Source organism: Paenibacillus chungangensis (assembly GCF_042675905.1).
GTDB lineage: Bacteria > Bacillota > Bacilli > Paenibacillales > Paenibacillaceae > Pristimantibacillus > Pristimantibacillus chungangensis.
The window spans coordinates 115343-230685 of the sequence record NZ_JBHTJZ010000005.1; the positions used below are offsets into that span (position 1 = coordinate 115343).

Below are 115343 nucleotides of genomic sequence, written 5' to 3' on the forward strand. Positions count from 1 at the left end.
ATTATTCCTTTTCAGAGGATATGAACGTATGCTATATCGAATATTTTAAGCATATGAGCCAGATATAATAAGGTTAATTATCAATTTGAAAATGACACAGGTTATCGGTTGCGACCGCTTGCTTGTGTTTTGTCTTATGTAAGGCTATTCGTGCTCGGATGGGAATCATTCAGAGTCACATTACCTGGTCCTGCGATAACAACGGATAAACCTTGGCAGCGATGAGATCAGGGGTTCGATCCCCCTAGGCTCCATACTAACAAGAACGCCATCACAATTTATGATGGCGTTTTTTGTATGGGGCCCCGCAAGGGGGCCAACTCCGGGGTTCAGTCCGCGCGCAAGGAATGAAGAGAGTAGTCATCGTAGGCCTGCTTCAAATGCTGACGAAGCTTAGTCGATGAGGACTTTTAGCGGTAGACAGAAACGGCAGAGATGCCGCTTTTTTCTTATTTGCGTTCCTGTAATTAACAGCTTCTTTTGATTCTGGCGAAAAAGCGCTTGGTGTCTGAGATGTGCAAGGTGTATGATATCGAAAAAGGAAGTGGCGACTCTGGACTCTGCGCAGTGGAGGAGTGGAGGTTCCTTTCGGAAACCATTGGAATTTAACGATTTTCGTCGGAGGTGAGGTTCGTGGTAACTATTGATGAAGTTCGAAGCTTGGCGTTATCCTTTCCAGAAACGGAAGAATTCGAGCATTGGGGAAAGCCTTCCTTTCGCGTACGGAACAAAATTTTTGCGGTCATTCAACCGGACGAGGTATCTCTGGTAATCAAAACTACAATAGACGACCGACTGGCTTATACAGCAATGGCGCCCGAGGTCTTTCGTATGCCCGATAGTTTCAATAACCTGACTTTCATGATCGTTCGTATAGATCGTGTGAAGCCCGATGAGTTTCGAGATTTGCTTATGCTGGCATGGAGACTTGTATCTCCTAAAAAAGTTGTGAAGGCTTACGCTGAAAGCGAGAAGACAGGAGATAACGATATTTAATTGAAGGAGTTATGATTATGACAAATGTCTTATTCACGCGACAACAACATTAGATGGATACATGGCCGACAAAGTTGAATTGTTAACTCTTACACTCTGTATGCTTTTCGATATTCGGATGGATTAATACTCGTTTCTCTGAGGAAAACACGACTTAAATAAAAAGCGCTCTGGTAGCCGCATTGCAAAGCAATGTCCTCAAGAGAGTCCTCCGTTTCCACTAACAGGCTTTTTGCTTTTTGTATTCGCAGGGTAGTCAAGTATTTAATCGGGTTTACTCCCACTTCCTTCTGGAATTTGCGTGTGAACTGGGATTGGCTTAATCCAACATGAGAACTAACAAAATTCATGCTGATACTTGTTGATGCATTTTCATTGATGTACCGTAAAGCTTCGATAATTGAAGGATCCTTCGGCATTTCATTTCTTTTATGATAGGTATTTTCTTCGATGTACTGATATAAGATGTCATTTAAGAGATGGTTGATATAATGATAAGAATTAGATTCCAGCGAATGCCGCATGGAGACTAAGGAAGATAGAAAACGAGATGAATTTCGGAATAAAAGTTTTCCATGGTACGGAAAGTCGATCTGATTGCCATGCAAGTCGGTTGCTTTAACATGAAAACGAATAAAGTGAAAAGCAATGGGGGAGTCGGTGGCCCTATGCAGTGTGACGTTGGGAGGACAGAGTACGGCCTCGCCCACTTTAACTTCGCCTGTTTCTTCTCCTATGGTATAACGAAAGGATCCCTTCTCTGCGGTTAACAGTCCCCACTCCTTATAGGTTCTGTACGGATAGCGAAACCTTTCTAATAATCCAGAATACAAGTAAATGTGCAATTTTGTATCAAGAGATAGTATATAAGTGTTCATAGCGTATTCTCCTCCGTGCAAAAAAGGATATGATTATCACTTATTATAGACATGTTATTAAAAAATACAATAATTTATACTTGGATTGAAGTCAGCAGTTAAATATGAATTCATAGGGGGAAACAGGCATGAATAAAAAATTGAAATCGTCGTTTTTTACCGGATTAATGGTATTGTTGATGATTGCAGTAGTGACAGGTGCTTGCAGTTCTAATTCGAACAACGGAAACGCGAACACCAACGCGGAGAAGCCGGTGAGTAGTCAAACGGAAACACCGACGTCGGATGAGAATAGCCCGAAAGAAGAGGAGCCGGCGCTAGGGTTAGAGCCTGCAGAAATTGTGATTCACTCCAGCAGCGGTTGGACGGAAGAAGCATTCAACGCTCGGTACGGAGACAAGATACGTGAGAAGTTTCCCCAACATAACATTACTTATATTCAACATGGTAACGGTGTAAATTACAATTCCTTGATTGCAGGCGGAACGGAAATTGATATTTACTGGGAATCTGTAGCTCAATTTTCAAATGCATTGCAAGTCGAAATGCAATATGACATGACCGATCTGATCAGTCAGCATAAGGTAGATACTAGTAAAATTGAACCCACTATGATGGAGGCCATGAAGTCTATCTCTAACGGAGGTATGTATGCGCTTCCGGTACTGAATAATACGATGTCGTTGTATTACAATAAAGATTTATTTGACAGATTCGGTGTGGATTACCCAACTGATGGGATGTCATGGGACGATATACTTAAATTGAATCGACAATTGACCCGTGTAGTTGATGACAAGCAGTATGCGGGACTCGGCTTTGTGTTTGGACATCTTCTCCGGATGAATCCATTCTCACTGCCTTACGTTGATGCTGAAACCGATAAGGTAACGCTTAATGACTATGAATTCTGGAGAACGCTTTATGACACATTTATTATCAGAACAGCTCAGGCTCCGGGTTATCAGGACTATTTGCGCGAGAAGAATAATTTCCCTGGTGTTGCCAACTTCGTGAAGGATCAAGATGTAGCTATGATCGCTGCAGTGGCGAATACTCATTTGAATTTTGACATGTCTCACTTTAATTGGGATCTAATAGGGCTGCCAGAGTTTAGCGCTGCGCCGGGAGTGGGTCCACAGCTATATCCGACCTACTGGGGAGTGTCGACTGTTTCCACTAGCAAAGCACAATCCATGGAGATTATAAAGTATCTGGTTTCGGATGAATACCAAACTGAGGTGGCTAAAAGCGGTGCGTTGCCTGTAGTCACAAGTGATGCGGTTATCGAATCCTACGGGCAGGATACGAACTTCACAGATAAAAATATACGATCCGCTTTTTATGATAACCCGGCAGCGATCTCCCCGAAATCAGCCTATGATACCAAGGTCGAGGCGCTGTTCAGAAAAAATATCTTGCCCCTCGCGCTTGGCGAGACAGATCTTAATACTGAATTTAGAGTTGCCGAAGAGGCGGCTAACAAGCTAATCGAAGAGCTTAAGCAATAGGTCAGCTTATTCTTAAAAGATAGAGTATGTTTATATAGGAGTGGAAATGTTGAAGATCACTGGAAATAAGGCATCGTATGCAGGATTGCTGGAACGATGGGTACGAGGGATGAAGCCATACTTGTATCATTGTCCAGATCGGCCCGACTTATGTTGTTATGGCACAGGAGAAGGGGATTGGGGAGTCCAGACGAATCAGAAGGCATTTGCAGCTGTAGCTATGCTTGCTGTCGAGGGAGACAATCTTATCGTTCATGCCGGAATGTCCAAAGAAGAGCTTACCAAATTGGCTGTAAAGTTACTAAGATTTTCTTTAGAGAGCCACCTGGAAGGGAGCTATCACTGTACGGATGGCTCCTCCTGGGGCCATACATGGATCAGTGCGCTGGGAATTGAGCGCATGATGCATGGCGTCGATGCGATAGATGGCTATTTAATGGATAAGGATCGATTGCTGCTTAGGAAAGTATTGATTTCTGAATGCGATTGGTTGCTGGATCGTTACACGATTATAGCGGGGATGTATCATGAAGAACACAGAAATAAGCCGGAGAGCAACTTGTGGAACGGGTCGCTTCTATATCGTACAGCTCTAATGTATCCGGATGCTCCTCGCGCTGCAGAGTATAAAGATAAAGCGGACCGTTTTCTAGTCAATGCGATATCGGTTTCCTCTGATGCTCTTAGCGATACGCTATATAATCACAGGAAAGTATCAGATCTGCATATCGACGCCAATTTTTTTGACTCCTATGCCTTGAATCATCATGGGTACTTGAATGTGGGCTATATGGTCATTTGTCTGTCTAATGCGGCGATGCTTCATTTTAAGTGCCGATCCATGGGATGGGCTGTGCCTGAAGCATTAACTCACCACCTTCAAGAGCTGTGGGAGGTTGTCAAGGCCTTTACTTTTCCAGATGGTCGTCTATTGCGAATTGGCGGGGACACGCGCATTCGATATTCTTACTGTCAAGACTACGTTATACCGGTGTGGCTGCTGGCGAGGGATCTATATGAGGACCACGCATGCAGCGATTTGGAGACCGGTTGGTTGAAGCAGATCGTCAGAGAGATGGATGCAAGCGGAGATGGAACCTTCTTCTCAGCTCGTTGCACGTCATTGGCCCGACGCTCTCCGTTATATTTCACCCGGTTAGAATCTGATCGAGCAGCCGCCCTGTCTATGGGGCTGGCTTGGGAGTCATTGATAGGATCCGTGCCATCAGTGGTGGAAGAGCACCAACCCGTTCACTATAAATGGCATGATTCCTATCACGGCGCTTACTTGCAACGAAGTGAAGATAGGATTGCTTCCTGGGTATGGAGAGCGGCTGAGAAACCTCAAGGTTTATGCGTTCCTTCGGATGCCAGCCATATGGCGGAATGGCGGGAAAACTTGGCAGGCGAGCTAAAAGGACTAGGACAAGTAACGGAGCAAAAAATAGATTGCTATGGCGGAGATACATTCGACGATGGATTCATTACATGGGGAAGCACGGTTATTAACACGAGAGGATTATTGGCTGAAGGCAAGCAAGAAGAGGATATTGCCCGCAATAAAATCGTTTGCGCCGTTCTCCCTGACAACACACATATGGTAGTTCTGCAACAGGCAAAGACGCTGAGTCGCAGGTGCTTTGTTCAGAGTGTGAAGGGACTTCATCTGGTTGTTCCTAATGATATTTTTAATGATAATTACCGAAAGTATACGTTCGAAGGCGGTTCTATAGATGTACAGGGGATGGGAAGCATGGAGGAAGCCATGCTTACAGGTTCGCAATGGATCAATATAGATAACCATCTGGGAATTATCGCTGCGTATGGCGCTGAGGAACTCACGATCTACCGACCGGGTAAACGTCAGATTGGACTAAAACACGACAGAGAAGAGGGGAGCTTATACGCAGATGAGATCTGCGGCATATGCGAGATTGGATTGCAATCGTTCGATGCCAATCAGGAGATCTGGGACGCTGGCTATATTCTTCAATCGAATCGTGATGGTGACTATACAGGTGAATACTGTCGAGATGCGGGAAAGCTCGTTATCCCAGACTTTAACCATCCGGATCTCAGGGGAGTGGAGCTTCTTGGAGCAGACGGTCAGCGATATATGGTGATTGCTAATTTCGGAATGGAAGCAGTACAAGTCAATATACCGGATAAGACAGAGCTGCAGGATCTTACAGATCATTCGCTCATTCAATCAGAAGCGAGTGAAGGGATCCTACTGACTGTTCCTGCCGGGGAAGGAAGGATCTATCGGGTTCCGGGGGGATTAGGAAGATGAACTTTGAAAAACAGCTAGGGGTACCTATTCACTCGGTACACATCTGTGCAGCCGTATACACTTCCCAATCGCCATTTGGAGCCGTCATTTTTGCGGTTTCTTCAGGACAGCCTTGTATTCTGCATGTCATAGATGTGAAGGAAGGCCTGTGTATTCATCGTGCTGAAATCCCGGACAGTCATACATGTTGGGGCGTGCAATGGCAGAGCGGCGCGCTGTACATAGCGGCAAGCACCAAGCTCTTTCGCTATATTCCGGGAGGCGAAGTGGAGGATCTGGGGGTGCCGATCGAAGGAGAAACCTACTTATGGCGGTTGATTGGCGATGGAAGCAGGAACATCTACGGAGGTACCTACCCTACGGGACGTGTATATAAATTTGACACAGTCACCGAACAGTTTACGGATTATGGTTCTATGGCGGACGGTCAGGCATACGTTCGCAGTCTTGCAGTGTATGATCAGACCCTCTACGCCGGATTAGGCTCGGAGAAAGCGGATATCGTAGTACTGAATCTTGACACCGGAGGTCGCTCTCTATTATCTATGCCTGCGAAGCTGCAAGAAGATACCTTTGTATATGATCTTGATGTTTCATTTCCTTATTTATATGCTCGCTCTACTCCGTCTAACACGGTATCGATATACAATCTGCAGCAAGAGCAATGGGTAGATGAGCTTGATGGAGGAGATGGTCTTAATATATCGCCTGCGAATGGTGAAGGATCTGTATATCTTATCGCAAATAATAAGTTAATGCGCTATGTACCGGAGCTTCGAACTAAGACGCCAATAGCCCTATCCTCGAAGAGGTCGAGAGGTTTCGGCTGGTTGCACTGGGATCAACCGGGATTCCCGGGTGAAAGTCTCCTTAGCATAGAAGAAGACGGTACCTACTGGATATACAATCCTTATACCCATCAGCATGTGGTCAAAACGCCAAGTCTCACTGGCCCTCCTACAAAATTGCAATCATTCTCTACAGGAAACGCAAGGTATGTAGGTATAGGCGGATACTTCTCTGGTGGCTTAGCGGTCTGGGATTCAAAGCTGGAGAAGATGAGTACTTTCAGCGGTATAGGTCAAATAGAGCATATGACTTTTCATCAAGGGAAGCTCTACATGGGAGTGTACCCGCATGGAATATTGTATGGCTATGATCCTGAGGAGACATGGGAGGCTAAACACAATCCAGAGTACCTATTCAGCCTGTCCGACATGTCGCAGGATCGTCCATTTGCCATAGTGTCAGCGGGCACCTTGATTGCTATCGGGACAGTACCCTCTTATGGCAAACGAGGGGGAGCGCTAACTCTCCTTGATCCGTTAACCAAAGAGTGGGAGATATTCCGAAACGTTGTAGAAGAGCATAGTGTGATCGCATTGGCTTATAACGACGGATATCTGTATGGAGGAACTTCGGTATGGGGAGGCTTGGGCAGCACGCCAGCCGGCGGAGACGGTAAGTTATTTGTATGGGACATGGAAGAGAAGAAGGTCGTATGGGAAGGTGTGCCGATTGTTGGAGAAAGAGCGGTAACGGCTTTATGTTTCGATGAGAGCGGTGTATTATGGGGGGCGACCGCAGGGAAGCTATTCCGCTTCGATACGAGATCGTTGACAGTAACGTCTTGTATCGATGTAGCCCCTTATCAGTGGGGCAGCACTTCTCATTGCTGGAGAAGCGGGTTTTTGGCCAGGCACACGGATGGTTTCATATATGGCAATATCCTTAATCAACTGATCCGACTTGATCCGATCTCAGCGGAAGTCACGATCCTTGGAGACGACGCTCATTTGTTTGCCCTTGACGGGAACGGAAGTATTTACTTTGCTCGTGGTCCTGCTTTGTATCGATTGCAAAGCAGTATGGCGGATACACCTATACCGCATCCAATGACAATTAGGAAGGAGTGAGCAGAGATTATGTTATGGCAATCTGCAATCGATGACGCATTAGCCAAGACGCGGGCGAACCTTATGCGTCACAGCGGGCTCTATCCGCATATAACATCGGAGAAAAGATATAATTGGGGTGAAAATGGAGACTGGATCGAAGGGTTTTATACCGGGATGGTATGGCTTTGCTATGAATATTCACAGGATGCTTTCTTCAAAGATGCGGCAATGGAGCAAGTAGACAGTTTTAGAGAGCGCCTCGAGATGAAGCGAGCTATCGATCATCATGATATCGGCTTCTTGTATCTTCCATCGGCTTTAGCTGCTTGGATAGTGACGGGAGATGAAGAGGGCAGACGGCTCTCTTTGGACGCTGCCGACCATCTGATGACGAGATGGCGTGAGAGTGGTCATTACTTGCAGGCCTGGGGGCCGGCAGGAGATGAGGTGAACGGGGGACGTATCATTATCGACTGCATGATGAACATCCCGCTTCTGTATTGGGCCACCGAGCAAACTGGCGATGAACGCTATAAGCAAGCTGCATTAATCCATGCCGACAAGAGCCGTCGTTACCTGATGCGAGGAGATGATTCCTCGTACCACACCTTCTACTTCGATCAAGCTAGCGGCGCTCCGCTCGGCGGCGGGACGCATCAAGGCTATCATGACGGATCTACCTGGGCGAGAGGTCAGGCTTGGGCGATCTACGGCTTCGCGCTGTCGCACCGATACACCGGCGATGAGCGCTATCTGGAATCCGCACAGCGGGCAGCGCGTTATTTCCTAGACCATCTGCCTGAGGATAAGGTGGCTTACTGGGATTTCGACGCACCTATCGACGGTGATACGCCGAGGGACAGCTCGGCTTCTGCTATCGCTGCTTGCGGGATGCTGGAGATTGTCTCGCATCTGAAGGAGGAGGACCCCGAGCGTCAGCTATTAATGGACGCCGTGGCTTCATCCATGACCTCGCTTGTGGAGCACTATGCTACGCAAGGCGAAGAGGATGCCGAAGGGTTGCTCCGCCATGGCTCCTATCATGTTCGAGGCGATCTGGGGCCTGATGACTACATGATCTGGGGCGATTATTTTTATTTGGAAGCTTTGCTTCGCCTTGAGCGGGGCATAACAGGCTACTGGTACGAGCGCGGAGGGCGGATGCCTGACTCCAAGTCATGAGCAGCCTGGCGCTGAATGAGCAAGAGAAGGATGAGCGAGATACTACCTCTGCTCATCCTTTTGCTTCTCTATTCATGTTGTGACAGTTGGGAAGGCGCGAAGCTTATCTTTACACCAAATTCACACACGGTCATTTACAATGTTGGATATATAGGAAACGCTTTCAAGTGATGCAGGTTGTTGCTTGGGTGCATTACGGGGAAATGAGGTGCTGCGGAGTGGCGCGAATTTTGTTCAATCATGTGTATAAGAAGTATGGGAAGGACAACACCTATGCGGTTAAGGACTTCAATCTGGAGATCCATGACAAGGAGTTCGTCGTCTTCGTCGGACCATCGGGCTGCGGCAAATCCACCACACTGCGCATGGTAGCCGGTCTCGAGGATATCAGCGAAGGCGAAATGTTCATCAATGACGAGAAGATCAACGATCTACCTCCGAAGGACAGAGACATCGCGATGGTGTTCCAGAATTATGCGCTGTATCCCAATATGAGCGTATACGAGAATATCGCCTTCGGTCTGCGGCTGCGCAAGATGCCGAAGCACGAGATCGATCTTAACGTGAGGCGGGCGGCCCGAGTTTTGGAGATCGAGCAGTTCCTGCTGCGTAAGCCGAAGCAGCTCTCCGGCGGTCAACGCCAGCGTGTGGCGCTCGGTCGGGCAATTGTGCGCAATCCGCAGGTGTTCCTGATGGACGAACCATTATCTAATCTGGACGCCAAATTGCGTGTGCAGATGCGGACTGAGATCATCCGCTTGCACAAACAGATCGGCGTCACCACCATCTACGTAACGCACGACCAGACGGAAGCGATGACGATGGGTAACCGCATTGTCGTCATGAAGGACGGTGTCATCCAGCAGGTGGATACACCGGAAGGTATCTACAACTTGCCGAACAATATGTTCGTGGCAAGCTTCATCGGATCGCCTCCAATGAATTTCATCACCGGGAAGATCAAGGAACACGGGGGGGAGCTGGAGTTCCATACGCGCCGCTTCACACTCGGGATTCCGGAAGGGAAGGCGCGGGCGCTCCGCGAACGCAATCTGGTCGACCGCAGCGTGATCCTCGGTGTACGTCCTGAAAATATCAGCAACGAAGCGAACGTTCATGAGGAGCATCCGAACGCCACGTTCCACGGCGTCCACAAGTCGAATGAACTGATGGGCGCCGACCGTTTTCTCTATATCGACGTCGGCACGGAGCAGGATATGATCGTTCGCGTCAATCCGCGTCATCAATTCGGCGACGAGGAGAAGGTGCATCTGGCGATGGACATGCACAAGGCGATCTTCTTCGATCGCGACAGCAACGAACGCATTACGGATTGAGGAAAGGGTGAGAACCATGATTGTGGGCAATCAAAACCGGAGCTCCGGTAAGGGCAGGATAACGATGTTCCTGATGGCGATCACGCTCTCGCTAACGCTGCTAGCCATGAACGCATTGTTGGGGCCGGGACCGGCAGAGGCGGACGATGTAGGAGAAGCAGCCGGTGATGAGTACAGCGCGTTGAACGATCTGTACGCCTTCATCGAGGAGCAATTCGGCTCGATGTACCACGTCGTTAGCCAGGAGTGGCGGGAAGCCGGCATCCCTGATGGCGGACAAAGCTTCAGTATCCAGGCCAAGGATTATACAGCGGCATCGAGTGAAACAGAACTAAGTGTGCAGATGTACAACGGCACCGAGCAAGCGTTGGTGTGGCGCAATACGCGGGACAACTGGGTCGAGTACGAGGTGGAGGTGCCCGAGACCGGTCTGTACGAGATGGTCGTGCGCTACCACAGCTATAGCGACGATAACGAGAGCCCATCGTATCGTCCCGCTACGCTGGCCGTCTCATGGGATGGCAAGTTTCCGTTCCGGGAAGCCCGCTCGATCAGCTTTCCGAGATTTTTCCGGGACGAGATGCCCCTTAAGCTCGACCGGTTCGGCGATCACGTCCGACCGAAGCCGATCGAGATCAATCGCTGGGCGGAAGTCGCCGTCACTGATCGCGAGGATTCGTATACGGGGCCGCTGCTGTGGAACCTGACCGAGGGTAAGCATGTCTTGCGCTTCCGAGGCTTCTCCCCGCTCGTTCTGGATACGATTCAGTTCAGGCCGCCCGGCAGTGTGCCAGACTATAAGCAAGCATTAGCGCAGTATCCGGCCTATGAGTCTTTCGAAGCCGAACCCATCGTGATCGAGGCTGAGCATATGGCCGAGAAAAACGAGGTGTCGATCCAGATATTAAGCGACCAGGACGCCTTCATGACACCGCAAGCAGACGGTGACGCGATCTTCAATGGCGTAGGGGGCAATCGCTGGAACGACAGCGGCGAGACGATCACTTGGGAATTTGCCGTCGAGCGGGACGGATGGTACAACATTGCGCTGAGGGCGCTGAATAACCTACAGTCCAACGTCACCTCCTTCCGCAAGATCATGATCGATGGAGAAGTACCGTTCCGCGAGATGCTGGCTTACGGTATCCCCTATAGCGGCAGTTGGCAGAAAGTAGTCATCGAAGATGAAAAGCAAGAACCTTATGCCTTCTACCTGGAAGCCGGCAAGCATACGTTGTCGATGAGCGTAACCTACTCGCCGCACAAAGAATTGCAGGTGTTGCTGGAGCAAGTCATCCAGGAGCTGGGTATGGTCTCTCGAGACTTGCAAGTGCTGACCAAGGGAGACGACGACCCGAACCGCACCTGGGACATCGAAATGAATTTCCCTGAAATTCCGGAAGCGCTTGTTCGCATCCAATCCACACTAACTACGATGGCCGACCTCTGGCTGGAGGGCAATGGCGAAAAGGACAACAACTATCAGTCGCTGCTGACGTCTATCTCGGATCTCGACGATCTGGTCAAATACCCGAACAACATTCCGAGCAAAAAGGATACGCTGTCAATGGTGCAATCCAAGGTAGCGTCCATAACGAATTCATTGACCAAGATGCCGATGTCGCTGGATCAGATTATGCTGGTGCCGCATAAGGATAAGTTTCCGCGGATGACAGCTAACTTCTGGGAAAAGACGCGTAGCGGGATCATGAATTTCGGGCGTTCCTTCACCGAGGACAACACGCTCTCTGATAATGAGGACGACGTGCTGAATGTATGGATGGCGTATGGCCGTGACTATGTCAACCTGTTGCAGGAGCTGGCCGATCAGTACTTTACGCCGCAGACAGGCATCCCGGTTAAGATCGATCTGCTGCCGCGGGAGGAGCTGCTCGTATTGGCCAATGCAACGGGTGAGGCACCGGATGTAGCGCTCGGGATCAACGAAGGGAGGCCGTCAGAGTTCGCCTTCCGGAACTCGGCAGTGGATCTGTCGACATTCGAGGGGTTCGACCAGCTTATGGAGAATTTCGCTCCGGGCTCAATGTTGTCTTACTACTATGACGGCGGGTACTATGCTGTGCCCGAGACAGTGCAACTGAAGATGATGTTTTACCGCAAGGATATACTAGACCATCTCGAATTGGAAGTGCCGAAGACGTGGGATGACGTCTACGAGATGTTACCGACGCTTCAGCAGGATGGGTATAACTTCTTCATCCCTACAGGCGAATTCCTGACCTTCGTCTACCAGAACGGAGCGGACTTCTACGCCGAGGACGGCATGAGCACCGGGTTGGACTCGCCGGAAGGCTTCGCGTCGTTCAAGCAAGTGTCTGAGCTATTCAGCCTATACGGAATCGAACGTCAGATCCCGAGCTTCTATCAACACTTCCGAGATGGTGACATGCCGATCGGCATCGCCGATCTGAATACGTACCTTCAGCTGCTCGTCGCTGCTCCTGAGCTGACGGGATGGTGGGGCATGGCTCCGATTCCCGGCATACCGGGCGAGAACGGCGAGATCGAGCGCTGGTCCGGCGGCAACATCGGGATGCTGTCCCAGGGCTTAGGCGGCTTCGGCGGAGCCGGTCTGGCGTCCGGCACGGGGGGACAAAGCTCGGCGATGATCATGAAGAAGTCGCCCAATCCCGAGTGGGGCTGGAAGTTCATCCAGTGGTGGATGTCATCCCAGATCCAGGAGCAGTTCGGCTCGGAACTGGAAGGCTTCTACGGCCCCGCATTTCGTTGGAATACGGCCAACATCGACGCATTCGCGCGGCTGCCGTGGACACCGGAAGAGCTGGACCCGCTGTTAGAGCAGTGGCGTTGGTACAAGTCGATGGTCAACGTCCCGGGCTCTTACTTCATCCCACGGGAGCTGAACAATGCCTGGAACCGGACGGTCATTGACGGGATGAACTATCGCAGCTCGCTGGAGAAGGCCGTGCTGAACATCAACCGTGAACTAATCCGCAAACAAGCGGAGTTCGGCTTCAGGGACGCGTCCGGCAAGATCATCGATACGTTCGACCTGCCGAAGGTCGACAGGCCATGGGAAGGAGTGGAACGCTATGTCAACAACGGATCGTAAAGTTCATTCATTGGTCAACAACAACCGTTTGACCATGATGGCTCAGGAGATCTGGCGACACCGGCTGTCGTATTTTTTCATCGCGCCATTCGTTATTTCCTTCGCAATCTTCATCCTGATCCCGGTACTGGCTGCGATGGGACTCAGCTTTACCTATTTCAACGGGATGGAGATGCCTCGGTGGGTCGGATGGAAGCATTACGAGTATTTGTTCTCGCAGGATTCCCTCTTCCTGCAGTATGCGTTGCCGAACACGATTAAGTTCGCGGTCATTGTTGGTCCAGGGGGCTACATCGCTTCTTTCATCTTGGCCTGGTTGATCGCCCAGATCCCGGACAATACAAGGATCTGGTATGTAATTGCCTTCTACGCGCCGTCCCTGGCCGCCGGCGTAGCGATGTCGATCATCTGGATCCCCCTCCTGTCGGGGGATCGAATCGGGTACTTGAACAGCTTCCTGCTCAACTTCGGGTTCATCGCGGAGCCGCGACTATGGGTGCTCGACCAGAAATACTTGATGAACTCGATGATCGCGGTAACCTTGTGGTCATCGATGGGAGTCGGTTTCCTCGCCATGCTGGCGGGAATCCTGAATGTGGACAAGACTCTTCATGAAGCTGGCCGCATCGATGGAATCCGCAGCCGCTTGCAAGAGGTATGGCTGATCACAATCCCGTCTATGAAGCCGCAGATGCTGTTCGCGGCGGTCATGGCAATCGTGGGAGCATTCAAGGCAGGTTATATCGGAGTAGAGCTCTCAGGTCAGAACCCTACCCCGCAGTATGCAGGCAACCTGCTCGTAAACCACGTGGAGGATTACGGCTTGATCCGCTTCGAGATGGGATACGCCTCCGCCGTGTCCGTTGTGCTGTTGATCATCATATTCCTGGCCAACCGACTGAGCTGGAGATTGTTTGGAACGAAGGGTGATGAGTGATGAGAAGTCTCGTTTTGAAAGTGCGCAATATAGCATCGCTGAGGCGCAGTGACTCGCGATTGTTCGGATGGGATCGATCACAGATCTTGATTGCGATCCTATTGTTCGGCCTAGGACTCATTATGCTGCTGCCATTAATCTATATATTCAATCATGCTTTGAAGCCATACTCGGAGCTATTCATCTTCCCGCCGAATATCTTCGTCATGAATCCGACGCTGTCCAATTTCACCGAGCTCTTCGTCGTTACGAGAGACTCGACGATCCCGGCCTCGCGTTACTTGTTCAACAGCATCCTGATCGCGGTCTTAGCCACTGTAGCGGTAACCGTCGTCAGTGCGCTGTGCGCCTATCCCTTGGCGAAACACAAATTTCCCGGAGCGAGGGCCTTATTCTTCGTAATCATCGTTTCCTTGATGTTCGTGCCCGAGACGATGCAGATTCCGCGCTATGTGGTTGTGTCTTCACTTGGCATCATGAACACCTACTGGGCCCATGTGCTGCCGCACGTCGCGGCGCCGGTCAGTGTGTTCCTGATGAAGCAATTCATGGATCAGGTGCCTAATGAATTGCTAGAAGCTGCTAGAATAGACGGTGCCCGCGAATTCACGATCTTCCTGCGCATCGTCATGCCAGTGTGTATGCCGGCCGTTGCCACAGTAGCGATCCTGCAGTTCCAAAACATATGGGGCAATAACGAGACATCAATTCTGTTCATGACGGACGATGCGATGAAGACGTTCCCTTATTTCCTGCAAACCTTAACCCAGAACCTGGCCAACTCAGTAGCTCGGCAAGGAGCTGCCGCAGCCGCTTCCCTGGTGATGATCGTGCCGACGCTAATCGTCTTCCTGGTGTTCCAACGGAAGGTTATCGCCACGATGGCCCATTCTGGTATCAAATAAAGTAAGAGAGGGGGGAGGGAAGTCAGTGATATATTGGAGAAAGGTCTTGTTGTCCATCACGGCAATCGCTTGTCTATGGACCGCCATGGTCGCTTCGGTAGCCCGGGCCGACGTGATGTATCCAACCTATACCCGGGACAACTTCGACAACGTGATCTTTACACAACCGGCCTACACACCTCTACGCATGCTGGGCAACGACTTGACCATGCCGGACCCGGAACAGTCCGACCTCATAGTCTCGTCGCCGCTGCAAGGTCCGAAGGACGTATTTGTGGATAGTCGCGATCATATCTACATCGCGGATACCGGCAACAGCCGGATCGTTCACTACGACGAAAACTATGATTTTGTCCGCTATATTCAACCGCAGGAGTCACCTTTCAGTAGTCCAGAAGGCGTATTCGTGGATGAGCAAGGCTACATCTATGTAGCGGACACGGGTAATCGCCGTGTCGTCATTCTTGATCCCGAAGGATACCCGATCCGAGAGATTGGCCGCCCAGAGTCGCGGTTCATCCCGAAGGACTTCAAATATGATCCGATCAAGCTGGTAGCAGATCGCCGCGGATTCCTGTACGTGGTCACTCTAGGCGGCTACAGGGGCTTGCTTCAGCTTGATCCGGAGGGAGGCTTTCAGAGTTTCTTCGGCGCCAACAAGACACCATTTTCCGTGCTCGACGCCATGAAACGGGCGCTTTATACCCGCGAAATGTACGAAAACGAGATCAGCAAGCTGCCGGGTGCGATCAGCAACGTCGCTGTCGGACCGGACGGCTTCATATATACCGCGACATCCGGAGGGGATGTGAGCCATAGCCAGGTCAAGCGACTCAATTATGAAGGCCGCAACCTGCTGGTCAACTCCGAGGAGAGCACCAGCGGCAAGAGTGGAGGAAGCCTGACATTCGGAGAAAGCCTCATAAGCGCCTACTCCGCAGAAGGAGAGAAGGTCCAGACACAGATCGTCGATCTGACCGTCGACCCATACGGCAATATCTCGGTCATCGACCGCCAATACAATTATGTCAATCAATACGACGCCTACGGCAATCTCTTGTTTTTCTGGGGCGGCCGTTCGTCTCCGACTTCAACCCAGCTCGGTCTGATCAAAAATCCGGTGGCGATCGACGTGAACTCGCGTAACGAGCTGTTCGTCCTGGATGATCAGGAAAATGTACTCCAGGTGTTCGAATTGTCGGAATTCGGCAAGCTGGTGTATCAAGCCAACGAGCTGACTAACCAGGGCTTCTACGCCGAGAGCGAGCCATACTGGAAGCAGGTGCTTGATTTGAACGCCCAATTTGGACCCGCAATTCATGGACTTGCCAAGGCCGCATATCAGCGCGGAGATTACGAGACGGCCAAAGAGCTGTTCCGCAGAGGCGGTAATCAAGTGGGATTCTCGGACGCCTTCTGGCAGCTGCGGCTGCAGTGGTTCCAAGAAAGGTTCTCCCTGTTCGCCACGTTGTTCCTGGTCCTGTGCTGCTTCTACCTGATCGGCAGCCGCTATCTCAACCGATTGCCTTGGTCTGCCAAACGGAAGCGTGACAAGAAGTCCCGGAACAAAGTGGTAGAACAGCTGAGTCATGCGCTCTATATGCTTAAACATCCGATCGATGGCTTCACGGCGCTACGATTCGAAAACAAGGGTGGCTACGTGGGGGCGATCGTAATCCTGCTCGGCATGTATGTCTCCTTGTTGGTCTACCGTATCTACACGAGCTTCGTCTTCAACAAGATCGAAGAAAACGCAATCAGCGCTGTGACGATATTTATCCAGTTTGCTGTGATCTGGATTGTCTGGGTCGTGTGCAATTACTTGATCAGCTCCATCTACCGCGGCGAAGGGCGCTTTCGCGATGTATTCATCGGTAGTGCGTATTCCTTGATTCCGTTCGTATTGTTCGCGATTCCTCTGACCATCATCTCCAATGGGATGACGCTGTCGGAGCAAGCCATCTATCAATATTTGTTCTACGGCTTGATTGTCTGGGTCGGCGCCATGTTCTTCTGGCAAGTTCAGGCGCTCCAGAATTATGGAGTCGGCGAGACAGTGGTCAACATCCTGCTGTCGCTGTTCGCGATGCTCGTGATGGCCGTTCTGGCATTTATCATCGTTGGTCTGACCAATGAGCTGCGCATGTTCATCTATGAAGTCTATCAGGAGGTGACGCTCCGATGAATCGATCACTGGAACTGATCCGTAACCATATCCCCCAGACTGTCGGGGTGTTGCTGCTGTTGATCGTCTTGATCTATGTCGCGGCTACGAAGGAGGTCCACCTGCGTTCGGACGGTTCGACATTGGCGGAGGCGCCGCTTGCGTCGGAGAAGGCGAACCCGATGGCGGAGCACGAGAACATGCCGGCAGCTGCAAGCTTCGAGCCGATCGGCGAGACGGACGTGCTGCTTCTGTCCTTCGACGAAGTATCAGGACACTTCACCGTGACCGACAAACGATCGGGTAAGGTGTGGCACTCTTACCCGAACCCTGAGCACTGGGAGCAAGAGACGATCGGCGGTATCTGGAAAAACCATCTTCGCGCGCCGGTCATGATCCAGACACTCGACTTCGAGACCCAAAGCGCCCGTCCACAAATATCGAACTGGATTAATGCCAACGGAACGATCGAAGATATGACCCCGATCGACAACGGCGTCAGCCTGACCTATGTCCTGACGGATATCGGCGTCTCTATCCCTGTAGAGATCCGGATCGAAGATGACTACGTAGAGACTCGAATCGTCGATGAGGGGATCATCGAGGGCAAGTTCGGAATCCTGTGGGTGCGCCTCTTCCCGTTTTTTGGCGCCCAGCACACGACAGACCAGGAAGGTTACTTTCTCATCCCGGACGGTTCGGGCGCGATCGTGAGCTTTAATGACTCGAGCCGAAATAAGACCAAAGTGTACAAAGAGCCGATCTACGGACAGGACTTCTCGTATCGCGGCGAAGGCTCTTCGCGTCTGCAGATGAAGATGCCGGTATTCGGATTGAAATTCGGCGACGCCGGTTTCCTGTCCATCGTGGGGACGGGGGCCGAATACACCGACATCTTGGCTTCGCCTTCCGGCGTCTACAGCATGTATAACTGGATCGGTACAGAAATGCGTTACCGTTCGCCGTTCGAGCAGATCACGAACCGCCACCGTGAGCGTTCGTTCATCACCTATGACGAGGAAGAGCGATTCCGTAACGATCGGGTCGTGCGGTACTATCTTCTTGACGGGGAGCAAAGCACTTATGCCGGCATGGCTAACCGTTATCGCCAGTACCTGATGGATGACGAAGGCTATGCCCGTATCGAGTCAGACAAGGAGACGGTACCGCTGCATCTCACGCTGCTCGGCGGAGATAGCAAGAAGAGCGTGTTCATGGACTCCTATGTGCCGATGACGACCGCGAGTCAAGCGATGGAGGTCGTGCAGTCGCTCTACGGACTCGGAGTTGAGGACATGAATATCAACCTAATGGGATGGCAGGAAGGCGGGTACAGCGAGTTCGGCGATGTGCTGCCGATTGACGGCCGATTGGGCGGCGATGACGGTATACGCAGCTTTGTGGATTTCGCCCATTCTCTGGAGTTCCCGGTAACCTATGGGGTTAACTACATGTTGAACAATACCGGAGCTCAAGGATTCTCCACCCGATACCATGCAATGCGTGATTTGTCTGGTACGATCATGAAGTACGAGGATTGGTACGGCAATGAACTGCCAATGGCGAGCCTGCGCTATATTGACGAGTATTTCGATGACGATCTGGAAACTATCGATTCTATGGGCTTCGATGGCGTCACGTTCGGCAATGGCTACTGGTACGGAGGGGGACTGGGCCAATGGCTGATCAGCGATTACAACGATCGGTACGGCAGTAGCCGCACGCAAGCGCTGGAGCAGCAAGCGGACTATTTCCGCCGGGCAAGCGAGAAGTTCAAGCTGGTTAATGGAACCGTCACAGGGCAGTACGTCAATCGCAACGTCAGCCATGTGTATAATATGTTCAACGACTATTCTTATGACTTGTTCACTGATCGTTCAGTGCCGTTTATGCAGATGGCGCTTCACGGACTGATCACTTACACGACGGGATATGTCAATGAACGGGAGCAGTACCGGCAACAGCTGCTTCGCGATCTGGAGTACGGCGCATTGCCATCCATGATACTCACTCACGAACCAACGCAGGAGCTGAACAATTCGCGCAACATCCGACTGTTTAGCTCGCAATATGAAGAATGGTCGGAGAAGGCTGTCGAACAATATCAAATTTACAACGAAGTGCAAGGCGGCGTAATGGATCAGTTCATCGTGGATCATCGCGAACTGGCCGATAACGTCTATGAAACGACATACGAAAATGGCCGCAAGGTCGTCGTAAACTATAACAATACGACATACGTTAACGGATCGCTGCAAGTGGAAGGCAAAGGCTACACAGTGGTAAAGGAGGGTGAACGATGAAAGTCAAACGCAGACTTAGTGCCAAGACGATCCGTCAGTTGGAAGGCTCGCTGTTCATCGCTCCATGGATAATCGGATTTCTAGTCTTCATGGCTTTTCCGATCGGGTATTCGTTCTATATGAGCGTTCATCGCGTCCGCATTTTGGCTACCGGGATCGAGACGAGCTATGTGGGGCTGAATTGGTACCGAACGATCCTGTTAGAGAACGGAAGCGTCTTGTTCAACGATCTGATTCCGTTCTTGAACGAAGCGGCCCTCATGATCCCGATCATCATTATCTTCTCCTTACTGATCGCTATCATGCTGAATCAGCAGTTTCCTGGCAGACTCGTTTTTCGGACGATATTCTTCCTCCCGGTCATCTTCACTACCGGGAGGGTCATCCTGGAATTCATCGCTCAAGGCGAGGGAGGGCTGGACATTCTGGCGAGGTATAACGTGAATGCGATTCTGATCAGTAATTTGCCGGAGATCTGGGCGAACGCGATCATCGCGATCATGGAGTCCTTCATCCTGATTCTGTGGTACTCCGGCGTGCAGATCCTGATCTTCCTCGCCGGTCGTCAGACGATTTCTAGCACGATCTATGAAGCCTCACGCATAGATGGAGCTACCCCGTGGGAGACGTTCTGGAAGATTACCCTGCCGGGCATGATCCCGTTCATCTTTCTGAATATCATTTATACGGTCGTCGACTTGTTCACATTCCCGACCAACCCGATCATCAATCGAGTAAGCACGGATAATTACGGGTTGTCGAGTGCCCTTGCCTGGATCTATTTCGCTATCATTCTCGTTTTCCTGATCATGATCCTATTGATCTTTAATCGAGTGACCCGGGCTTACCGGACTATTAATCACGAATAAAAAGGGGGGATAGACTTTGGCGAAACTGCTAACGACCATGTCTGAGAAGCTGGCCAGCCGCTGGAACATGAAAAGGGATATGTCAGTGTGGCGCAAGCTCCGCTATCTGCTTCTCGGCAAGGAAGTGGACAAGGGATTGCTGTTCAAGCTGTTCATCTATGTGATCCTGATCGACACCGCCTATATCTACCTGAATCCGCTGTTCTTCATGGTCACAACAATGATCAAGGATGCCGCCGATCTGCTGGATCCTGCGGTGACTTGGGTGCCTCGTGTCATCTACTTGGGAACGCTGCAGGATGCGTGGGAGATGCTTGATTATGTAAAGTCGTTCTTCATGAGCGCAGGGCTGACGCTGACGATCGCTGTCGCGCAAACCGTCATGTGCGGGGTAGCGGGCTATGCCTTTGCCCGTCTAGAATTTCCGTTCAAGAAGTTCTGGTTGTTTTGTCTGATACTTACGTTCATCGTCCCTCCGCAGCTGACGATTCTTCCGATGCTGCTCGTGGCGAACGAACTGAACTGGATGAACCAGGTGTATCCGCTTATTTTGCCGGCGCTGTTCGGTCTCGGTTTGAAGGGATCGTTGTTCATCATCATCTATCGGCAGTTTTTCAGCACGCAGCCCAAGGATCTCGAAGAGGCCGCCCGGATCGACGGGGCTAATGTCTTCATGTTATTTTACAAGGTGATGCTTCCGCTGGCGAAACCAGCGATTATCGTTGTCTTCCTGTTCTCCTTTGTTTGGAATTGGAACGATTTCTATTACCCGGGCATGTATCTGATTAGCGCCCAAGATGTACCCTTATCACTTGGGATGTCCAAGATTTCGGCAGAATTAGCTGCTCGTGCGGCTGAAGAGGGGCCTAGCATCTTTGACGAGCCGATCAAGATGGCGACTTCATTCCTTATGATACTGCCTCCATTGATCCTGTACATGTTCACCCAGCGCTACTTCGTAGAAGGAGTAGAACGTACCGGACTGGTAGAATAGTCTTTTGGGCGCTTACTCGCTGCAACGAGCCGTTCTGAGCAAGTGTGCGGCTGGAGCGAGGCGGTTAAGTAGCAGTCCTTTCCCAACTGGTCGGCGACGCTTGTTAGTCTGACTGTCCAGTTGGGGAGACTTGCGTTATAATCGAAGAAAAGGGGGAGGAATTCATCTCGTGCACATCTTGATTGTCGAAGACGAACCTAAGATTAGAGATGTCTTGCAAGCCTATATGAAAATGGAAGGGTGGAGCGTCGATTATACTTCGGACGGTCATGAAGCTGTGCAAAAATTCGACCTGTCCCAGCATGACTTGATCTTGCTCGATCTGAAGCTTGTGGGCTTGAGCGGCGAGGAGGTGTGCGAGAGGATCAGGGAGAAATCCAATGTGCCCATTATCATGATCACCTCTAAGAACCGGGAAAACGATACAATACGCGGATTGAATCTGGGGGCAGATGACTACATCGCCAAGCCGTTCAGGGTAAAAGAGGTCGTAGCCAGGATCAAAGCCTTGCAAAGACGGCTTCATCCCGAAAGTAATGAAAGTGCGGCAAGGAAGTCGGCCATGGTGTACGACAAAGGGAATCTCGTGATCATGACGGAAAATCGGAGTGTTCTAGTCGATGGCAAACCGGTCAATCTGACCGCTACTGAGTTCAAACTGCTCACCGTACTCAGTGATAATCCCCAAAAGATCTATAGCCGCAGCGAACTGTCTTATATCGTGCAAGGTTACCGCTTTCAAGGTGACAGCCGAGCGATCGACGCCCACGTCAAAAACCTTCGCAAGAAAATCGAGCAGGACAGCCAGGATCCCAAATACATCGTGACGCGCATCGGCAGCGGCTATCAATTCACCGCCATTCACGAGAAAGGAGAGTGAGTTGAAGGCGGTGCTGCGTTTTTTTCGACGGATGAATGTTTTGCTTTTTATGACGTTCTTCCTATTCTCTCTTGTGTTCATCCTTCTGTTATCAACAGTTTATAATTTTCATTGGGACTCCCTGTTCGATACGTACCAGGAAAGCTTGCTGGACAGCAGCAGCTATCGGCTGATTGATGACATGCGAGCGGCCGGGATCGGGCGCGGCGAGCCCGATGAAGCTGATCAGGCATGGATCAAGCGTAGGGCCAATCTATATGGCATCCTGATTCAATACACCTCGGTTGAAGGCGATGTGTTGTGGCTGGATACAATTGGTAATTTTGATAGCGGTTACTTGGAGGAAGTGCGCGAATATGCTTATGTGATAAGTGGGGAGACAGTGGGGGTGTTAAGGACTGCGAATCTGGTTTCGCGGAACAAGTTAAATCCGGCCACGATCGAGTATCAGGAGCAGCTGGCCTTTCGCTCGAGGATTATGTACGCATCGATCATCATCGTCTCGCTGTTGTTCAGTCTGTGGATCGCCAAGGCGCTATCGAAGCACTTGGTCCAATTGACCGATCAGACCAATCTGATCCGTATGGGCCGGCGCGATCTCGTCATCCCGGTAAGAGGACCAGAGGAAGTACGACGGTTGGCGGTAACTCTTGAAGAGATGGTCAAAGAGCTGAAGAAGCAGGAAGACTGGAGACAGCATCTGATGGAGGATCTCACCCATGAGCTTCGTACGCCGCTCACTTCAATGCTTACTCAGCTGGAAGCCATCCAGGACGGGGTATATGAAGCGGATGGGACAAGGATGCAGGAGATCTATGAAGAGCTTGAGCGACTATCCCGTCTCATCAATGATCTAGAGCGATTATCGGAAGCTGAAAGCGCCAAGTTCTCCCTCCACATTAGACGAACGGATATGATGCGTCTAGCCAGACGAGTATTTGAAAATTTCCAGAGCTTGGCTCGCAGCAAAGACATCAAGCTGACGTTCGAGAGTACTCATGTGCCCTGTTTTTGCGAAATTGACCGCGACAAGTTCGTGCAAGTCATCTCGAACCTATTGTTCAACGCCATCAAGTATAACCAACCGGGAGGTACAGTGTGCCTGCGCGTCATCTGCCATGCGGAGTACACGGATATCCAATGTGAGGATACCGGGATTGGGATCAATGACGAAGATCTTCCCTATGTATTCAACCGATTGTATCGTTCGGACAAGTCCAGGTCACGGTTCAATTCGGGCGTGGGACTTGGCTTAAGCATCGTGAAAGCATTGGTAGAGGCTCACAACGGCGAAGTGTATGCGGTCAGCGAACTGGGGCGAGGCTCGGTATTCACGGTTCGAATTCCGAACGTATTTATGAGTCCCGGTGACGAGGCGGAAAGAGCGGTGGACGCAGGACATTAGCTGTAAGGGACGATTCATTGTCTCTTATCCCATCATCAGCTTTCGTATTTTTCATACGAGGGGGTCTTTCGACGGCATTTTTATCCTTTTCATTAAGCGTATACTTTGATACAATAACCATGTATTAGGAGCAGACGACTCTTGAGATACTGTTACAGCAGTATCCCTACGAAAGAAGACAATGGTTAGTACATAGTGACAAATGTCACAGCATCAATGAGCGTCTATCCATATAATAGCCCTATAACCATTAAATAATATGAATTTGGAGGTGCAAAGATTATGGCGAAAGAAATCAATATTCCAGAGAATCCGGTCTCCAAATTTCTATTTAGCAGCACGAAGGCTGGTTGGATATGGCTTTTCGTTAGATTGTATCTAGGTTATGCATGGATCACTGCAGGCTGGAAGAAAGTGAATTCGGATGCATGGGTGGGCGAAAACGGTGGAGCCGCAGTCAAAGGTTTTGTGACCGGAGCGTTGGCCAAGGCAGAGGAAGGAAAGGATGTAACGGGCTGGTACGCCACCTTTCTCGAAAATATGGTATTGCCCAATGCGAAAGCATTCGCGTTTATGGTCGCTTTCGGCGAGTTGCTTGTCGGAATTGGCTTAATTGTCGGCTTGCTGACAGGGATTGCCGCTTTTTTTGGAGCTATCATGAATGTAAGCTTCTTGTTCGCAGGTACTTTAAGCACGAATCCGCTGCTGTTCATTCTTGCCACATGGCTCGTTCTGGCTTGGAAAAATGCGGGCTGGTACGGTCTGGACCGCTTCGCATTGCCGCTGCTGGGAACACCGTGGACCAGGAAGGGCAATGAATTCGTAGGGCAAGACAGGAATAACACATCTGTATGATGTGACAAATAAAAAAGAAAGCAGGTCGCGCACACATTCTCTTAAAAGTGTACGCGACCTTTTTCTGTTTTTAATTGAGAATGAAGATGAGGAAGGATGATTTTTTCATGAAAAAGTTTAAGGTTGGCGTTATTGGTATCGGGAATGTATCTCCTATGCATTGTGTTTCGATTATGAATTGTGAGCAGGGGGAATTAGTCGCTGTTTGCGACAATAAGCCAGAGCGTGCTCAGGCAGGTGCCGAAAGATATGGCTGTGTGGCTTATACTGATTATAAACAAATGATAGATGAAGCTGATCTTGATGTTGTACATGTTGTAACACCGCATTATTTGCATGCAGAGATGGTTATTTATGCCGCCCAGAAGGGGAAGCAAGTATTAACGGAAAAACCGATGAGTATTACGGTTGAAGATGCTGAAGCGATGATTAAAGCATGTGATGATGCGGGAGTTACACTGGGTGTAATTTTCCAAAATCGCTACAATCCGGGCTCTCAGCTTATCAAACAGGCACTGGAAAGCGGTGCGCTTGGTAAGATCAAAGGCGGCAAGTGCTTTGTTACTTGGGATCGCAGCGATGAGTATTATAGCCGAAGTGACTGGAAGGGGACATGGGATAAAGAAGGTGGCGGCGTCATTATCGACCAAGCGATTCATACGCTAGATTTACTTCGCTGGTTTGTTGATGATGAAATTGAGTATGTCGATGCTCAAATCGGTAATCGTGCGCATGCCAAAATCGAGGTGGAGGATACAGCTGAAGGTGTGATCAAGTATAAGAATGGCTGTGTTACGGGCTTCTGGACGATGAACTATTACAGTTATGATGCGCCAGTGGAAATTGAGCTGCATTGTGAGAACGGCATTGCAAAAATGGTCGGGGATCGTGCGACAATTCGTTACAATAACGGGAAGGAAGAGGTTTGGGAGCATGTCCCAGGCGAAGAAGTTGATTTTGGTGCAGGTGCAAAGCAATATTGGGGAGTTAGCCACTCCAAGCAGATTAATGCTTTCTACACATCTCTAGCTGCTGGTGAAGCACCATGGATTGATGGTCGCGAGGCATTAAAAACACAAAAGATGGTGGCGGCGATATATGAATCTGGTAAAACAAACAAGCGTATGTTTTTATAAAATCACATCGTAGAATCTTTAGTGCATGATATTGCCTGACAAAGCCCAAGCGAATAGTAAAGCTTGGGCTTTTCTTTCCTTGCTAATCCTACACTGGAGCGCCTGCCAGCCTACTACTGCTTATAAATGAAACAGCTTTCTGGCATTTTCGCTTAAAATTTTGCGTTTCTTCTCTTCTGGCAATCGCCGGAGAACTTGCGTCGGATCATCGAAGTCCCAATGTGGATAATCGCTGGAGAAGAGCAGCATGTTCTCTGCGTCGAACATGTCGAACATCGCTTCCAGATGCTTCGGATTATCCGGCTCCTCGATCGGCTGGGTCGTCATGAAGCAATGGTCGCGGACATATTCGCTGGGCATCCGTTTCAACCACGGAGCGGAAGAGCGAAGCGCCTTGAAGTTTTTATCGAGCCGCCATAGAAGCGGAGGCAGCCATGTTACGCCTCCTTCGCAGAGAACAACCTTGAAATTCGGAAATTTCTCGAACACGCCTTCGCATACGAAGCTGACCAGGTGCGCCATGTATGTCTGAGGCAGACAAGTGTGCCATTGCAAGTAGTTCGTGACATAGCCGACGGCTGTCGGCGGATTGAATATGCCGGCCCCCTCGGCTCCGGGATGGAGCAATAACGGCAGATTGTGACGCTGACAGGCTTCGTAGATCGGGTGGAAATATCGATCCCCGTAAGGCGTGCGCGAGCCGCCAATAACGCTGACAGCAACGATTTCCGGGTGCGGGCCGATCCGGTCGATCTCACGAACGGCTTGAGCCGGATCTTGCATGGCGATGCACATATATCCTTTGAACTTGGGACTTACCGGGAACCATTCCGCAATGACGTAGTCGTTATAGGCGCGGCAGATGGCGGCGGCGTAGTCGGGATCGGCAATTCCGGAGACGGCTATTATTCCGTCCGAGCAGAGCAGAGCGTATTCGACGTTGAACGGATCGGCGTAGTGCTCCAACACATAAGATGGATCCGAGCCGACCGGCAACCCGCTTGGCGGATCGGCATCCTTCCGTTTATTCCCAATAGGAGAAGAGTAAGGCAGGCCAGGGCCTGGAACGCCGAAACGGTCGGCATGGCTGCGCCACGGCTCCTCAAGGTAAGGGATCAGATCGCGTCCGCTGCGGAACTGGTTGTGTACATCACAATCGATAACCGGTAACCGTTTGTCATCTGTTTTCATCGCAACATTCCTCCTTATTTGCCTACCGATATGCTTATCTGGCCGTTTTCCACCGAGACGGGGTAGCTTCGTACCCGGACCTTATCGCTGAACAGTGATTTACCAGTTTTGAGATCGAATTCCCAGCCATGCCAAGGACATCGCAATATTTCTTGATCACGTCCGTAAATAAACTCGTATACCTCTGAATCGAGCGTTGTTCCGCAGACGATCCCTTTGCATAATTCTGCGCCTTGATGCGGACAGTAATTGCTTACCGCGAAGTACTCCCCTTTTACGTTATATAAGCCTATAGAGCTTCCATTGATTTGTATGATTTTATACGTTCCGGCCGGCAATTCTTCTGTTGTAGCAACCGGATAGATAGGCATTCCATTCAGCTCCTTTCCCGCTTCTTGTTTCTTATTTTAGAATGTAAACGTTACAATTGCGATTGAAAAATCAACTGTATTTTGTATAATTCTAAGATAAGACTGAAAGAAGAGGTGTCCACAAAATGATTAATCTTGTTTCTGTATGTTTGGACGATATGGATTCCCAGTGGAAGATTGAGGAGAAAGAGACGTTGACGGACATGCTGATTTTGGTTATTCACGGGAAAGCGATTTATGTTCTGAATGGTGAAACTATCGAATTGAACAAGGGAGATTTGCTGTTTATCTCCCAAGGTGTGAGAAGGGCCGGTATGAATGCGCCTGAAGGATTGCATCAGAAGTATTCTGTTCATTTCTTTGCGGAGAGGAAAGAGCAGTTCCCGTTTGACGTTTCATGCTCCTTCCGTAAAGTGCAAACTCGTCATCTCGATTATATGAAGATGCGGTTCGCGTCCTTGCAGCAGCACTGGTTCGGGCGCAATCCGCATGACGGATTAATCTGCTCCGGCATTGCGCTTGAGCTACTCGGTTATTTTTCCAGGGAATTGGTCGAGGAACGTTTTGCCTCTGTCAAATTGCGGCTCATGCAAGAGGTACAGGACTACATACGCACGCACTATCGCGAGCCAATTCGCATTGAAGATTTGTCCCATCACATTGATCGTGCTCCCAATTACATTACACAGACTTTTAAAGCCGTGACAGGAATGACGCCGATTACCTATTTGCATCAGGTCCGCGTTTACGCAGCATGTGATTTGATTCTTAACTCCAAAATGACAATCGGTCAAGTCTCCGAATATTTGGGATACAGCGATCAAGCCCACTTTAATCGTGTGTTCAAAAAAATAATGGGTTATCCACCTTCCTTCATCCAAAGCAAGATAAGAGGATTATAAGCACGCTCAATACGAGGAGGACGTATATGAGATACAGAAAGTATTGGCATTCCATTCGTTGGCACTCTATCCAATTCAAACTGACGATTTCGTTCTTAATCATTTTAATACCATTGGTCGCCGTCAGCATGTTCTCGAATAGCTATTCTCACCGAATGCTATATGATCAAATAACGGAACGAACCCGGGGGACCATGCTCACTACGCTGGATTATGTTGATGAACTGACTAAAAATATGGATCAGCAAACGCTGCTGATCGGTTCGAACCCGAACCTAGTGGATGTGTGGCGCGGGGGACGGGATCCGCTTAATCGGGATAACTTGTATGAGGTGCATACCGTACAGCAGCAATTGACCGCCCTTACGAATGTCAACGGCGCGGTCATGGAAGCCTTTATCGTTCACGGGGCCAGCGGCAACGGCGTATCTACGCTGCAAGGCGGGATTAAGTGGCCGAATGTTAGAGATGAGCTTTGGTTTCGGCGCACGGTGGAAGCGGGAGGAGGGCTTGTCGTGCATGCGCCGTCTCCGAGCGACAATACGTATTCGGCCTATTTGTCCAATGAGTATATTTACTATGCTAGACTGTTGGATGTATTCAGGAACAATCGTGAGCCGAATGTAATGGTATTGGTGATCGACAAATCTTCGCTGGCCAAAATCATCAATCATATGCAAACCTCGCCGAATATCGGAATCTCGTTGTTCTACAACGGCAATCTCACGCTGGAGAGCAATCCGATACGCGCCGCGAACAACCGCATGTTCTCCATCGAGGTAGATAACGGTACCTGGTCCATGCTGCTGCAGCAGCCGGAGGACGAGTTGTTCCTGCAGCCTCGAAGATTACAATCGTTCACTTATCTGATCATCGGTATAAGCATTCTGCTCGCCGTATATATCGCTTGGTTAGTCTATATCAGCATCTCCAAGCCTCTGCGGCTAATGTCGCGCACGATCAAGAGATTCAGCGGAGGGGACCTCTCCGCCCAAATCGATCATCGGCGAAAGGACGAATTCGGTTATCTGATGAATTCGTTCAATTTGATGGCCGAAGCGCAGCGCACGATGATCGAAGAAGATTATGAGAAGGAGCTGCGGTTGGCTCGCGCGGAATTCAGCTTGCTTCAATCGCAGATCAACCCGCATTTCTTATACAATACGCTAGATTCGATCTATTCGGTAGCGATGAAAAACCGCATCTCCGAGATCAGTGACATGGTCATGAATCTTGCGCAGTTCTTCCGGGTCAGTCTGGGCAAAGGAAGATCTTCGTTTACCCTTGAAGAAACGATAGAGCATCTCATGTTCTACATTCGTGTGCAACAAATTCGCACCGAGCATTTCACAGTTGACATCGAGCTGGAAGAGAAGACGAAGCGACTGCACGTGCTGAAATTGCTGCTGCAGCCGATTGTAGAGAACGCGATAGTTCATGGACTCGGCAAGAGCGCTTTGGGCGGGGAACTCAGCATTCGAGCAAGGCTGATCGAGGCCCGGTTGCATGTCGAGATCCAAGATACGGGGATTGGCATACCGGAGCAAGAGCTGGCGTCGATTCGGGAGGAGCTGGATCAGATTACATGCCAGTCCTACCGTGTGGCTGATGATCGGCCATTCCGTCATTATTTTGGCCTGAAGAATGTGAAAGCGCGTCTCAAATTATATTACGGGGATCAAGCGGATCTAAGGATAGAAAGCAGGGAAGGGGAAGGCACGAAGGTAACATTGATTTTACAACAGCGAGAGGATGATAAAGGATGAAGCTGCTCATTGTAGAGGACGAAATCTATGTACGGGAACGGCTAGCGGAGGGAATCGATTGGGCTGCGGGACAAATTGATCTTGTAGACGCGGTGAGCAATGGCAAGGAAGCGGTCGCAATTCTGCAGAATGATCATGTTGATATCATCATTACAGATATTCAAATGCCGGATATGAACGGATTGGAATTGGCCGGTAGGGTAAGGGAAGCGTACCCGCATATCAAGGTGATCATTCTGACCGGTTATGACGACTTCGAATACGCGAGGGAAGGCATTGAGCATGGTGTATTCAAATTTTTGGTGAAGCCGGTCGCGAATGAACAGCTATGGGAGGTTGTTCAGGGAGCGAAGGCGGTGAGAGAGGATGAGCTGCGCGAAAAGCACAAGCTCTGGATGCTGGAACAGCGATGGCAGGACCATCTTCCGCATTTGCATGATGTATTTTACAAAAACTGGATAAATGGCCGCTATTCTTTGTGGGAGCTCAATAAATGGAGCCAGGCCTTGCACTTGCCAATAGATGGAAAGAGTCCGTGGCCAATTGTCGTCGATATGGACCCCATTCCGGAAGAAAGCGAACGATTCAGGGTAGGGGATCGGCCGCTCGTTCAGTTCGCATTGTTTACGGTTGCACGAGATCTATTCGCAAGCAGGGATTGTGTCATCATTCAGGACGACGACGGGATGACGGCACTTATATTCCTTATGCCCCCTCAGGAACCGGAGGAGGCCTATCAAGCGCATGTTCTTCATCAAATCAACGTTCTGCTCAGCACGATTAAGGATTGCCTGAAACTGACTGCGAGCGCGGGCATCGGTTCTCCGGTCGCGGACAAGCTCCATCTGCCGCATGCATACAAGCAAAGCCGGATGGCGCTGCAGGAGAGGGTGGTGCTTGGTCATGAGATGATTATTCACTACCGGGACGATGCGGTTATGAAAGACACATGGTCGTTCTTGAGCGACTTGGAGAAAGAACTGGAAATGTCGATTGAAACGGGAGATGAAGAAGCGATAAAGGAAAAGGTTGAACGCATGATGGAGGCCGGATTCGCCGAAGGCATGCCGGTCGAGGATGCAAAGGAAACGCTACTTAGAATCATGTGCTTGCTGGCGCGCATTGTACACTCGCACGGCTGGGCGCTGCGTGAAACCTTGGGCGAAGAGTATGAAGACTTCGAACAGTTCAACCAGCTGTTGACGCGGGAGCAGATCCACGCCTGGCTGCAGCGGATGACCTTGCGCATCAGCAGCGCGATTATAAGCCGCAGGCAATCCTGCACCCAGATTGCAGTGGGCGAGATGATGCGTTTCATTCAAGAGCGGCTGCATGACGATCAATTGAGCCTCTACCTTGTCGCCGATAAGCTGTATGTCAACTATTCCTATCTAAGCCGAATGTTCAAGAAAGTGACCGGCGAATCCTTCTCCGATTATGTGCTTCGCTTACGCATGGAGAAGGCGAAGGAACTGCTTGCCCAAGGGGGAAGAGTATCCCTGACAGCGGAGCGAGTCGGTTACCGGCACGTCAATTATTTCTCCAAGGCGTTCGCGAAATATTGGGGCATTAAGCCAAGCGAAGTATACAAGCCACATATGCCCAATAAGTAAAAAAAGTTGCATGGAAAGTCAAAAGACCGGGATACGAAAATGATCCCTCCAGCGATATAGTTAAGTCAAGAATTTCATCCATTTGACGAGGAGGGAGAAATGAGAACGATTACACGAAGGGATGGCCCGGCGATTGGGCTTGCTGGCAAGAAAGAGCGACGGTTGTTGAAGCATTGGGATTTGTATGTCATGCTGGCTCCGGCTTTGCTGTTTCTGCTCATCTTCAAATATACGCCGATGTACGGAGTCATCATTGCCTTTCAGGATTTCAATGTCATTAAAGGCATGCTGAACAGCCCTTGGGTAGGACTCAAGCATTTTGAAGAGCTGTTCATGTTCGCCGAGTTCCCAAGGGTCGTGCGCAATACGCTCATTATAAGCCTGATGAAGCTGGTATTTGGATTCCCGGCGCCGATCCTGCTAGCCTTATTGCTCAATGAACTTCTGCTGGTCCGGTTCAAACGAGTCGTACAAACGATTACGTATGTGCCGCACTTTATTTCCTGGGTAGTTGTAGGCGGCATATTCATCGACATCCTGTCTCCGAGTAGCGGCATTGTCAACAAGCTGATCGAGGCATTTGGATTTGACCCGATTTTCTTCATGTCGGATGAGAAGCTGTTCCGATGGATTCTCGTGTTCACCGACACTTGGAAGGAAGCTGGTTGGGGAGCAATCATTTATTTGGCCGCATTGCTGGGCATTAATGAGGAACTGTTTCAGGCCGCCAAGGTTGATGGCGCGAGCCGCCTGCGCCAAATCTGGCATATTTCATTGCCTTGCATACGGTCTACGATCGTGATCTTGCTTCTGCTGCGGATCGGCCACATCTTTGACGCCGGCTTCGAGCAAGTGCTGGTGATGTATAATGCGACGGTGTACGATGTGGCGGACATTATCGACACCTATGTGTTTCGCGTCGGTCTCGGCCAAATGCAGTTTGGACTGACGACGGCGGCCGGTCTGTTCAAATCCTTAATTGGCTGCATCTTATTGATCGTAGCCAACTGGTTCGCCCGCCGAATGGGCGAAGAGGGCATATACTAGTATTGGAAAGGCGGAGATGAGATTGATTCGAACAAGAGGGGAAGTGCTGTTCCAATATGTCAACGTCCTGATCCTTTCCATCGTGTCGTTGTCGATGCTGCTGCCCTTCATCCACATCGCGGCGAAGTCGCTGAGCGGTGAAGCGTATGTTCTGGCCAAAGACATAGTATTGTGGCCGAAAGGCTTTCACTTGGCCTCCTATCAGTATGTCTTGGGAAATAAGCAGTTTTATTATTCATTCAGCAATTCCGTGTTCCTTGCGGTCGTGGGAACAGCGATCAGCATGGCGATCACTCTGCTGGCCGCCTATCCGCTGTCTCGCAAAAACTTGCCGTATAGACGAACGCTGATGCTGTTGTTTGTCATTACGATGTTCTTCAGCGGCGGAATCATCCCTACCTATCTCGTCGTGAAGGAAGCCTCGTTGCTCAATTCATTATGGTCCCTGATATTGCCCGTTGCGCTATCGCCATTCAATTTGATTCTGATTCGCAACTTCTTCAGTGCTATCCCCGATGCATTGGAGGAATCGGCGCGCATGGACGGCGCGAGCAATTGGCGAATTCTTAGCTCGATCTATGTGCCTCTATCGATACCGGCCATTGCAACCGTTTCCATGTTCTACGCGGTCGGTTACTGGAACAGCTTCTTCCAAGCGATGATGTACATTACGGAAAGGCGCTGGATGCCGCTGCAGATGTTCCTGCTGCAGCTCATCACCGACGAGAAAACGGCGGATATGGTCGTAAGCGACGTATTCCATGAGGTAACGCCCGAAACGATCCGGGCCGCTGCCATTCTATGCGCGGTCGTGCCGATTCTGTGCGTCTATCCTTTCATTCAGAAGTACTTTGTCAAAGGGGTAATGCTCGGCGCGGTAAAAGGCTGAAGCGGCTTGCCAGTCTGGATATCGGAATGAAATTTTAAGGGGGGTATTCAACGGTGAAGAATATGAAAACAGTTGTTTTAGGCATGATCTCTATTCTAATGATGGGTTTGCTTGCAGGCTGCAGCGGCGGAAATGATGCGGGAGGCTCCGGCAAGAACGATGGAACAGCGGCCCCGCTGAGTATTATGAGGACTTACCATGCCTCGCTGGAGCAGTTCCAAGGCTCCGACAATATTAATGACAACAAGCTGGTGAAACTGCTGCGGGAATGGTCGGGCTACGATGTCGAGTATGAGACGCTTCCGAAGGACAATGTCTCGCAGAAGCTGTCCGTCGTTCTTGCCTCCGGGGATGTCCCCGACATATTGTGGATTCCCGGCAAGGCGGATTATTTCAAGCTGGCCCAGCAAGGCGCATTCGAGCCGCTGGACGAACTGATCGAGACCTATATTCCTAATTTGGAGAAAATCTTTACAAAGGAAGAGCTTGATGCCGCTAGATATGAAGGCAAGCTATATGCCATTCCGCACAGAACAGCGTCGAAGGTGGATCACGGCGTTCTTACAAGATGGGATATATTCGAAGAGGTAGGCTTGAAAGAGCCGACAACGCTTGATGAGCTGCATGAAGCCATGAAAGTTATTAAAGATCGAAAGAATATGGCTCCGCTGACGGCGGCGGCTTCCAATCCCGGCGGATTTACCGGCGCGTTTGCTCCATTCGCGGGGGCGTTCGGCGTCGGCACTACGACGATTGAGAAGGACGGCAAGCTGGAGTTCTCATGGCTGCAAGCAGAATACAAATCATTCCTCACCATGTTGAAGCAATGGTATGACGAAGGGTTGATCGATCAGGAATTCGCCATCAACAAGGATGTGAAGGATCGGATGATTAACGGTACGGCCGCGATCGGATCGATTCCTTGGTACGACGCGCAGATGATCGATCGCTCCATCGCCGATAAGAATAATGGCGGAGTTATTCGCTATATCGCGCCTCCAGTCGGTGATAACGGGCATTCCGGCTATCCCGAGACAGGGTTGACTTCCTTGTACCAAGTCATTCCGATACAGGCCAACAACAAGGAGGGCGCCGCCAAGTATTTCAACTTTATATTCAGCGAGAAAGCTGACAAATTAACAACTTTCGGCATTGAGGGAGAGGACTATACGGTGGAGAACGATCAGGTCGTGCAGACGCCGGAGCAAAGCAACGCGATTCCTTGGCGTACGTTGTATTTCTTGTCGGATACCGATCCAAGCTTCTTCGCCCGTCTGGAAGCCAAAGGCTTCTTGCCTTATTATGAGCCGTTGACCGGGTTCGAGCAAAACCGCGAGGAAACCGCGTACGCTCCTTCTATCGAAGCGTGGGACACGAATTTCACCGAGCTTCGCAACTACGCGGAGGAGAATGCGATGAAGTTTATTATGAATAAACGGGATCTGGGCGAATTCGATCAATTCGTAAAGGAGTTCAACGCCAAGGGCGGCAAGGAAGCGATCGATGCCATGAACGAGTGGTACACTCAGAAATAGGAATAGGTGGTAAGCCTTACAGGCCAGTAGTTGAACGGAGACCCGCAAGGAAGGGCACTTGGAAAGTGTCCTCCCTGCGGGTCGCTTGTGTATTCATAATCATTTATTTAACATGCGGTAAAACAGGAGACAAGCTTCACCACGGCGCATACTTCCGTTCCGCACCGTACAAGAGGGACGGTGTGCTTCTTGCTGGAGGCGATAAGCTTCTTGTAAGTCACGGATACTCAATTCCTGTGCGATAAGCTCTTGGCACCATTCCAAGCTGACCGGCGCAGCGTTCGCTGCCGAGCTCCGTACCGCTGCCAGCTTACGGGCGGTCTCCATCGGATTCGAATAGCCAGACAGCAGGTCGCCGAAGGCTTCCGTCCAGATCCTCGCGGTATGTTCATCCAATAAAGCTTCCGCTCTGGCTTCGTATGTATCGAAGAAGCCTTTCGTTCCAAAGTACATTACAGCCGGAACCCACTCCTGCGGTGTCCGCGTATCCACATCATGAAACATGCTGATCATGACACGGGACTCCGCCAATCTGCGAACTAATGCATCCCCTTCCAGCTGTCCTGGAGATATGGACTGTTCGGCAGCCAGAACGACGGCATGAGCGGCGGATTCCCCCATTTGGATAAATACGGGCTCCAGCCGAAGCGTGCTCCAGCCCATGTGGGAGCATGACAAGCATACAGTCACAAGCAAGTTGTCCATATCGAAAGGAAGCATGACACGATACGGTATTTGAGCCGTATGCGATATATTCGCAAGATCGAGCGCTCCGTCATTCAAGCTGCCGGGACGCCTGTCCGCTGTGCAATCATGCGAGGTGATCGGCCAATCAGCGATGCCTGCCGCATCCCCATGGATCGGAGATCTGTCCAATCCAGGTGCGAGCAAATTGTCATGCTCGGTAAAGACGTAACGTCCAACCAGCCTTCTGCCTTCGCGAATCAGCAATTCGTACGGGAAGTGTCCATTCTCGCGAAATTCGTCTCTCGGCAATCCCCAGCGAAGCGCTTCCTCCCGCACATCCGGACGCACCGCCTCGTCATGCTGCAGGAAATACAGCATGCCAAGCGCAAACTCCTGATGCTGGCGAACGATATCTTCCCGGTGTGGCCAATCCGCCGATGGATATTGGAGCTGGGCGCCAAGCAGGAGTGGGTCATTCCATGTCAATTTGTCGTTGGGGATATGGCTTTTCAATGACCAGCCGCCATCGCTGAGCATCAATTGGCTGCGGAGAACGAACGTGGCTCCGTTATTCTCTTCCGGCCTTTCAACTAAGCCGAGGTAGAGCGATCGGTCATACGTCTCCGGTTTCGCCGGATATACGCGGTTATTGGGATCACATGTCAGGCATACTCGAAAGTTGTAGGCTTGGAAGGCATCGTCGCCTTCGCCAGAAGGATCGGCATATAGTTTTATGCTGGAGTCCGATCCTAACTGGACTTCCAATAAACCAGCCGTCGATTCCGGAGAAACCGGCTCCCTTCCTGGAAAGAGAAATATTTTGCCGGCATGAGGTTCTTGGTATTCGCGGCGTCCTTCACGGCCTGTGCGCATGGGTGCTCCCGCCGCGGCAGCGAGATCCCCCTCATAACTGGCATCGACGAACGCATTCGCCTGAATTCGGACTGAAGGCTTGCCATCGAAGCTCTGAAGCGTCAAAGCGGTCAGTTCTCTTTCCAACCGTTCCACTGACACGGGATAATAGCGGTACAGCACCGAAATCCGTTGCTCTTCCTCGACCATTCCCGCAAACACTCGCTCGGCAACATGCGGTTCGTAATGCAGCTTCCCATTCACGAAGCATTCCTTATCCTGTCGGGAATGTTCTCCGTACGTTGCCCTGTAATGCTCCCTTATGCGTTGAATGAAGGTTTCATAGATCGGAGCGCGAAATCCGCTGTAGACATGATCCGTAACGCCCAGCCCGGAGCTCATCATGCCGCCCAGATGGTTATGGAAACTAACCAGCAAGACATTCAAGCCTTCTTTGGCGCATCTTACGGCGCAGGCAATTCCGCTGGGCGTTCCGCCAACGACAATAACATCGGTTTTATTGTCCAACATTCCCACCACCTCGATCCTGTTTTTATTCGTGACTATATTTTACCATATGGGATCTACAATGTATGGAACGTAATTGTTTCTTTGAAGTTGTTGTGTTATGGCGACAATAACCAAGCGTTTGTCTACCTTTTTTTCGGTAGAGTAGAATCTTTCAGAAAGACATAGTTTTATATATGGTCTGTGGTTTGGCCTGGGACTATACTAATGAAGATTGTATGAGAGTTGCAATGACACATTGATCTGGAGGTGCGCTCGTGTCCAATACAACAGTATCGGAGAGTGTGGTAGATATCGCCATTATCGGCGGGGGGCCGGCGGGAATGTTCGCGGCGTTTTATGGAGGAATGCGTCAGGCTTCTGTTAAAATAATTGAAAGTATGCCCCAGCTCGGCGGTCAGTTGGCCGCATTGTATCCTGAGAAATATATTTACGATGTTGCCGGTTTTCCCAAAGTGACGGCTCAAGAGCTGGTTGATCGTCTGAAGGAACAAATGAATCACTTTGATCCTGTCCTCTGTCTGGAAGAGAAAGTCGTTCAGGTGATGAAAATAGACGAGCGGTACTTCTCCATTTCGACTGACAAAACCACGCACTACGCCAAATCGGTTATTGTTACGGCTGGTGTCGGCGCTTTCGCCCCACGCAGATTGGAGTTGCCGGAGGCCCCGCAATTTGAACGCAGCAATTTGCATTATTTCGTCAATGACTTGCGGCCATTCAAGGGCCAGCATGTTCTAATCAGCGGAGGGGGAGACTCCGCCGTTGACTGGTCGCTTATGCTTGAATCGTTCGCGGCCAGCGTCACGCTAATTCACCGGCGTGACAAATTCCGCGCTCATGAACACAGCGTAGAGCAGTTAATGAATTCGAACGTCAACGTAATGACGCCCTATGAAATTGCGAAGTTGCATGGCACGGAACGAATAGAGAGCGTAACATTGCGGCATGTGAAGTCGAAGGAAGAAACGAAATTGCGGGTGGATGCGGTCATCGTCAATTTTGGCTTTATGTCAGCGCTTGGCCCGATTGAAGAGTGGGGGCTTAAGCTAGAGGGGAATTCGATTGCGGTCGATTCTCGAATGGAGACGAGTGTGCCGGGCATATTCGCGGCGGGCGACATTACGACCTACCCGGGCAAGCTGAAGCTGATCGCCGTCGGTTTCGGCGAGGCACCAACTGCGATTAACAATGCGAAGGTCTACATCGACCCGACGGCGAAGCTATCGCCGGGACATAGCAGCCATATGAAATTGTAGCGATTTGTCGAGCATCGTTCATGAGTAAACCCTATAAAATCGCTCGCGCGCAGGGAGTGAATCAGCTATTCACCGCCGCTAGCTTCTTGTATTCGCTCGGTGAGAGTTGGAAGCGTGAACGAAACAAGCGGTTGAAATGTGTGTAATGCGCGAAGTTCCGTTGGTAGCTGTCGTCAGGCGAACAGAGCAGCAAATTGCCGGGACGAATCATGAACGGCTTATCTCCGACTTCCACCATGCAGAAGCCTTCGGTTTGTAATCGCAGCAAGTAGAAGGGAATTGCCCCTTTTTTTAAGAAAAAACTCGTGTTTATCGGGAGTAGCCGACACTGAGAATGGACTAGTCCATCCTGCTTCTTGTCAGAACGTAAAATATTTGAACTATATAGAATGACGATTGAATGGCTATCTTGACGTGATACACCGGGGGACGACTGACTGGAAAATGTACAGTTAGATGTTCGAAAATAGGGAGCAAGATAAGAACGAAGTGGATAAAGTACAGGTGGAATTCAGTCTCTCAGAGTTTTCTAGCCGAAATGACAAAAACAACTGTCGCTTTTCCATTTATAGCTGGAAAACATGCGAATCTAGCGCAATGAACTGTAGTTTTTCCAGTTATCCCCCACGTTTAGGTCGTCCGTTGTCTGCACGGTTAGCATGGGTCATTCAATGGTTCAACTTATTCAAATGCTTCTCGTCATAGGTGGGTACCTTCTCCGCCTCGGAATCAAACCATGCTTGCTGATAAGCTTCCGGAAATATTTCGCGATGAATGCCGTTGTTGATGACTTTGCCACTTGATGCCCTGAATATGCGAATGAGCGAAACAGCGCTGTGAACGCCGCTTCCTCTTTATTTTGAGAATCCTATACAGCTGTTTAAGCGAGTGACAAGTCTGACATTTCGGTGTTTAAAAGAAAATTGTGAATATTTTCATAGAATATGGAATGAATGAATTCACGCATGGGATAAATAGTGAATGAATAGCTGAAGAACGTTCATTCACTATTTTGCTATCACCATCTAAGATTAGAATAGCAGAACATTGAAGAAGAGGGGGGATGAATCTATTCCATTGGACTTTATGTGAAGTCTCTTAACCTTGACGGTCGAAATGGATCGAGCTTCTTTGAAAAGAATGAAAGCGCTTTAATTATTTGCGCTTTTAGTTTTTATGATTGCTATAACCGCTTGCGTTACTTCTTCCATGACTCCTGAAAGCAATCCTACATTATCTACGTTATAAAAACTAATTTATAATGGGAGTGAAGTCTATTATGAATATGGTTACTAGGGTGAATTACTTGCATCAGCAATCATATCGCTCCTGGTTCGCTAGGGTATTGGTTTTATTGTTAGTTTTTACGTCAATTCCACTAGGTAAACAGGAAGTTTTATCTGCCGCTTCGAATGGATCAATCGTCTATGATTTTAAACAGGATATGAACGCGGGCATAGAGAATACAGGTTGGGAAATAGCTGATATGCATCCAACTTTGATGTTGCCGAATAGGGTTAGAAACCAGAATTACGGCTTGCAAATTCAATCAGGAGAGATTGGGCAATATATTGTGTTTAATATAATTGTTCCGAAAAGCACTTCATACAGGATTGAATTTAACGGAGCAGGATATGGATTAGGGGGGATAGGAGCTATACATATTGACGGGGTCAATATAGGAACGTACAACTTTTTTTCAGCAGACGATAGGGATGACAAAGGTTATGAGACATATGGAATCATTCAATTAAGCAGTGGTGTTCACCAGCTTACATTAGAGGCCGCAGAGATTCCCTTAGGCGGGTCATTGAATATGTATCCAGCTTCGCTGAAGTTAACCCCGATGGAAACGGTAACCGTTTTGGAATCGATTAAATATGATTTCAGACAGGATATGAATTCCGGCATAAATGAATTAGGTTGGGAAATAGCGGATATGCATCCGGATTTGATGTTGCCAGGCAGGGTTAGAAATCAAAGTTACGGCTTGCAAATTCAATCAGGAAAGATTGGTCAGTACGTTATAATTGACATTAACGTTCCGGAAGATAGTCTCTACACAGTGAAATTTAACGGAGCTGGATATGGCGGGGGAGGAATAGGGTCATTATACATTGATGAGTTCAATGTAGGATCATATAACTTTTTTTCGGATGTAGAAATGAATGAAAAGGGTCAGGAAACATATGGAGTCATCGAGTTAAGTCGTGGTATTCATCAGTTTAAGATAGAGGCCACAGAGATTCCCCTTGGTGGGTCGCTGAATATGTATCCGGCGGAATTAGAGTTAGTGAAACAGCCGATATTAGAAGAAATAACGATGAAAGCGGAAAACCACGAATTCATTATTGGACAGCGCACAGCTATGAAATTACGAGGTACCTCTATTGATTCTGCTTATATCGAATATGATTTGAATGCTTTTAATGACGCGATAATAACATTCACAAGTTCAAATGAAGCGGTAGCAAGTGTCGATAATAACGGGGTTGTCACGGCTAAGCAGGTAGGCCAGACGACGATAGCAGTTACGGTAGATTGGGGGGGTGTGACGAAAACAGCTAGTGCGGACATTACTGTGACAGATCAAACATTGCACTTGATTGCTGTTTCCGCTGCACAATCTTCACTTACTATAAAGGAAACTACGAATATCCTTGTAGAAGGCAAATTGGAGGACGGTACGGTTATTCATATGGAAGGTGCAACTATACGCTATGAGAGTCTCGATCCCAATGTGGCAACAGTATCTAGTGTGGGTGTGGTCACAGCTGTGAATACAGGGGAGACAAGGATAAATGTAGAGGCGACCTTAGGTCCGGTGACTGTACAAGGATTTGTGGAGATAACAGTCACAGGTGCTATTTTAGAATTCTTCACTGCAAAGTTGGCGGAGACGAAGTTATTCGTTGGTGATCATCGACGTATTTATATTGAAGGTGTGATGACTGACGGCAGTCCGATAGATCTTGAACAATGCACAATTGAATATAGTAGCAGTAATCCTACTATTGCCGATGTGCAGGATGGAAAGGTAATCGTTCAACAACCAGGCAGTGCGACAATTCATGTGACTTTAACTTTAGATGATGTGGTAAAGACAGCGGAAATTCCAATTACTGCACAAGTGGTTAGTAACAGCAAGACAAGACAAACCTATTATACTCCTGCGAAGATAAGCGCTGCCAGACATAATGTTAATGCGTATTCATGGGCCGGTGCAATGCGAGATGGAGCAGTTGTTGGGGCGGAAAAATATTTGGCGCTTGGCCTTGATTACCTTTGGGAAATGGTTACAACGCAAGATATCCCGCGAAGCTACGCAGTGAATGAAAACAAAGGAAGTCCGATTAGTGGAAATGAGATTAATGGCTATGGGAACTATCCATACAAAGCAGATCCCAACATGCCATGGAAATTAATCGATCCTAGTGCCAAAGATGCCCAGGGTAATAACTATGTATACCCAACTAACGATTTTGGCAAGTACTACGAGAGTGGTTTAGACGAACAAGGCATTTTCCGCAGAGAGCTTGCCAATAGTGAGTTCCTCGTTAACGAATTATACCCCGAGAAGGGGCCAACATGGGGAGTAGACGATGGTTACGGTTGGATAGATGATCAAGGGAACCGCTATACATTTATTGCTTATTATGCACACTGGTATATATGGAAAGGTATTGTTGAGGAATCATTAAACGCATTTAGGGATGCCTATCTTTTTACAGGAGATCAGAAGTATGCGCATGCAGGCATTATATTACTAGACCGAATAGCAGATGTATACCCTGAGATGGATTCCAGTCAGTTTGCGTGGGATGATGGCTTTTTGAATAGCCATGGTGGCACAGGGATGGGAAAAGTGATCGGGAGTATATGGGAGACAAGTTTGGCAAGAAACTTTATTAGTGCTTATGATGCCTTTTTTAACGAAATAGATGACACAGAAGTTATTGCTTTTTTAAGCGGGAAGGCAGAGCAGTATGATCTTGGCGTATTGAAAAGTTCTGGAACAGGTATTCGACGTAATATTGAAGATGGAATACTTCGAGAAATATATCCAGCTGTTCAAAGCGCAAGAATTCGTGGGAATAATGGTATGCATCAGAGCACACTAGCTATGGCTGCGGTGGTGCTTGATCATTTTCCTGAAACGAAGGAATGGCTTGATTTTACTTTCCAAGCTGGAGGTTTAGCACGAAACCCGTGGCGAGTAACCGGCGGTAATATATTGGTATCCATGGTTAACGATGTGGATCGCGATGGGGCTGGCAATGAGGCTGCACCTCAGTATAATGGACTTTGGTTGAATGACTACATGAATGTTGCGGAAATCTTAGACGGCTATGATTTTTATCCTGAAGTCGACCTCTTCAGTAATGTAAAGTTTCGTAAAATGTTTACAGCACAATATCCGTTAATGATGCTTGATCGGTATACGCCGTCAATTGGGGATTCGGGGTACGCAGGTAATCCAGGCTTGAATTTGAATAAGACGCAAATGATACAGGCCTTTGACAAATATCGAGATCCATTATTTGCGCAAATTTCCTATTTTCTCAATCACAACCGTTCAACGGATCTGTATGGCGGTATATTTTCTAATAATCCGGAATTATTAGGGGATGAGGTGCAAGCTGTCATTGACGAGTATGGCCCGCTTCAACTGAATAGCAGCAACTTGACTGGTTACGGCTTTACAGCTTTACGTGATGGAATAAGGACGACGCAAGGACAAGTTGGATATAGCTACTTATTTCCGAACCTCAATATTGCAGAACAGTCCGTTCAAACTAAAGTATACGATAATGTTTCAGCAGTTCAATTGGAAGCAAATGAAGAGGGGCATTCTATCGCATTTTCTTTCTCGGTCGATACTGCTGGTGAATATGAAGTTGCGTTGCGCCCCATTCGCGCGCAATCATATGGAATATACAATGTATATATTGACGATCAGTTTGTAAAAGAATTTGACTTTTATGGATTTTCGAATGAATTAGATTTGCTAACGGTCATGGAGTTAAGTGAAGGTGAACATAGTATTAAATTTGTTAACAGCGGCAAAAGAGAAGAATCGGGAAATTATAAACTAGCTGTGACAGAATTACAATTGAATATTGTTCAGGAAGAGGAAGACATGGCAGGTTCCGTTGATACTATGCGAGGATTATGGATGTACTACGGATTAAACAGTGGTCACGGGCATCGCGACACTCTTAATTTGGGTCTGCATGCTTTTGGTTTGGATCTCGCTCCGGATTTGGGTTATCCAAGATTTGGAGACAGTTTCGATGTAAATAGGTTTGAGTGGGTGAACAATACGGTAAGTCATAATACAGTTGTTGTAGATAAAGGGAAGCAAACCTCACATGTTGTCGGGATTCCACGACATTACGAAGGTGAAGGCAAGGTGAAACTGATAGATGTTGAGGCACCGAATGTATACCCCGATACATCCCAATATCGGAGAACATCTGCCATGATTCAGGTAGATGAGGCAAATTCCTATGTAGTTGATTTCTTCCGTGTAAGTGGTGGAAATGATCATCATTTCAGTTTTCATAGTATGGATGCTGATGTAACGATAGAAGGGGTGGAATTGGTAAGTCAAACAGACAGTGATGGGCAATATATTGGCTCATATGCTGGAGTAGACGTACCATTCGGTAAACGTGCAGACAGTGTGGATGGTACTGGGTATATGGGTAGCGGGTTCCATTGGTTAAAGGATGTAGAGCGATCGGAGAATGTACCACAATCATTCAGCGTAGATTGGAATGTTAAGGATACGTGGAATATATATGGTAATGGACTCGGGGCAGAAACGGATGTACACTTACGCATGACCATGTTGACTGAATTTGATGATGTGGCCTTAGCAAATGGCGTACCGCCTGATAACAAACCTGGCAACCCAGAAAAAATTAAATATTTTATCGGTCATCGCAAAGGTGAAAATTTAGAGAGTCTATTCGCGTCGGTTATTGAGCCTTATAAGAATAGCAGGTTTGTTAGCAGTATCGAAAAAGTGACGGTCAAACAAGATGGTGTTCATGCTGATCCCAATAATGTGCAAGCGATAAAAGTCATTTTGGATAGTGGACGAACGGATTATATTGTATATTCGTTGGATACATCCACGGAATATATAGTCGCCGATACATTTAGATTTAAAGGTTTCTTTGGGGTATACTCGGAAGTAAATGACGAGGTAGTGTATCAATATATTGTTGATGGTACGGTATTCGCCCCAATCGAGAGTTCGGATCAAATAGCTCTTCCTAGAATCGAAGGTAACGTAATCGATTTCACCCGAGATCTTTCATTGCAAAACTTTATCGATATCGACATGGATTTAATGGGGGTGTCGATCGACGATCTTGTTGGAAAATGGATTTACATCGCTAATGATGGCATTCGTAACGCAGTTTATGAGATTAAAGGTGTTATGCCATTAACTAGAGGTTATCGACTGGATCTTGGGGACACTACGCTTATCCGTTCATTTGTTGATGCAAATGACTTTGATTTAGGATATGTCTACGACATTACCGAGGGAGCCGAATTCATAATTCCTTTGTCGAAAGAAAAGGATTATCAGACAACTGAAAGGGATGCTGTCCGGTTGGAAATTGTTGGTATTCCCGCAACACCGAAAGTGGGCAATCATGCTCAAATTAATGTTGCGGCAGTTTATGAAGATGATACAACGATGGATGTTACTGATCTTTCAAGCTTTATTAGCAATAATCCGTATGTAGCTGATGTGGATGAAAGCGGTCTTATTACGTTTAACGAACAAGGAACAACAGAGATTAGTGTAGCATATGGTCAATTGGAACAAAAAATCCATTTAGAGGTAGAGGCTGCTGCAAGCAATGTTATTCCTTCAGTTCTGAACGACGATGCGCATCCCCAGCCGGATGAGAACGGGCATGTGCACATAACGCTGAATGGCACTGAAACGAGCGTTGCTCTTGAGCAAGAGCTGTTGCAACAAGCGACGCAGATTACTATCGTACAGGGTGAAATGGTGCTGATGTTCTCAAAAGAGGCTATCCAACAGCTTTTACAACAGATGGCATCAGCTGAAACGGGTGCAAGCAAGAAAGAACCATTGCTTGTTTCGATACGTGAGAACGAAGTAGACAATGAGTTATTGGCAAAGGCGAGCGATAAAGCGCATGCTGATCTTGGGACGATCAGTGCGATTTATGACATTCAACTATCTCATGCGAATGGCAGTGTGACATTGGATTCGCCACTTACCGTTAGAACAAAGATTGACCCACAAGCAGATCAGTCCTTGCTAGGTGTTTATTTTATCGGTGAAGACGGAGCATTGCTTTACTTGGGCGGTCAGTTTAGCAGAGATGAGGTAGAAGTATCCATTCCTTATGCGGGTAAAGTCGTCGTGTTATCGTATGACAAGTCATTTGATGACGTTGACCCAGCATATTGGGCACATGGCATGCTGAAGCGTATGGCTGCTCTCCACTTAATTGAAGGAACAAGTGAAAGCACGTATGAGCCATTGCGTGCAGTAACACGAGCGGAATTTGCTGCGATGCTAGTGCGGTTGCTTGGACTAGAGGCGGAACTATCTGATGTACATTTCGCTGATGTGAGTACAACGGATTGGTATGCAAGTGCGATTGCAGCAGCGGCGAAAGCGGGAATAGTTAACGGAATGGAGGAAGGGATCTTTGCGCCGAATCGTTCCATCACTCGCGAGGAAATGGTTGTGATGCTGGTACGTGCGTACAATACGGTGGTTAACAGCCCATCTGCACAAGTGTCCGGTTTTACGGATCGCGAGCAAACCAGCGATTGGGCAAGAGCCTCTCTCGATAAAGCCGCAGCACTTGGATTAATTAGCGGCAGAGCGGATAACCTGTTCGTTCCGCAGGGAATTACCAATCGTGCTGAGGGAGCACAAGCGATTTATAATCTACTAGGCTTGTTCAATAACTAAACGGCTTAATAAATGAATATGAAAGGAACTTCGTACATTTCGCTGTAAGCGGGTGTACGGAGTTCCTTTTCATCGTGCGATGAAATTTGATAGGAAGTAAGTTGGCATCGAGTTCGAAATAAAATCTTCTTTCGTTCATGATATAATGCATGTAAATTTATAGGTGTTCGCAGAATGCCGAAAGGGTGAGGGATGATTCGAAGCACGCTACAGAAGCTCAGATGGAGACAATGGCCACTAACTCAAAAATTAATATTGTTCTATATGCCTTTGATTGTTGTACCTGTTGTACTGGGGATGTACTTTGTGACGTCCAACTTTAACCACACAAGCCGGGATATGATGAAGAAAAATACAGAAGACTTATTGGATCTCGTAGTAGAAAAGCTGGATCAAGAATTGCTGGCTATTGAGGATCTTAGCTTACAGTTTTTTGTGGATGTTGAATTAAGCAGTCTGTTGCATGAAAATGCTGAAACCTATTTGCAGAGAGTGAGAATTAAAAGAGATCTGGATAAGCGGCTTCACATTTTATTAAGCGCTTACAAGCCTTATATTACAAGTGCGATTTTGACATGGGATAACAATCAATACGTTTTTGGGCGCCAAGATCCTGACTTATTGCGCCGAGATTATGATGAATTCTATAGAAACATTGAAGAGGGTGCCGGGAGTGTGGCTTGGGAGTTGGATGCGACGAATGAGACCGGGAAGCGACTCCTGTTGCTTGGCCGGAATATCAATCATATGGAGCGCTTTACGAAAATTGCACAAATTGTATTTGTCATTGATCCAGATCTATTGATGCATACGCTGGAAGAGACCAAGATCAGTGAAAATGCGGTGTTCGAATTATATTCTCCAGAGGAGAATCTGATCTTGAGCGCAGGCAAGAAGCAGACAATAGACGAGCATAAACAGTTGATTACTGTAGTGAAAAGTCAACGATTGGGCTGGAAATTGAAAACAGTCATACCTCTGCAACAACTGAATGATCAAATCGATCGAACGATTCAAGTTTCCATTGTGACAACAATATTATGTGTATTGCTTGGTTTAGGCGCTACACAATTAATCGTCATGGATATGCTTATACCAATCAAGAAATTAATGTTGAATATGAAACAAGGTGTGAAGGGAGTAAAACCGCCGCAGTTAAAAAGATTTCGTGGCGCTCGCGAAGTAATTGAATTGAATGATACCTTTATATCCGTCATGTACGAAATTCATCAACTCAATGATGAAGTGATGGCAACGCAGAGGAAAAAGCAGGAAGCAGATATGAGGATATTGCAAAATCAACTCACTCCTCATTTTTTATACAATACATTAAACTCGATCCGTTGGATGGCGATCATTCAAAAGCAGGATAATATTAAGGAAATGGCAGAGTCCTTAACAGGTCTACTTTTCTACTCGATCCGGGATCCGGGACAATTAGTGACTATTCGGGATGAACTGGCTATTCTTTATGACTATATTAATATACAGAATGTAAGATATGAAAATTTCAAATTGACAGAAGATATACCTGAATCATGCTACGAGTTGAAAATACTGAAGTTTTTATTGCAACCCATTATTGAAAATGCTGTGCTGTATGGTATTTCAGAAATCAGTCGAGCCGGAGAAATCAGGTTATCTGCTTCTAAAGAACAGAATCAATTGCACCTGATTATATCAGATAACGGCTGCGGGATGAGCGCAGAACGATTGAAGCAGGTTCGTGAGATCGTATATGGCGGGAAAGACGTCAATCATTTGGGGTTGAAAAACATCCATGAAAGAATCCAATTGCATTACGGCAAGAATTTCGGGTTGCAAATCGATAGCGTGGAAGATGAGGGAACAAGAGTAGAATTAAGATTGCCGATAATAAAACAAACAGGGAGCACACTATGATGAGAACGATCATGATTGTAGATGATGAAAAGCTTGTCAGACTCGGTTTGCAGTCCGTCATAGATTGGGAGAAAAATGGCTATGAAGTGATAGGCGTTTACAAAAATGGTGAAGAAGCTTGGGATGCCATTCAAATACGGAGTCCAGATATCGTATTATCAGATATCCGTATGCCTAAAATGGATGGGATAACCTTGATTAGTTTATTGAAACAGAATTATCCGCATGTCAATGTCATCATCCTAAGCAGTCATGAGGATTATGAATATACACGGAAAGCGATACAATTGAATGTGAAAGACTACCTGTTAAAGCATGAACTTGAACCGGATGATCTTTTACGAGTATTAAGTAGCTTAGAGTTTTTGACTGAGACTGATGAAGTAGAGCCAAGTTCTATTCTTGCACTGGAGAAACAAAAGCTAATGCAATTGATTAAACAACCTGAACATGAAATTTGGCAAAATGAATCATTGCTGTTTACCGAATATCCGTTGCTAGCCGAACCATTCAAGAGAAAGGCGCGGCAGAATTGCTTCTGGTTGTCCTTTCGGCTAGTTTCCAGGAAATCTAGCGATCTGGAGCATGAATATAGAGCGATAGAAGCTCTACTGGAAGAGTTATTCCATCGGTTCGATGCTCATTTTATGGCCAATGAAGCGGGTACATATGCTGGATATATTTGCTCAAGTGATCTGCCCTTGGCGTCAGCCAAAGAGCAAGTCGACGAATTCATTAATGAAATATTTCACTCTACAAAAAAAGTTTTAAACATCGCACTTTACTGCGGAATCAGCTCATGTTTCTCTCAATATGATAGCCTGCCTGGCGCTAAAATAGAGGCCGAGAAAGCATTGGAGCACTTTTTTTATCAGGGAATAGGCGTATATTGGCATGATGAATGGCCTGTCACAAGGTGTTTCTCCGAGGCGGAATGGATTAGGCTATATCACCAAGCGAAGCAATTGATTTGGAATGAACAATTTGATGAATTGTATCTCTGGATTCAAAATCAGTTCGAAACGGTTTTGCCAGTATTGAATACGGAAGAGACAATGAGATTTGTTCAAATGGTCGTTCAGCGTCTGACAGATTATTTGCTTGAACGCTACCAAATGGAATTTATGCGTCAAATAAAGGATGTTCCTTCGTTATATGATCAATTCTCACAATTGCAACTTGCTTCTACGTGTGAGGAGGTATTACAGATTCTGATTGAAGTGTTGCATGCAGGAGAAGAGGTTGTACACGAGTTGAAAGAGAGAAAAAATTGGATTATTAAAACTTATGAGTACATTGAGGCGAATTTTGAACAATCCATACGTCTTGAAGACGCTGCTCGCCAAGTGAATTTTAGTGAAAATTACTTCAGTCAACGATTTCATCAGGAGACAGGATATTCCTTCACGAATTATTTGATGAGATACCGTATCGAAAAAGCCAAGGCCCTATTATTGTTAGATCAGCATTCCACAGATGAAATTGCTAATCAGGTAGGTTACTCCAATCCGAACTATTTTATTAAAGTGTTTAAAAAGATAACAGGCATGACCATATCCGAGTTTAAGAGAAAAAAATGAATATGATCTGAGGATTGGGAACAATCAGAATATAAAGGGCTGAAAAAAGTGAATGAACGCCGATAATACGTTCATTCACTTGATTTGCCGTTCTCGTTAATATGAAGAGTGTAATCAAAAGGATAAGAAAGGGGAGCGCACATGAAACTATTAAAAGCACTTTCAATTGTATGGCTCATTGTTGGTTTGGGTATTGTAACAGCCTGTAGTAGCAGTTCTGAAAAGAATAATGCCAACAGCAGTACTGCACAGGGGGGAGGTAATGCAGCAGAAGTCGATGAGCTGGAGCATATGGATCTATCCTTTTATTTTCCCGGAAGCGCTGACACCGTCATGCCGAGAGGAGATGATGATTTTGTTAAAGCCTATCTGGAAGATAAATTTAATGTATCCATAGCATTTGATACCTTGCCCTTTGGCGATGAATTCAACACCAGATTGAATCTGAAAATCTCTTCAGGAGATGCGCCGGATTTAATGGCGATTTCGGGCACATCCACTGTCCAATTGTTCGCTGATGGCGTGATGGGTGAGATGGGCAGTGATCGGGTAAATCCGAATGTGATGCCTAATTTTTTCAAGTGGGTAACACCGGAAGTGTTCGCCAACTATCAGATCGAAAAAAATTCTACTGCGCGCGGCTATATTCCTGTCAACCCTAAGCCCATGACATCGCTCTTGATTCGTAAAGATTGGCTCGACGCATTGGATTTGGACTATCCCACCAATTATGAAGAGCTGACTGAAGTTGTACGCGCATTCACTCAGGATGATCCTGATGGAAATAACAAGAACGATACTTATGGGTTTAGCGCACCTGGCAACGGCAAGGCGGTCTATCCATACTTCCCGCAATTCAGCTATCACGGCTTGTACAATGTGATGTTTGTTGATCCGAAGACGAAAGACTTTAGAACGGTATATACGGATCCCAAAGTAGGTGATGTGCTGGATGATATAAGAGCATGGATAGATGAAGGTTATGTGGATCCCGATTGGTTTTTGAGCAGTAGCGAAAAAGTAGCTCAAAAATTTGTGGAAGGAAGAATCGGAATGATATGGGATCTCGTCCCTCTTGATTCCGATCCCAACAGCTATTTGAATCAGTTGAAACAATTGTATCCGGACGCAGATGTAAGACCGTTTAATCCCTTCCCGGATCATCCGGTCAATATTAAAATCGAACCGGGTTACAGCTGGTCTATTTCACAAAGAACAGTGGATAAATCACCGCAAAAAATAGATCGGATTATTCAAATTGTGGACTGGTTGTTTAGCGAGGAAGGTTACTTGATGACACATTACGGAATCGAAGACAAACATTACACGCGTAGTGGCAACAAGATTACTTTGATTCCGGAGAAATACGAAGAAGATGTCATCAACAAAGGAAACTTCCTCGTTGCATGGCATGCCTTGACACCAGAACGTTATATTGAGCCGCTTGGTCTGGAGGTCATTGATCCAACCATGACCGAACGTGATCGAGAGGTGATCAACGTTGTTAACGATTATGCTTTATTGCAAACGGCCACAGGGTATATTCCGCCTGAAGGATTTGATTTTGGATCATTCGCAACGAAACGGGCAGAGATTCAGGTGCAATACTTATTTGAGAAAGAGAAGCATCCCGAGTGGATTCCGCTGTTGCATGATTTTCTGACGAATTATGGAGCCAATGATCTGTACAATGCATACGTGGAGCAGACACAGGCAAGCGGCGTTGATGTGAACGACTGGGTATCTCCTACTGGCAATTAAGAAATCAATTGTTTACGAAGGGGGACAATGAATATTGTTCCCTTTCTATACAATATGGAGTGGAAAATCATATGACATTAACAATATTGCGATATAAGTGGTATTACCTAATGATGCTGCCAGGTGTGCTCTATTTCATCATCTTTCATTATGGTCCAATGGTGGGTCTGTTTATTGCGTTTAAGGATTACAATTTGGTCAAGGGAGTGTGGGGGAGCGATTGGGCAGGATTCCAAAATTTTAAAACCATATTTGAATCTCCTGACATTGTACGAACATTGCGTAATACATTAGTGATTAGCTTGTACAGAATTGTATTCAATATGCTTCCAGATTTATTGCTGGCGTTGCTATTGAATGAGATTCGCGTGCAATGGTTCAAGAGGACAATTCAAACGATTTCCTACGGGCCACATTTTTTATCGTGGGTAGTTGTCTACGGATTGACATTTTCCTTTTTAGCGCCGGATTCAGGACTGCTAAGTCAAACGATTCGTGATTTTGGAGGAACCTCAATAGATTTCTTGACTTCCAAAGAGTATTTTAGAAGCATTTTGATAGCTACAGATATTTGGAAAAACACTGGATTTGGAGCCATTATCTATCTGGCCTCATTAGCTGCTATTGACCCGAAGCTATATGAAGCTGCTGTGGTGGATGGAGCTGGACGTTGGAGGCAGCTATGGCATGTTACTCTGCCCGGGGTGGCCAACGTATTCGTACTATTATTAATATTGCGTATCGGCCATATATTGGATGCGGGATTTGAACAAGTGTATATTTTCTATAATTCCAGAGTTTATGAGGTTGCCGATATTATCGACACATGGGTCTTTAGAAGAGGATTGGAGCAATTCGATTTCGGAGTGGCTACGGCAGTTGGTTTCTTTAAAGGGTTTATCGGATTGATCCTTGTCATTGGTGCGAACAAGCTAGCTAAAAAACTTGGGCAATCATCGATATGGTAGGAGGAATTAACATATGTCACTCGTCGTGCAACCAACCAAAAAAGATCGAATGATTGACACCGTACTTATTATCCTTTTAAGTCTGTTCGGTTTGGCAACATTGTTTCCCCTTTATTACGTAGTGGTCATGTCGATAACTCCGTTCATTGAGGTCATTGAAAATGGCGGATTTGTTTTATGGCCCCAAAATGTAACCTTTGACGCCTATAAGCAAATTATGAGCAGTGCACGAATTCCACGCGCGTTAGGCGTGACCGTCATTCTGGCTATTGGCGGCACCTTACTTAATTTACTTGTAACGATGCTATTAGCTTATCCACTCTCCAAAAAGATGATTCCGGGTAGAAACGCTGTCCTTTTTATGATCGTATTCACGATGTTGTTCTCTGGAGGCTTAATCCCATTATATTTAATTGTGAATGCCTTAGGATTAAACAATACGTTATTTGCACTCGTTATACCTGGCTTGGTCTCGGCATTCAACATGCTGATTATGAAATCATATTTCGAAGGATTGCCTGAGGAGGTTGAAGAAGCCGCCCGTATGGACGGATGCGGAGAGCTTCGGACATTGTTCAAGATTATCATTCCATTGTCGATGCCGATTTTGGCTACACTAGGTCTGTTTTACGCCATTAATCACTGGAACACGTATTTCCATGCCATTATGTTTATCACGGACAAGGAATTGCAGCCGATTCAAGTTGTTTTAAGAAGCATGATCGTATCGCCGAATGTAGGTTCGGAACTGCAATTAACCAATCAGTTCCAGGTGCAACGACTACCGCCAGAAACGGTAAAGATGGCAACAGTAGTGGTTACCATCTTTCCGATCATCGTGTTATATCCGTTTTTGCAAAAGCACTTTATGCGCGGGTTTCTATTAGGTTCAATTAAAGGTTAAATCGAATAGGGATGTGAGCAACGATGGAGAATCTTCTGTATTTTGATAGCTTTGTTCAAGTGGGCAAGTTCGGCTACAAGCACCGAGAGCATAAATGGAGCACCGAACATATTCTCGAGGAAATGGACCGTTGCGGGATTGCCGGAGCGCTTATCACGCATGGTCTGGCCAAGACTCATTCCCCGCAATATGGCAATCGGCTGCTGGATGACGAATTGGCCAAAAGCCCGCGATTGTTTGGCTGCTGGACGATATTGCCCGACCACATGAATGATTTTCCGCCGCCGGAGGAATGGATCGACATCATGCGCGAAAAGGATATTCGTGCCGTGAAGATTTTTCCCGAATCCCACTACTTCACACCTGATGCCCGCACGATGGATCATGTGTTCTCCGCTTTGGCATCGGCCTCCATTCCTCTGCTGGTCAATGCTTCGGAAGTCACGTTGCCGATGCTTGAGGGGATCCTTCAACGGCACAGTGATTTGACCGTACTGCTGCAAGGACAAAGCTGGAGTATGGAGCGAAAGCTGTTCCCGCTTATGGATGAATGTACGAACTTGTGCATTGAATTCTCCAACCTGCAGAGCAACAGAATTGTCGAAATGGCCTATGAGCGGTTTGGGGCGGATCGCCTGTTCTTCGGAAGCGGCATGCCCATGAAGAGTCCTGGAGCAGCTCGGGCCTTCATAGACTATGCTCGCATCCCCGACGATGCCAAGCGGAAGATCGCAGGGGGCAATCTGATACGGCTGCTTGGCGGTGTACTGCCTCCGCCGGCGCCGATGCCCGATCAGGACGAGGTCACGCGGCGAGCTTCCCGCGGTCTGCCGATTACGATACCGGTACTGGATTCCCATACCCATCTGATTGAGGAAGGAGGAGGGACAGGCAGCGGGTTCCCGATGCTGTACGGCGGTATCGAAGATATGGTCGATTTGTACCGTTCCATCGGTATCCAGAAGATGTGCATCGCCCCTTGGGTCGGCATCAACGGCGGCGACTCGGAGAGCGCGAACGCCATCTCAGAGAAGACCATCCGTCAATATCCCGACATGGTGGAGGCATTCGCGTTGATTGATCCCAATTATACGGAAAATGTAGAGAAGGAAGCCCGAATATGGCATCAAGAGAAGAAATTCAAGGGCATTAAGCCGTATTATTACTTGTCGCGTAGGCGATATACGGACCCGGTATACGCGCCATGGTGGCGAACTGGCAACGAGCTTCGATTATTCTCACTGGTCGATCCGGGACTGATTAACGACAGTGACTATGTCGAGCAGATCGATGAACTAGCCACGACCTATCCTGATGTCAATTTCTTCATGGATCATGCCGGCCGTACGTTCGAAGTTGCGGAATTGTATGCGCAAGTGGCCAAGAAACACAACAACGTCACTCTTCAGCTTACGTATACTTCCGTCACGTTAGGCGTCATCGAATATCTGGTGCGCGAAGCAGGCGCGGACAAGATTCTATTCGGTACCGATTCGCCGATGCGCGACCCGCGTCCTCAGGTAGGATGGCTGGCCTATGCCAATCTCTCGCTTGAGAATAAGAAAAAGATATTCGGGGGCAATTATCAGCGCATTCTAAATCGTTGTTTAATCTGAAAGGGGAAAATGGATCAATGAGAAAAATCGCGTTGCATGGCGGGACTCCAGTCATGAGTAGTCCGGTTAACGCCAATTATCCCGGAGCTCTAGTTATGGGGGCGGAAGAAGCCGAATCGCTGGTCAAGATCGCGACGGCGCGTTCTCCGTTTCGATATTATGGGATAGACATGCAGCATCAGGTGAGAAGATTCGAAGAGGACTTTGCCGCTTATATGGACGTTCGATATGCACTCGGTGTTACCTCGTGCACAGCTGCGCTGCACGTGGCGATGAAAGCGCTTGAGATCGGCTACGGCGACAAGGTAGCGGTACCCGCAATGACGTTCCTGGCCACGGCCGGGGCGGTCGTCGCATCGAACGCGGTACCCGTATTTGTGGACGTTGACGACAGCATAGGGATGGATCCGGCCGATCTGGATCGCAAGCTTGGCGCCGATCCCGAGATCCGAGCGGTCATCATCGTTCATTTGCTGGGGTATCCATGCGATCTGGAAGGGCTGATTGCGGTTGCGAAGAAGCACGGTGTGCCGGTTGTAGAGGATGTTGCTCAATCTTGCGGCAGCTCTTACCGAGGCAGACGGTGCGGCACATTCGGCGATATAGGGGTGTACAGCTTCCAGATGAACAAGATTATCACATCTGGTGAAGGAGGCGCTTTGGTTACGAACGATCCTCGCTTGTTTGCACGCGCGGTGCGTTTTCATGATCAAGGCATCATTCGCGATAAGGAGTATTACGGGGTGTCCTCTCCTGAGGAGGAAGACGCATTCATAGGATTAAACTATCGGATGAGTGAATTTACGGGAGCGGTTCTTGTGGAGCAACTGGCGAAGCTGGACGACTTGATCAAGAACATGCGTGAGGTTCACGATATTCTAGTACACCGCATATCCCAGCAATTGCCCGATCTGCAACTGCGCAGATTATTCGATGCCGACGGTGCAGCGGGTTGCTCCTTCGCTATCCAATTGTCGAATGAGACGAAGGCGCAAGCGATGATTGAAGGTCTGAATGCGGAGAATATCACCGCTTACCTGTTATATGAAGGGAAGCCGCTGTTCAAACGCGATATTTTTCAGCACCGACGTTCGGCCGAGAAGCATGGTTTTCCATATCACTATCCGTTTCAACAGCCGCTCGATTATTCCGACGAAAGCTGCCTGAAAGCGATCGAGCTTAGTCCGCGCACCGTATTTATGCCTATCGTGCCGACACTAACGAAGGAAGATGCGGAAGCGATGGCGAAAGGTATTGTATCCGTATACAGAACGCTGTTGAAATGAAAGGAGGATGGCATGCATGACGTTACTATTGATTGGCACCGACAAAGCGGATATAACCCCTGCGACTCCTCTGCCTCTTGCCGGGTTTACGCATAGAGTTGGCGAATACGAGGGTGTTGCTGCAGAAATCTATGCACGTACGCTTGTGATGGAAACCATTGACTCACGTACGAATGAATCCGATATTGCGATTCTGGTATCGGCAGATTTGCTCGGATGGGGGGAAGAAAGCGCAGCAACAATGTCCAGGCAATGTGAAAGCCGCTTCGGGGTGAAGAAAGAACGATGTATATTCCATGCCACACACAGCCATAGCGGTCCTCAAACCTCGATCAAACTAGAGGCGTTGTTAGGACTGTTGAACCCCGATTATTTGGCTTGGCTGGAGGAACAAGTATTGAAGAGCATTGAAAGAGCGCTTGCGAAAAGGGAAGAAGTGACCATGGAGAAAGGAGTCGGTGAATGCTCGATTGGCATTCACCGACGTAAAATGGTGGGGGGAAGCATGGTAATGGCACCAAATCCCGATGAAGCCATCGATAGAGACGTTACCGTGATCCGATTCATGACCAGACAGCATTATCCAAAAGCATTCCTGGTTCATTATACATGCCATCCAACGACGAGTGATCATAACAAGATATCATCTGAATTTCCCGGAGCGGCCATGAGCTTGCTGGAAGAGGAATGGGAGCCAGACGTCATTGCGTTATTTCTTCAAGGTTTCTGTGGCGATGTCAGACCCAATCTGGTGAAGGATGGAGAGTTCTGCAGAGGTACACAGACAGAGATCGACATGTTCGGCAAGCAGTTAGCGGATGCTGTCACTTCTGTGTTAACAAGCCCGATGCAGGCCATTCATGCTCAGCCAATACGGGAGACAAGCAGAGTGGTACAGTTGCACTATCATCATTCCCCTTCTTTTGTTGAGCTGCGTGTGAATCTGCTGCAAATCTCGGATCAGCTTTCATTCCTTGCAGCTAGCGGGGAGTTGGTGAGTGAATATGGTTTGTGGGTGAAACGGCGATCGGAAGGTACTGTGCTTTCGCTTGGTTATTGCAATGGTCTGCTTGGCTACATTCCTACGGCTAGGCAAATCTCGGAAGGCGGATATGAAAGCATGGATTCTTTTCCGTTTTTTGGACTTGAGGGACCGTTCGCGGATCATGTAGAATCCATTGTTTATTCAGAACTGGAAGACATGTTTAGGATTAGCATGCTTTAATCCGTTGGAATATATAGTGCTTTTTCGTCTACTATTTGTACACTTTCGTCTACAGCTGTGAATGATGTAGCGACGAATGTGCACGAACTAAGGACGATGTGCAGCCGCCATTGGCGGCTTTTTGTTTTACAATTTAAGCATCAACCATATAAGGAGACGACAGAATTGAGCGGACCCAAATTGATAGAAGTAGAAGTAGTTTCAAAGTCGCTGACCGGCAATCGGAAAATAGTCTCATGGACGAAGGAGGTGGCGACGAATAAATGGTTGTATTTGATGTTCATTCCCGTATTAATCTGGTATGTATTGTTTGCTTACTGGCCGATGTACGGATTGATTATATCTTTCCAAAAATACAACATCGTGAAAGGGATTTCAGGCAGTACCTGGGTGGGTTTAAAGCATTTTATAGACTTTTTTAATGACCCTTTTTTCGCCAGATTGATGTGGAACACCATTCTTCTTAACGTATACGGTTTGCTTTTCGGGTTTCCTATTCCTATCCTGCTAGCTCTCGCTTTTAATGAAATTCGCAATATGGTGTTCAAGCGAATTACGCAGACCATCAGCTACTTGCCTTACTTTATATCTACGGTTGTCGTAGCGGGAATTGCATTGACTTTCCTGTCGCCAACGATGGGGCTGATTAATGTACTCATCGAGAAGCTGGGCCTAGAAAGTATTCATTTCTTCCAGGAGCCACAATGGTTTCGTACGATCTATACATCGTTAGGCATATGGCAAAGTGCAGGCTTTAGCGCCATTATTTATTTTGCCGCTTTATCCGGGATCAGTCCGGAGCTGTACGAAGCGGCGCGGATAGACGGAGCCAATCGATTCAGTCAGTTGCGATGGATTACACTGCCGGGCATTATGCCTACGATTGTTATTATGTTTATTTTGAATTTGGGAAGTATGCTGGGAGCCGATTTTCAGAAGATTATTCTTTTGTATAATCCTACCATTTATGAGACGGCAGATGTGTTGAACACCTATGTTTACCGCAAAGGGCTTATTGATTTTAATTACGGCTTTGCAACTGCAGTGGGGTTATTCCAGGGAATTGTAGGTTTTATGCTCGTGTATGCAGCCAACTGGATTAGCCGCAAAGTCAATGATACTTCACTTTGGTAATGCGATATCATCTCCACTTATCGAGTTTTTATAAAAAGGCGGTTAACATTCCGGAGGGAGACGAGTATGACCACATTAGCCTATAAAAGAGATAAAAGAGACTGGTCGGATATATTCTTTTTATGTTTAGTATACGGTTTTATTTTATTTGTTTGTTTTGTAACCATCTATCCGTTCTACTATATCATTGTCGTATCATTAAGCGAGACTGGCGCGGTTATGAAAAATGAAGTATTCCTTTGGCCAGCCGGCTTTAATTTGGCGGCATATACAACAGTGCTAAGCTATGAGGGAATCGCCATGGCTTATCTCAATACGATTATCTATACGGTCGTGGGTACAATAATCAGTTTATTGTTTACAGCGCTGGCAGCATACCCGCTCTCCTGCAAGGAATGGAAGCTGCGCGGACCGGCAACGATATTTTTGGCTATAACTCTTTGGTTCAGCGGCGGACTGATCCCTTTCTATCTTGTTATCCGTAATATGGGCTTGCTGGATTCAAGAATAGGCATATTGCTTTATGGAGCTATTTCTACTTTCTATATCATTATTATGCGCACTTACTTCAGCAGCTTGCCGGCAGAACTGAAGGAATCTGCCAAAATGGACGGCGCCAGCGAAATGCGTATCCTATTCCAAATTGTTGTACCGCTGTCTAAACCGGTTTTCGCAGCGTTGGGACTATATTATGCGATCGGCAAATGGAACTCCTTCTTCTGGGAATCCATCTTTCTCAGCGACGAACGTTTGATGCCGATGCAAGTGTTGTTGATGCGCATTATCCGCAATAGCGCCTTTGATAAAGAGTTGAAGCAAGCGCTGTTGTTGGATTCAAGCGTGCTGCCGCTGACGATTCAATATGCCGCTATTATTATTACTTCGTTGCCCATTATCTTCATTTACCCTTACCTGCAGAAGCACTTTGTGAAAGGGGTGATGATTGGCGCGATAAAAAGCTAATATCATTGATCATTTGAAGGTGTATACACAACTTGGGGAGGTTATTAAAAGTGAGACGTAAACTGAAGAATTTCGTTGTATGGACAATTATGGGAGCTTTAGTGTTAACGGCTGCGGCATGCGGCAACGATTCAAACACGGACAAAGGAACAAATTCGAATAGCCAAAGCAATCGTGAGAAACAAGAGAATATCCAGGAGGAAGGTAATAAAGAAAAAACGAAGCTTTCCTTGTTTATTGTCAGCCGTTCACCAGAGTCCTTATATTCCAATGAAACATTAACCTGGAAAACGATTGGCGAAAAATTTAATGTGGAATTCGATTTTATTACGGGCGACAATACAACAATGAGCGAGAAGTTCCGATTCACCATGGCATCTGGCGACTATCCTGATATCGTTGCCGGACAATTGAAGGATATTAACATGTTCGGCAAGGAAGGTGCCTTCATTCCTCTGAATGCATTAATAGAGCAACACTCACCAAGCATTAAAAAGCACGTGATTGATGATAAAGACGCATTTATGCAGACGTCGGACGATGAAGGCAACATCTATGCGGTACCGATGATGTCCGCGATCCGCACATCTACAGGATCGATGATTCGGCAGGACTGGTTGGACCGCTTGAATCTTCCTGTTCCGGATACGATTGAAGACTGGCATCGTACGTTGAAAGCATTTAAAGAGCAAGATGCCAACGGCAATGGAGATCCCAATGATGAAATTCCGTTTGCGTCAGAGGCGCAAGGTCACTATTTCATGGGTTTCCTTGATGCGTGGGGATTGAATTGGGACTGGGATAATCGTTGGACGGAAGAAAATGGCAAAATGATATATACGCCTACAGATCCGCGCTTTAAGGCGTTTTTGGAGACAATGCATAGTTGGTACGAAGAGGGGCTATTGGATAAAGAGCTGATGACGCGCCAGAAAACGGATTTGGACACGATGATATTGAACGATCGTGTCGGATCGACGAATCACTGGATTGGCCACATTGCCGGTTTTAAGAATAAACCGGAAGCCCAAAAAATTGATGGCTTTAACTATCAGTCGACGCCGCCTGTTATATTGAACAAAGGGGATAAGCCGCTGACACATAAGCAGCAAAAAAGCGTGATTCAATTGGGCTGGGGAATTACAGCGAATAATAAACATGTCGATCTGACGATGAAAATATTTGAGTATGTGAATAGTGATGAAGGACAAATTCTGTTCAATTTCGGTAAAGAAGGGGATACGTATACGCTGGATGCGGAGGGTAATTATCAATATACCGATAAAGTGACAGATAGTCCGGATGGGATCTATAATGGTCTGCTTCGTTTTGGCGGTCAGGCGTGGGTCGGCTTCCGCCAGCACCCACAATATGAAAAATTGATTGCGGATGAGGATTCCTTCAACCAGATGTACAATTATATCGAGAAGGATTACTTCCACCCGGCATACCCGACACTTAAGTATGCATCTGACGATATTGAAAGATATGGAGAGCTTACAACACAAATCAATACATTTGTAGACGAAAAGGTTGCAAAGTTTGTCATCGGACAAGAACCAATCTCCAAATTTGATGATTTTGTTAAGCAACTGCAAAAATTGAAGTTGGATGAATTGCAGCAAATTCAAGATCGTACTTATGAGAGTTATCAAGCTATGATTTCGAATTAAAGGAGATGGAGAAGGCATATGAGAAAATTTTCTATTAGCTTGTTAGCGGTAGTGATTCTAATGGCCGGCGTTACATCCACTTTTGCGAACGAACAGGAGGAGGGGGCTCAACCAGCATCAGCAGCGGGTCCCAGCAATTTAGCGCTTGGAAAACCGTATCATATCAATCAGCCGGCAGATCCTCAATATGCCGATAACGGTAACAAGCTTACCGATGGCATACGTGGAGTCACTGCTTATGAAGACGAGGCATGGGTCGGCTTCTATAAAGGAAATAATCGGGACGTGGTCATCGATTTAGGGACAAACGCTTCAATAGCAACTATTAAAGCGAATTTTCTGCAAGCGACTTCTGGAGGCATTCAATATCCCAATGTGGTCTCTATTTCCGTCTCCAATAACGGCGATAGCTGGGATTTGCTTCGTCATGAAGGAGCTCCTGCAGCGTTCTGGTTAGCTAATCCGCCCCTCTATGAATATGTATGGGATGGAACAGAGCATGGTGTGCCTGGCGGTAACAAGCATACAGCTATGGCTTACGCTCGGTACGTTAAGATTTCCTTCACCACGAATGTATGGGTTTTTCTTGATGAGATTGAAGTGTTAGGTTATGACGGCAAAGTGAAAGGCGCAAAAAAGGCCATAGCGCCCAAACCGGAATATTTGAAACCAAGCAAGCTCGCTACTGACGATATTAGCGATATGGTGCTGCTATATAACGGACACTATGGCGCTGGGCTCGGCGATTGGACAAAAGAGGAAATTATTCCGTATCTCAGCTATGTGGATGAGCACGGCAAACCTCAGGATTGGATGTTTGACGGTGTGCTCTATTTAGGGCTAAGCTCGCCTGCCGGACGTGCATTCGAGATGTCCTTTCACGGCTCGACTTTCGAGGATTGGCAGTGGTATCTGAACAAGACGTTCGCTGAGAATGGCGATATGGATCAATTAAATGAAGCGGTGCAAGAGGTATCGCAGCAATTAGGCAAGGAGCAGGTTCCATTTAAAGTGGTACTCATGATCCCCTACCCGGCAGAACCGCAAGACAATTTCGGTGATGTGGACGGCGACGGCATCAGCGAAAACTTCAATGCTGCTAAAGTGGGAGCGGAAGCTTCGCTTGCCAATAAGAAAAAAGCGGTAGAATGGTATATAGACGAAGCCTTGAAGCGTTGGCAGGATAAAAACTATTCACACTTAACCTTAAGCGGGCTATACTGGCTTAACGAAGAGGTGGCGCCAGATGGCACAGGCGATTCTCAACTGATTCGCTTCACCTCCGAGCGCGTGCATGATGAGCAACTGAAATTCTATTGGATTCCACGTTACCGTGGGTATCAATTCAATACTTGGCAAGAGCTCGGCTTTGACGCTGTTGCCTATCAACCCAATCATTTTTTCCATGATAGTGATTCTTCGCGCATTGACGATGCAGCCGAGTTGGCGAAAACGCTGGGAATGGGTGTGGAAATTGAATTTGACGAAAGAATAAATACGGACGCTTCTTATAGACAACGGCTGTCAGATTATTTGGACGGCGCCAAGCAACATGGTTATCACCACCATACTTTCCGCGGTTACTATCAGGGAAACACAGCGCTATTGGATGCGGCGAGAAGCGATGATCCAGTCGTGCGGGACAATTACGACAAGCTGTACCGCTTCATTACAAATAATAAATAAAGCGGTGTGGGCCGTTTCGCCTTGATCTATTGCTTATAGCCGCTCTCTATAATAGGATAGAGGGAAGTTTATCGTGATACAATCCTTTAATCGTCAGATTTCGATTAAGGGATTGTATCATTTGCTTCAATTCCTAAAGGAACCGGGGATGACTGGATTGAGAATGGGAAGATGGCCGGGTTTTGCCCTGAGGAACGGAGATAAACGGCGATTGAAACAGTATACGCTTAAAAGACAGCTGACCGTTTATTTGTTGATGACTGCGCTTACACCACTTGTTTTAATCGGAATCATCTCCTATATTTCACTGTATTCCATATTGGATAACAAAGCAGAGAGGGGTGTTCGAAGTCATTTGGGACAAGTGCGCCTGTCACTGGACAATACATTAAATCAATTGAACCATGTATCGCAACAGCTTGCTTTTGACGGACGTGTAGGAAAAAATCTGGAGCGGTATTTGCAAGCGGATTCCTATGAGAAAAAAGCGATGTACGATGAGATTGTAAGCGAGCTTAATTTGATCAGTTTTACAAATCCCTTTATTGGACTCACCTTTTATTATCTTGAAAGCACGAATCAATATTTGTTTGAAAATTACAGCATGCAAGGCACGTTAGACTTAGAGCGGATGCCTATTCTCATGAAAACGAGAAAAATGACTTATTATGGACCGCATACATCTCTGAACCCGCTTGATGGCAGTCAAGTATTTTCTGTCCGTCGCAAAGTAGAATTGCCCCAGCGGGAGGATGTCAGCTTATATATAGAAACCAGCTTCCGGCTTGCCGAAACCATTATTAATAATGAGCCGCTAAATGCAAGTACTTATCATCTTATTGTGGATGGGGACGGCCGTATTACTTACAGCGAGAATGAAGTGGATTTTCGAGTTGGAGGCATGCTGCCGGTAATGACTGAGAACAAGCAGCTTCATAAAGGCTATTATTTATTTGGAGAACAACATCGTCCCACCTGGAATATTGTCGCCGCCGTTCCCGTTTCGGCTTTTGAATCAGAAATTAATGACTGGAAAAGTCAATTCATCTTATTTAGCGTTTTGTCCATTGCCGTCAGCAGCATGTTCGCCCTTATTATTTGGCGTTCATTGTACAAACCCATGTATCACTTATATCAAGATATTCGATACGTCAATCGAAGCCAGCTCTCTTATTCTCCTCGCTGGTCCAATAATTTGGAATTTAATACGATTCATTCCGAAGTGACGAAAATGAGGAGGCGCATTACAGAATTAATAGAAGAGGTGGAACAGAAGGAAAAAAGAAAGGCGGAGATGGAGGTAGAACGGTTAATGCATCAAATAAACCCGCACTTCCTCCATAACACGCTGGATACGATTAGATGGATTGCACGGACGAAAGGAGAGCATGAGATTGACCGTCTTGTGTCGACCCTGAACAAGGTGCTTCATTACAATTTAAACAAACAGAAAGCAGCTCCCATTAAAGACGAGCTGGATGCGATTCGCGAGTATATTATGTTGCAGGGCATTCGCTACCATTTTCAGTTTGATCTTCGAATTCAGGCAGATGAGCAAGTGCTGAAACTTCCTGTACCGAAATTTATTTTACAGCCCATCGTAGAAAATGCTCTATTTCATGGGCTTGACGATGATAATGGCCTCATAGAAGTATCCGTTTCACAGGAAAATAAACAGGAAGTGGAAATTCGGATTAAAGACAACGGGCAAGGAATGGAGAAGGAGGAAATCATTCGCTTGCTTAGCGGTGAAACAGATGATCATAAAACCTTTGGACTAGGCATTGGTCTGCCCTATGTGGTTCGTACATTGCAATTTCATTTTGGAGAAAAAGCGAATCTAAGTATGGAAAGTGAGCCTGGATACGGTACAACTGTCATATTGCGGTTGCCGATTGCCGGAGGAGGAGATATGTCATGCTCAGAGTGTTAGTGGTGGATGATGATCATTTGGTGCGTCGGGGATTGATCGGCATGATGCCGTGGGAGAAATATGGATTCCAGGTAGCTGGTGAAGCGGGAAGCGCAAAGAAAGCGTTAGAGTTTTTAAGTCGAGAACAGGTGGATGTCCTCATAACCGATTTGGCGATGCCCTTGATGTCAGGCATTCAATTAATGCGGGAAGTGAAGAGACTATATCCTCATATTCACGCAGTCGTTTTAACTTTTCATCAGGATTTCGACCTTATTCAGGAGGCGCTTCGGCTGGGGGCTATTGATTATATTACAAAAATAGAATTGGAAAATGAACAAATGGAGGAGGTCATGTTACGAATTCGCGAAAGAATTACGGAATATTCGGAACGCCATGACGGCTTACCTCAACAAGGGATCGCTGAATCCTTCAAATCTGTAAACTTGCAAAGCTCTGATGATTTGCTTGCATGTATTCGTAAGGCACTCGACTTTATTCAAACGAAATATGAAAGCGAATTATCATTGAATCTAGTAGCTAAGGAAGTAAATATGAGCCGCAGTTACTTTGCTCGCTGCATTAAAGACTTTACCGGTCGAACTTTCAATGAACACTTAAGGGATATTCGCATCTCCCAGGCGAAAGTTATGCTGGAACAAACGATGAAGCCCGTCTATTGGGTTGCTTCCCGTTCAGGCTACCCTAATGAGAAGTATTTTTGCAAAGTGTTCAAAGCGGTTACCGGCGAGCTACCCAGTGAGTATAGAAAGAAACGCATGTCTGGTCGAACGCTATAAAGGAGGACTGCGTCTGCATGTACAAACTGCTATTGTCGGTCATGTTCGTTGTATTATTAACAGGCTGTCTCTCGGAAAGCAATCATTCAGTGGAGAGGAAGCAAGATCAGCTGATTGAGGGAATTGATCCTTATCGGCTCCCGGAGCCAGTGGAGGTATCCATGGTTAAGTTGATTAGACCGGGGTTAAAGCTGCCTTACGGAGATACCATTGAAGATAATTTATTCACAAGGTATCTGTTTGAAGAGACGAATGTGAAGTTCAAAGTGCGTTGGTATGCGATTGGAAATGACTATGAGCAAAAACTGAATCTTGCTTTGGCAAGCGAAGACTTGCCAGACGCAATGATCGTTGACGAGAAGAAATTTCGTGCGTTGGTGGAAGCGGATCTGCTGGAAGATTTAACGGAGGTATATGAAGCGTACGCCTCCCCTTTGCTCAAGGAAATCTATGGTGTAACAAAGGGGGAAGCGCTGGATAATGCGACATACAATGGCAGATTAATGGCTATTCCGGATATATTGCCGCAAGCAGATTCCTATCCGCTTGTCTGGGTGCGTCAAGACTGGCTGGAGCGCTTACAGCTTCCTGAACCCCGGACGCTTCATGACATTGCGGAAATAGCTAAAGCATTTATAGAGCGAGACCCAGATAGAAACGGTCTGAACGATACAGTTGGCTTGACGGGGAACAGTAAATCTCTAACATCGGGTGGATATACGGAAGCCCATGACTTTAAGGCTGTATTCAATGCTATGGAAGCGTATCCTAACGTGTGGCATTGGGATAAGCAGGGTGAATTGGTTTATGGCTCGACAACGACAGAAGCTAAGCAAGCACTTGCCCAAGTTCGTGATTGGTATGCAGCTGGATTAATCGACAAAGATTTTGCACTCCGCAAAAATCCATATGAGCTAGTTGTCAATGGAAAAACAGGTATATTTTTTGCGCCATGGTGGGCACCTTGGGAAATTGGGCAGGCGATTAACAAGGATACCGAAGCGGATTGGAAGCCTTATCCCGTGGCGGATGACAATGGCGTCTATCGAGCAACTAGAGTGCCGATTAGCAATAATTTCTATGTTGTACGGAAAGGCTTTAAGCATCCGGAAGCTCTTATTGTGAACTTGAATTTTCAAACCCGGTTCGGAAGGCAACCGACGACGAAAGATATGCAGCTAGATGTTACGTATATCGATATGTTTCCTTTAATGCTGTCTGTGGACTACAGAGATGCCGTCACTAGAAAACACGATAGATTAATGGAAATGATAAATGGTGATGTGAACCTTGAGAGACAGTCTCCTGAGATGTTATCTATTTATGAACGGTACTTGCGCGATCTGAAGAATCCCGGCGCGAATGCAGGCGATTGGGCGGCGTCTCATGCCTATCGCTACTCTGGAGCGGTTATAAAAGAAAGCTATGAAGAACTGAAGCCAGTGTTCACATCCTCGACAGGAACGATGGATAAAAAGTGGGCCGAGCTGCAGCAGTTGGAAAACGAAACCTTTTTCAAAATCATGCTGGGCGAACAGCCCATTGATGCATTTGATCAGTTCGTGGAAGAGTGGAAGAAGCGGGGCGGCAATGATATCAAACATGAAATCGAAATAGAATTAGAGAAAGTGAAAACGAGGTGAAACGATTATAGCTGTAATTCGTGAAGATCATAATACGCCATTTGGAAAAGAACGTGAGTTTATAGGCGGCTAATTTAAAACTTATTGAAAGAAATTGCCTATATGGGTTTAACATTTATGTGTATATCAGTATAATAATCCGAAAGAAGCTGGTGAATCGACATGTCCACATGGCTATTTGTCGAAATCCAATTTCATCAGTTTTTCTGCTACCAATCCTATCATTTGAAAGGGAGGATGAAAATGGAATCACTTTTCGAGACGTTAGAAGATTATTTCTACCAGTTGCCCGACATTGTTTATGCCGTTGTATTCTTTTTAATCGGATGGTTGGTTGCTGCATTGATCGCGCGATTAGTTAAAGCTGTATTGGCGAAGACCAAGTGGGACGATAAGCTGTTTGAATATATCAAAATCGATTCAAAATACAAGTCTCATGTCATAATAAGTAAAATTGTTTTTTACGTATTGATGATTTTCGTTGTTATCTTGTTTTTCAATATACTAGGTCTGCAAATTGTTGCCGAACCGATCGTCAACATGATGAACATCGTTGCGGAATCGATTCCGAGCATTTTTAAGGCGGCGCTTATTCTCATTATCGGCTGGATGATAGCTTCTGTGCTCAGCTTCCTGATTCAAACAGGGGGGAAAAAGATCGGGATTGATCGCCTGCTAACAAAGTGGAGCATTATTCGCAATCCCGAAAATTCTGAGAAGGCTTTGCAAAGCGCTGGACGCATTGTATTTTACTTAGTACTTCTCCTTTTTATACCGGGTGTGCTTGGAGCGCTTCAGATTTCAGCAGTGTCTGGACCGATGTCCAATATGCTCTCCCAATTCCTCGAGTTTTTGCCGAAGCTGTTCGGAGCTGCGTTAATCTTGTTGATTGGCTGGCTCGCTGCCAAAATTGTGCGTGAAATTTTAACGAAGTTTTTGTTCACCATCGGAGTGGAGAAATTGTCGGAACGCTTCGGATTGAGCAAAATATTCAGTAACACCAATATTTCCGCGGTTATCGGGACCGTGGCTTACGTTCTCATTTTAATTCCGACTGTTATTGCTGCGCTTGAAACGTTGGATATCCAAGGGATCTCTGAGCCGGCCGTTGCGATGCTCTCTTCTATATTGTCAATGCTTCCGAATGTCATAATAAGCATATTGCTTATTCTGATCGGTGTCTGGCTGGGAAAAGTCGTTGGCAATTTAGTAGCCAGCCTCCTGGAGAAGCTTGGATTTAACGGGATATTAAACTACTTGGGATTGCGCGCCGTAGATTCGTCTTCAACGAATTTGACCGCATCGCAAATTGTGGGACGCGTAACTCAACTGATCATTATTTTATTCTTTACAGCAGAAGCTTTGCAGATTGTGAAGCTACAAGTGCTTGTCACCTTCGTGACAGCTTTGATTGCATATCTACCTAATTTGCTTGTAGCGATTGTCGTTATCGGAATTGGACTTTTCCTAGGGAATTTCGCGCAACGGACGATAGCAAGCCTTGTGAAGGACAATTATAAATTACTAAGCGTAGTTGCCAAGTATGCCATTATCGTTGTGTCATCCTTTATGGCGCTTGACCAGCTAGGCGTAGCCGACTCCATCGTTAATGCCGCATTTATATTGACGTTAGGCGGGCTTGCGCTTGCCTTTGGTCTTGCATTCGGCCTTGGTGGACGCGAATTTGCGGCGAGTATAATGAAGCAATGGCAAAGTCGACTTGAGGCGAAAGAAACTAAACAACAACAGAACGATGACCATAATGGTTAATGATAAATAGTCAAACGCATCAATTTAATGAAGCGGGACTTCCTGCCTGTTCAACGGCGGGAAGTCTCTATTTGTTATGGTGAGATACAGCGAGTACAGCGAGTATACTCGAAAGACGCAGTATGGCCTACTCCCTTCCATAAACCAATGGATTAAGTTCGCTGGCTGCGAGATCGCCAGGACCAAGTCCGGGGAACCACTGCTTCATATCGTTGACCTGCGCCTTGCTTGCCGGCTCTGCAATGCGAACGCCATCGGCGACGTAGATGACAGTCATGACCTTGCGCATGAATGCCGTAGGGTTGCCTGGAGCACTGTGAATCGTCCATCCCGCATGAAATGTTGCGTCGCCAGCAGCCATCGCGCCGTAGTTCACCTGGGGGATGCTCCTGCCTTCGATGAACTGGCCGAGCGTGCGATGAGACTCATCCGATATCTCCTGCCGGCTGACATAACCAAGCTTATGGGTTCCACTAGCGAATGTCATCGTACCCACTTCTTGTGGAATCGGTACCAGCGGCATCCACATCGTGATCGTGTTGCTTGTGTCAAGCGGCCAATAGATTTGGTCTTGGTGCCACGGCGTATGGCCGCCTCCGGGCTCCTTGAACAATGCTTGATCATGGTAAATGCGAACGCCGTCAACGCCCATCAAGTTAGCTGCGATTTTCGCGAACCGCTTTGCCATCACGAATCTCTGTATGTCTTCGCTCCTCGTCCATAAGTTGCCGATCTGAATGAACGCTTTGCCATAGGTGTCACGTTGGGATACGGGCTTATCATGGTTATTTAACTTCATCACCCACTCCGTGATGTGCTTCTCGAATTGAGCGATAGATTCGTTACCGAGAACATTTGTCAAAAAAATGTGACCGTCTTCTTCATACTTACTGATTTGATTTGCTGTTAGTACATATTCCCGCGATAGTTCTTGCTCCCATTTATCCATCCGTTTACCGCCTTTCCACTACAACATAAGTTGATGATCTGTTATCAATATACCTTATTCACCTTACGTGCAGCTTTGTCAGGAAAACGCTTAGTTTTGTCAAAAAAAGTTGTTGTCATATTCCGTTTCAGTGTAAACTAGAGAAAAACAACGTATATGAGGGATCCATGGATAAATTAACAGAATGTCTTGCTTATCACCCTCTCTCGCCATATATTCGACAGTGTGACTATGCGGTACGGAAACCATGGAACATGCCCGTACGGCGACTCCTGGACTATTTGCTGATCTACGTTCAGGAAGGGGAGTGCCTATTCGTGGTGGATGGCGAGGAGCTCATCTTCAATGCGGGCAGCTTTGCGCTCATTCAACCGAACAGTCTGCACACCCTTGAAGGGCGGAGCCGTACCATTACGCCGTTTGCCCATATGGATCTATTTTATAATGAGGCGCGGGAACAAAGCTTTCCAACGCGGGCCGGTCAGATCGATCTTAGCGCCTATGCCCATCTCCTACAACCCAGGCTGGACGAACTGCTTGAACGGCCAATTCCCGTCAAGCTGCCTTCGGCTCTTGTGAGTCAAATGCGAGATCCATTCCTTAAGGCGGTTGAATATTGGTCGTACCATACTCCGCGGATGGATCTTCATGCGCAATTTGCTATGATGGAAGTGTGTCTATCTTTGTTGCGGCATTATTCCGATGGGCTTGAGAAGCGTCAGCCGCCCGCTCAGACGCTGAATTGGATTACGTCCTACTTGTCCTACCATTTGAGCGAACCGATTTCGGTTGGGGATATGGCTCGCAGAGCCAATCTGTCCGTCTCCCGATTCAACACGCTGTTCAAGAAGCATTACCGGATGACTCCCCATCAATATCTTCTGGACATGCGCGTAAAGCATGCCTGCGAGTTGCTTCGTCGTTCAAATGCGAGTCTCGAGGAAATTGCTTCCTACAGCGGTTTTGCGGATATTCACCATTTCTCCAAGACGTTCAAGAGCAAAACGGGACGGTCGCCCGGCCGGTATAGAGATGAAGGAGCCGATAACTGAGAAGGGAGTGGGATCCATGGACGATGATTCCTTGATTGCTTTACCAAGTATCCATGTCGTGGGCGATATCGTCGTACAAGCCGGATTTGTACTAGGACCTCGAACGATTGATGATTTCGAGCTTGTGTTCTTCCCCGAAGACACAAATAGCCGGTATACGGAGGCAGGAGAGTCTTTTCTGTTGAGCGAGCCTTGTTTTATCTTTACGCGTCCGGGCGAAAGTCACAGTTACAACTTTAATAAGGGAAAAGATGTTCGGCATCTGTTCATTCACTTCGAATACGAGCCACTTCGCGGCAAGGAATCAGGCTATGCAGCGATGGACGCCGGGCGTATCATGTTCCCGACAAGACAATATCCTCTTGCGGCTTCCATCATGAATAAACTGATTTGGCTGGCTTGTACGCAGCCGCCAGATTGGCAAAGGCGATTGTCGGTATTGTTGGCCGCGGCGCTGGAGGAGCTGGCTGCTCCAGCTGATCTGCTTGCCAGTGAGGAAGCGGAACAATTGCCGATCCCTATTCAAAATGCGCTTGCTTATATGGAGGAGAGGCTATCGGAATCCCTCACCGTGAGAGAGGTATCCCTGCGATCCGGCTGGACGCATGAGCATTTCACGCGAGTATTCACCTCCGTCATGGGCATGAGTCCCAAGCAAATGCTGCTGGAGAAGCGGTTGCGTCGCGCCGAGGACATGATGCTGAGAGGTCTGGGCACCATTAAGCAAATTGCCTATCGCGTTGGATTTAGAGATGAGCATCATTTCTCAAGAACGTACAAGAAATGGCGTGGCATCACAGCGACGGAATATATTCAGCGGTGCAGCTCTCCATTGTTCCGGCATACCATGGCTACAAAGGATTCCTATGTGCTGCATCCCTCCAATCGATTGGTCGTCGTGAAGAATGCGGATATCAAATAAATACAGGGATTGCACGTATTGGACCATGGGAATCGTGGGTCTTGGTCGCTAATATGAAGAGGAGTCAATCATTCATTAGCGAGGAGCTGTGCAGAATGGGAAAAGCTTATGTACCGAAGTCCAAATATAGAAAAGATCGTTACTTGGTGAGTGTGGAGCAATACAGACATTATCGAAGAGAAGGATACCTGATCGTACGAGGCCTGCTTCAGCAACCGGAGGTGGCCGAATTGTTCCAGCTTGCGGAAGAGGTGCGAATACAGTCATTGAATCCGGATAAGAAAGGAGCGGCTGACAGCACTGATCCGCTGAGGGATGAATTCGCCGCCGCTACGCGGCTGCACATGCTGTCGAGAATTCATCCCGCCGCCGAACGCGGCATGCTTCATTCACGGATTCTTGACGTTACGGAAGCGTTAATCGGTCCCGACGTCTACGCGCTTCAGTCCATGATGTTCCTGAATCCCCCGGGGAAGGGCGGGCAAGGCTGGCATCAGGATTCCTATTATATTAAAACACACCCCGACACGCTGATCGGCGCATGGATCGCGCTGGAGGAGGTCGACGAGGAGAACGGCTGCCTGTGGGTTGTGCCCGGCTCCCATCATGAGCCTGTCTATCCTCCGGAGAGCAGCGTCGGCGGGAATGTGCACGCTGTTGATGCTTTCAGCGATTTGCATGCTGTCCGGAATGTAAGTCATATCGATGATGAGGTGAATACGTTATCAACAGTCGTCTCCCATTATCCGTCGCCGATACCTGTCCAATTAAGCGCGGGCGATGTGCTGTTCTTCGATTCCCATCTGTTCCACCGTTCTTATCCTAATCGCACGACGAATCGCTATCGCCGATCTTATGTATGCCATTATTGCAATGCGAGATCGTGGGTGCCTTGGGACCATGACGGTTACGAGGGCGATTCAGGCAACTATAGGCAAATTCTTGGCAGGGGCAGTACTCACCATGCTTATGCGGAGCCGATATTCGGAACGGAGGTCTATCTCTCCGACCCGGACGAAGCAGGAGTGAGTGTGACGATGATGGGCATGGACAACGGCATGATGATGCCGATGGAGATGAAGAAGGAATAATACTGGATAAGCAGAATCGCTTTGGAATCATCTTTCGAATTACCAATGTGAAAAGATTGGCAACAAGACAGAAAAAATGCAGGCATTTATTGAAATGTGAGAGCGTGGCGAGAAAATCTATTAGATGGTGAAAACGCAGCCGGGGTGGTTGCGTTTTTTTCGGTGATATAGAGCTTGAAAAAATCGAATTGAATACCCGAAGCTATTGGAATGATTCGTGCGAGTCTGCAGTGTATGCAGCCAACACTAGAGTGCGAAATCCCGAGCGAGCGTGCCTGCAGTGTATGCAGCTAACACTAGAGTCTACAAGTGGGCCGGTGACATCGATAGGCTTCGACCAGCTGACGCCCAAGGAGCGGGAATTGCTTTATCGTATTACGATGGGAGGAGCAACAGAGAGATAGTCGAGCATTTGTTTATATCAGAGAAAACGGTGAAAACGAAATTCACCTCCATACTGAGGAAGCTGGAACTTCAGGATCGCACGAAAGCTACCGTTTCGCAATAAGTGGTTCGAAGCTTAATCTTGCGGCGGATCTGCAACCAAGCGGCGCGCAGCAATTGTGGATATTAGATACTTATGGCTTTATGATCGCCGGATTTTTGGTGACGATTAAAACGCTTGGCGAACGGATCGGACGCTGGAAGCTGCGATCCAGGCGCCGGGAAGCTTGATCTGCCAAATGTCGCGTTATCACTGGTTGCTGTTCTGCGATCGTCTACGGATTGAAGGAATGGGCGAGCTACGAACCGGGATGGATGCCGTTATCTTATGTTCGTGATCAATTCCTGATAAGAAGGAAAATGAAGAATATTGTCGAAAAATACATCATGATGAGAAAATATACTTTTATTATAATAATCGTTTTATTCCTTTCCATGCTGACTGGAGGACGGCTCGTCTGGCTAGAGATATTCAAGCCCGGCGATCAGCCCTTCGCATATCAAGGAAAGCTGGATTTGCGCGGGTGGAATGCAAGTAACGGCAAGACGGTAACACTCGACGGCGAGTGGCGGTTCTATCCCGGTGTCTTGCTCATGTCGGATGAATGGGAGGAGGAGCTGCCGGAGGAGAATGCACAGCATATGTCGATCCCTTCAGGCTGGAATGAGGGGTCGTATCCGGGATTATCGACCCCCTACGGCTTCGGCAGCTATCGGCTGTCCATTGTTGTCGATTCGTCGAATGAAGCTTACAGCATCTACGTGCCCAGCGTACGCAGCTCCTCCCAGCTATATGTCAACGACCGCTTAATTGCGGCTTCTGGATTTCCCGCTCCTAACGCAGAGGAGCATATAGCTGAGAATGAACCGTATATTGCAACCTTCATGGCCGATGAGCAAGGTACGATTGATGTTGTCATCCAGGCTGCCAATTATACGGACTCGCGCAGCGGCGGACTCATTCGTTCGCTCAAGTTCGGTACGGATGAAGCAGTCTACGCCGAGAAGCAGCGTTCTATGGCGGCGCAGCAGCTGATTGCGGCCGCTTTGGTGATCCAGGCGGTCTATATGTTCGTTTTATATGCCATTGAAAGAAATAAGTCCCGCTTTTATTTTGCGGTGGCCATGCTAAGCTTTACGCTTATTCTTGTGAACAGCAGTGAAGACAAGCTGTTGCTGCAATGGCTGCCGATTACGCATGACTGGAGCTTTAAGCTGCTGTGTCTTGCCTTAACGATCCTCTTTTATGCGATACTTCAGACGTTGAGCTCTCATATTCCCGATGCGTGGCGAAAGGGCGTGTTGCGATTTTACAGAGTTGCCGCTTTCGCGGGAATTGCAGCGAGTATTCTTATTCCTCCCCAAGGCGGAAATGTTTTGCAATACGTGATCTTTTTGACCTCTTTTCCCATTCTGATTCTGCTTGTCATATCTGTGTTCCGAATGGCGGAGAAGGGGTTGGGGGCCGGCCTGTTGCAGTTTCTGGTCTTTCTTGCGTTTGCGAATCATATAGCCTGGTGGCTGTTTTTTATCATGACAGGGTTTAAGCTGCTTTATTATCCCTTTGACCTGATATTGGGTATGGTTTTATTGTCCGCGATATGGATTAAGCGTTACTTCGACATGTATGCCGAACAAAAGGCGCTTGCAGCGAGGCTGGAGAATGTAAATCGCAAAAAGGATGAATTTCTCGTCAATACGTCCCATGAGCTCCGCAATCCGCTGCACGGCATTATCAATATGTCGCAGGTTGTGCTTGAAAGGGAACGCGAGACGCTCAGTGAGTTAAGTGTTCGCGAGATGGAAACCGCCCTTAAAATAGGCAAGCGTATGTCCTATCTGCTTAATGACTTGCTTGACGTTGCGCGGCTGAAGGAGAAAGGTATGCGGCTTCAGACCGAAAGCGTCTCCTTGAAGCCTGTCGTTGACGGCGTAATGGAAATGGTTCGCTATATGGCGACAGGGAAAACTGTGGAGCTGTCGAACCGGATTCCGGAATCATTCCCTACCGTTCTGGCGGACGAGAATCGACTCACTCAAATTATTTTAAATCTGCTGCACAATGCGATGAAATTTACGCCTCAAGGGGAGATCAGTGTTGAGGCGCAGATTGTGAAGGAGAAGGTGCACATTACCGTATCGGATACCGGCATCGGCATGGATCCAGAGACGATTCGCAAAGTGTTCGAGCCATACGAGCAAGCTGGCTCATTGAGCGGGTACGAAGGCGGGTTCGGCTTGGGACTCAACATATGCAAGCAACTCGTAGAGCTGCACGGCGGCACAATCAAGGTTCATTCCGCTCCTGAAAAGGGCTCACAATTTACGTTCACCTTAAAGCCTGCTGAGCGAATGAGTGGGGATGTTCTGAAGGAGCGTGATGAAGCCGCTGAGCCTGATCAGCTGCCCTTTGCAGCGACTACGCTGGAGCCTGCTGCGCTGCTTAAGTTTCGTGATGACGGGCATCAAGCTCCGATGCGTCTTTACGGTACGGAACGTCCGCGCATACTTGCAGTGGACGATGATGCATTGAATTTGGGCGTAATTACGTCTATTCTGTCCAAGGATGATTATGAGGTTGTAACGGTGACGAAAGGTGAAGAGGCGTTGGCGCTCGTGCATGAGCAGAAGTGGGAGCTGATTATTACGGATGTGATGATGCCTGGCATGTCCGGGTATGAATTAACCTCCCGCATACGGGAGCGTTATACAGTGTCCGAACTGCCCGTCCTGTTGCTTACCGCCCGCAGCCGTCCGGAGGATATTGAAGTCGGCTTTTGGGTCGGTGCCAACGATTATGTGACCAAGCCTGTCGAGGCAAGCGAGTTGCAAGCAAGAGTTCAGGCTTGGACGAACTTGACCACATCGATTCGGGAGCGAATTCGCATGGAGGCGGCTTGGCTGCAGGCTCAGATCGAGCCCCATTTTTTCTTGAACACATTGAATTCGATTGCCGCTCTGCATACAGTCAACCCTGATCTGATGCAGGAGTTGATCGCCTACTTCGGAGACTTCTTGCGAGAGAAGTTCAAGATGAAGAATGTAGGGACGTTAGTTCCATTGAAGGATGAGCTGACGCTTGTTCGTTCCTATTTGTTTATTGAGAAAACAAGATTTGACGATCGGCTGCAGGTGGAATGGGAGGTGGATGATGGCTTGGAGGCGCTTCGATTGCCGCCATATTCCATACAGCCGCTTGTGGAGAACGCGATTCACCATGGACTGATGGAGCGGCGTGAAGGCGGTAAGCTGCTAATCAAGCTGATCCAGCGCAGCGACGGCGCTGAAGTTATCGTTAGCGATGACGGTGTGGGAATGAGCGAGGAAGTGGTGGCCGGCTTACTTAAGCCTGCTGCTGAAGGGGGAGTCGCACTTCGCAATGTGGATTTGCGATTGAAGCGACTATATGATGCAGGCCTGTCCATAAGCAGTTCTCCGGGGACAGGGACGATTGTATCGTTTGTTATTCAATAGTTTTCAGATGCTTACTGGATCGATTAGCTGGAATCGGAGGTGTTAACGTAGTCATGCAAACGGAGCAGGTGAAAAGCCGCGTCATCCTGTACGACCGGAGCAATCTGGATCGTATCGAATGGCCGGACAGCGAGGACGGTCGCTATGCCAGAGCTTATATAGAGCCGCTTATGCGGGAAGGGGCTTCAAGATTTATACGCAATGTCGATACAATGATTCTGATTGCAAGAATGGATGATCTGATATTGCCCATAACGGTTAATGAAGGCGAATATGACAATGCTTACGTGTGCTCGCCTTATACACACTATATTCGCTATGCGAGACAAGAGCTGTCGCTATTGAAGCGTCCCCGGCTGGAGAAGGGCTTATCCGCATTACTTCACGTATTGGGGTACGGAATGAAGCGTTCGCACTTGAATCGGGTTGTCCACATCAATAATTGGCTGTTGTCGACGAACTTGTTTCCTCATATGACGGGAGAACAGGTCGTAACAATATTGCATGCGGTGCGGGAGCGATTCCCCCGCCATGCGATCGTCATTCGCTCTTTATGTTCCTCTCTGCATCCGGACATGATCGCCGCCTTGCGAGAAGAAGGCTGCAAGCTGGTGCCAAGCAGGCAGATTTATCTGTACCGTAACAACGACGCTGACTGTGGCAATGCCAAAGCCCGCTGGCTGCTGAAGCGGGATTATGAGCTGATCGCCAGGAATGGCTATACGTTCGTCTCGATGTCCGAGATGACGCAAACCGATCTATCGCGAGTTGCCGAATTGTACAAGCTGCTGTACCTGGACAAGTACTCCTACGACAATCCGCAATTCAATGAGTCATTCATCTCGAGCGCTATGCAGAGCGGCGCTTTGACGATTTACGGGCTGCGCAAGGACGGAAGACTGGATGCAGTTATGGGCTATTTCAACCGTAACGGCGTCATGACGACGCCGCTGTTCGGCTACGATACGACATTGCCCCAATCCGTCGGGCTGTATCGGATGCTGTCGGCTTGCCTGATCCGGCAGTCGCGAGAGGCGGGGCACTTGCTCCATGAGAGCGCCGGCGCCGCCCAATTCAAGCGGAATCGAGGAGCCACCGCCGATTTTGAGTATTCTGCGGTGTATGATCGGCATCTGCCATTAGGCAGACGATGGTGTTGGGCAGTGCTGGAGCAAGTATTGAACGGCTTCGGCGTTCCGCTTATGCGCAAGCTGAAGCTATAGCTCGGTTTACTGAACATGATCATTCTGCTGGTTTGGCTGATTATGAAACGTTATGGGATTTCCGTCAACGGAGTCCGACTGCATTCTGGCGATGACGGATCTAGCATATTGTGACGGCGACATGCCTATGAAGGTTTTGAAGTGTCTGGAGAAGGTATGTACGCTGCTATAATGCAGCAGATCGGCAATTTCCGAGAAATTGTGCCGATGCTCGCGTATCATTTTTTTCGCTTGCTCCAGCTTTAATTGCCGATAATACTTCATGATGCTGTTCCCGGTATGCGATTTGAATATGGCAAGGGCATGGCTCTTGCTCAAGTTAAAGGCGGTATAGATCTGTTCAAGCCGAATTTCCCCAAATATGTTGTTCTCCATGTAGTCGCACATGCGGTTCACCAGCTCGCGTTCACTCCGCTGTTTGGTTAGTGGCGACAGCCGCAACTCGCCGGTGGCGGAGTCACTGCAGCTGCGCAAATGAATCAGGAACATTTCCAGATGGAGCTTGATGAGCTGCTCTGCGCCGATTGGCGCCTCCGGTCGTCTAGCTAATGTGTGGTTCCGGGGATCGTCGAATGGAGGATAAAAGGCGGCAAATCCGTTTTTGATTATTTGTGCTAGTATTTCCCTCTGATGGGCATCCAATGTGACAATTTTATTCTCAAAGAAGGCCATTTCTCTGGAGTCGCAGACGAAAGATAGAATGATAACGTTCGGAGCGACTTTTCGGTTCGCCCACACCCCGTGAAATTCGTTCGGCTTATGAAAGATGACATCGCCCTGCTGAAGACAATAGCCCTCCGTATCCGCGAACACTTCAATTTCTCCTTTGTCTACATAAACAAACTCCCAGAAGTCGTGCTTCTCCCCTTCAAATCTGAAATCCTTGGAAAACTCAAAGTAATGAAGCGAAATAATGTCCTTCACTTCAAATGATTCCTTTAGTCTTGTCCGGACAAACGGATGAGGGATGTCTGCCATTGCCTTATTCAACCTCCCATGCTGCTGATTATGTATACCATTTTAATGAAAGCGCTTGAGAATGGGAAGGGAAAGTGCGAACTTATTGCAACGATTCACGTACTTTTTGCTAAAGATTACCTGAACCGCGGAGCTTATACTGGAGAGGAATGGCTGGATTGCAAGTGAAGTGTTTGTCGAAGGGGAGGAACGATATGAACGTGTTGGCAGTAGGCTGTCATCCGGACGATCTGGAGATCGGTTGCGGAGGCACATTGGCGAAGCTCGCTTCGCTGGGTCATCAGGTCACGATGGTACATGTCGCTAATGGGGATAAAGGGCATAAGATTATTGATCCGGAGGCGCTTGCCAAGATACGCGCAGCGGAAGCGAAGTCGGCAGGCGAACTGATCGGGGCGAACGTTATAGGGCTGGATGTGCCTGACCTGTCGGTGAAGGCAGACGGAGACGAGCTGGTTCAGGAGCTGGTAGCCGTCATTCGCGATGTCAAACCGGATTTTATTATTACCCATCCGCCTGAGGACTATATGAAGGATCATATGGAAGTGTCCAAAGCAGTGTTCGACGCCAGCTTCTCCGCGACGGTACCGCATTTCAACAAGGAAGCGGGACAAGAGGCCCATCATATGGTCGCGCCGATCTATTACATGGACACGTTGGCCGGAGTCGGATTTCTTCCGACGGAATATGTGGACATCTCCGATTTTATCGACATTAAGCTGCGGATGAACAGCTGTCATGAGAGCCAGATCAAGTGGCTGTACGAGCATGACGGCATTGACTTCCTGGATTTTGTTCGGACCGTATCGAAGTTCCGCGGGCTGCAGTGCGGCGCCGCTTATGCCGAAGGCTTCAAGCAGTGTCAGGCATGGCCAAGGCTGACCGCCGCCAGATTGCTGCCGTAATCAGAATTCTAACGAGGAGAGTGCTGGACATGAATTTCATGGAGACGGTGAAAGGATCATTGCTGGAAGGCTTCTATCCGGCTGGATGGGATATGGACAGAATTGACAGATGCTGCTCGCATCCGCCCGATTCTATCGGGGAGCGGCAAGCGTTCTGGCATACACAATTCCTGCCAGTTGCTTGTGATGAGGTGGCGGAGCTGGATGTGCGAATGGGGCACGAGATCGCTATGCAGATCCGGGTATGCAAGAGTGAGGGGCGGAAGGCCGCATTCATCTTTCCAGTCGGGCCGATGGGCATGTACAAATGGGCGGTGTATTTCCTGAAGGAGTGGCAAGTGGATTGCAGTCATGTGTACGGATTCAATATGGACGAATGGAGCGACGAAGCGGGCCGAACGCTGCCTCCCGACAACCCCGGTTCTTTCCAATACGCTATGGAGCAGTCGTTCTATGGACCGCTGGGAGCCTATACGATACCCGAAGATCAACGGCATTTCGCGACAGCCGAGACGCTGCCGACGTATGCGGAGAAGATCGCCACACTGAAGGCGGAAGGAGCCAAGCTCATAACCGTATTCGGGATTGGCCGCATGATGCATATCGCGTTCTGGGAGCCGCAGTTCGCCGCGGAATATGACAGCGATGCGGCGTGGAGCAAGGCAACGCATCGACTCGCTGCGCAACTGCATCCGCTCACGATCGAACAGAATGCGATTACCAGCTTCAAGAGCCGAACGACGCTGGTATCCTGCCGCGCCAACACGATTGGACCGGGATTGTTCCTGCAGTCCGACTATATCATTGGCGGCTGCGACGGTGCCCTTGGCAGAGGGATGCAGTGGCAAGGGCTTTCGTTATGGACGACGCTTCGCTACGGTCCTGACCGGTGGCTCCCGTCCACCTATATGCCGACTTTGCCCGGCAAGCTGTTTTATTTGCAGGAACTGGCTGGCCCGCTTGGGCCGGAACTGAATTGACCAGTGAGAATAACAAATACGTGGTTGAAAACCCTTTTCGAAGGGTTTTCTTTTTGCGCGTTGAACTTATAAGTGAACAAGCAGCGATAACGAGGTGGCCTATGACAATCACAACATTTGCGAACTCCTTAACGTTCACGAAATCTAATTTTAAACAGGATGCCCTACAAGGCAAAACGATATTGATAACGGGAGCCAGCTCCGGTATTGGCGAGGCGTTGGCGTATCAGCTAGCCCATCTTGACGTTCATTTGATTCTTGTGGCGAGAAGAGGCGAGAGACTCGCGGAGATGAAACGGGAAATGGAGTCGTTATCGGCCACGGTCAGCGTATGCCGCGCGGATCTCAGAGTACAGGAAGAGATGGATGCCTTACTTGCTCATCTATCCCGGCAGCAAGGCGGGGTAGATGTCTTCGTCAGCAACGCCGGTCATTCTATTCACCGCAGACTGATGGATTCGTTGGACCGATACCATGATTTCACGCGTACGATGGCCATTAATTATTTCGCGCCTGTCCGGTTAGTGCTGGCTCTCATTCCTCAGCTCCGTCGTAATCGGGGGCAGGTCATCAATGTATCGACGATTAATGCATCGCTTATTCCGTTCCCGTATTGGGCGGCCTATCAAGCCTCCAAGTCCGCGTTCGATACGTGGTTCCGTTCCGCTGCACCGGAGATGAATGCAGCCGGTATCGCAACAACGTCAATCTACTTCCCGTTAGTGAGGACGCCCATGATCGAGCCGACGGCTGCTTATCGAAGTATGCCTGCTATGAGCCCGGATCGAGCAGCGCGCATTATCGTGAACGCCATGCTGACAAGACGCAGAATATACAGGCCTTGGTGGCTCGTATTGGGGGCAATTACCTCAGTGCTGGGACGAGGCTTATGGGAGCGGATAGCGCCGTGGTTCATGGCTAGGAGGGGGGAGTAAAGTCATATGCTGAAGTTGATTCGAGTCATGCGTCGATTGAACATGCTCTCCCCCCGCGGTGCACTTCGGTTAGCTGCTGCTATCTGGAAGTACGGCGTCAATCTGATGGCGTTGCTTAGCTTGGCGGCAAGGACGTACGGAGACCGGATTGCCGTAGCGGATGAGCGTGAGACGTTCAGCTACAGACAGTTATGGCGCCAATCCGAGCGGCTTGTGCTGCAATTCCGGCAACAGTACGGACTTGCCCGCGGCAAGAAGATCGGAGTCATGTGCAGCAATCACACTTCCTTGGTGAAGACTATATTCGCTGCGTCATGTACGGGAGCAGACATCTACTTGCTCAATACCGGGATGGGGCTGGAACGGTTCAATCAGCTGGCGAAGCTGCATGACTTCGACCTGCTGGTGCATGATGACGAGCTCACGCCGTTAGTTGTGCAATCAGCATATGTTCGCACTAGGCTGTCAAGTTATTCCGACGATCAGCCGTCGGTTAAGCGCTTAGCGCAAGCCTCTGAGCATATGACGACGATCCGGAGCAAGCGGGTAACAGCCGGGAAGATTATGCTGCTGACGGGCGGCACGACGGGAAGGGCGAAGGAGGTTCCGCATCAACCGTCGCTATTCCATTACTTGCCGCCATTCCTCACATTGTTGTCACGGCTCAAGCTGAAGGAACGGCATACGGCATACATTGCCACACCGATCTATCATGGCTACGGAATCGCCTTCCTGTTATTGTGTACAGCATTAGGGAAAAAAATCATTTTAACGTCCCGTTTCGAAGCCGCAAAATCGTGTCAGTGGATTGATAAGCATAAGGCGGATGTCGTTACAGTCGTCCCACAGATGCTGTTGAAAATGATAAAGCATGACTACGATCAATTGAAGTCGCTCGTCTGTATCGCTTCCGGCGGGGCCGAGCTTAATCCGGGGCTCGCGGAAGAGGTGCGAAGCCGATTGGGAGATGTGCTGTACAATTTGTACGGCACTTCGGAAGCGGGGCTGTGCACCGTCGCCACTCCCCAAGATATGAGGCAGCATCCTCTTACGATTGGTCGAAAAATCGAAGGACTCGAGCTATCTATTATAGATGAAGGCAAGAAGCCGGCATCCGTGGGTAAAGTAGGGCAAATGTGCATAAAACATAAACGGACGTTAATTAGTCGCAGCCATACCTGGCTGGAGACGGGCGATATGGGCTTCAGGGATGAGGGGGGATATTTTTATTGGTGCGGCAGAGTGGACGATATGATTGTGTCTGGAGGAGAAAATGTGTATCCTTTAGAGCTGGAGCGCCTGTTGCATTCTCATCCGCTCATCGAAGATGCGGCTGTCATCGGCATACCGGACGAGTGGTTCGGCCAGCGGTTGAAAGCGGTGGTGCAACGGGTTCCGAACGCTTCGTTAACGGAGGAGGAACTGTTGGCATGGTTGCGCAGCAAGGCGGCCAGATACCAGATTCCCAAGGAGGTTGTCTTCACAGACGAGATCGCATATACGAGCCTGGGCAAGCGAGACAAGAAGCGGACAGCTATCGAAGGAACGCAAGGAACACCACAGTCGTGAATTGAAGTGTATGCCATATTTTGTGTGCTGCAGATCGCTTGGCTTTGCGTCCGATTTGTATTAAAATTGACGATGCTGCATATTTATACTTGACATCAAGGAGATAGACGCATCATGACATCCAATCACGAAACACACGCGCATTCCCGGCATTCATCCCATAGCGAAGAACGTAAGAACTTGCTGCGGTTCATCATTCCTTCCTTGCTCGGCTTGCTGCTATTTGTTATACCGATCCCATGGAAGGGAGAAGTGACAGTTCCGATCGCCTTCCTGGCGAAAGCGATTGGGGGATGGCTTGCGCCATGGCTGCCGCTTGCAGCGGTATTCGTAACGATCATCGCATGGCTTGGCGCCGCCTATACGCGTTGGCTAAAGCCTGCGCGTCTGCTGCGGTTGCCGTTATGGAAGGCTTTATTTGATATATCCCGCTTCTGGTTCTTGACGCGCACATTCGGCATGCTGTTCGCGCTGCTTGTCTATTGGAAGCTTGGACCGGAATGGATCTGGTCGGAATCGACAGGCGGCCTGCTGCTGACGAGTCTTATTCCGGGATTGTTCGTCGTATTCATGCTTGCAGGCTTACTGCTTCCCCTGCTCGTTGACTTCGGCTTACTGGAGTTCTTCGGCACGCTGATGACCCGGATTATGCGTCCGCTCTTCCGCTTGCCGGGGCGCTCTTCAATCAACTGCATGGCTTCCTGGCTGGGAGACGGAACGATCGGAGTCATGTTGACAAGCAAGCAATATGAAGAAGGGTATTATACGAAGCGCGAGGCGGCGGTCATCGGAACGACGTTCACCGCCGTCTCCATCACCTTCAGCTTCATCGTGCTAAGCAACGTCGGCTTAGCCCACCTGTTCATGCCGTTCTATGTCATTGTAACGGCTGCGGGTATGATCGCGGCCGTTATCATGCCGCGTATCCCGCCACTGTCGCGCAAGCCGGACACGTATGCCGCCGGAGTGAAGCCGCCTGCAGAGGAGCAGATTCCGACAGGATGGCGTCCCTGGAAGTGGGCGCTCCATCAAGCGGTTGGCAGAGCGGAACGTCATGAAGGCGCGCGTTCGTTCTTGCGCAATGGCGGAAAGAACATTATCGATCTATGGTGCGGCGTCATACCTGTCGTCATGGCGATCGGCACCGTCGCGCTTGCGCTTGCGGAATTCACTCCGCTGTTCAAGTGGTTGGGTATACCGTTCATTCCGCTGCTACAACTGCTTGGCTTGCCTGAGGCAGAGGCGGCTTCTCAGACGATCCTCGTCGGCTTCGCGGACATGTTCCTGCCGACGCTTCTGGCGTCCGACATAACAAGCGAATTGACTCGCTTCGTCATCGCCGCATTATCGGTGACACAGTTGATCTATATGTCCGAAGTGGGAGGCTTGCTGCTCAGCTCGAAGCTGCCGATTGGTCTGCGCGACCTGATCGTCATTTTCCTTTTGCGCACCGTTATTACCTTGCCGCTTATCGCAGGCGCCGCGCATCTGCTGTTTATGTTCATGTAGGTGATCGATTAAACCAACCTTGAAGGGAGTCATTCCCATTTCAGGTTGGGGCTTTATTGTCTTTGTCTCGCGCACATCGTATACGACAATGAGTAGACGCATTGATTTGGCGAGACGTTAAAGACACCTCCAAGCCTGCTTGAATAGGAATGGAGGTGTCTTTGCTATCCGATCGATTGAATGCCCGTTCCCCAATCTTCCTTAATCAAATCCGCCGTGAGTTGTCCGGATAGCGTCACCATGGGAACGCCCCCTCCTGGATGGGTAGAGCCGCCTACGAAATATAGGTTGCGTATGAGCTCGCTTCTGCTCGGGATTTTAAAGCCTCCGTTCAGCCTGCGATCTGTCGCCACGCCGTAGATGGAACCTCCGTTAGAGCCGTATAGTGATCGCAAGTCATCGGGAATAAAGGAAGATTCGTATCGGATATGCTCGCGCAGGTTGCTCAGTCCCATACGCTCCAGCTTATCTAGAACGATCTCCCTGTATTCCGATTGGTGTGACGTCCAGCTCTCTCCATCCTTCAACGGAGGGACATGCGTAAGAACGAACAGGTTCTGCATGCCTTGTGGCGCTTGAGAAGGATCACTTCGTTCAGATACGCCGATGTAGATGGTAGGATCGGACGCAGGCACCCCTTCCTCGAAGATGTCGCGGAATTCCTTCTCCGGATTGTCTGAGAAGAAGAAGTTGTGATGCAGCAATTGCTCGTAGCTTCTGTCCACCCCCAGCAACAGAACGAGTCCCGATACAGTCGGCTTGTATCTGGTCAGATTTCTTGCTGCTTCTTCCGAGCGGGGATGCGAACGCAGTATGGTGTTATATGCGGGGATTGCTTCCAGATTGGATACGATTATATCCGCCTGCACGATTGATCCGTCCGCCAGCTTCACTCCAGACGCGCTGGAGTCTGATACAAGAAGACTCTCGACCTCACAACCGGTTCGCACCTCTATTCCCAGCTCCTCCATAAGCTTAAGCATCCCTCTTGCTAGGTTGTACATGCCCCCTTCGACATAATAAATGCCAAGACCAAGCTGGACATAGACAAGCTGGGACAACACGGCCGGTGCGGCATAAGGAGAAGAGCCGACATACATGGCGAAGAAGTCGAACAGCTGGCGAAGGCGCTTGTCCTTTATATAGCGGGCGGTGCCTTGATTCATGGACCTCATCGGATCTAGCGCCATGAGCTCCTTGAGGGTATGCAGAGACCGGAGTTCGCTGAGTCCGCTCAAGCTGTGGCTATAATAGCTCTTGCAACTTGCCTCGTACATTCTCTGGCAATATTGCAGGTAAGCCAATAATTGGCTTGCATCGCCCGAAGATATCCGTTGCATTTGGTTCAGCATCTCGGGTAGATCACTCGTGACATCAATCGTGACGCCATCTCCGTAGAAGGTTCTCCATTGCGGTTCAACGCGAATCAGCTGCGCATAATCAGACAACTTGCGTCCCGCGCTGGCGAACAGTTGTTCAAGCACCCAGGGCATTGTCAGAATGGATGGGCCGGTATCGAAGGTGAAGCCTTCTCCTGCACGAATATTCAACTTTCCCCCTACACGTTCGTTTTTCTCCAGAAGGGTGACATGATGGCCGTCTGCGGCGAGTCTGATTGCAGCTGACATTCCGCCAATCCCGCCGCCGATTACGATTGTTTTGCTTTTCATTTTTCTATCTGCTCCTTTTCGTCTAGATATTTATGATTTGGAGTTGACTTCTGCTCGCACCTTATACAAAATAGTGATATTACCCGCGAATTTGTATAATGTTTGTATCCTACTTTTCATTTGCATTCATTCTTTCATTCATTTATGCCATCAATCCGCTATTTTAAACGTAATGCCTTCGGGTTTGTCACCATACGAGTTGGGCAATAATGCTGATTGAAAAGCTTGAAGAAGGCGGTGAGGAGTCTTGGAGATGAATATATTATTGCTGGCAGCCGGTATACTGTGCGGCTTCATTCTAATGGCGGGATATAGAAGAGCGGAAGCGACCAGTTCCTACCCGCGCCGCAGAACTTGCGTTAAGGTGTCAATCATCGTTCCGGCCCGCGACGAGGAACGTAATTTGCCAAGTCTCCTTCAATCGCTGAGGAATCAGACAATGCCGCCCTATGAAGTAATTGTGGTGGATGACGGATCAAGCGACAGCACAGCCGAAATTGCTCGCGACTGGGGTGCTGACGTCGTACAACCGGGTGAGATCCCCGCGGGTTGGATTGGGAAGAGCTGGGCTTGCTGGCAAGGCGCACGGCATGCGAAAGGCGACTATTTTATATTCCTGGATGCGGATATCTGCTTGGCGGAGACTGCGCTGGAGAGCATGCTTGCCGATCGTAATCTGAGAGAGGGATTGGGCATCCTGACAGTACAGCCTTATCACATCGTGAGACAGCCGTATGAGCAATTGTCGGCTTTCTTTAATCTCATCGTCTTGATGAGTGTGGGGCCAGGCAATGACAGAACGTCAGGGAAGCTGGTCAACTGGTATAAAGCAGGCGCCTTCGGCCCTTGTCTGGCATTGGCCAGAGCTGTTTACTTTCAGTCGGGAGGACATGAGGCGGTGCGCTCGTCTGTACTAGAGCACTTTACGATGAGCGGCATCGTGTCGGGGCTGGGTCTTGCGGTAAGCAATCGAATCGGCAAAGGGATGATGTCATTTCGCATGTATTCAGGTGGATGCGCGGAATTGCTTAGAGGATGGGCGAAGAGCTTCGCTTCCGGAGCCGCTCGCACGCAGCCGTTAAGACTTGGCTCCATCATTGTATGGATTGCAGGAGCGGGGAGTGGACCCGCTATCGGAATATCCGGCTTGATACATCATAATGTCGCTTTGTTCTGTTTAGGCTGTTCCTTCTATGCCCTCTATGCGTGCCAACTCGCTATATTAGTAAGAAGGATCGGAAACTTCAGACTGTATACAGCGCTGCTGTATCCCGTTCCTTTGGCAGCTTATTTGCTCGTCTTTGCCTACTCCATTCTTCTCAGTTGCGGACTCGGTCAGAATAGCTGGAAAGGACGGGCATTGCCCGTAGGCTGGGGGCGCAACCGAAGATGAAAATGTCGGACGAACTGCTCTTGCTATGGAACGTTGTTGGATGGCTGCTTATTCATCTAGGCGTATCTTATCTGTTCAGCCGAATGCCTCTATCTTGGTTTACTGAACCGCGTAGTCCCTTTGTTGCCGGATTAATCGAGCCTTCTGCCAGAGAGAAGCTTTGGTATGAAGAGAAGCTGCTCGTGAAGAAGTGGAAGGAACGGCTGCCAGACGGAGGCGCGTGGTTCAAGAGAGGATTTGTGAAGCGGGAGCTGAGTTCGCGGCAATCGGATTACATTTCCCGTTTTTTGCTGGAGACGAGGAGGGCGGAATGGACGCATTGGTTAACCTTGGCGCTTGCGCCGCTTTTCTTCGTATGGAACGATGCTGTCGCCGACATGATAATCATCGTATATGCAATAGCGGCAAATATGCCGTTCATTATCGTTCAGCGATATAATCGTTATCGCCTTCGCAGGGTGGAGAGATCATTATGGGGAAGAGAGTGATGAGATCATGTATACCATCAAACAAGTGTCTGAGAAGCTTGGCATACCTTCAGTGACGCTCAGAGCTTGGGAGAACCGATATAATGCGGTCGTGCCGTCGCGTACAGACTCGGGTTACAGGCTTTACAACGCCGAGCAACTAGAGGAATTGAGGTGGCTGAAGGATCAGACGGAGAACAATGGGGTTCCTATTAGCCGAGCCGTGGAGCTTCTTAAGCAGCACAGGGCTCGCAAGCGAGTCTCTCTCGAATTCGGCGATCCTGGAATAACTGATGGCGACGATGCGTTAATCGGAAGCCAACAAGAGTATTTGGAGAAGCTTTACGTGCTGCTAAGCGAATTCAGGACGGACGAAGCTCATACTCTAGTAGAGATCGGGTTTACAATGTTCGGCTATGAAGCGATGGTTTACAACATATTGGTTCAGCTTATGATCAGAGTCGGAGATGAATGGGAGCAAGGTCTCATATCCGTGGCGCAAGAGCATTATATTACACAATTTGTCATTCAACGCTGTTTCCGTTTTTTTACCGTCTTTCCGGTCAATGCCGCATTGCCCAGAGCGATTGCGTTCTGCCCGCCGGGCGAGCATCATCATGCTGGCCTTCTCATTTTCTCCTTATTTCTTCGGAAACGGGGGTTAGAGGTGTTCTATCTGGGGCCGGATACGCCGGAGGACGGTCTTCATACGATAATCGCGTCGCACAACGTGCATATGGCTTGCATCTCCTTAACGAACAAGATTCTGCAAGAACAGACGATCTTGTTCATCGACAGACTGGCGGCGGGATTGCCGAATCTGGAATTCGTACTGGGCGGACACGGCTTCAGCGGACTTCCTCGGCCGTACTCGTCCTGGTTACTTCCGCCTAGTATAGAATCGTGGGATCAATGGTTTTGTCATCGTATTTCTAAATTGTCTTGATTCTTTCATCGCACATTATGTATAATGTTTGTATAATGTTAAGATGGTAAGGGGGGATAGGTATGAGCAGAGGGAAAATAGCAGTGATCGGTGCGGGGCCAGGCGGTCTGGCGGCCGCCATGCTATTGAGCGGCAATGGCTATGATGTGACCGTCTACGAGATGCAGCAGACGATTGGAGGCAGGACGTCGCGTTTGGAGTTAGGTGATTACCGGTTCGACCTCGGTCCTACCTTTTTTATGATGCCTCATTTGCTAGAAGAGATCTTTCAATCCGTTGGGCGTTCCTTGTACGATTATGTAACCATGATTGATTTAGATCCCCTTTATCGGCTTCAATTCGGCGACACCGATTTTCGGCCCACAAGAAATCAAGAGGAGATGGTGGATCGAATCGAGATGCTATTTCCAGGCAATGGAGCGGGTTATCGCAGATTTATGAGGGAAGAAGAAGAGAAGTTTCGCCGGGTGTCTCCGCTATTGCAACGTCCATTCCGCAAGCCGTGGGACTATGTTGCTCGTGACGTGCTTGCGGCTCTGCCGAAATTGCATGCGACTGATTCGGTATACAATCGATTGTCTCGTTACTTCACCGATGAGAGATTAATTTATTCCTTTACGTTTCAAGCCAAATATCTAGGCATGAGTCCTTGGGAATGTCCCGGCACGTTCACGATTCTATCCTTCCTGGAGCACCGATACGGCTTGCATCATCCCGTAGGAGGCGTGAACAGGATCTGTCACGCGATGGCTCAAGTCATCGCAGAATACGGAGGAGTTATTCATACATCAACGCCGGTAGAGAGAGTGCTAATTCGGAACGGAGAGGCAGTCGGTGTCGAGTTGCCGGATGGAGAGCGGCGGGAATACGATCATGTTGTGATCAACGCAGACTTCGCTACCGCCATGAATACGCTGTTCCAGCCGGGCGATCTGAAGAAGTTCGCCCCGTCCAAGCTGGCCGAGAAGAAGTATTCCTGTTCCACTTACATGCTGTATCTCGGCGTTAACCGCAAAGTGTCTCTTCCGCATCATACGATTCTGTTCGCAGACGATTACCGGAGCAATGTGAAAGACATCATGTCGAACGGAGCGCTGTCAAGCGATGCATCCGTCTATGTTCATAATCCCGCTGCCAACGATCCTACGCTTGCCCCAGAAGGCAAGAGCGCGCTATACGTTCTGATGCCCGTGCCGAATATGACAGCGAGTATTGATTGGCGCGATAAGGAAGCGACGGTTCGCGAGTCAGTCCTGGCAAGGCTGGAGAGACTGCCGGAATTGGCCGGGCTGAGCGGCGATATCGAAGTGGAAGCCTCGCTGACGCCTGCAGGTTGGCGTGATCAATACGGGGTCTATCGCGGCGCGACCTTTAATCTGGCCCATTCGCTTGACCAGATGATGATGCTGAGACCGCATAACCAATTCGACGAACTTCGCAACTGCTGGCTTGTAGGAGGAGGTACGCATCCCGGTAGCGGACTGCCTACGATATTCGAATCAGCCCGTATCAGCGCAGGATTGCTTATGAAGCAAGACAGAGAGACGGCTTCCCGATTGCGCAGAGGATGGCGATTGACTGAAGAAGGCAAGGGGGCGAGAGCATGAAGGTAGCATTCATCGGAGGGGGAATCGGGGCGATGACCTCAGCGCTGCTGCTCCGTAGACAAGGCCTAGATGTGACGGTGTTCGAGAGGGGAAGCCGGCTGGGCGGCCGACTCGCTTATGAAGAGGGGGAAGGCTACAAGATCGATCAGGGACCGACTATCGTACTTCTGCCGGAGACGCTGCTAGGCATTATGGAAGAAGCGGGCATAAGCCGACATAAGCTTCCCTTGCTGCCCTGTGACCCTATGTACAATATCCATTATGCTGACGGTACCGTTCTGCGCAAGTGGCGTGACACAGACCGGCAAGCTGAGGAACTGGAATCATTAAGTCCCGGCGCAGGGAAAGGGTTCCGTTCCTTTATGGAGGATATGCGTCCACTGTTCCAGCAAGGCCAGTCCTCTCTCCTTGGTCGTCCGTTCTTAAGGAGAAGAGACTTCTTTAACTGGGCCAATCTGTCGCTGCTGTTAAAGTTCAGAGCCTACTCAAGCGTACGGAAGCAGGTATCTCGTTACTTCAAGGATGAGCGAATTATAGACGCATACTCCTTGCAGACGCTTTATATTGGCGGTGCGCCGTTCCAGTCTCCCTCGCTATATGCTCTGCTTCCTTATGCGGAGCACGCATTCGGTGTATGGTATTTGAAAGGGGGATACGCGAGTCTTGTGAACGTCATGGAAGAAGAGATGGAGAAGCAAGGCGTCGCGATATACCGGAATGCCTACGTAGAGAAGATTATCACCAAGGGTCGCCGCTGTACTGGAATCGTCGTTGGGGGAGACGAACGGCAATTCGATGCTGTCGTCTATAACGGTGACTTCCCTCATCTGTCTACACTGTTCCCCCAGGGAGTGAAGAAGCCCCCGGTAAAAAGCTACAAGCCATCGTCCGGCTGTGTCTTGCTGTACCTGGGTCTGAATCGCCGATATGAAGATGCCGCCGCTCACCAGTTCTTTCTTCCAGACTCTCTGACAGGAAGCTTGCGGCGGATATTCATAGAAGGGCGAATGCCGAACGATCCTTCCTTCTATGTGTTCTATCCTTCGGCGATCGATTCGGATGTCGCGCCGGATGGAGAGAGCGTCATGTATATGCTCATTCCGGCTCCGCCGGAAGGCAAGGTCGATTGGGTGACCGAGACGCCTCAGCTCATTGCGAAAGTGCTGGAAGAAGCGGAGAAGAGAGGCTTCCCCGGACTACGAGACGCGATACGCTGGCAATCGGTTCGAACGCCGCAAGATGCGGTGCTGGAAGGCCTATATCAGGGAGGAAGCTTCGGCATCGCGCCTACACTGTCGCAATCCGCGCTGTTCAGGCCGCAGATCGTGCCTTACGATATCGAAGGGCTGTATGCGGTCGGTGCATCCGTTCATCCAGGCGGAGGCATTCCGATCGTTATGCAAGGGGCTAGATTGCTTGCGAATCAATTGTTAAAGGAGAGGTGTTCCCATGGCAATAGCAGAAAGCTTGGCTAGCTGCGAGGAGATGATTAGACAAGGTTCGTCGACATTTCATAAAGCGTTCGGTTACTTGCCGAGTCCTCGGAAGGAAGCGGTATTCGTCATCTACGCCTTCTGCCGCATGATTGACGATGCAGTAGACGAGCCGGAGCGAGCTCCCTATTCACTGGATGAACTGAAATCAAGGTTCGATGCGCTGGACACTGCATCCGGCCACTTCATATGGCCTTCCCTGCGCTGGCTGTTCGACACATTCCCAATTGGCAAGCAGCCGTTCTACCTGCAGATGGAAGGCCAGCGGAGAGACTTGACGCTTACCCAATACGATACGATGGAACAACTGGAAGAATACTGTTATCTCGTAGCGGGCACGGTCGGGGAGATGTTGCTCCCCGTTCTCCATGATTCGCCGGACGATGCGGTCGTGAAGTCGGGCATTCAGCTTGGGAAAGCGATGCAGATCGTCAATATCGTTCGCGACATCGGGGAGGATCGGGAGCGCGGTCGGCGATACATTCCTCTGCAATGGTTGACGGAAGCGGGGTATGAGCTGGACAGCTTCCGGGCTGGCGTCATCAATGCGCCTTTCAAACGGTTAATCGACCGATTGGAGGATCTGTCGCGCCAGTGGTTCCGTCAAGGACTGACGGATATCGCTTCCTATCCTGCCTCCAGCGGCTTCTCTGTCGAATTGGCAGCCCGGTATTACGAAGCGATATTGGACGCGGTAAAGGCTAACGGTTACGACGTATATACGAGACGAGCTTATGTCAGTCCCTTTACGAAAGTAAGAATATACCAGGGAATTAAGAAGAAATATGCTAAGTTGAGTAAGCGCAACAAGGAAAGTGCGGTATGACAATTCGCGGTTTATTCTGGTTCTGGTATGCCACAGGCCTTGTTCTCATGCTGACAGTCGGCGTGCCAGGGTGGCTGTCGTTCTCCAACGGACTGTTCCTGCTCTTCTACGCCGTCTATGCGCTGGACATCGAGCGAGGCATAGGTGAACGAAGAGCAGTCCGCTTGGGAAGAGCAGCGATCATCGGTCTGGTCACCTTCCTGATAGAATATATCGGTGTAACGACGGGATGGCCTTTCGGAGAGTATGCTTATACGTCGGTTCTAGGGTTCGGAATTGGCGGTGTCCCGCTCGCAATTGCTTGCGCATGGGTAGGCGTTATGCTGAATATCATCCTGTTATTCAGGCACGTTTCCCGATGGAGACGAGCGTTGCTGGTCGGCTGCTGGACGATCGTGTTCGATCTGGTGCTGGACCCGGTGGCTTATGCTCGAGGCTTCTGGTTATGGGACCATGATGGCGGATTCTATGGCGTTCCGCTTGCTAATTTTATAAGCTGGGTCATCATTGCAGGCATGTGCTCGCTTGCCTTCCCTGTCGGAACATCGTCCCTGCTCGTTCGCCGCCGTGCAGCAAGACTGCTGCAGGCGATGCTGATGATGTTCGGCTTGCTGGGCATGAAGGAGGGACTTGTTATCCCTCTTGTAATAGCCATAATAGGGGCGATTGTTGCGGAAGGGATGCTGCGTTATGATGACAGCGAATCGAAGCGAACGGTTCAGCCGCTTGTTCGCGATCTATAATGAGCGTATATTGCTACCCCGTTATATCAATAGCGTGTCCGTCATGGGTACACCGGATTGTGAAGAAGAAGGGCGACCGCTATTGTACGTGATGAATCACAGCTCATGGTGGGATGGAATCATTGCCTATCATGTTTTCACTCGTCTATCCCGGAATAGGAAGCATTACATTATGATGGATGAGAAGCAGCTTGCCAAGTTCACCTTCTTCCGAAGGCTCGGCGCATTCTCGATCGACAAGTCTACGCTGCGAGGCGTTGCGGAATCGCTGCGGTATGCGCAGAGCTTGCTCATGCAGGGACATGGCGTATGGCTGTTCCCCCAGGGAGAGATCAGGCATCTGGAAGCCAGGCCGTTATCCTTCCAGTCTGGTGTCGGCTTCTTGCTAGAGCGATGCCCTTCAGCCGCCGTTAAGCCTGTTACCGCTTACTATGCGATGAGCAAGGAGCAGAAGCCTGTTGTAACGCTGCGGTTCGGAGACGAGTTACTGCTGGATTGGCAAGGGCTCGGGCGCAAAGCAATCGTTAGCCGCTTGCAAGTTGCGATAGAGAGTCAACTGGATGAGCAACGGCAAAATTCCATTACTGCCGACGGCGGAGTCATGGAAGGCTACCGGACAATTCTCCAGGCCAGCTCAAGCACTAGCGGCCGCTATGAAAGCATGAGAAGGAGGCTTGCGAGTTGGAATCCATTCTCTGGCTGATCGTAGTCTGTCTATTCGCGCAATGGCTGTTCGTTCTATGGAATCTGTCCCAGCTGCCGCGTATGGAGCAGAGCGGAAGGCTGGGCGCCACGCTGTCCATATTGATTCCAGCCCGCAACGAAGAAGGGAATATAGCGGAATGCCTCCGCGCGGCGATTGTTGCCGCCGGAGATCACGAGGTGGAAATAATTGTGCTGGACGACGGGTCTACTGACCGTACTGCGGCGCTTGTCAGGGAAGCGGCGATTATGGATGGGAGGATACACTATGTGGCGGGTGATGCGCTGCCGCCAGGCTGGACCGGCAAATGCTTCGCTTGCCATCAGTTGGCAAGTGAAGCAAGCGGCGAATGGCTGTTGTTCCTGGACGCTGACGCCAGATTGAAACCAGGCGCGGTAGAAGCTGCAATGGCTGCCGCAGTGCGGCAAGGCAGAGGCTTGGTGACGGGCTTCCCGCATCAGATCACAGGTTCTTGGCTTGAGCGTCTTATCGTGCCGATGATGATGTTCACGATCGCCTGCCATCTGCCAGTGCGGATGGTTCGCACTTCGCGTGACGACAGATTCGCAGCTGCACATGGCGCATTTATGCTGGTGCATCGCGACAGCTATGCCGCTATGGGCGGTCATGAAGCTGTGCGTGATCGTCTGGTTGATGATGTGGAGCTTGCGAAGGCGATGAAACGAGCAGGAGAGCCAGTGATGCTCGCTGACGTGAGGGAGTATGTGTCCATGCGCATGTATACGAATTCGAAAGAGGTCTGGAGCGGGTACAAGAAGAACATTTACGAAGGGGTGGGGCGAAATCCGTACTTGTTGTTCGCTATTGTTCTTTTATACGGAACTCTATATCTTGTACCACCACTGGCGTTTCTTCTGGAAATTGCCGCTCAGACGATTGGAGCTTCCGATGACGGTGTGAATGGGCAGCTATTTGCCGCACTCGCAGGCTGGATGCTTGGACTAGTCATTAAGCTGACAATCGACATGCGCAGTGGACAACCTGCATGGTTCGCTGCTTTTCTACCACTCAGTATCGGCGTTCTATGCGCCTTGGCGCTCAGTTCTTGGCGAAGTTCCGGCAAGCGGGATGGCTATGAATGGAAGGGGAGGAGCTACTCGTAATGAAGCGTGTAGTCATAATAGGAGCAGGGCTTGGCGGTTTGTCAGCAGCAATATCGCTCGCAGCCAGAGGATTCGAGGTCATCGTTCTGGAGCAGCAAGCGGAAGCCGGCGGCAAGCTGCAGCGTATGGAACGGAATGGCTACCGGTTCGATCGAGGGCCCAGCACCATTACAATGCCCCATGTCTTTCATCGTCTGTTCTCTTCAGTGGGCAGACAATTAGCAGATTATGTACGTCTGGAACGGCTGGAGCCGAGCACACGCAATTTGTTCGCAGACGGTCATGCGGTTGATTTCACCAGTGACCTGACGGCTATGGAGGAGCAGATTGCCCGCTACAGCCCGAAGGATGCGAGAATGTACAGATCGTTCATGACGGAATCCAAGCGGCTGTACGATACGTCCGAATCGCTGTTCCTGAATCGCTTGCTTCATCATTGGCGTGCGAAAGCGGATATGCGTCTGCTTGCCGGACTTCTCTCGGTTCGCCCCACGACGAATTACCAGTCGCTGCTAAGCCGATATTTCACTCATCCCAATACGCTCGCTATGCTTGGACGTTACGCTACATATGTCGGTTCATCGCCGTATCAAGCGCCTGCCATCTTCGCAATGCTGCCCTATTTAGAGCAGCAGCTGGGTGTTTATAGTGTGCGTGACGGCACTTATGAGCTGGTTGCGGCCATGCGCAAGCTCGCAGAAGAGCTCGGGGTTTTGTTCCATTTTGGTTGCAAGGTGACGTCTATTAACAGCAGTAAGGGCAGAGTAACAGGGGTCTCCAGCGACTGTGGCGACTACAGCGCCGAGCTAGTCATTGCGAACGGAGATGTTCTGTCCGCCGCATCACAACTGCTGACCGAGCGGCAACGACCGTCTTTACGTGATCGCAGAATGAAGAAGCTGGAGCCATCCTTGTCGGGTTATGCGATGGTGGCCGGTGTTCGGAAGGTATATGATCAACTTCTTCATCATACGGTGTTTTTCCCGGAGGGGTACGGCTCAGAGTTCGATGATATATTCCGGAGGAAGCGGCTGCCGACAGAACCGGCTATCTATGTATGTCATTCCGGCCATTCTCAGACCGGCATGGCGCCCGAAGGCTGCAGCAATCTCTTCCTGTTGGCGAATGCGCCATATGTGACGGAAGAGAATCGGCATATGCTCACCGGGGAAGATTACGGCGAGCGTCTTCTGCTGCAGTTGGAGCGAGCAGGGCTCCAAGGCTTGACGGCATTGCTGGACTACAAGCAGATCTATACGCCGGTGCAACTGGAAGCAGATACGTCTGCTTATCGCGGAGGGATATATGGCATCTCGTCGAATAGTGCGCGTCAGACGTTCTTCCGTCCTTCCAACCGGGGAGACCTGGATGGCTTATGGTTCGTTGGAGGAACGACCCACCCCGGCGGAGGTACCCCGCTTGTCACGTTGTCCGGTATGCTGGTTGCCGACGCTATCAGCAGTTAATGGCATCGGCAACCAGTTGTGTTATCCCTATTCAATTGACATTTGGTATTACTGCGTATTCACAGCCAGTTTCCGTCGATTCCAGCCGAACAGAACGGCGAACAAGAGCAGTACGACGCCTGTGCACATGAATTCTTGTACGATGCTAAGCGTAAGCCAGCCTAGCACGGTAGATCCCGCCACGACGCCAAGCGAGAAGAAAGCATAGAAGTAGCCGTATGCTTTCCCGCGCAGTTCTGGAGGCGTCGACTGGATAAGCATCGTATTAATAGAAGGGAACAGAAATGCAAAGCCTATCCCGTACAATCCCAATACGCTGTAAAGCGCAAGTGTTGTTGCGGATTGACTGATGAGTAGCTGGCTGATTCCCATTAAGCCCATGCCTACCCCCATTGTCAGCGACGGCGCGACACGATCGAATATGCGGTTCGTAGGCAGCACGAATACGATAATGGCAATAATGCCGAAGGTGCTCATCAGCGTGCCGCTCATGCGGGAATCGTAACCCAGCTCCTGCACATGAAGCGGCAGCAGATAGGCGATAACGCCTTGTGAGAACATGAGGAAGAATGCGCCTCCGAACGCTTTCAGCATCCCGGTATTCATGAAGGTGCCGTTCACGCTGCTAGTGTTGCCCTCCGTCTTCTTCATAGGCTCATGCTTGCCGAGGAAGATTGCGGCCAGAACCGCAAGTGAGAAGCCTAGTACGGCGACGAATGTGAAAACGGCCGGCACGGATGTTTTGCTCGCCATAATTCCGCTGAATGCAGGACCGATGACGGCGGCCAGACCGACGAATGAACCGATATTGGCCACTTTCTTTCCTTGCTGATTTTGCTTCGTTGTGTTCGCGGAGAAGGTGAACGCCGCAGGCACAATCAATCCGGCAACGAAGCCGTGAATAATGCGTACAGCAATCAGGATCGCCGGCTGATCTACCAGATGGTACAGCAGCAGGGAAGCGCTAGAGAGCACCAGTCCCGCCATTAATATTTTGAATGGTCCGGTCTTGTCCGTTAGAATACCGGATATAATGTTGCCGAGCGTGTTGGACAACGAATAGATGCCGATGACGAAGCCGGCGATGAATGAGGTTGCTCCGACAGAAGTGGCGAAGGTGCTCATGACCGGCAATTGAGAGAACAAATCGAAAAATGAGAAAAAGACGATACTATACACCAGCACCGCGTAGTTGAAAGGCTTCACAGTGAACTTGTCTTGAGCTTTTCTCAGTTGCCATTCCAGTATAAAGTTGGCAAGTGGAATGAAGGCTGCAAGCATGGCCGCGGCTGGCCACAGCAAGCTCCACTTGACTCGAATGGCTGCATACAAGATGGCGATTGCATATAGGATGAAGATTCCGCCATGAATGGCTCCGACGATGGATACGGCCTTGTCGAATCCCCATACGTATTTCAAAGGCATGGCAATGCCAAGCAAGATCAATAAAGAGATCCCGTCCATCAGTCCGGTTATGCGCAGCAAGCGAATGGGATGTGTTTGCAAATGAATGACCCCTATGCATGTAGTATTTGATTGATTCCATTCTAACACTAGATACGGATCGAATATAGGAACAAACCTTGACAATTGCTGCCGATTCAGAACATTGCGTCTAACTGTTAAACTATCGTCACATTTGACCTTAGCGCCAGGATCATTGATAATTTGTACTATCATGATAGCTGGAGGAGAACGATTGCATGGGCTACCGTACTTTAGAAGAATGTATAATCGATCTGGAGAAGCACGGTCACTTGGTCAGAATTAGGGAAGAGGTCGATCCCGATCTGGAGATGGCCGCTATCCACATGAAGGTATATGAAGCAGGGGGACCTGCGCTGCTATTCCAGAACATAAAGGGCTCCAAATTCAGAGCTGTATCCAATCTGTTCGGCACGATTGAGCGAAGCAAGTTCATCTTCCGCGATACGTTCGAGAAGGTGCAGGGAGTCATCGCACTGCGCAATGATCCTATGAAGGCGCTGAGGAATCCGATCGGCTACTTTGGCACGGGAGTGGCGGCCAGCAAGGCGTTGCCGATCAAAAAGTCCGTTCCATCCGGATTCAGGGAAATAGCGATTAGCGATATGCCGCTGATCAAAAGCTGGCCAATGGACGGCGGAGCGTTCGTCACGCTGCCCCAGGTCTATTCCGAGGACCCGGACAAGCCGGGCATCATGAATTCCAATCTGGGCATGTACCGCGTGCAGCTTACAGGCAATGAGTATGAGTTGAATAAGGAAGTCGGCGTTCACTATCAAATTCATAGAGGGATCGGCGTTCATCAACATCATGCGAACAAATTGGGGAAACCGCTTAAGGTAAGCTGCTTCATCGGCGGTCCGCCTGCGCACACGCTGTCGGCCGTTATGCCGCTGCCCGAAGGCATGAGTGAGCTAACCTTCGCCGGTCTGCTAGGGGGACGCAACTTCCGTTACAGCTATGTGGAAGGCCATTGCATCAGCAACGATGCGGACTTCGTCATTACAGGAGAGATTTATCCCGACGAGACGAAGCCGGAGGGACCGTTCGGCGACCATCTCGGCTATTACAGTTTGATCCACAACTTTCCGGTTATGCGGGTTCACAAGGTGTATGCGAAGGAAGGGGCGATCTTCCCATTCACTGTCGTAGGAAGGCCGCCTCAGGAAGACACATCGTTCGGCGCGCTTATTCATGAGCTGACCGGCTCTGCGATCAAGCAGGAGATTAAAGGCGCTAAGGAAGTGCATGCGGTAGACGCCGCGGGTGTCCATCCGCTGTTGTTCGCGATCGGCAGCGAACGATATACACCGTATCAGCAGGTGAAGCAGCCGGCTGAGCTTCTGACGATTGCGAACCGGATACTGGGCACTGGACAGCTCAGCTTGGCGAAGTATTTGTTTATTGCTGCAGAGGAACGACAACCGTTGACGACGCATGATATGCCGCGCTTTCTGGGCTACATACTGGAACGAATCAATTTGCAGCGCGATCTGCATTTCCAGACGAATACGACCATTGACACGCTGGATTACTCCGGCACAGGATTGAATCAGGGAAGCAAGGTCATCTTCGCGGCGGTTGGCGAACCGGTCAGAGAGCTTTGTGGAGAAGTGCCGGAAGTGCTGAAGGGGCTGGCCTTGCCGTACCTTACCGAGCCGCGGCTCGTCATGCCGGGTGTCGTCGCCTTGCAGGGGAGCGCTTTCGCGAACTATGAGTCTGCAGGGGAACAGATGGAGCAGTTGAGTGTGGCAATTGAAGCGGCGGGAGGCATGCCGGATTGTCCAATGATCGTCGTATGCGACGACAGTGATTTTCTAAGTGCTACATTCGATAACTTCCTGTGGGCGACCTTCACGCGCAGCAATCCGTCCCATGATATGTATGGCGTCAATAGCGGCTACACCTTCAAGCATTGGGGCTGCGACAATGTAATTATCGATGCGCGCCGTAAGCCGCATCAAGCGCCGCCGCTCGTGCCCGACCCGGAAGTGGAAGAGAGCATTGCGCGATTGTTTGCTCCAGGAGCCGTGCTGGATCATATTGTGCGGGGAGAAGATGTTTAGTGACAGAGAGCGGGCGTCTAGACGCCCGCTCTCTGTCTTAGCTCCTGCTGAGCACTGTGTTAGCTCCTGCTGAGCACTGTGTTAGCTCCTTCTGAGCACTGTGTTGCAGCTCAGATGCTGTTCGGCACTCGAGACTTAATCACACTACATAACTATCCGCTGCGCCGCCCCCCGCGCTATATCCGCAACGTCGCCCCCGTGCTATATCCGCAACGTCGCCCCCACGCTACATCCACAACGTCGCCCCCCTCCCCCTACAACCCCCACTACCCGCTGAATAACTGGATTTTATACATCTATTATTAACAAATCTATTGTTCGACACTGTTATAAATGGAAAAGATACAGTTGTTATTCGTGATTTAGTCGTTCTAAGTCTGTTCTGCAGAAAATAATGACATGAAATCCATTTAGTACTTCATTGACAGTGAATTTAATCAATCTAATTACATAAAATCCATTTGCATTATGCAGCACATCCCTTGATATCCTCTACTCTTTACAACAAACCACTCTCTAGCCCTTCCTTCGTTAGTTTATATCTCGTCACTCGTTGTCCTTTCTCTTGAATTACCGGATGGAGCCATCCCTTCTTACAAAGCCTCTGCAAATGGCGAATCACCGTACGGTGGTCAATGGAGAAGTAGCGTGCCATTTCGATAGGCTTTACAGGTCGCGCTAAAAACGCTGCAAATCTTATGATCTCTTTATCTGCGAAATGGATTGGTTTGATGTTAGCGTTGGCTGTTTCGAATCTGGCTAGTATTGTGCGCAGCAAAAAAATACATAGATCAGGCCGATTTGCGACATCGTCATATGAAAATGAGACAATGTGGTATCCCATTCCGTAAAGGAATGCTTCCCTTTTTAACTCATTGCTGTACTTTTCTCGATCCATCTCTTCGACATGTGTTCTGAATCCTTTAATTTCAATAAGAATCCTCCATAACTTTGGTGAATATACGAAGTCGGCAAAGTATGGCCAACCGCGCCAATCAACGACTTCAAACTCCGGATGAAGCTGATCCAAATGACCTTTAAGCTTCCACCATACGTTTTTTATGAATAACTTTTCTGCATGATTATGTCCTCGTTCCAATCGGTTCTTGCGTTCTCCTTTACGTTTGCTTAGATGATAATCAATGAATGCTTGATGTGCTTGCTCGAAATCACTCATACGCCTCAATTCACTCCTCGTATTAAAATGAAAAAACGCCCTCCGTTCATCGAAAAGATGAAAGAGGACGTTCTTCGTCACTTCCATCAATTATATACCAGCATTCACAAATGGCATAGATTTTTTGTATAGACTACCGCGATATATCAAATTTATATAGATTGTGATATGGAAAGTGAAGTATTAGAGAAGAAATAGAAAGGCTTTAATATTGATTGATATGGACTAGTTGGAGTTTACAGGTGAGTTTTCGAGTTTTTTAGTTTTTGAGGTTCGAGGTAATTTTGCACTTACAGGCTTCTGAGATGAGGAGGACATGCTGATTTGATGACTGGAAATGAGGGTGGGGATGATATGGGCTGGCACTCGTGGGGGTTATAGGATTACTAATGGATTTATAGAAGTTAAATTGGTTGGAATTGAATATTATGAAGCGATAAGTGGAAAACATACAGTTATTATTGCTCCTGGTTAAGGATTAATGAAAATCCGGTTTAATTAGTTACATGAAATCCATTTGATTGAATACGTGTGACAATCTACAGTGAATATAGTTGCATAAAATACAATTGTTCTCATGTTGCATGAGGCAAGAAGAGGAAATTGAACGTGAGAACAGCGATCGGGAATGAGAGAAATTGCGTGCTCTATCGCTCACATTGCGCACAATCACATTACTCGCATTGACATTACTCGCATTGACATTACTCGCATTCAAATTGCGCACACCTCGCTCCGTCTCAAACATCATTGGAAAATAGGCCTTCCCGCAAGCGGTTCACACGGCTCGCAGGAAGGCCTATTGCGCCTGGCATAAGCTAGACCAAGGTCGAGTCTGGCAATACGACCCGGGCTGGATTCCGATCCATGACAGCCGCGGTATGCTGAATAGAACGGAGTCCCATTGCAAGCTTTCGCAGCTGGCTGTCAGCCGGGTTGCACTTCGAAATCGGGGTCCCACTTGTACTTCTCCTCGTAGATGCGCATCACTTCATCGCGCAGCGGCGTGGAGGACGTAGCATGGCCCTGGACCTGGACGTAGCGATACAGCCTTAAGAAGCGTTCCTTGGGCAGCAGCCGCGCATAGCGAAGGAGCAAGTACGGATACAGCTTCATGTATCTCTGCTTGCGGACGGCAGCGCCGGCGACCAGCGCCATAATGGCATTGCCGTTCGGCAGCTTCATGATTTGCGATTCGTGCTGAAGCATGTAGCGGAACGTGTTCTCTCTGATCAGATCGCGCCTGATTCTGGCGATCTCGCCGATATAGGCAACGAGCTCGGCGTTGAAGCTCTCCATCAGCAGCGGCTCCAGCATGAGATCCATATCCTTGCGCAGCCGGAACGTCTGCAGCAGCATAATTTGCTCCATCCTCAGCCTGTCGTTCTGCACAAGCGAGCCGATCTCGCGCAACATCTCGTACGTACGAGGCTTGTCCCCCTGCTGGAACACTTCAACAGCAGATTGATGGTCTCGATTCAGGCCGGCTGCCAATCCGGATTGATGCCGGATGAAACATTTTTCAAGCTGAATGCGATGAAGTGCAGGGGTCGCGCGCTTCTGCATCGTCAATAATAGATATAGTAAAGCGATGCCGACAACTAGAAGCAGGATACTCTCCCATAGCACATCAGCGAAAGCAAGACCAGCGCCGAGCAGCAGAAGCAGCAGCGCCCTTGAACGCCAATGCGAGCGGGTCACCTTTGTGGCAGCGTACTTCTCGACGGGGACAAGTGTCTGCTTGCCGCAAGAAGGGCATGCCCTTTCGCCAAGTACGGTGAACGATCGGCATTTTCGGCATATTTTGAGCTTTTGGTATGATTCTTGGACACGTTTATAAGGACGCAAAGTGACAGGTGTTTTTTTGATCGTCATACGTCGCTTTGCCCTCGTTTCGATATAGACAGCACCAGTCTGCCAAGCTGCTCCTGCGAAGGAGCTTGTTTCATTTGCAGACGGTAACGGAGTGTCAAGTATGCGATGAGTAGAACCTTTAGTCCCAGAATAACGTATATAACCATGTGTGTAGACCCTCCCTGAGATGACAAAAAAAGTGATTTATGGAAGTTCATAAAGTATACTTGATTTTAGTATACCAAATGAAACTACGCCATGACCAATTCTGCTATACCCAGCAGTCCCGCATCTCGGGGAGCCGTGTAATCCATCTATCTAGCAATCTATCAATCTATTTGTCGGCGATGCGACCAAGGAGGACGAACATGACGATACGAAACCGATTCAAACACGCAGCTACCCTTTTTATATTATGCCTGCTCATGCTACTCAGCAGCCTGCCGGCGGTGTCTGCCTCCGGAGAAGGGGGCGGAATGGACGCCGTGCTGGTGCTGGATGTGAGCCATTCCATGGCGGACAGCGACCGGAACAAGATCGGCAACGAAGCGATGAAGATGTTCATCGATATGCTGTCGGAGGAAGGGAACCGGGTGAGCGTCGTTGCTTATACCGATCAGATCGAACGGGAGAAGGCGCTGCTGGAGATCGACTCCCCGGAAGACAAGGAGAACCTGAAGGCGTTCATTGACGGTCTGAACCGTGGCTCCTATACCGATATCGCGGTCGGCGTGAAGGAAGCGGTGCAAGTATTGACCGACGGCGGCGATGCGGGACGGGAGCCGATCATCATTGTGCTTGCGGACGGCAACAACTCGCTGGATCCGAAGTCCGGCAGGACGGAAGCGGAGTCGGACCGGGAGATGGAGAAGGCGATCGGCACGGCGCAAGACCTTGACATTCCGATCTATACAATTGGCCTGAACTCAGACGGCAAATTAAACAAGGCTGCGCTGGAGCAACTGGCGGAGCAGACGGGCGGCAAATCGTTCGTCACATCCTCTGCGGACGATCTGCCCCGCATATTGAGCGAGATATTCGCTAGCCATCTGGAGTTGAATATCGTGCCCGTGGATTCCTTCACGGCTGACGGCGATTATCAGAATGTGAAGGTGACCGTTCCGAACAGCAATGTGCTGGAGGCGAACATCTCCATTATGTCGGAGCAGCCGGTGGAGGTGAAGCTGGCTGATCCGTCCGGCAATGCGGTGGCCATCCCTTCGCAAGACGTGCTGCTTGCCAAGTCGAAGAGCTATTCCCTGATTAAGATCGTCAGGCCGGCGCAAGGCGACTGGACGCTGCAAGTGAAGGGCGTTGCACAGGATAACATCGATATCAATCTCATTTTCAACTACGACTTGACGCTGGAGCTGGAGCCGCTAGGGCAGAAGAGCTTCGCCAAGGGTGACACAGTTAAGCTGCAAGCTTACTTGGCCAGCGGGGGCCAGCGTCTGGGCGACAGCGCGCAGTATCGCAACATGAGCGCCGTTATGAACGTCAAGGATGTAACGAACGGCAAGATGGAACAAATATCGATGAAGCTTGCGGGCGATTATTTCGAAGGCTCGTACAAGCTGCCGGATAGCCACGATTACGAGATTACCGTGCGGGCCGAGGAGCAGAGCTTCTTCCGAGAAAGCGAGACGATGGCCATATCGGCTTCGTCGGGCGGAGGAACCGCTGCATCGAAGCCGGATGAAGAAGTCAAGGAAAGCACATCGTATACCGGCATCATCATCGCCGCAGTTGGGGCTATCGTGCTTCTTGCCGCTGCGTACTTCGTCTATCGGATCATGAAGGAGAGAAGCCGAGGCTTCGTCGGACAGATCGTCATTGAAATCCGCGACGAGAATACAGGCGACAAGTCCTCGCCCCAATACAAGCGGCTAAGCCACTTCAAGGGGAAATTCCAGCTGCATCACTTGCTGCAGCTGGCTCCCGAGTTCAAGGAGACGGAGAAGATTCTGTTCAAGCCTGCCGACGGCGATAAGCTGAAGCTGATCAACGGATCGGCCTGCACGGTGGAGAAATTCGGTAGAGCTGCGGCTGCAGGCAGCGAGCTTGTGCTAAAGAGCGGTGACCGGATTGCCATTTCGTTGACACAAGTGGACAAGACCGTTCATATCGAATATCTCGTATAAATTGCCGCAGGCACATATTCCAGGAGGTATGTACCCATGAAACCAATCGTAAGAGAACATATTCAACAGCTCGACGTGTCGCTAGGCGGAGGAATCGTCAGCGAGAAGATCAGGGTCGATACGATCGACAATCCTATTCTGATCGTGGGGCTTGGCGGTACGGGAATAGACGCGCTGCTCCGCCTGAAGTATCAGATTAACCGCAGGTTCAAGCTGCCGGAGGACCCGATCTCCAAGCGGAAGCGGGACAAGCCCGATAACGTGGAATTTCTGGCATTCGAGACGAATGAGCAGGATCGTAACAAGAGGTATAAGGGAATCGGCCTCGATCCCATCAATGAATTCGTGCTGCTGTCCAACGCCGAAGTGGGCGGACTGCTGCAGAACCGCAGCATTCTGGAACCGTACATTACGGACTGGCTGTCGCCGGAGCTGAGTATTACCGATGGGATGAACGGCGCAGCGGGCGTTCGCCAGGCGGGCAGGCTGCTGCTGTTCACGAAGATCAATCAAGTCGTGCAGAGCATCGACAAGAAGATCAAGACGCTGTCCGTCGGCACGAACAAGAAGCTGATGGTATTCCTGCTGACGGGACTGTCCGGCGGCACGGGAAGCGGCTGCTTCCTGGATATCTCTTATATCATTCGCGGCATTATCGAACGCGACCATGGCGCGGCTGGCATCGACCGGGTGAATACGCTCGGTTATCTGTTCACGCCGGACATCAATTTATCCAACAAGAGCCTGAGCGACCATACGCGGGAGTACATTAAGAAGAATGGCTATGCCGCGCTGAAGGAATTGGATTACTGGATGAATGTGGACGCCCGGGGCGAGCGGTTCAGACAGCAATACGGCAACATCCTGTCCGTCAATTCGCCGCTGCCGCCGTTCAATCTGTGCCATCTCATCTCCGCCACGAATACGGAGGGCAAGCTGCTGGACAACGCCTACGATTACTGCATGAATGTGACGGCGGAGAATATTACGAACTTTATATCCAGCGAGGAGAAGCAATCCGGCGAGGAATTCGCCATTCATGACTATATTAGCAACATCCGGACGAACATCGCCCAGATGAACAAGTTGTATCCAGCCAACTATGATTACAACATTATCGGCGCATCGTCAGCGGTGCTGCCTATTGAAGAGATGACGACTTACCTGGCTTACAGGCTGTTCCAGAAGATGGAGGGCATGTTCCGTCATGCTCCTTCGCAGGAGGATGTGGAGAAGTTCGTCCGCAAGCTGGGCGTTGACCTGGAGACGATGATGAAGACATTCGACTCCCGCGTGCCGGAGCCGCTGCCAGGCTATGAGCATAGTGAACGGCTCAGCTACAGCAATGTCGTCAAGATGCAAGCCGTCAACATGGACACCGAGCTGGAGCAGAACTTCCTGGCAAGGGCGCGCGAAGAGTATATTAAAGCGAAGAAGCAGCTGCCCGGCGAGATCGTCGGCGGGTTCACGGAGAATATTCGCCGGATGTTCCTGCATCCGGAGCAAGGTCCCTTCTACGTGTCGCGGCTTATCTATACGGAGAAAGGCTTCTGCGTGCTGAAAATGCTGCTGTCGTATATCGAATCGCTGCGCGAGAATCTGCAAAGACTGCCGCGCGACATCGATGCCGCAAGGGAGCAAGCGGAGGAGCGGATGGGCGATGCGAAGAGCGCCTTCGTCTCCAAGGACAAGAAGAAAAACAACTATATCGAGGCCAAAATCAATGAGTACTGGCTGCGCGCGGATGTGGAGCGGATGGAGCAGTTGATCGAGTTCTACGAGGATTTGCACGAGCTGTTGAATGCCGAAAACAACCGCATGTATAGCGTATACTCCGAAATATTGAATGTGCTCAATACGATCTTTGCGAAAAATGGCGAAATTCTGACGAGCGGCGAAGAGCGCGGCGACCATAAAGGGAACAAGACTTATTACTGGAACATCGTCAGCGTGCCGGACATCTCGCATGTGATCGGACGCATCATGGACAACAAGGATGGCGAGGATCTGATCCGCGACTTCACGAGAGAGCTGCTGGAGAGCTCCAACCTATGGATCAAGGAGCAGGACATTGACATCGTCGGCTCCATCTCGGAATTTCTGACCGATAAGTTCGGCGATCTTATTACAAAATCGATGGAAGAGTTCCTGGTCATGAAGTACGGGGAAGACGAGCCGATCGATAAGTTCGTCGAGCGCCATATCGCCAGCAAGCTGGACGAAGAGGCGATTCCCGTCTTCCATCTGAGCAATAGCGCGGGCAATCTTCACTTCCCTTCATGGGGATTCGTCTCCGTGCCGCAGCAAGCGCCGAGCATATTGCGCGGCATCCGCAACTACCAGAACAATTCCATCGGCAAGTCGCACTTCACGATTAAGGAGAGCGAGGTGCGCAACCGGATATTCTGGCTCAATACGAAGAATGGCGTGCCTCTGTTCGTGTACACGCCGCTTAAGGTGTATGAGGAAAGCTACGAGCGCACCATTCTGGATAAGGAAGGAATCGGACGACACCTTGTGCAGAGCGACAGGGAGAACTGGACCTACCTGCCTTCCCCGATCCCGGAGAAATCCTGGGGAGAGACTTATGTAAACGATCGGGTGCGGACATATAACGCAAGGATCAGAGCGGACTTCGCGCGCGCTGTCAGCTGCGGCATCATTGTGGAGAAGGGAATTGACAATCCGCTCAGCAACCGCTATAGCGTGAAGCTGACGAAGCCATTCAGCGTGATGAATGCGCTGCAGGGCTTTGATCTGGGACTGGACGTCAGCGGACAGAAGCCGAATCTGGGTGAGGTGAAGCGTGCGGCATCCGAGCTGAAGCGGTTGCTCGGCGGCGGCTTGGAGACGGAAGCGCTGCAGGATATATTCGGCAGCTATACAGAGGAGCTGGCGCAAGAGAATCTGATCCGGACGCCGCAGCTGCTGAAGCGGGTTCGCGAGGAATTGGCGAAGCTGGATGAGCTTGCAGCTGAAGTGAAGCAGCTGGAGGATGTGCTGCGCGCCCATGAGAGCGAGGATCGCTGGCTGCAGCAATTCATGGAGGCATTGTATACGAATACGATTGCCAAGCGAGGCGCCTTGTTCGTCTATGATCGCGATGATGAGGAAGTGGCGTGGCCGCCGTTCGCCAATCTGATGACGGGCGGCAACTACATCGAGTACGAAGTGTTCGTCAGCTTCCGCGCTCTGGATGAGCGCAGCCTCGCCACGCTGATGCGCAAGGCGAGCCGGAGAGTGACGGAGCTGACGGCGAATGAGGATACAGCCCCGCTGATCGGGAGGCTGGATGAGCTGTATGGCCTGTTCCTGGATGCGAGGGAGCGGCTGGAATACGAGAAGCTGGAGCTGGCGAGCGGTGAGGAGATGTACGCATTCTATCGCGGCATGACCGCACGGCTTCATGACATTCGCAGAAAGCTGAAGCAAGGATGAGAGGCATGATTGAGCAATTCGCGACAGATTATACCGTGGCCGAGCAACGGCTGCAGGGGGCGGTGGACGACCAGAGCAGCATTCATTACCCTACCGTCTTTCTCTATATCGGCGATGAGATTGCCGAGGCGATTGAACCGATGATGGAGACCAATTCGCTCAGGTGGGCGAATAACGCAGGAGTTGTCTATTGCCATGTACGGGGAAGCGGCGCAGGCTCCGCCCCGGATTACTCCGACGGTTCCGGCGACACATCGGCCAACCGGTTCACCATTGCGCTTGACGGCCTGTATGACGAGCCGTTGGACAAGAGGAACGTCAGGGGAGGGATCGGCCGGCGCTTCCATGAGGCAGGCGACCACCTGAGACGGCTTAACCGTGCGCTCAGGAGCATGAACGATGCGATCAGCGACTACGGCCGGATGTATGCTTCGTTCGACCGCCTCCATCTGGCCGTCATCATACGCGCTGACGATCCCATGAACATTCTCGTGCCGGACATTGCGCTGCTTGCGCAAGCGATATTCGGCACACTGTTCAAGTCGGTTCAGAGCGACCTGTTCGTCTTGGTTCAGGAGAGGGAGCAGACGGAGTCGTTCGGTTATGCGGCCGCCGCGGGAGTCTCCTTCCTGCGGGAGCTGGAGCGGTTCCAACAGCCGGGGTTCACCTACAACGAGCCGCTCCAGATGACGGGAGACGGGCTGCGCATTCCCGTCTCGCACGGGCCGGCCCCTTTGTTCGATCTCGTCTATCTGCTGTCTGACCGCAATGAGAAGGGAATGACGCCGCTCGGCGGAATGGGGCAGAACTATGAAGCGATCTGCCGCATCATGCTGCTGAAGAACCGATGCATTGGGGGTCTGGAGCATAACGACCACGGCGGAAGCTACAACAACACTTCCTTTAAAAATAGCCTGCGCGCGGAGTCCGGCAAAATGGGCTACGTGTCCGCAGGGCTTGCCAGGGTGCAGAGGCCGGCTTACGCCATCGCATTGACAGTGCTGTATCACCTGCTGGATGGCGTCATAGTCCGGTTGCAGGCGCCCCCGGAGCTGGACAGGAAGGAGAAGCTGCAATTGTTCGGCATCGACATGCAGGCGCTGGAGCGAACGATTGCGGAGTGTGTGCCGGGGGAAGAGCGGCTGGAGGACATGAAAGGGTTGATGACCAGCGGCTGCAAGTTCGACGACCTGCGCGGCAAGTCGCTGGAGCAAGCGGGCAAGCTGTTGTTCGGAGAGGGCTGCGAAGTGTTCTTCAAGAAGCATTATGCCGAGCTGGCCGGCCAGCGGCTGGACAGAATGGATGTGGCTGGACTGATGAAGCGGGCGCTGGAGAGAAGCGCCAAGTCGCAACCGCAAATCTCGTTCTACCATCTCTTCAAGTGGACGGATGATGACCATGCTGATGGCGTGGTCATCGGCGCAGTCCGCGAGCGGATGCAGGAGCTGGCGGGGAGCATACAGCACGTCCAGGAGGAGCTGGAGAAGATGATGGCCATGCGGACTGAGGAGTTGAAGTTCGCGCGTGTTCCCTTCATGGACAAGCGGAATATGCGAAGCTTCATTCATGCCTATATCGATGCCGTCTACGGACTTCGCCGGGAGAAGCTGCTGCTGGAGACGGAGTTGATCCTGTACCGGAGATACGCCTCGGAGCTCGAGATGCTGAATCAGTGGAACCGCGTCCGGCTGGAGCGGTTGAACGATCTCCGATCGAAGCTGAAGAAGGAAGCGCAGCATAGCATAGCGCAAGGCGACGGCTATATCGGGCAAAATGTGTTCGATTATTATGAGCGTGTAACGGCTGAGGTCATCCGTGAGCTGGAGGAGAAGCGAGGCGGTCAGGTGCTGTTCGAGGAGCGTTATATCGGCCATGTGCTGGAGCTGCTGGAGCAGGGGGAATCGGCGCTGGTCGAACGGTTGATTGCCGTATGCCGCCGGGATCTGCTGAGCAGCGCCAAGTTCGCGCTGGCATTCGAAGAAGAGCTGCTGCAGCGTGCTAACGTGTCGGTTGCTTACGACAATCGGAGAGCGCTGACGAAGGAGGAGCTGTTCCATCAGCTGTACCGGATGCTGGAGGAGCATGCGACCATTCATATTCGCTTGTTAGACTATATGCATAAGAATCGGTATGAAGAGCATTACTTGTTCGGCGACCGCGGCAGTGAATTTATCCGGTACGCCCTTCATATGGGGGATTCATCGCGCATCCACAAGCTGGGATGCCTGCATGAAGAGCGAAGAAGCGGTGTCGAGAGGCTGCATCTGATGGGCGGCTTCCATCTGGAGGACTTGCTTTATTACCGCCATGCGAAGCCTTTCTACGAAGCCTATGTGCAGGACGGCTACAAGTTCCACGCGATGGACGATGAGCAGCTTCCGCTGTTAGCGTGAATTGTGGCGAAGCGAGAATATAGAACGTGAAATAGAGAGGAGGCTGTCCCATGCAACGGAAAGTGAATATGCTGCTGCTGGCATTCGGACTGTTGGGTGCGGCTGTCGGCGCCGTCCTAGGCGAAGCGCTCATGCTCGCGCTGCCGGAATCGTGGCCCAGTTATGCGGCTGTTGGTCTGTATTTCGGACTATTGGCCTTGTGTATCGGATTAGGCTGTCTCATCGCGGAACTCATGGCGCCGCGACTGAACGGACATTCCTGGCGGCAGCGTTATGCGGATTGGTCATGGAAGCTGCTGCTTCCTGCTACATTCGTTCTGCTCTTCGCTGTCGGAGCACTGCTCCAGTTCGTGTTCGGCCTTGACTTCGGAGGGACGAAGCGTGTGAAGGATATCGTGCTCGTCATTGATAATTCCGGCAGTATGTCGGAGACGGACCCGGATGGCGAACGGTATGCAGCGGCGAAGGGATTGATTGCGAAGATGGAGAAGGACAAGCGCGTCGCGCTCATCTCCTTCACCGATACAGCCCAGCTGCTGCAGCCGTTCATCAGCGTGGGGACGAAGGAAGGGAAGGAGACCGTCTATGCGGTTATGGACGGAATCGAACCGACGGACGAGGGCACGAATTTCAGCGAGGCGCTGGGAGAAGCGGTGGGGATTATAGATGCGAGGGATGATCAGCATCGCGGCTCCATGATCATCCTGTTGTCCGACGGCTTCAGTGAATCCAGTATTGCGGAGCAGCTCAATCAGCTTCAGAGCCGAGGCATCGCGGCCCATGCGATCGGACTCAAGGTCGGCTACAGCGGAGGAATTGCACTGCTGGAGGAGATCGCGGAATCGACCGGCGGCCGTTATTATGACGTTGCCCAATCGGATGGGCTAGCGGCTGCGTTCCAGAACATCTATATGACGATTGACAATCGGATGCTTCATTCGTTAAACGCTGGCGCCCCTGAAGAGCATGACATCTATAAGATGCTGAGAATACTGTCGTATGTCATCATCGGAGCGGCCATCGGGCTATCGCTCGGGCTGTTGTTCGACAACCGCTATCTGGCGCTGAGCTTCGGAATTGGCGGCGTGGCCGGCGGATTGCTTGCAGGCCTTATCATGCATGCAGGCTTGTCGGGAGGAGCACTGCAGGACGGTCTGACCCGGGTCGCTGCGGCACTTGCAATGACCGCCGTCATCGCTCTGTTCACGCTTGTCGTTCCCGTAGGGGAGGGCAAGACGAGCAACAAAAGGCGGGCAGATGCGCTGGCGCATAGCGATGGAGGAAGCAGGGGCGGCCGGAGTCGTAATGGTCGCAGCCACGGATTTTAGAGAGAATAGGCATCATTCCAGGCATAAGGGGGTGGGTGAGATGCATTTTGTAGATGCCGATGAGGAATCTCCCCGGATTACCGGTCTAACGCATGCGATGGAAGAGGAGCAATGCGTCTTGCGATGGATTTGGCCAGCAGCGGTAAATGCCGTCTATATCAGCATGCTACCGCTCGAAGGGAGAGAAGGCGGGGATGAGGATACGGGCAGGCTGAAGCTGTATACGAAATCGGAGTACAAGGTCAACAATGGCTATGCGTGCCGTCTGGATCGGGCGCGTCCGTACCGCTTCACGGTCTATGCTTTCGTCGAGAGCCAGGAAGGCGCGTTCCTTATTCGTCAGCCGGATCGGGACAACCGCACGGAACTGAACGCGGGCCGGGCGAAAATATACTATTCGGTAACGGAGAAGGGCGGGCTCTTCCGCAAGCACAAGCAGGCGCTGATTGAAGTGGATACCGAAGCGGCGCTCAATCAGGATGTATTATGCTATGTGAAAAAGCAGGGAAGCTATCCTGCGAACCGGGAGGACGGCATTCTCTATCCCTTCGCAGCGCCGTTCGCGCCGGGCAGAAATGTGCTGCCGCCGATTGAAATCGGCAAGTCGGAATACGTTCGGCTGTTCTTGACCGATGGCCGGACACATGGACAATTGTATGAGCTGATCGCCAGATAAGCTGCGGTCGCAGGTCAAAGAAAGGAGCAGCTATGAGCCTATTCAAGCTATTCAAGAAGAAACCGGAAAGCAAGGCGAAGCCGTTATTTTATGATATTGTGTGCCCTTACTGCTTCAGCAAATTCGCCCCGGAACAGGTCGTCTTCCGTGCGACGCATTCCCGCGAGGACGACGAGGATTACGCGCTGGGCGAAGATGAGGAGTTGAACAAGTATCGCGAGCGGTTCGGGCTGGATTCTGTCTACGATATGGAGGCTGTACTGGATCCGCGGGACGTGCCGCCGGAGCAGCATGTCTATTCGGAGCATGTGCTCATCGGCATTCGCGACCGCTATGGCGAGCTGACACGCAGAAGGCTCTGTCCGAAGTGTCACAACGAGCTGCCCGTTACGGCAGGCAAGGTGCAAAGCAATATTATATCCATTATAGGGGCGTCGCAGGTCGGCAAGTCTGTCTATATGACGGCGCTGATCCATACGCTGCAGCAGACGACCGCGGATCATTTCAACGCGGCATGCATGCCGCTGAATGCGGAGATCAGTCGCAAGTTCCGTAGCAATTACGAAGAACCGTTGTTCCAGCGCGGCGACCTGCTGGCCTCCACGCAGAAGGAGAAGATGCAGGAGCCGTTTATTTTCCAATTCGTGTTCAAGGATGAGGACAAGCCGCCGCTCACGCTCGTCTTCTTCGATGTGGCGGGCGAAGGAATGGTAGAGCAGGACTACTTGGGTCTGCACGGCCAGCATATTAAGAACTCCGCAGGCATCCTGTTCCTGGTCGACCCGCTCCAGATCCGTTCCATCCGAGACAAAATCCGGATCAACTACGGCGATAAGCCCGGGGAGTGGGTATCGCAGTACGATGAGCCGCGCGACGTGGTGCTTACGCTGTTCGGCGATTTCATCGCTTATCAGGAGCAGAGCAAGACGGATATTCCGACGGCGGTCGTGCTCACCAAGAGCGACATGCTGCACTCGCTTAAGGACGAGGACGGGGAATATATTAAGAGCAACAGCAACATTTTCAACAATCTGACCCATCGGGAGCATTTCAATCTATCGGAATATGAGAACATCGACGGAGAGATCCGCCGCTTCATTGAGAAGGTCGATCGGCCCTTCAAAGGAACCATGGATGTGTACTTCAAGGATACCGCCTACTTCGCCGTATCGGCGCTCGGCAGCAACCCCGTAGATCAGAAGCTGCACACGGTCGTCAGCCCGATCCGCGTGGACGAG

The 115343-nt window shown here is 49.5% G+C and carries 81 protein-coding genes (1 of these 81 cut by a window edge); 69 read left to right on the top strand and 12 right to left on the bottom strand.

The genetic code is table 11. The features are described 5' to 3' along the window. Positions 1-633: 633 nt before the first annotated feature. Positions 634-996: an MmcQ/YjbR family DNA-binding protein gene (locus tag ACFQ2I_RS03075; protein ID WP_377562117.1), complete on the top strand. Its 363-nt coding sequence runs from the start codon at positions 634-636 to the stop codon at positions 994-996. Positions 997-1085: 89 nt separating this feature from the next. On the opposite strand, the gene ACFQ2I_RS03080 is transcribed toward ACFQ2I_RS03075, so the two are convergent. Next, positions 1086-1874: a helix-turn-helix domain-containing protein gene (locus ACFQ2I_RS03080; protein ID WP_377562118.1), complete on the bottom strand. Its 789-nt coding sequence runs from the start codon at positions 1872-1874 to the stop codon at positions 1086-1088. A gap of 128 nt (positions 1875-2002) precedes the next feature. On the opposite strand from ACFQ2I_RS03080, the gene ACFQ2I_RS03085 reads away from it, so the two are divergent. The 16 genes from ACFQ2I_RS03085 to ACFQ2I_RS03160 all read left to right on the top strand — a co-directional run bounded on the left by ACFQ2I_RS03085 (position 2003) and on the right by ACFQ2I_RS03160 (position 25637). Next, positions 2003-3385, top strand: coding sequence for an ABC transporter substrate-binding protein (locus tag ACFQ2I_RS03085; RefSeq protein ID WP_377562119.1), 1383 nt, complete (start codon positions 2003-2005; stop codon positions 3383-3385). Positions 3386-3434: 49 nt separating this feature from the next. Then, positions 3435-5678 (top strand): hypothetical protein, encoded by a 2244-nt coding sequence (locus ACFQ2I_RS03090; RefSeq protein ID WP_377562121.1) that lies wholly within the window; start codon positions 3435-3437, stop codon positions 5676-5678. Next, entirely contained in the window at positions 5675-7594 is a 1920-nt protein-coding gene (locus ACFQ2I_RS03095; RefSeq protein ID WP_377562123.1) for a WD40 repeat domain-containing protein, read from the top strand. Before ACFQ2I_RS03090 ends, ACFQ2I_RS03095 begins: the two co-directional genes overlap by 4 nt. Positions 7595-7603: 9 nt before the next feature. Continuing rightward, the gene (locus tag ACFQ2I_RS03100) at positions 7604-8758 is read left to right on the top strand and encodes a glycoside hydrolase family 88 protein (protein ID WP_377562124.1); all 1155 of its coding nucleotides are present in this window, start codon (positions 7604-7606) and stop codon (positions 8756-8758) included. 218 nt (positions 8759-8976) lie between these two features. Further along, a complete protein-coding gene (locus ACFQ2I_RS03105; RefSeq protein WP_377562125.1) occupies positions 8977-10095 on the top strand; it encodes an ABC transporter ATP-binding protein in 1119 nt (372 codons plus the stop codon). Positions 10096-10111: 16 nt separating this feature from the next. Beyond that, positions 10112-13189, top strand: coding sequence for an extracellular solute-binding protein (locus ACFQ2I_RS03110; protein ID WP_377562127.1), 3078 nt, complete (start codon positions 10112-10114; stop codon positions 13187-13189). Positions 13190-13223: 34 nt separating this feature from the next. Next, a complete protein-coding gene (locus ACFQ2I_RS03115; RefSeq protein WP_377562955.1) occupies positions 13224-14126 on the top strand; it encodes a carbohydrate ABC transporter permease in 903 nt (300 codons plus the stop codon). Then, positions 14126-15031 carry a carbohydrate ABC transporter permease gene (locus ACFQ2I_RS03120; protein WP_377562129.1) on the top strand — a complete coding sequence of 302 codons (906 nt, stop codon included), beginning with the start codon at positions 14126-14128 and terminating at the stop codon, positions 15029-15031. The genes ACFQ2I_RS03115 and ACFQ2I_RS03120 overlap by 1 nt, the downstream gene beginning before the upstream one ends. Positions 15032-15056: 25 nt before the next feature. Beyond that, a complete protein-coding gene (locus ACFQ2I_RS03125; RefSeq protein WP_377562130.1) occupies positions 15057-17216 on the top strand; it encodes a YIP1 family protein in 2160 nt (719 codons plus the stop codon). Further along, complete coding sequence (locus ACFQ2I_RS03130) at positions 17213-19498, top strand: DUF5696 domain-containing protein (RefSeq protein WP_377562132.1); 2286 nt, start codon at positions 17213-17215, stop codon at positions 19496-19498. Before ACFQ2I_RS03125 ends, ACFQ2I_RS03130 begins: the two co-directional genes overlap by 4 nt. Continuing rightward, entirely contained in the window at positions 19495-20367 is an 873-nt protein-coding gene (locus tag ACFQ2I_RS03135; RefSeq protein WP_377562134.1) for a carbohydrate ABC transporter permease, read from the top strand. Before ACFQ2I_RS03130 ends, ACFQ2I_RS03135 begins: the two co-directional genes overlap by 4 nt. 25 nt (positions 20368-20392) lie before the next feature. Continuing rightward, the gene (locus tag ACFQ2I_RS03140; protein ID WP_377562956.1) at positions 20393-21361 is read left to right on the top strand and encodes a carbohydrate ABC transporter permease; all 969 of its coding nucleotides are present in this window, start codon (positions 20393-20395) and stop codon (positions 21359-21361) included. 169 nt (positions 21362-21530) lie between these two features. After that, entirely contained in the window at positions 21531-22241 is a 711-nt protein-coding gene (locus tag ACFQ2I_RS03145) for a response regulator transcription factor (protein ID WP_377562135.1), read from the top strand. A 10-nt stretch (positions 22242-22251) separates the two neighbouring features. Beyond that, positions 22252-23646, top strand: a complete 1395-nt coding sequence (locus ACFQ2I_RS03150; protein WP_377562957.1) for a sensor histidine kinase — start codon at positions 22252-22254, stop codon at positions 23644-23646. A gap of 282 nt (positions 23647-23928) precedes the next feature. Further along, positions 23929-24501, top strand: a complete 573-nt coding sequence (locus ACFQ2I_RS03155; protein ID WP_377562136.1) for a DoxX family protein — start codon at positions 23929-23931, stop codon at positions 24499-24501. Between the two features lie 107 nt (positions 24502-24608). Beyond that, positions 24609-25637 (top strand): Gfo/Idh/MocA family protein, encoded by a 1029-nt coding sequence (locus ACFQ2I_RS03160; protein WP_377562138.1) that lies wholly within the window; start codon positions 24609-24611, stop codon positions 25635-25637. 120 nt (positions 25638-25757) lie between these two features. Here the strand turns inward: ACFQ2I_RS03160 and ACFQ2I_RS03165 are convergent, their stop codons facing one another. Together ACFQ2I_RS03165 and ACFQ2I_RS03170 are read right to left on the bottom strand one after the other, a co-directional pair. After that, on the bottom strand, positions 25758-26828 hold the full coding sequence (locus tag ACFQ2I_RS03165) for an amidohydrolase family protein (protein WP_377562140.1): 1071 nt from the start codon (positions 26826-26828) through the stop codon (positions 25758-25760). Between the two features lie 14 nt (positions 26829-26842). Beyond that, positions 26843-27199, bottom strand: a complete 357-nt coding sequence (locus tag ACFQ2I_RS03170) for a Rieske (2Fe-2S) protein (RefSeq protein ID WP_377562141.1) — start codon at positions 27197-27199, stop codon at positions 26843-26845. Between the two features lie 125 nt (positions 27200-27324). Here ACFQ2I_RS03170 and ACFQ2I_RS03175 point away from each other — a divergent pair, with 125 nt between their 5' ends. The 6 genes from ACFQ2I_RS03175 to ACFQ2I_RS03200 all read left to right on the top strand — a co-directional run bounded on the left by ACFQ2I_RS03175 (position 27325) and on the right by ACFQ2I_RS03200 (position 34951). Beyond that, positions 27325-28101 carry a helix-turn-helix domain-containing protein gene (locus ACFQ2I_RS03175; RefSeq protein WP_377562142.1) on the top strand — a complete coding sequence of 259 codons (777 nt, stop codon included), beginning with the start codon at positions 27325-27327 and terminating at the stop codon, positions 28099-28101. A 26-nt stretch (positions 28102-28127) separates the two neighbouring features. Beyond that, positions 28128-29867, top strand: coding sequence for a sensor histidine kinase (locus ACFQ2I_RS03180; RefSeq protein WP_377562144.1), 1740 nt, complete (start codon positions 28128-28130; stop codon positions 29865-29867). Continuing rightward, on the top strand, positions 29864-31480 hold the full coding sequence (locus tag ACFQ2I_RS03185; protein ID WP_377562145.1) for a response regulator: 1617 nt from the start codon (positions 29864-29866) through the stop codon (positions 31478-31480). The genes ACFQ2I_RS03180 and ACFQ2I_RS03185 overlap by 4 nt, the downstream gene beginning before the upstream one ends. 99 nt (positions 31481-31579) lie before the next feature. Beyond that, positions 31580-32527 carry an ABC transporter permease gene (locus ACFQ2I_RS03190; protein WP_377562147.1) on the top strand — a complete coding sequence of 316 codons (948 nt, stop codon included), beginning with the start codon at positions 31580-31582 and terminating at the stop codon, positions 32525-32527. Positions 32528-32543: 16 nt separating this feature from the next. After that, positions 32544-33416 carry a carbohydrate ABC transporter permease gene (locus ACFQ2I_RS03195; RefSeq protein WP_377562148.1) on the top strand — a complete coding sequence of 291 codons (873 nt, stop codon included), beginning with the start codon at positions 32544-32546 and terminating at the stop codon, positions 33414-33416. Positions 33417-33478: 62 nt separating this feature from the next. After that, positions 33479-34951, top strand: coding sequence for an extracellular solute-binding protein (locus tag ACFQ2I_RS03200; RefSeq protein ID WP_377562959.1), 1473 nt, complete (start codon positions 33479-33481; stop codon positions 34949-34951). Positions 34952-35050: 99 nt separating this feature from the next. On the opposite strand, the gene ACFQ2I_RS03205 is transcribed toward ACFQ2I_RS03200, so the two are convergent. After that, a complete protein-coding gene (locus ACFQ2I_RS03205; protein WP_377562149.1) occupies positions 35051-37021 on the bottom strand; it encodes an FAD-dependent oxidoreductase in 1971 nt (656 codons plus the stop codon). Positions 37022-37275: 254 nt separating this feature from the next. On the opposite strand from ACFQ2I_RS03205, the gene ACFQ2I_RS03210 reads away from it, so the two are divergent. Then, positions 37276-38277, top strand: a complete 1002-nt coding sequence (locus tag ACFQ2I_RS03210; RefSeq protein ID WP_377562150.1) for an NAD(P)/FAD-dependent oxidoreductase — start codon at positions 37276-37278, stop codon at positions 38275-38277. 61 nt (positions 38278-38338) lie between these two features. On the opposite strand, the gene ACFQ2I_RS03215 is transcribed toward ACFQ2I_RS03210, so the two are convergent. Next, the gene (locus ACFQ2I_RS03215; RefSeq protein ID WP_377562151.1) at positions 38339-38545 is read right to left on the bottom strand and encodes a hypothetical protein; all 207 of its coding nucleotides are present in this window, start codon (positions 38543-38545) and stop codon (positions 38339-38341) included. A 1011-nt stretch (positions 38546-39556) separates the two neighbouring features. Here ACFQ2I_RS03215 and ACFQ2I_RS03220 point away from each other — a divergent pair. The 17 genes from ACFQ2I_RS03220 to ACFQ2I_RS03300 all read left to right on the top strand — a co-directional run bounded on the left by ACFQ2I_RS03220 (position 39557) and on the right by ACFQ2I_RS03300 (position 69078). Then, on the top strand, positions 39557-46255 hold the full coding sequence (locus ACFQ2I_RS03220; protein ID WP_377562152.1) for an S-layer homology domain-containing protein: 6699 nt from the start codon (positions 39557-39559) through the stop codon (positions 46253-46255). A 192-nt stretch (positions 46256-46447) separates the two neighbouring features. After that, positions 46448-48157 (top strand): sensor histidine kinase, encoded by a 1710-nt coding sequence (locus ACFQ2I_RS03225; RefSeq protein WP_377562154.1) that lies wholly within the window; start codon positions 46448-46450, stop codon positions 48155-48157. Further along, positions 48157-49737: a response regulator transcription factor gene (locus ACFQ2I_RS03230; RefSeq protein ID WP_377562156.1), complete on the top strand. Its 1581-nt coding sequence runs from the start codon at positions 48157-48159 to the stop codon at positions 49735-49737. Before ACFQ2I_RS03225 ends, ACFQ2I_RS03230 begins: the two co-directional genes overlap by 1 nt. Before the next feature lie 141 nt (positions 49738-49878). Then, positions 49879-51498 carry a hypothetical protein gene (locus ACFQ2I_RS03235; protein WP_377562158.1) on the top strand — a complete coding sequence of 540 codons (1620 nt, stop codon included), beginning with the start codon at positions 49879-49881 and terminating at the stop codon, positions 51496-51498. 110 nt (positions 51499-51608) lie between these two features. Further along, positions 51609-52466, top strand: a complete 858-nt coding sequence (locus ACFQ2I_RS03240) for an ABC transporter permease (RefSeq protein ID WP_377562159.1) — start codon at positions 51609-51611, stop codon at positions 52464-52466. A 13-nt stretch (positions 52467-52479) separates the two neighbouring features. Continuing rightward, the gene (locus tag ACFQ2I_RS03245; protein WP_377562160.1) at positions 52480-53370 is read left to right on the top strand and encodes a carbohydrate ABC transporter permease; all 891 of its coding nucleotides are present in this window, start codon (positions 52480-52482) and stop codon (positions 53368-53370) included. Positions 53371-53393: 23 nt separating this feature from the next. Then, complete coding sequence (locus ACFQ2I_RS03250; protein WP_377562161.1) at positions 53394-54986, top strand: amidohydrolase family protein; 1593 nt, start codon at positions 53394-53396, stop codon at positions 54984-54986. 17 nt (positions 54987-55003) lie between these two features. After that, positions 55004-56272: a DegT/DnrJ/EryC1/StrS family aminotransferase gene (locus ACFQ2I_RS03255; RefSeq protein WP_377562162.1), complete on the top strand. Its 1269-nt coding sequence runs from the start codon at positions 55004-55006 to the stop codon at positions 56270-56272. Positions 56273-56288: 16 nt separating this feature from the next. Further along, positions 56289-57497 carry a neutral/alkaline non-lysosomal ceramidase N-terminal domain-containing protein gene (locus tag ACFQ2I_RS03260; RefSeq protein ID WP_377562163.1) on the top strand — a complete coding sequence of 403 codons (1209 nt, stop codon included), beginning with the start codon at positions 56289-56291 and terminating at the stop codon, positions 57495-57497. A gap of 276 nt (positions 57498-57773) precedes the next feature. Next, positions 57774-58631 (top strand): ABC transporter permease, encoded by an 858-nt coding sequence (locus ACFQ2I_RS03265; protein WP_377562960.1) that lies wholly within the window; start codon positions 57774-57776, stop codon positions 58629-58631. A 66-nt stretch (positions 58632-58697) separates the two neighbouring features. After that, the gene (locus tag ACFQ2I_RS03270) at positions 58698-59594 is read left to right on the top strand and encodes a carbohydrate ABC transporter permease (RefSeq protein WP_377562164.1); all 897 of its coding nucleotides are present in this window, start codon (positions 58698-58700) and stop codon (positions 59592-59594) included. A 50-nt stretch (positions 59595-59644) separates the two neighbouring features. Next, positions 59645-61267 carry an extracellular solute-binding protein gene (locus ACFQ2I_RS03275; protein WP_377562165.1) on the top strand — a complete coding sequence of 541 codons (1623 nt, stop codon included), beginning with the start codon at positions 59645-59647 and terminating at the stop codon, positions 61265-61267. An 18-nt stretch (positions 61268-61285) separates the two neighbouring features. Then, on the top strand, positions 61286-62953 hold the full coding sequence (locus ACFQ2I_RS03280; protein ID WP_377562166.1) for a DUF4855 domain-containing protein: 1668 nt from the start codon (positions 61286-61288) through the stop codon (positions 62951-62953). A gap of 490 nt (positions 62954-63443) precedes the next feature. Further along, positions 63444-64886, top strand: a complete 1443-nt coding sequence (locus ACFQ2I_RS03285) for a sensor histidine kinase (RefSeq protein ID WP_377562167.1) — start codon at positions 63444-63446, stop codon at positions 64884-64886. Then, positions 64871-65665: a response regulator transcription factor gene (locus ACFQ2I_RS03290; protein ID WP_377562168.1), complete on the top strand. Its 795-nt coding sequence runs from the start codon at positions 64871-64873 to the stop codon at positions 65663-65665. Before ACFQ2I_RS03285 ends, ACFQ2I_RS03290 begins: the two co-directional genes overlap by 16 nt. A 17-nt stretch (positions 65666-65682) precedes the next feature. Further along, complete coding sequence (locus tag ACFQ2I_RS03295; RefSeq protein ID WP_377562169.1) at positions 65683-67308, top strand: extracellular solute-binding protein; 1626 nt, start codon at positions 65683-65685, stop codon at positions 67306-67308. Between the two features lie 243 nt (positions 67309-67551). Then, positions 67552-69078, top strand: coding sequence for a mechanosensitive ion channel (locus ACFQ2I_RS03300; protein WP_377562170.1), 1527 nt, complete (start codon positions 67552-67554; stop codon positions 69076-69078). 127 nt (positions 69079-69205) lie between these two features. On the opposite strand, the gene ACFQ2I_RS03305 is transcribed toward ACFQ2I_RS03300, so the two are convergent. Further along, positions 69206-70027 carry a phytanoyl-CoA dioxygenase family protein gene (locus tag ACFQ2I_RS03305; protein WP_377562171.1) on the bottom strand — a complete coding sequence of 274 codons (822 nt, stop codon included), beginning with the start codon at positions 70025-70027 and terminating at the stop codon, positions 69206-69208. Positions 70028-70194: 167 nt separating this feature from the next. On the opposite strand from ACFQ2I_RS03305, the gene ACFQ2I_RS03310 reads away from it, so the two are divergent. From ACFQ2I_RS03310 to ACFQ2I_RS03335, 6 genes are all read left to right on the top strand, one after another. After that, a complete protein-coding gene (locus ACFQ2I_RS03310; RefSeq protein ID WP_377562172.1) occupies positions 70195-71079 on the top strand; it encodes an AraC family transcriptional regulator in 885 nt (294 codons plus the stop codon). Between the two features lie 16 nt (positions 71080-71095). Beyond that, a complete protein-coding gene (locus ACFQ2I_RS03315; protein ID WP_377562173.1) occupies positions 71096-72001 on the top strand; it encodes a helix-turn-helix domain-containing protein in 906 nt (301 codons plus the stop codon). A gap of 95 nt (positions 72002-72096) precedes the next feature. Further along, a complete protein-coding gene (locus ACFQ2I_RS03320; RefSeq protein ID WP_377562174.1) occupies positions 72097-73092 on the top strand; it encodes a phytanoyl-CoA dioxygenase family protein in 996 nt (331 codons plus the stop codon). A 433-nt stretch (positions 73093-73525) separates the two neighbouring features. Next, positions 73526-73600, top strand: coding sequence for a hypothetical protein (locus ACFQ2I_RS03325; RefSeq protein WP_377562961.1), 75 nt, complete (start codon positions 73526-73528; stop codon positions 73598-73600). Between the two features lie 296 nt (positions 73601-73896). Next, positions 73897-77010, top strand: coding sequence for a hybrid sensor histidine kinase/response regulator (locus tag ACFQ2I_RS03330; RefSeq protein ID WP_377562175.1), 3114 nt, complete (start codon positions 73897-73899; stop codon positions 77008-77010). A 53-nt stretch (positions 77011-77063) separates the two neighbouring features. Beyond that, the gene (locus tag ACFQ2I_RS03335; protein ID WP_377562176.1) at positions 77064-78233 is read left to right on the top strand and encodes a GNAT family N-acetyltransferase; all 1170 of its coding nucleotides are present in this window, start codon (positions 77064-77066) and stop codon (positions 78231-78233) included. Positions 78234-78239: 6 nt separating this feature from the next. Here the strand turns inward: ACFQ2I_RS03335 and ACFQ2I_RS03340 are convergent, their stop codons facing one another. Beyond that, positions 78240-79211, bottom strand: a complete 972-nt coding sequence (locus ACFQ2I_RS03340; protein ID WP_377562177.1) for an AraC family transcriptional regulator — start codon at positions 79209-79211, stop codon at positions 78240-78242. Between the two features lie 194 nt (positions 79212-79405). Between ACFQ2I_RS03340 and ACFQ2I_RS03345 the strand changes: the two genes are divergently transcribed. The 5 genes from ACFQ2I_RS03345 (at position 79406) to ACFQ2I_RS03365 (ending at position 85109) form a co-directional block, all read left to right on the top strand. Then, positions 79406-80116 carry a PIG-L deacetylase family protein gene (locus ACFQ2I_RS03345; protein WP_377562179.1) on the top strand — a complete coding sequence of 237 codons (711 nt, stop codon included), beginning with the start codon at positions 79406-79408 and terminating at the stop codon, positions 80114-80116. A gap of 29 nt (positions 80117-80145) precedes the next feature. Then, positions 80146-81096: a glucosamine-6-phosphate isomerase gene (locus ACFQ2I_RS03350; RefSeq protein WP_377562180.1), complete on the top strand. Its 951-nt coding sequence runs from the start codon at positions 80146-80148 to the stop codon at positions 81094-81096. Positions 81097-81197: 101 nt separating this feature from the next. Beyond that, positions 81198-82031, top strand: coding sequence for an SDR family NAD(P)-dependent oxidoreductase (locus ACFQ2I_RS03355; protein ID WP_377562181.1), 834 nt, complete (start codon positions 81198-81200; stop codon positions 82029-82031). A 6-nt stretch (positions 82032-82037) separates the two neighbouring features. Further along, the gene (locus tag ACFQ2I_RS03360; protein ID WP_377562182.1) at positions 82038-83600 is read left to right on the top strand and encodes an AMP-binding protein; all 1563 of its coding nucleotides are present in this window, start codon (positions 82038-82040) and stop codon (positions 83598-83600) included. A gap of 114 nt (positions 83601-83714) precedes the next feature. Then, complete coding sequence (locus ACFQ2I_RS03365; RefSeq protein WP_377562183.1) at positions 83715-85109, top strand: YjiH family protein; 1395 nt, start codon at positions 83715-83717, stop codon at positions 85107-85109. 164 nt (positions 85110-85273) lie between these two features. Here the strand turns inward: ACFQ2I_RS03365 and ACFQ2I_RS03370 are convergent, their stop codons facing one another. After that, positions 85274-86779, bottom strand: a complete 1506-nt coding sequence (locus tag ACFQ2I_RS03370) for a phytoene desaturase family protein (protein ID WP_377562184.1) — start codon at positions 86777-86779, stop codon at positions 85274-85276. A 253-nt stretch (positions 86780-87032) separates the two neighbouring features. Here ACFQ2I_RS03370 and ACFQ2I_RS03375 point away from each other — a divergent pair, with 253 nt between their 5' ends. The 10 genes from ACFQ2I_RS03375 to ACFQ2I_RS03420 all read left to right on the top strand — a co-directional run bounded on the left by ACFQ2I_RS03375 (position 87033) and on the right by ACFQ2I_RS03420 (position 97547). Continuing rightward, the gene (locus ACFQ2I_RS03375) at positions 87033-88172 is read left to right on the top strand and encodes a glycosyltransferase family 2 protein (protein ID WP_377562185.1); all 1140 of its coding nucleotides are present in this window, start codon (positions 87033-87035) and stop codon (positions 88170-88172) included. Further along, a complete protein-coding gene (locus ACFQ2I_RS03380) occupies positions 88169-88660 on the top strand; it encodes a glycosyl-4,4'-diaponeurosporenoate acyltransferase CrtO family protein (protein ID WP_377562186.1) in 492 nt (163 codons plus the stop codon). Before ACFQ2I_RS03375 ends, ACFQ2I_RS03380 begins: the two co-directional genes overlap by 4 nt. Positions 88661-88667: 7 nt before the next feature. Further along, positions 88668-89585 (top strand): MerR family transcriptional regulator, encoded by a 918-nt coding sequence (locus ACFQ2I_RS03385; protein WP_377562187.1) that lies wholly within the window; start codon positions 88668-88670, stop codon positions 89583-89585. A 62-nt stretch (positions 89586-89647) separates the two neighbouring features. Further along, positions 89648-91192: a phytoene desaturase family protein gene (locus ACFQ2I_RS03390; protein ID WP_377562188.1), complete on the top strand. Its 1545-nt coding sequence runs from the start codon at positions 89648-89650 to the stop codon at positions 91190-91192. Continuing rightward, positions 91189-92667: a phytoene desaturase family protein gene (locus ACFQ2I_RS03395; protein ID WP_377562189.1), complete on the top strand. Its 1479-nt coding sequence runs from the start codon at positions 91189-91191 to the stop codon at positions 92665-92667. Before ACFQ2I_RS03390 ends, ACFQ2I_RS03395 begins: the two co-directional genes overlap by 4 nt. Then, positions 92642-93511, top strand: a complete 870-nt coding sequence (locus ACFQ2I_RS03400) for a phytoene/squalene synthase family protein (protein WP_377562190.1) — start codon at positions 92642-92644, stop codon at positions 93509-93511. The genes ACFQ2I_RS03395 and ACFQ2I_RS03400 overlap by 26 nt, the downstream gene beginning before the upstream one ends. After that, positions 93508-94254, top strand: coding sequence for a carotenoid biosynthesis protein (locus ACFQ2I_RS03405; RefSeq protein ID WP_377562191.1), 747 nt, complete (start codon positions 93508-93510; stop codon positions 94252-94254). Before ACFQ2I_RS03400 ends, ACFQ2I_RS03405 begins: the two co-directional genes overlap by 4 nt. Then, positions 94202-94957, top strand: a complete 756-nt coding sequence (locus ACFQ2I_RS03410) for a lysophospholipid acyltransferase family protein (RefSeq protein ID WP_377562192.1) — start codon at positions 94202-94204, stop codon at positions 94955-94957. Before ACFQ2I_RS03405 ends, ACFQ2I_RS03410 begins: the two co-directional genes overlap by 53 nt. Beyond that, positions 94936-96081, top strand: a complete 1146-nt coding sequence (locus ACFQ2I_RS03415) for a glycosyltransferase (protein ID WP_377562194.1) — start codon at positions 94936-94938, stop codon at positions 96079-96081. The genes ACFQ2I_RS03410 and ACFQ2I_RS03415 overlap by 22 nt, the downstream gene beginning before the upstream one ends. Beyond that, entirely contained in the window at positions 96081-97547 is a 1467-nt protein-coding gene (locus ACFQ2I_RS03420) for a phytoene desaturase family protein (protein ID WP_377562195.1), read from the top strand. Before ACFQ2I_RS03415 ends, ACFQ2I_RS03420 begins: the two co-directional genes overlap by 1 nt. Before the next feature lie 48 nt (positions 97548-97595). On the opposite strand, the gene ACFQ2I_RS03425 is transcribed toward ACFQ2I_RS03420, so the two are convergent. Continuing rightward, on the bottom strand, positions 97596-99053 hold the full coding sequence (locus tag ACFQ2I_RS03425) for an MFS transporter (RefSeq protein ID WP_377562196.1): 1458 nt from the start codon (positions 99051-99053) through the stop codon (positions 97596-97598). A 197-nt stretch (positions 99054-99250) separates the two neighbouring features. Between ACFQ2I_RS03425 and ACFQ2I_RS03430 the strand changes: the two genes are divergently transcribed. Beyond that, entirely contained in the window at positions 99251-101098 is a 1848-nt protein-coding gene (locus ACFQ2I_RS03430; RefSeq protein ID WP_377562198.1) for a UbiD family decarboxylase, read from the top strand. A 499-nt stretch (positions 101099-101597) separates the two neighbouring features. Here ACFQ2I_RS03430 and ACFQ2I_RS03435 read toward each other — a convergent pair whose 3' ends face one another. From ACFQ2I_RS03435 to ACFQ2I_RS03445, 3 genes are all read right to left on the bottom strand, one after another. Then, a complete protein-coding gene (locus ACFQ2I_RS03435) occupies positions 101598-102275 on the bottom strand; it encodes a hypothetical protein (RefSeq protein ID WP_377562200.1) in 678 nt (225 codons plus the stop codon). 927 nt (positions 102276-103202) lie between these two features. Further along, positions 103203-104150, bottom strand: a complete 948-nt coding sequence (locus ACFQ2I_RS03440; protein ID WP_377562201.1) for a hypothetical protein — start codon at positions 104148-104150, stop codon at positions 103203-103205. Continuing rightward, a complete protein-coding gene (locus ACFQ2I_RS03445) occupies positions 104147-104296 on the bottom strand; it encodes a hypothetical protein (RefSeq protein WP_377562203.1) in 150 nt (49 codons plus the stop codon). The genes ACFQ2I_RS03440 and ACFQ2I_RS03445 overlap by 4 nt, the downstream gene beginning before the upstream one ends. Before the next feature lie 201 nt (positions 104297-104497). Here ACFQ2I_RS03445 and ACFQ2I_RS03450 point away from each other — a divergent pair, with 201 nt between their 5' ends. The 6 genes in view from ACFQ2I_RS03450 to ACFQ2I_RS03475 are tightly spaced (at most 50 nt apart) and all read left to right on the top strand, a layout consistent with a single transcriptional unit that may run on beyond the window. After that, on the top strand, positions 104498-106270 hold the full coding sequence (locus ACFQ2I_RS03450) for a vWA domain-containing protein (RefSeq protein WP_377562204.1): 1773 nt from the start codon (positions 104498-104500) through the stop codon (positions 106268-106270). 36 nt (positions 106271-106306) lie between these two features. Next, positions 106307-109708: a tubulin-like doman-containing protein gene (locus tag ACFQ2I_RS03455; protein ID WP_377562205.1), complete on the top strand. Its 3402-nt coding sequence runs from the start codon at positions 106307-106309 to the stop codon at positions 109706-109708. Positions 109709-109713: 5 nt separating this feature from the next. Then, a complete protein-coding gene (locus tag ACFQ2I_RS03460) occupies positions 109714-112101 on the top strand; it encodes a transcription initiation factor TFIID (RefSeq protein WP_377562206.1) in 2388 nt (795 codons plus the stop codon). A gap of 50 nt (positions 112102-112151) precedes the next feature. Next, on the top strand, positions 112152-113429 hold the full coding sequence (locus ACFQ2I_RS03465) for a vWA domain-containing protein (protein WP_377562208.1): 1278 nt from the start codon (positions 112152-112154) through the stop codon (positions 113427-113429). 40 nt (positions 113430-113469) lie between these two features. Continuing rightward, positions 113470-114105, top strand: coding sequence for a beta-mannanase (locus tag ACFQ2I_RS03470; protein WP_377562209.1), 636 nt, complete (start codon positions 113470-113472; stop codon positions 114103-114105). A gap of 32 nt (positions 114106-114137) precedes the next feature. Beyond that, a protein-coding gene (locus ACFQ2I_RS03475; protein ID WP_377562211.1) for a TRAFAC clade GTPase domain-containing protein crosses the window boundary here: on the top strand, positions 114138-115343 show its 5' portion. Its footprint extends 54 nt past the window's final position; only the first 1206 of its 1260 coding nucleotides appear in the window; its start codon is at positions 114138-114140; the stop codon falls past the right edge of the window.

Bases quoted from the DNA above. Each gene is read 5' to 3' on its own strand.
- ACFQ2I_RS03080 (WP_377562118.1), bottom strand. From the start codon at position 1,874: ATGAACACTTATATACTATCTCTTGATACAAAATTGCACATTTACTTG.
- ACFQ2I_RS03085 (WP_377562119.1), top strand. From the start codon at position 2,003: ATGAATAAAAAATTGAAATCGTCGTTTTTTACCGGATTAATGGTATTG.
- ACFQ2I_RS03095 (WP_377562123.1), top strand. From the start codon at position 5,675: ATGAACTTTGAAAAACAGCTAGGGGTACCTATTCACTCGGTACACATC.
- ACFQ2I_RS03100 (WP_377562124.1), top strand. From the start codon at position 7,604: ATGTTATGGCAATCTGCAATCGATGACGCATTAGCCAAGACGCGGGCG.
- ACFQ2I_RS03110 (WP_377562127.1), top strand. From the start codon at position 10,112: ATGATTGTGGGCAATCAAAACCGGAGCTCCGGTAAGGGCAGGATAACG.
- ACFQ2I_RS03115 (WP_377562955.1), top strand. From the start codon at position 13,224: ATGATGGCTCAGGAGATCTGGCGACACCGGCTGTCGTATTTTTTCATC.
- ACFQ2I_RS03120 (WP_377562129.1), top strand. From the start codon at position 14,126: ATGAGAAGTCTCGTTTTGAAAGTGCGCAATATAGCATCGCTGAGGCGC.
- ACFQ2I_RS03130 (WP_377562132.1), top strand. From the start codon at position 17,213: ATGAATCGATCACTGGAACTGATCCGTAACCATATCCCCCAGACTGTC.
- ACFQ2I_RS03135 (WP_377562134.1), top strand. From the start codon at position 19,495: ATGAAAGTCAAACGCAGACTTAGTGCCAAGACGATCCGTCAGTTGGAA.
- ACFQ2I_RS03155 (WP_377562136.1), top strand. From the start codon at position 23,929: ATGGCGAAAGAAATCAATATTCCAGAGAATCCGGTCTCCAAATTTCTA.
- ACFQ2I_RS03160 (WP_377562138.1), top strand. From the start codon at position 24,609: ATGAAAAAGTTTAAGGTTGGCGTTATTGGTATCGGGAATGTATCTCCT.
- ACFQ2I_RS03165 (WP_377562140.1), bottom strand. From the start codon at position 26,828: ATGAAAACAGATGACAAACGGTTACCGGTTATCGATTGTGATGTACAC.
- ACFQ2I_RS03170 (WP_377562141.1), bottom strand. From the start codon at position 27,199: ATGCCTATCTATCCGGTTGCTACAACAGAAGAATTGCCGGCCGGAACG.
- ACFQ2I_RS03175 (WP_377562142.1), top strand. From the start codon at position 27,325: ATGATTAATCTTGTTTCTGTATGTTTGGACGATATGGATTCCCAGTGG.
- ACFQ2I_RS03180 (WP_377562144.1), top strand. From the start codon at position 28,128: ATGAGATACAGAAAGTATTGGCATTCCATTCGTTGGCACTCTATCCAA.
- ACFQ2I_RS03185 (WP_377562145.1), top strand. From the start codon at position 29,864: ATGAAGCTGCTCATTGTAGAGGACGAAATCTATGTACGGGAACGGCTA.
- ACFQ2I_RS03190 (WP_377562147.1), top strand. From the start codon at position 31,580: ATGAGAACGATTACACGAAGGGATGGCCCGGCGATTGGGCTTGCTGGC.
- ACFQ2I_RS03195 (WP_377562148.1), top strand. From the start codon at position 32,544: ATGAGATTGATTCGAACAAGAGGGGAAGTGCTGTTCCAATATGTCAAC.
- ACFQ2I_RS03200 (WP_377562959.1), top strand. From the start codon at position 33,479: ATGAAAACAGTTGTTTTAGGCATGATCTCTATTCTAATGATGGGTTTG.
- ACFQ2I_RS03205 (WP_377562149.1), bottom strand. From the start codon at position 37,021: ATGTTGGACAATAAAACCGATGTTATTGTCGTTGGCGGAACGCCCAGC.
- ACFQ2I_RS03220 (WP_377562152.1), top strand. From the start codon at position 39,557: ATGAATATGGTTACTAGGGTGAATTACTTGCATCAGCAATCATATCGC.
- ACFQ2I_RS03225 (WP_377562154.1), top strand. From the start codon at position 46,448: ATGATTCGAAGCACGCTACAGAAGCTCAGATGGAGACAATGGCCACTA.
- ACFQ2I_RS03230 (WP_377562156.1), top strand. From the start codon at position 48,157: ATGAGAACGATCATGATTGTAGATGATGAAAAGCTTGTCAGACTCGGT.
- ACFQ2I_RS03235 (WP_377562158.1), top strand. From the start codon at position 49,879: ATGAAACTATTAAAAGCACTTTCAATTGTATGGCTCATTGTTGGTTTG.
- ACFQ2I_RS03240 (WP_377562159.1), top strand. From the start codon at position 51,609: ATGATGCTGCCAGGTGTGCTCTATTTCATCATCTTTCATTATGGTCCA.
- ACFQ2I_RS03245 (WP_377562160.1), top strand. From the start codon at position 52,480: ATGTCACTCGTCGTGCAACCAACCAAAAAAGATCGAATGATTGACACC.
- ACFQ2I_RS03250 (WP_377562161.1), top strand. From the start codon at position 53,394: ATGGAGAATCTTCTGTATTTTGATAGCTTTGTTCAAGTGGGCAAGTTC.
- ACFQ2I_RS03255 (WP_377562162.1), top strand. From the start codon at position 55,004: ATGAGAAAAATCGCGTTGCATGGCGGGACTCCAGTCATGAGTAGTCCG.
- ACFQ2I_RS03260 (WP_377562163.1), top strand. From the start codon at position 56,289: ATGACGTTACTATTGATTGGCACCGACAAAGCGGATATAACCCCTGCG.
- ACFQ2I_RS03265 (WP_377562960.1), top strand. From the start codon at position 57,774: ATGTTCATTCCCGTATTAATCTGGTATGTATTGTTTGCTTACTGGCCG.
- ACFQ2I_RS03270 (WP_377562164.1), top strand. From the start codon at position 58,698: ATGACCACATTAGCCTATAAAAGAGATAAAAGAGACTGGTCGGATATA.
- ACFQ2I_RS03280 (WP_377562166.1), top strand. From the start codon at position 61,286: ATGAGAAAATTTTCTATTAGCTTGTTAGCGGTAGTGATTCTAATGGCC.
- ACFQ2I_RS03285 (WP_377562167.1), top strand. From the start codon at position 63,444: ATGTACGATGAGATTGTAAGCGAGCTTAATTTGATCAGTTTTACAAAT.
- ACFQ2I_RS03290 (WP_377562168.1), top strand. From the start codon at position 64,871: ATGCTCAGAGTGTTAGTGGTGGATGATGATCATTTGGTGCGTCGGGGA.
- ACFQ2I_RS03295 (WP_377562169.1), top strand. From the start codon at position 65,683: ATGTACAAACTGCTATTGTCGGTCATGTTCGTTGTATTATTAACAGGC.
- ACFQ2I_RS03300 (WP_377562170.1), top strand. From the start codon at position 67,552: ATGGAATCACTTTTCGAGACGTTAGAAGATTATTTCTACCAGTTGCCC.
- ACFQ2I_RS03305 (WP_377562171.1), bottom strand. From the start codon at position 70,027: ATGGATAAATGGGAGCAAGAACTATCGCGGGAATATGTACTAACAGCA.
- ACFQ2I_RS03310 (WP_377562172.1), top strand. From the start codon at position 70,195: ATGGATAAATTAACAGAATGTCTTGCTTATCACCCTCTCTCGCCATAT.
- ACFQ2I_RS03315 (WP_377562173.1), top strand. From the start codon at position 71,096: ATGGACGATGATTCCTTGATTGCTTTACCAAGTATCCATGTCGTGGGC.
- ACFQ2I_RS03320 (WP_377562174.1), top strand. From the start codon at position 72,097: ATGGGAAAAGCTTATGTACCGAAGTCCAAATATAGAAAAGATCGTTAC.
- ACFQ2I_RS03330 (WP_377562175.1), top strand. From the start codon at position 73,897: ATGAAGAATATTGTCGAAAAATACATCATGATGAGAAAATATACTTTT.
- ACFQ2I_RS03335 (WP_377562176.1), top strand. From the start codon at position 77,064: ATGCAAACGGAGCAGGTGAAAAGCCGCGTCATCCTGTACGACCGGAGC.
- ACFQ2I_RS03340 (WP_377562177.1), bottom strand. From the start codon at position 79,211: ATGGCAGACATCCCTCATCCGTTTGTCCGGACAAGACTAAAGGAATCA.
- ACFQ2I_RS03345 (WP_377562179.1), top strand. From the start codon at position 79,406: ATGAACGTGTTGGCAGTAGGCTGTCATCCGGACGATCTGGAGATCGGT.
- ACFQ2I_RS03350 (WP_377562180.1), top strand. From the start codon at position 80,146: ATGAATTTCATGGAGACGGTGAAAGGATCATTGCTGGAAGGCTTCTAT.
- ACFQ2I_RS03355 (WP_377562181.1), top strand. From the start codon at position 81,198: ATGACAATCACAACATTTGCGAACTCCTTAACGTTCACGAAATCTAAT.
- ACFQ2I_RS03360 (WP_377562182.1), top strand. From the start codon at position 82,038: ATGCTGAAGTTGATTCGAGTCATGCGTCGATTGAACATGCTCTCCCCC.
- ACFQ2I_RS03365 (WP_377562183.1), top strand. From the start codon at position 83,715: ATGACATCCAATCACGAAACACACGCGCATTCCCGGCATTCATCCCAT.
- ACFQ2I_RS03370 (WP_377562184.1), bottom strand. From the start codon at position 86,779: ATGAAAAGCAAAACAATCGTAATCGGCGGCGGGATTGGCGGAATGTCA.
- ACFQ2I_RS03375 (WP_377562185.1), top strand. From the start codon at position 87,033: ATGAATATATTATTGCTGGCAGCCGGTATACTGTGCGGCTTCATTCTA.
- ACFQ2I_RS03380 (WP_377562186.1), top strand. From the start codon at position 88,169: ATGAAAATGTCGGACGAACTGCTCTTGCTATGGAACGTTGTTGGATGG.
- ACFQ2I_RS03385 (WP_377562187.1), top strand. From the start codon at position 88,668: ATGTATACCATCAAACAAGTGTCTGAGAAGCTTGGCATACCTTCAGTG.
- ACFQ2I_RS03390 (WP_377562188.1), top strand. From the start codon at position 89,648: ATGAGCAGAGGGAAAATAGCAGTGATCGGTGCGGGGCCAGGCGGTCTG.
- ACFQ2I_RS03395 (WP_377562189.1), top strand. From the start codon at position 91,189: ATGAAGGTAGCATTCATCGGAGGGGGAATCGGGGCGATGACCTCAGCG.
- ACFQ2I_RS03400 (WP_377562190.1), top strand. From the start codon at position 92,642: ATGGCAATAGCAGAAAGCTTGGCTAGCTGCGAGGAGATGATTAGACAA.
- ACFQ2I_RS03405 (WP_377562191.1), top strand. From the start codon at position 93,508: ATGACAATTCGCGGTTTATTCTGGTTCTGGTATGCCACAGGCCTTGTT.
- ACFQ2I_RS03410 (WP_377562192.1), top strand. From the start codon at position 94,202: ATGATGACAGCGAATCGAAGCGAACGGTTCAGCCGCTTGTTCGCGATC.
- ACFQ2I_RS03420 (WP_377562195.1), top strand. From the start codon at position 96,081: ATGAAGCGTGTAGTCATAATAGGAGCAGGGCTTGGCGGTTTGTCAGCA.
- ACFQ2I_RS03430 (WP_377562198.1), top strand. From the start codon at position 99,251: ATGGGCTACCGTACTTTAGAAGAATGTATAATCGATCTGGAGAAGCAC.
- ACFQ2I_RS03435 (WP_377562200.1), bottom strand. From the start codon at position 102,275: ATGAGTGATTTCGAGCAAGCACATCAAGCATTCATTGATTATCATCTA.
- ACFQ2I_RS03440 (WP_377562201.1), bottom strand. From the start codon at position 104,150: ATGACGATCAAAAAAACACCTGTCACTTTGCGTCCTTATAAACGTGTC.
- ACFQ2I_RS03445 (WP_377562203.1), bottom strand. From the start codon at position 104,296: ATGGTTATATACGTTATTCTGGGACTAAAGGTTCTACTCATCGCATAC.
- ACFQ2I_RS03450 (WP_377562204.1), top strand. From the start codon at position 104,498: ATGACGATACGAAACCGATTCAAACACGCAGCTACCCTTTTTATATTA.
- ACFQ2I_RS03455 (WP_377562205.1), top strand. From the start codon at position 106,307: ATGAAACCAATCGTAAGAGAACATATTCAACAGCTCGACGTGTCGCTA.
- ACFQ2I_RS03460 (WP_377562206.1), top strand. From the start codon at position 109,714: ATGATTGAGCAATTCGCGACAGATTATACCGTGGCCGAGCAACGGCTG.
- ACFQ2I_RS03465 (WP_377562208.1), top strand. From the start codon at position 112,152: ATGCAACGGAAAGTGAATATGCTGCTGCTGGCATTCGGACTGTTGGGT.
- ACFQ2I_RS03470 (WP_377562209.1), top strand. From the start codon at position 113,470: ATGCATTTTGTAGATGCCGATGAGGAATCTCCCCGGATTACCGGTCTA.